Origin of the sequence: Mesorhizobium sp. B283B1A (genome assembly GCF_020165735.1) — a bacterium.
In the GTDB taxonomy this organism is placed as follows: Bacteria; Pseudomonadota; Alphaproteobacteria; order Rhizobiales; family Rhizobiaceae; genus Mesorhizobium; species Mesorhizobium opportunistum.
On record NZ_JAIUIQ010000017.1, the window covers coordinates 1 to 115,343 of the forward strand.

A 115,343-nucleotide genomic window follows, 5' to 3' on the forward strand; every position below is an offset into this window, starting at 1 on the left:
AAGAGTTGGGCGAGGGCGGTCAAGGCCGGCCTCCACTCGAAAGTTGGCGCTCTACGGCGCCCCCCTCTGCCCTGCCGGGCATCTCCCCCTCAAGGGGGGAGATTGGCAGCTTTGGCCTTCCGCTCCCCTTCCAACGCAGGAGATTGGCGAAAGCGGTGGCGGCATCCAATCTCCCCTCTTGAGGGGGAGATGCCCGGCAGGGCAGAGGGGGGCGCTGTCCTGCCGAGTTTGGATGTGTCTGCAGCACAGGCTTCACCCTTCCACCCTCGCTCGATGATCCCCGCCAAATTCCTCCCATCGCGCCGGCGCCGGCTCGAACCCTTGCGGCCGCACCAGCGAGGGAACCTGCCGCGTGTTGATCTCGAAATGCTCGCGCCGCCGCTCGATGGTCGGAACGGCGGCGATCAGCTTTTTCGTATAGGAATGCCGCGGCTTCGACAGCACCGAGGCCGCGTCGCCGATCTCGACGATCTGGCCGGCATAGATGACGGCGATGCGATGCGCGATCCGTTCGACGACCGCCATGTCGTGCGAAATGAACAGATAGGCCAGCCCGAACTCGCGCTGTAGGTCGACCAGCAACTCCAGCACCTTGGCCTGCACCGAGACGTCCAACGCCGACACCGCTTCATCCAGCACGACCACGGACGGGTTGAGCATCAGCGCCCGCGCTATGCACAGCCTTTGCCGCTGGCCGCCGGAGAATTCATGCGGATAACGCTCCAGGCTGTTCTTTGGCAGGCCGACGCGTCCCAGCAGGTTCGCCATCCTAGTTCGGGCTTCGGCATTCACGCGGCCGCTGGTGGCGATCACCGGCTCGGCCAGAATGCTCTCGATGGTCAGCCTCGGGTTGAGCGAAGCGTAGGGATTCTGGAACACCATCTGCACGGGCTTGGCGCTGTGCTCCGCCGAGGGCATTTGGGCGTGAACTGAGAAGCTGCCACGCGTGGAACGTACCAGCCCAAGGACCGCCTTTGCGGTAGTTGACTTGCCCGAGCCGCTCTCGCCGACAATCGCCAGCGTTTCGCCTGGCATCAGGTCGAAGTCGACGCCGTCGACGGCATGCACTGCGCCGGTGGCGCGGCTGAAGAAATTGCTCTTGAGCGGAAACCGCACGACGAGACCGTCGACCCTCAAAGCCGGTTCTAAGTGTACGTCCTTGTCGCGCTGTCCGTCGGCACGTGTCGCCCTGCCGTTGGTGAAATGCGGCACGTCCTGCAGCAGATGCTGCGTGTAGGGATGCTGCGGCCTGTCGAGGATCTGGTTCAGCTCGCCCTGTTCGACGGCCTGTCCGTTCTGCATCACCATCACCTTGTCGGCAATGCCGGCAACCAGGCCGATGTCATGGGTGATGAACATCATCGACATGCCGGTCTCGCGCTTCAGCTCGGCCAGCAGCGCCATGATCTGCGCCTGCACGGTGACATCGAGCGCGGTCGTCGGCTCGTCGGCGATCAGCAGGCGCGGATTGCAGGCCAGCGCAATGGCGATCATCACCCGCTGCAGCATGCCGCCCGACAGCTGGTTGGGCGTGTATTTCAGCCGCCGTGCCGCATCGGGAATGCGCACGCGGTCGAGCGCATCCCTGGCGGCGGCCGTGGCTTGCCGGCCGGTCAGGCCGCGATGCAGCCGGAACGATTCCTCGATCTGCGTGCCAATGGTCAGCACTGGATTGAGCGAGGTCATCGGCTCCTGGAAGATCATGCCGATCTCGGCGCCCCGAATGCGGGTCAGTTGCGGCTCGGTGGCGTCCATCAGGTCGAAGAGGCTGCCGTCGGCGCGCTTCAGCTTCATGGCGCCGCCGGTGATGCGGCCGCCGCCGAAATCGATCAGCCGGTTGATCGACAGCGCGGTGACGGATTTACCCGAGCCGCTTTCCCCGACAATAGCCAGCGTCTCACCATCGCCGAGATCGAAGCTGACGCCGCGCACCACTTCGTTGGCTTGCGGGTTGCGGCCGAAGCCGACGCGCAGGTCCGATACCGACAGCAAGGGGCTCATGCCGGTGCCCTCCGCATCTTCGGGTCGAGGATGTCGCGCAGCGCGTCGCCAAGCAGGTTGAAGCCGAGGATGCTGATCATGATGGTCAGGCCGGGGAAGATCATCAGCCAGGGTGCGGTCTCCATCAGGTTGCGGCTGTCGCTCAGCATCAGGCCGAGCGACGCGGCCGGGGGCTGCGTGCCGAGCCCGAGGAAGCTGAGGCCGGCTTCCGTCAGCAGCGCCCAGGCCAGCGCCAGCGTCACCTGGACGGTCAATGGCGCCACCAGATTGAGCAGCAGGTGCCGCGTCACGATGTAGCTCGAACTGCTGCCGAAGGTGCGCGCGGCATCGACGAATTCGCGCGTCTTGAGCGACAGAGCAGGGCCGCGCACCACGCGCGTGAAGATCGGCGTGTAGACGATGCCGATGGCAACGACACTGGTCCAGGTGCCCGGCCCGGCAACGGTGACGATGAGCAGCGCCAGCAGGATAGCCGGAAAGGCCAGCAGCACATCCATGATCCGCATCACCACGCCGTCCCAGCGGCGGCCGAGCCAGGCGGCGGCCAGTCCGAGCACCGTGCCGGCGAGTGCGGCGAAGGCGACCGAGAAGAAGGCGACCGTGAAGGACTGGCCAATGCCCGCCATCAGCCGGCTTGCCACGTCGCGGCCGAACAGGTCGGTCCCCATCCAGTAGGCGCTGTTGGGTGCATGCAGCCGGTCGACGCGGAACTGCGTGATCGGGTTGTGCGGCGTCAGCCCGAGCAGGCCGAGGACAGCGAGTACGAGATAGACGCCGACGATGACACCGCCGATGCGGCCACTGCCGTGCCCGAAAATGGCGCGCGCGATGCGCATCATTGCTCTCCCAGCCGGATGCGCGGATCGAGCGCGACATAGGCGAGATCGACCAGGAGGTTGACGATCATGAAGTTGAAGGCGATGAACAGCACGGATCCCTGCACCAGCGCGTAGTCGCGCTGCAGGATCGCGTCGAGCACCATGCGGCCGAGTCCTGGCAACGCATAGATCTGCTCGACGATGACGGCGCCGCCCAGGAGATAACCGAACTCGATTCCGCTCAGCGTCACCACCGGGATCAACGCGTTGGGGAGCGCATGCCGCCAGATGACGCTGCGTGCCGACGAGCCCTTGCTGCGGGCGGTGCGCACATAGTCGTCGCTCAACACGTCGAGCATGGCCGAACGCGCTATGCGGGTGACCGACGCCGCAAAGGCGAAGCCGAGCGTGATGGCGGGCAGGATCAGCTGGCTGAGATTGCGCAGCGGATCCTGCCAGAGCGGCGCGAATTCGCCCATCGCCGGCAGCACGCCGAAGCCGGCCGACAGCGTGTAGATGATCAGCAGGCCCAGCACGAAGCTCGGCGTCGACTGGCCGACCATGGCGACGATGCGCACCCCGAGATCGGACGGCTTTTCATTGTGTGTGGCGGCGTAGATGCCCGCCGGCAGGCCGACCGCCAGCGCGATGATCATCGACAGCACGGCTAGCTCCAGCGTCAGCGGGAAGCGCTCGAGGATGACGTCGAACACCGGCCTGCCATAGGTGACGGAGATGCCGAGATTACCGTGCAGGATGCCGCCTATCCATCGCCAGTACTGGACGAACCAGGGCTGGTCGATGCCGAAATAGGCGGCGAGCGAATCCCGTTGCGCCGGCGTCAGCAGGCCGGCTTCCGTCCCCAGCATCGCCGTGATCGAATCGCCCGGCACCATCCGGATCGCCACGAAGACCAGGATGGACACGCCAAGCAGGACGAGAGGAAACGTCGCCAGTCGCCGCATCAGATAGTTCACGCGAAGGATACCTCTCGTCTAGAGCATGATGCCGAAAAAGTGTGAAGCGGTTTTCCGACGACATCACGCTCTTTCTACTGATCTGGAGGCGGCTACTGCTGGATGGTAACCTTGCTCAGGCTGAACAGCGTGCCCGTTGGCGTCGGCACGAAGCCGGAGACGGTTTTCTGCTGGGCCGTGTAGCTGTAGGACGTGTAGAGCCAGATCCACGGCGACATCTCGGCGAGGTGCTTCTCGAACGCAGCGAAGATCGCCTTGCGTTTGGCCGGATCGGTCTCGGCGCGGCCCTGCTGCATCTGGCTGTCTAGCGTGTCGTCGATGTAGTTCGCCACCTTCTGCAGATTGCCTGTCTTGGTCCAGTAGCGGTTGTACATGGTGTAGGGGTCGGCGCGGCCGCCATTGAGCGCGATGGCCATGTCGAAATCGCCCTTCAGCCAGGCGTCGACATAGACGTTGAGCTCCATCATCTTGATGTCGAGCTTGACGCCGATTTCGGCGAGCTGCGACTGGATGACCTGGGCCTCCGCCGCCGCCGTCGGCGGCTCGCCGGTGGCGCCGATCACCGTCGCCGAAAAGCCGTCGGCAAAGCCGGCCTCTTCCATCAGCTTCTTGGCTTTTTCGACGTCGCGCTTGTAGCAGAACAGCTGGCTGGGATCGGTCGCGAGTGCGGGAATGGTCAGCGGGCCGGTGACCTTGCCTTCGCCGAGCGCGGCGGTGTCCAGCACCTCCTGCCGATCGATGGCGCAGGAGATCGCCTGGCGCACCTTGAGCTCGGTCATCGGCTTGCGCGACGGATTGAGCTGCAGCACGTTGTAGGCGAGCACCGGCGCGCGGTTGAGCTGCAGGCTGGCCTCCTTCGGCACCAGCGTGGCGACCAGCGGATCATTGAGCAGCGCGAAATCGATCTGCTTGGTGCGCATGGCGGCCAGGATCGCCGCTTCATCGGGCAACACGCTGATCTCGATCCCGTCGACGCCGGTAACACCGCCCGCCCAGTCCCGGTTGGCGCTCAAGACTTCCCTGGCGTTGGGGTCCCACTTGTCGAGCTTGAACGGACCGGAGCCGACCGCCTTGGTGCCGATCGACCCGGCCTTGATCTCGCTGGCCGGAACGATCGCCGCGTTGACGTCGCTCATCGCCGTCAGGATCGGCACGTCGGGTTGCGACAGATGGAACACCACGGTTGCCGCATCAGGCGTGTCGATGCTGGCGATCGACAGGAAGTTGGCGCGGGCAGCCGCACCGGTCTTCTCGTCGAGGATGCGCTCGAACGAGGCCTTGACGTCGGCCGAGGTGACGGCCGCGCCATCCTGGAATTTCGCCTTGGGATCGAGCTTGAACGTCAGTTCCTTGCCGTCTTGCGAAAACTGCCAGGACGTGGCGACGGCGGGGATGATCTGCAGGCTGGCATCGACTCGCACCAGCGGCTCATAGATCAGTTCCAGCAGCCGCAGCGACGAAAAAGCCGTCTGCTTGTGCGGGTCAAGCCCGGTGGCGTCCTGCGACCAGGCCATGTGCAGCGTTGCCGCCTGGGCCGATGCCGCTGCCACGCCGAGCATGGCTGCAACTGTGATTCCCGACAGCAGGGTTCTCGTGAAATGCCTTGTCATTTTCGTCTCCCATTATGATTTGACTTGATGCCTTTCAGTTTCTGCCGACCGCTTCCAGACACACATGCTTCGGAGTATCGGCCCAGTCTATGCGGCCTGACGGCGTCTGTCCCATACGGCTCATGCCTTCCCGTCGCTGATTGCCTTGCGCAGGAATCCTCCAGCCTTGCCGAGCGCTGTCCGCGCCTCCTCGACGCCCATGCCGGTGATCGTCACCAGGATCGCCAGCTTGACGTCGTTACCGGTCTGGGTGAGCGCCTGTCTGGCCTGCTGCGCCGGGCAGCCGGTCGTCTGCATGACGATCCTGATGGCCCGCGCCACCAGCTTCCTGTTGGACGGGTTGAGGTCGACCATCAGATTCTCATAGCTCTTGCCGATTCGGATCATCGAGGCCGTGGTCAGCATGTTGAGCACCAGCTTCTGCGCGGTTCCCGACTTCAGCCGGGTCGAGCCGGTGAGCACCTCCGGGCCGACGACAGGCGAGATCGCGATGTCGGCGATGCCGGCAATGGTCGATGCCGGATTGCAGGACAGGGCAATCGTGGTTGAGCCCACCTGCCTGGCATAGGTCAGCCCGCCAACGACATAGGGCGTGCGCCCGCTGACCGCGATGCCGACCACAACGTCGTCCTGTGTAAGGCCGATCTCCTGCAAGGCCATGGCGCCCATTTTCGGATCGTCCTCCGCGCCTTCCAGCGATCGCACCAAGGCATCGGCACCGCCGGCGATCAGGCCAACCACCATACCTTCGGGCACGCCGAAGGTGGGTGGGCATTCCGATGCGTCGAGAACCCCAAGCCGGCCGCTGGTGCCGGCGCCCAGGTAGATCAGCCGTGCGCCTTTCTGGAAGGCGAGCACGATCCGGTCGACCGCGGCGGCGATTTCCGGCAGCACCTTTTCGACAGCCGCCGGCACAACCCTGTCCTCGTCATTGATCTTGTGCAGCACGTCGATGGTCGGCAGCAGGTCGATATCGACAGTTCGAGGGTTTCGGCCTTCGGAAACCAGCCGGTCCAGCTCAGACATCAACCCTTGCTCGGTCATTCCAGTGCTTTCAAACCATACGGCGGAGCCAGCGGCGAGGCAGCGCTCTTCGCCTGAAACGCCGCGTACCGCCTATAAGGTCCGTGCTGGCCGCCGTGCTCGCCTTTGTTAACTTTTTAGAATTGAATATTCGTACCGTCAACACATATCTGGAATAGATTATTCCCGCAGGGTCAGGCGCTAAGCGCCCTTTTGGCAAGTATGATCGCGCCGGATACGGCGTCCCCGTCGGCGGGTTTCAGCCGGCGCCGCACATCGGGAGAAAGCCAGGGCTCGAGCGGACTGGCGAGGCCGCCCAGCAAGGTCACGCGCGGCGCGCCTTTTTCGAACAGCACCCGCACCAGCGTATCGATCTGCTCGGCGGCACCCTGCACGATGCGCCGCCCGGCCGGGTCGCCCTGGTCGGCATGGCGCATCACCATCGGCGCCAGCACGGCGTAGTCCGTGGCGCTGGCGCGGTCCATCCAGGCGACCGCTTCCATGGGATCGTCTTCGAAGCGCTGCATCACCTCGGCCAGCAGCGGCGTCCGCTCGTGCCGGCCGTCATGGGCGCGCAGCGCCAGCTGCACGGCCTTCAGGCCAAGTTCGGCGCCGCTGCCCTCGTCGGAAATCGGAAAGCCGTAACCGCCGACGCGCAGGTCGTGGCCCTCGACAAAGCCCAGGCCGATCGAGCCCGTGCCGGCAATGACGATGGCGCCGTCCTGGCCGGAATGCGCGCCGAGACAGGCACCGACCCCGTCGCTGACGAAATCGATGCTGGCAAAGGGATGCGCGATCGCTCGCAATGCCTCCAGCGCGCCCTTGCGGCCGATACCGGCAAGGCCGATGCCGGCGCTGACACGAGCGGTGTCGTCCGGGCCGAAACCGGCCTCCTCGACCGCCGCGTCAAATGCCCTGGCAACGGAGGCCCAGGCAGCATCGATGCCAAGCCGCGTCGTCGCCGGGCCGGACAGGCCCTGTCCCAGCACGGTTCCATCCGCGTCTTCGATGCGGGCCCGGCATCCGGTGCCGCCACCGTCGACGCCGAGAAAATAGTCCGATCGGCCGCCGCTCATGCGCTCAGCCGCTCGATGTCGGCGCCGCAAAGGCGCAGCTTGCGGTCCAGTTGCTCGTAGCCACGGTCGAGGTGATAGACGCGGTTGATGATGGTGTCGCCCTGGGAGACCAGCGCCGCCAGCACCAGCGACACCGAAGCGCGCAGATCGGTGGCCATCACCTGCGCGCCGTGCAGTGTCTCGCCGCCGCGCACCAGCGCCATGGTTCCCTGCAACTTGATGTTGGCGCCGAGCCGCATCAGCTCGGGCACATGCATGAAGCGGTTTTCGAAGATGGTCTCGCGCAGCAGCGATGCGCCCTGCGCACAGCACATCAGCGCCATGAACTGCGCCTGCAGGTCGGTTGGAAATCCCGGATAGGGTTCCGTCGTGAGGTCGACCGCCTTAAGCGGCCGGTCGCGCGAGACGATCAGCCCACGGTCGCCGGGCCAGACGCTGACGCCGGTGGCCTCGAGCAATTGCACCACCGAAGCCATGTGCTCGAGCCGGGCATGGGTGAGCTCGAGCTGGCCGCCGGTGATCGCCGCGGCAATGGCATAGGTGCCGGCCTCGATCCGGTCCGGGATGATGTCGTGCCTGGCCGCTTGCCAGGAAGTGTCGCCGGCGATCAGGATGCGGTGCGTGCCGGCGCCCTCGACGCGCGCGCCCATGGCGGTGAGGCAAGCGGCGAGATCGGCCACCTCGGGCTCGCGCGCCGCGTTGAGGATCTCGGTTTCGCCCTTGGCCGCGGTTGCCGCCATCATGGCGGTTTCCGTTGCCCCGACCGACGGCGAACTGAGCACGATGCGCGTGCCGGTCAGCCCGTTCGGCGCCGAGGCGACGATCGAACCGTTTTCGATGGCAATCCTGGCGCCCAAGGCTGCTAGCGCCGAAACATGCATATCGACCGGCCGCGCGCCGATGGCGCAGCCGCCCGGCAGCGAAACCCGCGCGTGGCCGAAGCGTGCAAGCAGCGGTGCCAGCACCAGCACCGTTGCCCGCATCTTTCGGACCGTGTCGTAGGATGTCTCCTTCGAAACGGCGGCACTAGTGTCGATCGTCGCGGCATGCGCGGACCGTGTGACTTCGGCGCCGTGAAGCCGCACGACGCCGAGCATGTTCTCGACGTCGGTCACATCGGGCAGGTTGGTCAGTTCGAGCGGGTATGGGCTGAGCAGGGCGGCCGCGATCTGCGGCAGAGCGGCGTTCTTGGCGCCGGATATGGTGACCGCGCCTTGCAGCCTGTGCCCGCCGACGATCCGCAATCTGTCCATGGCTGAAACCTTGTGCGACGAAAGCCGGGGCGTTCGGGTCTGTTCAGAATCCGGATTTCGACCCGATCCCGTTCGAGAATTAATTCTGCATTCTCGGCTGTCAATCGAAATTGGAATAATTTATTCCTTGGTTCCATAGGCTGCCAGCCAGGAGCGATGACAACGGGCTGTCGGCGTGCGGGACCGAAAAGCGCGAGGCAATCCCTTGTCCATTCTGAACAGGATCAATGCGAAGCTCGACGGCATGGCGACCGGCGATCGCGAGATCGGCCGCTACATCGTCGACAATCCCGACCAGATGCTGCGGCTCTCGACGGCGGCGCTTGCGGCCGAGATCGGGCGCAGCCAGTCGAGCGTCGTCAAGTTCAGCCAGAAGCTCGGCTATGCCAGCTACCAGGAACTCAAGCTCGCGGTCAGCGAGGCCAAGGCGCAGGAGTGGCAGGTGCCGGCCGGCGTCATCCACGGGTCGATCGAGGTCGGCGACGGCTACCAGGTGATCCTGAAGAAGCTGATCGGCAGCAAGCTTCTGTCGATGCAGCAGACCGTCGCCGCCAATACAGAGCGCATCATCACCAGGACGCTGGAATTGCTGGATGGCGCGCGCCGCGTCCATCTGGCCGGCGTCGGCGCCTCCTCGCTGGTGGCGCGCGATTTCTCCTACAAGCTGATGAAGCTCGGCCGCAATGTGCTGCATGACAGCGACAGCCACATCCAGATGGCCAATGCCGCGACGCTCGGACCCGGCGACGTGCTGTTCGCGCTCTCCTATTCCGGCGCCAGCATCGAAACCTTGCGCATCGCCGAGCTGGCCCGCAAGCGCGGCACGATGGTGATCGCCGTCACCGGCCTCCACGACAATCCGCTGAGCCGCGTCGCGGACATCTGCCTCTACACCATCGCCGACGAGGAGCGTGCGCGCTCCTCCTCCATCACCGCGCGCGACGCGCAGCTGGCGCTGACCGACCTGTTGTTCATCCTTCTGGTGCAAAGGCAGCCCGACGCCAACGACTATGTCCACAACAGCGAGGCGGCGGTCTCGGTGCTGAAGGCCGAGCGGTCGTAGTAGGGCCTAGACGCTTTCGAGATAGGTCTCGATCTCGAAGTCGCTGACATTGAGGGCGAACGTATTCAGCTCCTGGCGTTTGCAGGCGATGAAGGAGTCGCGCAGGATCGTCGGGAAGATCTCCGCCACATGCGTTCCGCTTTCGAACGTCGCGATCGCCGACGCCCAGTCCGGCGGCAGCTTGGCTGGGACAACGCCTTGTCCGTCGCTGCCTGTCGGCTCGCCGGGCGACACCTGCCTTTCAATGCCGATCAGCGCCGCGCCCAGTATGGCGGCCAGCACGAGATAGGGATTGGCGTCCGCTCCCGACACGCGATGCTCGATGCGGCGCGCGGCGGTCGGGCCGCCGGGAATGCGGATCGCGACCATGCGGTTCTCGTAACCCCAGGCGACAGCGGTCGGCGCATAGGAGCGCGGGCGAAGCCTGCGGTAGGAATTGAAGTGCGGTGCGAACACCAGCGTGCTCTCGGCCATTGCCGCGAGCAGCCCGCCGACCGCGTGGCGCATGGTTTCCGAACCCTGATCGGTGCCGTCATCGAACACATTGCGCCCTTCGGCATCGACCACGCTGAAATGGACATGAAAGCCGTTGCCGGCCCGGTCGCCATAGGGTTTTGCCATGAAGCAGGCGGCAAAGCCGTGCTTGCGGGCAATGCCCTTCACCGTGCGCTTGAACAGCACGGCGTCGTCGGCCGCCCGCAACGCGTCCGCGACATGGTTCAGATTGATCTCGAACTGGCCGACGCCGTTTTCGGCAATCGCCGTATCGACGGGAATGCCTTGCGCCCGGCAGGCCTCATAGACGTCGTGGATGAAGGCCTCGAAGTCGTCGATCTCGTCGATCGACAGCGCCGCGTCGGAATCGAGGCGGCGACCGGTGACCGGCGAGACAGGCCCGACCGGCCGCTGCGATTGCGGATCGACCAGGTAGAACTCAAGTTCCGTTGCCGCGACCGGGGTCAGGCCGAGCGCCTTGTAGCGGTCGAGGATGCGGGCCAGCGCCCTCCGGGGATCGCCGAGATAGGGCGCACCGTTTTCGTCGGCGAGCCAGAGCGGGACGAGCGCCGTCGGATGCGCCGTCCATTCCACCGGCAGAATGCCGCGTCCCGTCCATTGGCAAAGTCCATCCGCGTCGCCAGTCGAGAAAACCAGCGTGTTGCCCTCGATGTCCTCGCCCCAGATGTCCAATCCGATCAGCGAATAGGGCATGCGCAGCTTGCCCTCCAGCGCCTTGCGCGCCTGCTCGACGGGGATGCGTTTTCCGCGCATGACGCCGTTGAGGTCGCACACCGCCGCCCTCAGGCTCTGTATGTCGTTTCTGCTTTCAAGCCAGCTCAGCACGTCCGCAATTGCATCGCTCAATTTCAAACCTCTGGTTTTCGAAGGTGCCCAAGCCCGGCTGGCTGCACTATCCCTGGTAAAAACGCTTGTGAGTTTTCGGGAAGCATATCCGGCAGCTGCCGGATAGTTTTCCTTATTTTTTCAACTCATTAGCTGGGATGTCGGGAGGCATTTGAAAACCAATTGCGCGATCTGCGATCGCAACATAGAGGCAAGAAGGGCGAAAGCCAAGGGGCATTCTAGGCCCGCAGCTCTTGGGTGGATGCTGGTCCTTCGGCAGGAAGTCTTGATCCCCTTGCGTTGATGGACCGCATGCCTTGCGATTAGCTGAAACATCAATGATTTCGTCATCCACGGGCGGAGCTCCTTGCTCCGCCATAGGATGACGAGAGGCTTCAGCCAATCTCCAAGGTGGAAAGAACCATAGCCGCCTATCAGAAGTCTCAATCCTAGCTCCTGGATTCCGGAAACCTGGCCTGTCGCAGGATGTGCGCGGCGCCTTCGTCGATGTCGCGAACGATGGCCGCACGGGCGCGCGTCGCGTCCTGGGCCTCGATCGCAGCGACGACCTCCTCGTGATAGTCGATGTCGAGGATGGAGGAGAGGTCGTCCTCGAAGCCCATGGCGAGGTTCCTCAGGAAGGGGCCAACCTGCATCCAGACGGTCTCGATCAGGAAGATCATCTGCTCGTTGCCGCAATGGCGATAGATCGAGAATTTGAAGTCGTGGTTTTTCCTGAGATAGTCGTCGATGTCGCCTTCGCGCGCCGCGAGCGTCAGTTCGCTGCAAAGGCGTCGGATCGCGCGCAGATTGTTGCCGTTGATGCGTTTGGTCGCAAGTTCGGTCGCCGAGCCTTCGAGGATGGTGCGCGCGGCGGTCAATTGCGAGAACCGTTCGGCAGAAATGAGCGGCACCTCGACGCTGCCGTTCGGCATCGGGCTCAACGCCCGCAGCGCCTGCAGCCGCATGAAGGCGCTGCGCACCGGCATGTCGCTGGTGCCGAGCTCCTTGGCGAGCTTGCGCGAGGTCAGCCTCTGGCCGGGGGCGAACTGGCCGGACATCAGGGCCCGCACGAGCTCCAGATAGACCTTCTCATGCAAGGGGACGGTGTCGACGGCGCTCAACCCGAATTGTGTTCTCTCGGCCATTGGCGGGGGCGCTACTTCGCTCGTTCTGAAATCTGGCCTGACGACAACAGCCGCGGATGAGGCATGATAGACGCTTCGATCGTCGAACGGCAAGCCAACCCGCGATGCCGCGGGCGGATGAGGTCGCGGTTCTCGGCCGGCAATGACGCGACTTCCATGATGCCGCTCGCCGGCGCGAGAACGCTTCATCGATCAGGGTTCGCCCGACCCTTTGCCGCCAGATGCATCAGCAAATTCTTCGTGATCCTGCCGACGTCGTTCATGGCGTCGCCGGCAGGCAAGGCGCCGCACCAGGCGACCGAACTTGCGCAGAAAATCAGACCGCCCGAAGGCAGATGGCGCAGCGTCATCTCCGCGCAGCGCCGCGATGCGCGCTCATCCTCGCCACCCTCGTACCAGCGCGTCGCGTCGTGGACGAAGCTGTCGGGGAAGCCGGTCGCGCGGGCAATGACTATTGTATCGGGAGAGGTGCCGAGATGCGGGTCGGTGGCGTCGACCTCATAGCCGGCCGCACCGCCCAGCACGATGCCCTCGTCGCCGAAGGTCTCGCTGGCGACGCCGTCGAACAACCATGCCGCGGAAGCGCCATGGCTTTCCGGTGTGCGCGTAAAGGGCCGCGCGGCGTCGAAACCCATCAGGGAAATGGCGACGCCGGTCAGCGAGAATTCGCCGCGCCCGCTGGCGCGGAGATAGCCACCCGGCTGGTTGGTGATCGACAGCGATTGTTCGGCGAGCGGCCCGTCCCAGGTCCGGGCGGCCTCGAGTGGCGAGCGGCGTAGTTCCATCAGATCGTCCTGGAACGCGACCTTGCCGGCAAAGCCATTGCCGCCGAGATAGGCGATGCTGCCGCCAGCCGCCGCGAACTGGCGCAGCGCATGTTCCATATCGACCGACATGTATTCGGGATGGCTGCCGGTGATGACCGCCCGGTATTCCTCAAGGCCCGCAACGCCCCGCTCATGCAGGTCGCGGTCGGTGATGAGATCGAAGGCGATGCCGTTACTGTGGGAGAAGCGCAGAAAATGCAGGTCGACGGGCAGATTGTGCGGGCAGCCACACAGCGGATAATTGTAGTCGTCGCGCAGCGTCGCCTTCGGCTTTTTGTAGGACGAGATCGACACGCCGCTGAGGTCGCTGTGATAGTCGTAGAGCGATTTCAGATTGTTATCGATGGCGAAGCGATGGCCACGGTCTTCGCACATCCATTCGTAGAGATGTGCCGGCAGGAATTCATCGGCATAGGCGAGATAGGTGGCGGTCGGCACCAGGAACAGCAGCGGCGCCCGGCGTGTTGTCGAGGTGATGAAGAAGACGATGCGCTCCGATCCACCCTCGTGCCCGACCTCGAAAGCATAAACGCCGGCAGACGCTTCCGCCGGGATCTGCAAATGGTATGAGGCGGGCCACTGCAGGGCGCCCATGTCGTCGTCATGGCAATGCACCGCGTCGTAATGCGACGGCACCAGCCTTGGATCGAAGCTCAACCCGTCAAAGCGGCGCGAGGTCATGCAGAAGGCCGGCTGGTTGACCGTTTCCAGCAACAGGGCGCTATCGCCGCCTGTCGAGGTGATCGGGCCACTCGGCAGCAGGGTAGGGAAGGTCCAACCGATGCGACCGGCTTCGCTTTGCAGCGCAATCGACGAGAATTTGGCGTTGAGCGACCTGACATCCTTTGCCGCGCTGGCGCCGAAGAGCATATCGCCGGACCGAGACCAGGGCAGGTCCACTTGATGATGCAGGCGAAACGGCGCCAGGAGATCGTCCGAGCTGATCTTCAACGCCGTCCCGCTCCTATCGGTCGAAATCTCGACCGTCAGCCAGGTGTTTGCCGGCAAGATCGTTTCGAGCAGCTTGCCGTCATGGCCCCACGTCAGCCGTCCGTCCTGCAAGCCGAGGCACAAGTGTCCGCTTTCGAAGAGCACGCGGGCGCCGTCATTGCGGGTCAAATACACCTCGAAGGCGACACCGGTGATTTCGGTGGCCTTGGCCAGTTCCGACGCCGCGATCTTCAGGAAGGACCCATGATCGAAGTCGCGATGCGAGGGGGCATTGCCGGTCGGTTCGACATGCCAGTCCATGAACTCGGCTGTGTCGAGCCGCACAATCCGCACATCGCGCACCTGCCGTGACGAGGAGACATGGAGAGCGATAGGCGTCCCGGCCCCCGTGTGCCAGGGTACCGTGTAGCCTGAAACGGCCATGGCGCCATGATCGACGGGACGTTTCATTTCCGCGATCCCGGCCTGTGTACTTCCTCGGAGGGCATACTGGACAAATCGCTCGCATCCCTGCTTTTCGCAAGCAGCTTTTACAACAATGCGGCTTTCATCGCAGGCGGAATTGTTCGCGCTCATGTCGATCATGGAGGGGGCGACCCAGCCACGTTTCCGAGCGCAAGGCGTCCTGAAAAGCCACCGGACCGCGCCCGATCGCCGGGGCCGGACAGGTCGGTCGCGCGAGGTCGGCCCCTTCATCATAAATCTTGAGCTTGCGCGGTCTTGCACCTCTGGCCGCTCTCTGGCTTTTTGGGGTACCCACTTGGGCGGACTGATTCGCGTCGTGCCGCCCGGTTGCATTGCCCCCAAAGGACATGTGCGGGTGGGCCGTGAAGCGCGCGCAATTCATGAAGGAGAAAGCGGCATGGCAGAGTTCACAAAGCCCGAGATCTCCGAGATGAGACCGAAGATCACCGTCATCGGCGTCGGCGGCGGCGGCGGCAACGCCATCAACAACATGATCGCGGAGCAGCTTCAGGGAACCGAGTTCATTGCCGCCAACACCGATGCGCAGGCGTTGACCATGTCGAAGGCGACGCGGCTGATCCAGCTTGGCGCTCACGTCACCGAGGGGCTGGGCGCCGGATCGCTTCCCGAGATCGGCCGTGCCGCGGCCGAGGAGTCGCTCGACGAGATCATGGATCATCTGGCCGGCACGCATATGTGTTTCGTCACCGCCGGTATGGGCGGCGGCACCGGAACCGGTGCTGCGCCGATCATCGCGCAAGCGGCGCGCAAGGCCGGCATCCTGACCGTGGGCGTCGTCACCAAGCCTTTCACCTTCGAGGGCAGGCGCCGCATGCAGATGGCCGAAGAAGGCATCGAGCGGCTGCGCGAGGCCGCCGACACGGTGATCGTGATCCCCAACCAGAACCTGTTCCGGATCGCCGATGCCAAGACCACCTTCGCCGACGCCTTCGTCATTGCCGACCGGGTGCTCTATTCCGGCGTCAGCTGCATCACCGATCTCATCGTCAAGGAAGGCCTGATCAATCTTGACTTCGCCGACGTCAAATCGGTGATGCGCGGCATGGGCCGCGCCATGATGGGAACCGGCGAGGCGTCCGGCGACAGCCGCGCGATGAAGGCGGCGGAAGCCGCGATCGCCAATCCGCTGCTCGACGAGGTGTCGATGAAGGGCGCCAAGGGCGTCCTGGTCTCGATATCGGGCGGCAGGGACATGACCCTGTTCGAGGTCGACGAGGCCGCCACCCGCATCCGCGAGGAGGTCTATGAGGACGCCGATATCATCGTCGGCGCCATCTTCGACAAGAGCATGGAAGGCCGCTTCCGGGTTTCGGTGGTGGCGACCGGTCTCGACCGCGCACTCGGTGTGGGCGATGCCGATGCCGGCATCGCGCATGACCATTCCATGCCGCCCGCCGCGCGGATCTTGCAGTAAGCTGCCCTTTCGGACGTATCCCAGGCGAGGCTTGTTTTCCGTGGGGGGGCCGCTAAACAGTAGCGTGCATTGCATAGGATCAGGTTGGCCGACGCAAAATTAATGCGGCCGGCAGTATCGATCTATAGCCCGCTGCTGCTACAAGAATCCGTCACGGATGGCCATCTATACTGGCGACCGGCATTCGTTCGAGCGACGAGGGGCGCGGCTTGGAATTTGACTTGAAAACCATCGAGGCGCTTGCGCCCGATCAGGCGTCGTTGAGCGCCGCTTCCAAGTTGACCAAGCAATCGAACTGGCCACGGCTTGAAAAGAACGAGCAGCTGGCGCTCATCTGGGGCGAATGCCAGGGCTCCGGTTCCAATCCCTATCGCGTCGTCGTCGACACCGGCGACCACGGCTACAAATGCACCTGTCCGTCGCGAAAATTTCCCTGCAAGCACACATTGGCGCTGATGTGGATCGCCGCCACCTCGCCAGCCAGTTTTGCCGGCGCCGGCTCGACGCCCGAATGGGTGAATGACTGGCTCGGCCGTCGCCGGAAAACCACCTCGCAGGCACCAGCGCCCGGTGCGGGAGGCAAGAGCATCGGCGAGGCCTCGCGCGACGATGAAACGATCGCTGCCGAGGACGCGGCCTCGGTCGAGCGCCGCGAAGCCGCGCAGCGCAAGCGCGCCCAGGATACGCGCTCCGCGGTCTCAGCGGCTTTGGACGAACTCGATCAATGGATATCGGATCAGTTGCGGCTCGGCCTTGCCGGTTTTGTCGACAACAGCAGTGATCGTTGCCGCCGCATCGCGGCGCGGCTGGTCGACATGAAGGCGACAGCGCTTGCCGGCCGCATCGACGAGATTCCGTCACGGCTGATGGGGTTGCGCAACGAGGAGCGCCCGGACGCGGCGATCCGCGAACTCGGCAAGCTTGTGCTGCTGGCCAAGGCCTGGCGATTGACGCCTGATGACGCTGAGCTGAAGCGGCTGGTATCGAGCTCCGAAAGCCGCGAGCAGGTGCTGGCAAATCCCGACGCGACGCAGGTCGAAAGCGCCTGGGAGGTGCTCGGCGAGAAGATCGAAACCCGCCGTGATGGTCTTGTCAGTCACTCGACCTGGCTGCTCGACCTGAACAGCGCCAGTCCGCGATTTGCACTCCTGCTCGACTATTTTCCGGCCTCTGCCGGCCGTCGTTCCAACGCTTTCACACCGGGGGATCGCTTCGATGCCCGGCTGGTCTTTTATCCGGCACGCCAGCCGCTGCGCGCGCTCGTGGTCGATCGCAAAGGCGATATCTCGTCGGGCGAATGGCCGGATTTCGGCTTTGACATAGCCGATCCGCTCGCGGCCCATGTTGCTTACCAGGATATCGCCCCCTGGCTCACCGACTGTCCTGTCATGCTGCCGCCCGGCGCGATCCTGAAGGATGATCGGGGCGATGCCTGGTGGCAATCCGCTGATGATCCGCACGGCATCGCCTTGCCGATTGCCGATACCGTCAGCCCGACGTTGCTTGGGCTGGACCTCACGGCGACGGCCGGACTTTGGAGCGGCAGCCGGCTTCTTTTGCTGGCGGCGCAAAGCGGGTTCGGGAGGCTTGATCTGTCGTGAACGAGATCGAGCAGACAGGGCTCGCGACGATGCGCGACAGCTGGATCACCGGTGGGACAAGCTTCGACCTGGCTCCGGCCGCGTGGAAGGAGATTGCCGGCAGTGCAAACCCCGACGAGCGTGAACGCCGGCTGTTGGCGATCGCCGCGCAAGCCCTAGAAATCGCCTTGCGGCCGGCCGCGCCGAAAACGCTGAAGCGGCGCCCGCCGTTGCCCGAGCTTGCCTTGCCGATGCTGCCAGAGCGGCTGCGGCCGGTTGTGCGGGCAGCGCTGAAACACGCCGCCGACGCCAGAACCAAGTCGCGTGTGGTGGCCCTCGTCGCCAGCCGCGGCTTCGTGCTGCATCCGATGGACTGGATGCCCGCCGCGTCGGATCAGACCAGCCCGGATGTCTATGCGCCCTGGATCGATTGGCAGGCCGGGGTGGATGGCGAAAAACACACAAGCCTGGAGCAACTGACGGCGCAGAACTGGGACGATTTCTATCCGGCCGCGCGCCGCAGTGCGCTGGCCGATATGCGCCGCACCGCGCCAGCCTCGGCCCGGCAGTTGATCGAAACCAAGGGCCCAAGCGAGCCGGCGGAGGTGAGGCTTGCACTCATCGAACTCATGCACTTCGGCCTCGGATCCGATGACGTGCCCTTCCTGAAAAGCCTGTCCGCCGATCGCTCCGGCAAGGTGCGCGAATTGGCCGGCCGGCTGCTGGCACGGTTGGGCGAGCACGGCCAGCCAGGCGATGGCGGACCGGAAGATCCAGTGGCGGAGCTCGCGGCCTTCATTGCTGAGGGCAAATCCGGCTTCATCCGCCGCCGTACCACCTACACGCCGGCAAAGCTGAAGTCCCCGGCGCAGGAACGCCGCCGCGCCGAACTGTTCGAAACCTGCAATATGGTTGATCTTGCCGCGCGCTTCGGTGTCACCGAATCCGACTTCATCGGGGCATGGCAGTTCGGCGCGGACAACAATGCCGATGTCCTTGTCGCGCGCATGGCCGCGGCGTCAGGCAGCGATGCCGCGGTCACGCACATGGCAGACACGCTTGTTGCCGAAGGCGGCAAGCCTGCACTCTTGGTCCTCCATTTAATGCCGCGTCTGGACAGAAGCAGGAAGCGTGTCCTGGTCAGGCTGATCCTGAAGGACACGCAGCATCTTGGCGCGCTCACCCAAGTCGAAGGCGTCGAAGCAGGCTGGCTGGAATGGGGAGACCTGATAAACGGCAAGACGCTCCCGGCACTTCGCGCCGCCGTTGCGGGAAACGATGACGCCGTGAAGCGAGGCGTTGATCAGCTCCTGGAAATGCTGGGCTTTCTCACTACCGCGGAGGCGGCGGAAAAGTTGATCGGCGATGTCGTCGCGGCCGGCATGGCGCCGGCAGCACCTTCGCTCGGCCTTTTGCGTCTCAACGCATCCTTGGCCGGGCCTTGAACCAACACATGATCCTTGCGGAGAACAGCAAATGAACGCAGCCATCCGTCTTCCGGTCGAGCAGGCCTACGCTGCCGAATTGCAGGCGCTCGCGCGCAATGACGACAGGCAGAAGCCCGCCGGCTGGAGCCTGTCGCCAAAGGCGGTGCTGACTTACCTGCTCGGCGGGAAGGCCGACGACGGCACGCTGATAACACCCAAATATGTCGGCCGCCGCCGGCTGATGGAAACCGCCGTGGCGACGCTCGCGACCGACCGCGCGCTGTTGTTGCTCGGCGTGCCCGGCACCGCCAAATCCTGGGTGTCGGAGCATCTTGCGGCTGCCATCATGGGGGATTCGACGCTGATCGTGCAGTGCACGGCCGGCACCGACGAGAACCAGATCCGCTATGGCTGGAACTATGCGCAGCTTCTGGCCAAAGGCCCCAGCCAGGAGGCGTTGGTGCCGACGCCGCTCTACCGCGCCATGCAGGACGGCAAGCTCTGTCGCCTCGAGGAACTGACGCGCATGGGCTCGGACGTGCAGGACACGCTGATCACCGTGCTGTCAGAAAAGATGATGCCGATCCCCGAGCTCAACACCTCGATCTATGCCCAGCGCGGTTTCAACATCATTGCCACCGCCAACAACCGCGACAAGGGTGTCAACGAACTGTCCTCGGCGCTGAAGCGCCGCTTCAATGTCGTCGTGCTGCCCCTGCCGGAAGACATGGCGGAGGAAGTGGCGATCGTCTCCAAGCGCGTCGGCGAGATGGCTGGCGGTCTCGACCTGCCGGTGCCGAAGAATGTCGGCGAGGAGATCGCCCGCGTGCTGACCATTTTCCGCGAGCTTCGCTCCGGCGCGACATCGGACGGCAAGGTGACGTTGAAGACGCCGTCCGGCTCGCTATCCACGGCCGAAGCGATTGCGACCATGGTCGGCGGTCTGAGCCAGGCGGCCTGGTTCGACAGCGGTAAGCTTGGCGCTGAAGGCCTCGCCGCCAGCCTTGTCGGTGCGATCGTGAAAGACCCGGTGCAGGACAAGCTTGTGCTTGAGGAATATCTGGAGACCGTGCTCAAGAAGCGGCCGGATTATGCCGGCTATTACGCGGCATTGAACGCCGCGATCTGACGCCATGGCAATAGGCGACGTTTCCTATTTCGGCATCCGCCATCACGGCCCCGGCTCCGCCGCGAGCCTGGTGCGGGCGTTGCAGGAGTTGAAACCGCTCGCCGTGCTGATCGAGGGGCCGGCTGACGCCTCGGCGCTGCTGCCATTGCTCGCCCGCCCCGAAATGCAGCCGCCGGTGGCACTGCTTTGCTATCCCGAAGACGATCCGGCCTCGACCAGCTTCTGGCCCTTCGCCGAGTTCTCGCCAGAATATCAGGCGACGCTCTGGGCGGTCGCCAACAACGCGACAGTTCGCTTCATCGACTTGCCGTCCTCGGCCCGGGTCGCACCGGCTGAGGCCAAGGAAGAGGCCGATACCGATGAGACGAAAGCCGAGGTCGGGTCCGCACTCGCACCGCATTTGCGTGACCCGATCGGCACGCTGGCGCAAGCCGCCGGCTACGAGGATGGCGAGAGCTGGTGGTCCGATATCATCGAGCAGAACCCGCAACCCGGTCCCATTTTCGCGGCAATAGCCGACGCGATGACGACGCTGCGCGAGGGGGAAGGTCCGCTTGCCGAATTCGAGGCAAGACGCGAGGCCCATATGCGGCTTGAAATCGCTGCCGCGCGCAAGGAATTCGACGGACCGATCGCTGTCGTCTGCGGCGCCTTCCATGTGCCGGCACTGCAGGCGACCCGCCCGCAGAAGGAGGATCACGCCCTGCTCAAGGGGCTTGCCCGGCGCAAAAGCACGATGACCTGGGCGCCATGGACGGGTCCGCGTCTGGCGCTCGGCTTCGGTTATGGCGCCGGTGTTGTTGCTCCCGGCTGGTGCAAGCATCTGTGGCGCACCCGCGGCCGGCATGACGCGGCGACCCTGTGGCTTGCCATGATCGCGGCGGTGTTGAGGGCGAAGGGACACATGGTCTCGACCGCCTCGCTGATTGAAGCCGAAAGGGTGGCCCGCACGCTGGCCGTGATTCGCGATCGGCCAAAGCCTGGTTTCGAAGAATTGCGCGATGCGGCAATCGCTGCCCTGTTCAACGGCGAAGCGGTATTGTGGGCGCTGGTCGAAGCCGAGCTGCTTTTGGGCGCCGATGTCGGTGAAATTCCGCCGGATACACCGCTGGCGCCGCTGATCGAGGACCTGCAGCGCAATCAGAAGGCCGCGCGGCTGAAGCCCGAGGCGCTGGAGCGCGAACTGTCGGTAGACTTGCGCAGCGAAAGCGGGCTGTTTCGCTCGACCTTGCTGCGCCGGCTGAATGTGCTTGGCGTGCATTGGGGAAAACTGACCGACAGCGGCCGCAGCCGCGGCACCTTTCGCGAGCGCTGGTCCCTGTCATGGGAGCCGGAATATGCCGTTCGCCTGGTCGAGAACCTGGTCCATGGCCCGACCATCGAAAAAGCCGCTAACGGCCGGCTGATCCAGATGATCGGCGCGGCGACCTCGCTCGATGCGCTGGCAGGACTGGTTCAAGGCGCCATCACGGCAAACCTGTCGGAGGCCTCGATCGCCGGTTTGGCGGCACTGGAGGAACGCGCGGCGCACAGCAGCGAATGCCTCGAAATCCTGGCATCGGTGCCGCCGCTTGCAGATATCATTCGCTACGGTGAAGCCCGCAAGACCGAAACCGCACGCTTGTCCGGCCTGCTGGAGCGGCTGATCGTCGAAGGCGCCATCGCGCTTCCCTATGCCGCCCGCGATCTCGATGCCCAGGCTTCGACGGCCTTGGTCGATGCGATGCGCAGGGCCGATGAGGCAATCAAACTGGTCGAACCTGGACAGGACGTTCTGGACGCCTGGCGCGGTGGGCTGGCAGCCGTGCTGGACGGATCGCGATCGACCGCACTGGTGGCGGGCTGTGCCGCGCATCTGCTCTACGAGGCCGGCCATCTGTCCGCCGATGCGGCGGCCGCCCTGATCGCGCGGCGCCTGTCGCCGGGCACGCCGGTCATCGAGGCCGCGGGGTTCTTCGAGGGGTTCTTCAGCACCGCCGGTCAACGGCTGATCTATGACGAAAGCCTGCGCGGCGCAGTCGATGCCTGGCTCAAATCCCTCGATGAAGACGCCTTCATTGCGCATCTGCCACTGTTGCGCCGGGTCTTTTCCCATCTGGACTCGATGGAGCGGCGGCGGCTGATCGAGGCGGTGCTCGGCCGTGTCAGATGCCTGCCGGCAGGGCTGACGCCGACGCCAGATGGTGGTGAGGCCTGGCGCCGGCATCTGGAACGGCTTGGGCCTTTGCTGATGAGCGGGAACGGCAATGGATGACGAGGCTGATATCGGCGAAAACGAACCTGCCGTCGACGGACGGGAGCGCCGCTGGCGCCTGGCGATCGGTGCCGATGACGAAACCTCGTCGGCGCTGTCCGACACCGACAAGCGGCTGTCGGCAGCGCTCGATGCACTCTATGGCGATGGCGCCGGCGATACGGCTGCCGATCCGCGCAAGCGCCGCGGCGGGCTTGGCCGATCGGCACCACGAGTGGCGCAATGGATGGGCGATATCAGATCGTTCTTTCCCGCGCAGGTCGTGCAGATCGTCCAGAAGGACGCCTTCGAACGGCTCAACCTGAAGCAGATGCTGATGGAGCCGGAATTCCTCAAGGCGATCGAGGCCGACGTCAACCTCGTCGCCGACCTGATCTCGCTGCGCTCGGTCATGCCGTCCAAGACCAAGGACATTGCGCGAACGATCATTGCCGAAATCGTCGCCAAGCTGATGCAGCGGCTGGAACAGAAGACCGCCGAGGCGATCCGTGGCGCGCTCGACCGGTCGCAGCGCACCAACCGTCCGCGCCAGCGCGACATCGACTGGCAGCGCACCATCTCGGCCAATCTCCGTCATTATCAGCCCGAGCACAAAACCATCGTCCCGGAGAAGCTGGTCGGCTTCATGCGCAAGCAGCGAAGGCTGGTCGATCTGGATGAGGTGGTGCTGTGCGTCGACCAGTCGGGCTCGATGGCAAGCTCGGTGATCTACGCATCGATATTCGCCGCCGTGATGGCCTCCTTGCCGGTGGTGCGGACCAAGCTGGTCTGCTTCGACACGGCCATCGTCGACTTGACCGAGGAGCTCAGCGACCCCGTCGAAGTCCTGTTCGGCGTGCAGCTCGGCGGCGGCACCGACATCAACCAGGCCGTCGCCTATTGCGCTGATCGCATCGAGCGGCCGACCAAGTCGCATATGGTGCTGATCACCGACCTTTATGAAGGCGGCAACGGCCAGGAATTGCTGCAGCGACTGGCGGCACTCATCCGCTCAGGCGTCAATGCCGTGGTGCTGTTGGCGCTGACCGACCAGGGCAGGCCGGGTTATGACCCCCAGATGGCCGGGTCGGTGGCGGCACTCGGCATCCCGGTCTTCGCCTGCACGCCGGATCTGTTTCCAGACATGATGGCGGCCGCCTTGCGACGGGAAGATGTTGGCGCATGGGCGGCAGGCGCCGACATCAAGCTGGTTCGCGCCGAGGTAGACGGTTCCCCGGCCGGCGCGTAGGCGCGTCGGCCAGCAACGCTCGGCCGCTCAGGACGCCTTCTCGCCGATCAGTTCAAACCGCTCGACCTCGCATTGCCGGGCGACCAGCGCCAGGATTTCCGTCGCCGGTTCGATCGCATCGGGCTGTTTCCACTCGATATTGAACGAGTACACGAAGCGGTCGCGGCCGGGATCGTGCTCCATCATGGCGAGACGCGCGCGATAGCCAAGCGGTCGCACCATCTCCTGAAGGTCGGGCGGGGACCCATACGCCCAGGAGACCGACAGGATCGCATGGTGGTTGCGCGCAATCCTGAGGTCGACCCATTTCAGCGCCTGAAGCGTTATCAAGGTCAGCAGGGTCGCAACTCCCGCAAGGCCGAACTGGCCGCCGCCAAACGCCAGTCCGATCATTGTCATGATCCACATCGTGGCGGCGGTGGTTACGCCGGTCACAAGGTCACCCCGGCGAAGGATGGCGCCGCCGCCGATGAAGCCGACGCCCGTCAGGACGCCGAGCGGAAGACGCAGCACATCCATGCGGGCGAAGAAGTCCGCTCCCTTGCCCGTCGCGTCGAGCAGCAGGTTGGCCTGGATCATGGCGATCGCGGCCGCAAGGCCGACCAGGATGGTCGTCCGAAGCCCGGCGGTGTGGCCGCGCGCTTCCCTGTTCAGGCCGATCAGGAAACCGGCGACCATGATGAGCAACAGGCGTGCGGCGAGATCGGGCCAGGTCGGGTGAAGCGGCATATCGCAGCAAAACGGCTCGAACATTGTTGGTTCCTTGCGGCGGGATGCTTCCCGCCCACAGTCAACACCTCGCGCACCGGTCACCGGGCGGCGAAAGTCAGCACCAATGCCAGCACGAAAATGCCGACCAGGCCGGCGATGAAGATGATGCGCTGCGTGCGTGTGCGCAGGATGATTTCGCCTTGCCGTGCATTTTCTCCGGAAAAAATCGGTCCTTCCCTGTCACTATCCTTGCTCATGACATGCTCCTTCCTGGCCCGTGCCTTCCTGGCATGCCGCGACACCGGAATGTCGATCTAAAAACCTTTTCTCGCTCCCGAAGTTCCGGCGGGACGCCCGGGCGGCTCGGCAAAACCACGACGCCACGCGATTTGAACGGCGACGCTTGACTCTGGCGAAGCCTTGTGAAAAATTTTGCAGCAACTGATAAAAATATCATAGGGTGGAAATGGTAGGGTTCGGCAACGGTCTCCTGCGCGACGATGAAAGCAGCATGGCGGCGCGTGCCGCGTGGCTTCATTACGCCGGCGGCATGACCCAGTCCGAGGTTGCCAAGCGCCTGGGGCTGACCAGCCTCAAGGCCCATCGCCTCATCACCAAGGCCAACCAGGAAGGGCTGGTGAAGGTCTATATCGACGGCGAAGTTTCGGAATGCGTCGAACTCGAGGACGAACTGTCCCGCCGCTACGGCCTCGACTACTGCGAAGTCGTTCCTGATTTTGACGCCGAAGATCTGCCGCTCAAGGCGCTCGGCATCGCCGGCGCGCAGTTCCTCAAGCGTGAGATCGAACGTGGCGAGCAGGCGCTGATCGGCGTCGGCCATGGCCGCACGCTGGCCGCGTGCGTCGAATATCTGCCGCGCACCTCGACCGACCGGATCCGCTTCGTTTCGCTGCTTGGCGGCCTGACGCGGAAATTCTCGGCCAATCCGCATGATGTCATCCACCGCCTCGCCGAGCGCACCGGCGCCGAAGCCTATGTGATGCCGGTGCCGATGTTCGCCAATACGGCCGAAGACCGGACTGTCCTGCTCGGCCAGAAGGGCATCAGCGAGGTCTTCGATCTCGCCAGATCCGCCGACCTGTTGTTTGCTGGTGTCGGTACGGCCGAACGCGAGGCGTCCCTGGTCGCCACCGGCATGATCGAGAAAGGCGAGATGGAGGAGATCCGCCGCAATGGCGGCGTCGGCGAATTGCTTGGCCATTTCTTCGACGGCGCCGGCAATGCGGTGGCGACGACCGTTTCCAACCGGGCGCTGGCTTTGGCGCGTGAGGACATTGCCAGCCGCCGGATCGTCGCCGTCGCCGGCGGCAAGATCAAGGTTCGTGCCATCAAGGCGGTGCTGGAAGGCCGCTATCTCAAGGGCCTGATAACCGACGAGCGGACGGCACGATCGCTCGTGGAAGAGACGCCGGTCGGGTAGCCGGCAACCGTTCAGTTGAACCTACCCTGTGGAGGAGAAGACGAAATGCATGAGAAAGAGAAAGACCTCATTGACGCCTTCCTGCGCGGACAAGTTGACCGTCGCGGACTGATCAAGGGGCTGGGTGCGATGGGCCTTGCCGCCGGCACCGCCGGCACGCTGCTCAATCTGGGGCAGACCCGGGCGCTGGCCGCCGACTTCGACTGGCAGGCGCACAAGGGCAAGACCATCAAGCTCCTGCTCAACAAGCATCCCTATGCCGATGCCATGATCGCCGATCTGGAGAACTTCAAGCAGCTGACCGGCATGAACGTCGTCTATGACGTATTCCCCGAAGACGTCTATTTCGACAAGGTCACGGCGGCACTGTCGGCAAGCTCGCCCGAATACGATGCCTTCATGACCGGCGCCTACATGACCTGGACCTATGGTCCCGCTGGCTGGATCACCGACCTCAACGAATGGATCAAGGACCCGGCCAAGACCAACCCGAACTATGCCTGGGACGACTTCCTGCCCGGCGTCAGGAATTCCTGTGCCTGGAACGGCAAGCCGGGCGGCGCGCTGGGTTCGGAGGACGCCAAGCAGTGGTGCATTCCGTGGGGCTTCGAGCAGAACAACATCACCTACAACAAGGGAATGTTCGACAAGGCGGGCGTCAAGGTCCCCGGCAACATGGACGAGATGGTGGCCGCCGCGGCCAAGCTCACCAAGGATGTCGGCGGCGGTGTCTACGGCATCGGCGTGCGCGGCTCGCGCTCCTGGGCGACGATCCATCCGGGCTTCCTGTCGGCCTACGCCAACTTCGACCAGAAGGACCTGAATGTGTCGGCCGACGGCAAATTGTCGGCCGCCATGAACACCGCGCAATCCAAGGCTTTCCACAAGCAGTGGGTTCAGATGATCCAGGAGAGCGGCCCCAAGGACTGGTCGACCTACACCTGGTATCAGGTCGGAACCGATCTTGGCGCCGGCGCCTCGGCCATGATCTTCGACGCCGACATCCTCGGCTACTTCATGAATGGCGGCGACAACAAGATGGCCGGGAAGCTTGCCTTCGCCTCCTTCAAGGCCAACCCGGACGCCAAGGCGCCGACGCCGAACATCTGGATCTGGTCGCTCTCGATGTCCAACTTCTCGAAGGACAAGGACGCTACCTGGTACTTCATGCAATGGGCCTCGGGGCCGGAGCATGGGCTGTTCGGCGCCACCAAGATGGACTTCGTCAATCCGGTCCGCCAGTCGGTCTGGAAGGACGAGATGTTCCGCGAGAAGCTGAACAAGAGCTATCCCGGCTACGTCGAAATGTTCGACGCTTCGGCGCCGGGCGCCAGCATCAAGTTCACCGCGCAGCCGCTGTTCTTCGACCTCACCACCGAATGGGCGGCAACGCTGCAGAAGATGGTGTCCAAGGAGGTGCCGGTCGACGAGGGCCTCGACAAGCTGGCCGAAAGCATCAACGGCCAGCTCAAGGAAGCCGGTCTCGGTTAAGTCGCAACGAGGACCGGCCTGCTTGGCGGGCCGGCCCTCATAACACTTTTTCTTTTTTGCGATGCGGTGCCTTGAGCATCGGACCCAAAAGTGGAATCCGGTTTTGGGAAAATCCGATGCTCGAGAAAAAGCGAGCATCGGACCCAAAAGTGGAATCCGGTTTTGGGAAAATCCGATGATCGAAAAAAAGCCCGCCATTTCGCCCGACCGGTCGCCTTGCTCCCTTGGGCGGCCGGCAGGGGCGAAGCGACAGTAACAACGGAGCAGCTCGATGACTGCGGTGGTATCGCAAAGGCACAAGCCATCCGGCTTCAGGATCAGCAAAAGGGTGCTGCCGTATGTGCTCAGCCTGCCGGCCTTGCTGGTCTGCATCGGCATCCTGATCCCGTTCTTGACCTCGGTGGTCTATTCGTTCCAGCGCTACCGGCTGAGCCAGCCCTGGGCGCGCCAGTTCAACTGGGGCGACAACTACATCTCCTTCTTCACCGACCCGAAGTTCTGGAACACGCTCAAGGTCTCGCTGCTCTATGCCGGCACCACCGTCGTGCTGGAACTGCTTCTGGGCCTCGCCATCGCCCTGCTGCTGCAGAAGCGCTCGACGCTGAACAATTTCATCTCGATCATGCTCTTGATGCCGCTGATGACGGCGCCCGCGCTTGCCGCGCTGATGTGGAAGCTGATGACCAATCCCGGCTTCGGCGTGCTGAGCTATCTCGCCAGCCTGATCGGTCTGCAGGATTTCCGCTGGGCCTCCTCGCCGTCGACGGCACTGTTCACCGTCGTGCTCGTCGACATCTGGGTCTACACGCCGTTCATCATGATCCTGCTGCTTGCCGGCCTGCGCAGCCTGCCGACGCAGCCTTTCGAGGCCGCCGCGCTTGATGGCGTGCCGCGGAGCTTCGTCTTCTTCCGCATCACGCTGCCGATGCTGACGCCCTATATCCTGACGGCGACACTGTTCCGGCTGCTCGATTCCATCCAGCAGTTCGACATCATCTATGCCATGACGCAGGGCGGACCGGGCGACACGCTGACCGTCTTCCAGGTCGAGGCCTATCTCAATTTCTTCCAGTCGACCAATGTCGGCCGTTCGGCGGCGCTGATGATCATCCTGTGGGCGATCACCTATTTCCTCTCCAACATCTTCATCAAGAACTGGCTGCGGCTGCGCGAACGCGCCCGTGGACAGGCATAGGAGGCGGCGATGGAACACACCTCGCTTCTCGAACGCATCCTGCGCGGCGTGGCGCTGACGCTGGTCGTGACCTTCTTCATGTTCCCGATCGTCTGGATCTTCATGATGTCGTTCCAGACCAACGAGACCATCCTGCGCATTCCCCCGCAGCTGATCTTCGAGCCGACGCTCGCCAACTATACCGCGCTGATCACCGGCAAGCTGATGACCGCCGCAGGCACGCTCGACATCGCCTTCATGCGCAATTTGTGGAATTCGGTGTTCCTGTCGGTGACATCGGTCGCGGTCTCGCTGCTGCTCGGCGTGCCGGCGGCCTACGCCTTTGCGCGGCACAAATTTCGCGGCTCGGAGGACATTGCCTTCACGCTGCTGTCGTTCAAGTTCGCGCCGGCGCTGCTGGTGCTCCTGCCGCTCACCCTCTATTTCCAGAAGCTGGGGCTCGCCAACACCTATATCGGGCTGATCTGGGTCTACCAGCTGATCTGCCTGCCGTTGATCCTGTGGATCGTGCGCGGCTATTTCGAGGATATTCCGGCCGACATCGAATATGCCTATCGCATCGGCGGCCATTCCTGGTTCGCCACCTTCCGCAAGATCGCGCTGCCGCTCGCCGGCCCCGGCATTGCCGCCGCCGGCCTGCTCGCCTTCATCTTCGCCTGGAACAATTTCGTCTTCGCGCTGGTGCTGGCCTCGGCCGACAAGCAGCCGGTGACGGTCGGCGCGCTTGCCTTCATCACTTCCTCGGGCATCCAGTACGGCCAGATTTCGGCGGCCATCGTGCTCTCGATCACGCCGACCCTGGCGCTTGCGCTTTATGCGCAGCGCTATCTCGTCGAAGGCCTGTCGCTTGGCGCGGTGAAAGGATAGATATGGCCAGCCTCGAACTTAAAAATGTCGTCAAGCGCTACAAGAGCCAGACCGTGCTCGACAATCTGTCGCTCACGGTTGCCGACGGCGAAACCCTCGTCCTGTTCGGCCCCTCGGGCGCCGGTAAGACGGTGCTGCTGCGGCTGGTTGCCGGCGTCATCGACCCCGACGAAGGCAAGATATTCATCGGCGGCGACGACATGACCGACGTCGATGCGGAGTTCCGCGGCGTCGGCATGGCGTTCCAGAATTTCGCCCTGTTTCCGCATATGACCGCCTTCGACAACATCGCCACGCCGCTGGCGGCCAAGCGTTCGTCGCAAGGCACGATCAAGGCCGGTGTCGAGAGCGTCGCCAAGCTGTTGAAGATCGGCCATGTGCTTTCCCATAAGCCGCGTGCGCTCTCCAATGGCCAGAAGCAGCGTACGGCTCTTGCCCGCGCTTTGGTCGGCTCGCCGCCGCTTCTGCTGCTCGACGATCCCTTGCGCAATGTCGACGCCAAGCTGCGCTTCGAGATGCGCCTCGAACTTCCGAGGCTGCTCGCCGATCGCGGTGCCACCGTCGTCTACGTCACCCAGGACTACAAGGAAGCCATGGCGCTCGGCGACCGCATCGCGGTGATGTCGCAAGGCGTCATCAGGCAGCTCGGCACGCCCGAGCAGATCTATCGCGAGCCGGCCAACATCGAGATCGCGCGGCTGTTCGGCGATCCCACCATCAACCTGCTCGACGTCAAGCCCGCGCGCGACGCCAAGGGCATCTATGTCGGCCTGTCCAACGTCCAGGTCCATCTGGCCGGGGCCTATGAAACGGCGGTCGGCCGTGACTGCGTGATCGGCCTGCGGCCCGAAGCGCTTGGCTTCGTCGAGGAAGGCGTGCCCGGCGCCATTCCGGTGACGATCGAGGCCGAGACGCCGCTCAACGAGAAGATCGTCACGCTGGTGCGCACCGTGCGCGGCCGCGAGATCCTGGTCTCGCGTCCGGCCGGAACGCCGGGCCGCAGCGAAGGCAAGGCCCACATCGCTGTCGACGGCAAGAGCGCCTTGCTGTTCGATCAGGCGAGCGGCGATCGCATCGGCTCCAAGAACGTCCTCAATCTGCGCAGCGGAGAAGCGGCATGAGCCCGAGCGCACTCACCATTTCCGGTGTCGACAAGTTCTATGGTCCGATCGACCGGGGCGTTCATGCCGTCAAGAAGCTGACGATGGAAATCGGCAAGGGCGAGATCGTCGCCCTGCTTGGCTCGTCGGGTTGCGGCAAGACCTCGACGCTGCGCATGATCGCCGGCTTCGAAGAGGTGTCGCGCGGTGCGATCTCGGTCGGTGGCCGGCAGGTGCATACTCTGCCGCCGGTCAGGCGCAACGTGGCGATGGCCTTCGAAGGTTATTCGCTTTATCCGCCGCTGACCGTGCGCGAGAACATGGCTTTCGCGCTCAAGGCGACGAGGTTGCCGAAGAGCGAGGTCGATGCCAAGGTCGCCAGCATCGCCAAGTTGCTCGAGATCGAGGACATACTGGAGCGCTATCCGAGCTCCATCTCCGGCGGCCAGCAGCAGCGCGCCAGCCTTGGCAGGGCGCTGATCCGGGAGGCCGACCTGCATCTGCTGGACGAGCCGATGGGTCAGCTCGAACCGCAGCTTCGCGCCGTGCTGCGCGGCCGCATCAAGCACTTCATCAAGGAGCGCGGCCTGACCGCGATCCTGGTCACCCACGACCAGACCGAGGCCAATGCGCTTGCCGACCGCATCGCCGTGATGGAGGGCGGGGTGCTTCAGCAGTTCGACACGCCGGACCAGATCAAGGAGCGCCCCGCGAACCTGTTCACCGGCACCTTCGTCGGCGAACCGCCGATGAACGTCTTCGAGGCCTATGTCGGCGCTACTGTCGGCCGTATCAGCCTGCGGCTGCCCGACGGCCTGTCGCTCGACTATGACAAGGACGCCTTCAGCGCTCCCGTCCGCGATCAACTGCTGAGCCGCGAGAGGGTCGTCATCGGCATCAGGCCCTACGCCGTGCGGCGCTCGAAGGAGGGAGTTCCCGCCAGGGTCTCGGCCAACCAATGGCTCGGCGACCAGACCCATATCGCCGCCGACTTTGCTGGCGGTTCGCTGGTCCTCGTCGAACATGACCGCACGCGCTTGGATCTGGGTGCGCCGATCAACGTCAGCATCGATCCTGGGAACCTGCACGTCTTCGACCAGGCGAGCGGCGAGGCCATTTCGCACGGCAGGGAGCTTGCGTGATGGGTGATGTCCTGATCGGCATCGATGCCGGCACGTCAATCATCAAATCCATCGCCTTCGACACGGCGGGCCGGCAGATCGCCGCCGCCGCGCTGCCGAACCACTATGAGACGTTGCCGGGTGGCGGCGCCGAACAGGATTTGACGCGAACATGGAGCGATGCCGCCACAACCCTGCGCCAGCTCGCCGACAAGGTGCCCAATCTCGCCAGCCGGACCGTGGCGATCGCGGTGACCGGGCAGGGCGACGGCACCTGGCTGATCGACGGCAAGGGCGAGCCGGTGGCGAAGGGCTGGCTCTGGCTCGACGCGCGCGCGGCGGCAATCGTCGAGGAAATCCGCGCGCGTCCCGAGGATCGGCTGCGCTTCGAAAAGACCGGCAGCGGGCTCGCCGCTTGCCAGCAGGGCTCGCAGTTCGTGTTGATGAAGCGCAACATGCCCGAAATGCTCGGCAAGGCGGCAACCGCGTTCCACTGCAAGGACTGGCTCTATTTCAAGCTCACCGGCGAGCGCGCCACCGACCCGTCCGAGGGAACGTTCACCTTCGGCGACTTCCACACCCGCGACTACAGCGACGAGGTGCTCGACGTGCTCGGCGTTTCCGATCTCAGGCACCTGCTGCCGCCGATCGTCGACGGCACAAGGCACAGCACCGGCCTGTCACAGGCGGCGGCGGACGCCACCGGGATGCTGGCCGGCACGCCGGTGGTGCTCGGCTATGTCGACGTCGTCTGCACGGCGCTCGGCGCCGGCCTGCTCGACCGCGAGCGCAAGCCCGGCTGCTCGATCATCGGCTCCACCGGCATGCACATGCGGCTGGCCGAAACCCCCGACGACGTGCAGCTCAACGAAGCGGCGACCGGCTATACGATGGCAATGCCAGCGCCCGGCGTGTTCGCCCAGATGCAGTCGAACATGGCGGCGACGCTCAACATCGATTGGGTCCTCGGGCTCGCCTCGGGCATCCTCGCCTCGCAAGGCATTACGCGCAGCAATGGCGAGATGATCGCGCTGGTCGATGCCTGGATCGCGGCCTCGCAGCCGGCCTCGCTGCTCTACCAGCCCTATGTGTCGGAAGCCGGCGAGCGCGGGCCGTTCGTCGATGCCAATGCCAGGGCAGGCTTCGTCGGCATTTCCTCGCGGCACGGCTATGCCGACCTCGTCCGCGCCGTCTTCGAGGGGTTGGCGTTCGCCGCGCGCGACTGCTACGCCGCCATGGGGCCGCTGCCGCGCGAAGTCCGCCTCACCGGTGGCGCCGCCAGAAGCCCGGCGCTGCGCAAGATCCTTGGTGCCGCGCTGGGCGCCGATATCCGTACCAGCGCGCGTGAGGAGGCGGGTGCCGCGGGTGCGGCGATGATCGCCGCGGTCGGCGTCGGGCTCTACCCGTCGATGGACGCGTGCGTTGGCGAATGGGTGACGCCGTTGCTTGGCGAGGCGGAGCCGAACGACCGCGATCTCGCCGCGATCTACGACAAGATGACCCCATCCTACATGTTGGCGCACCAGGCGTTGCGGCCGGTCTGGCGCGCGATGGCTTCAGTGCAGGCAAATTGAGAAGTCGAGTATGCCCAGGAAAATAGCGATCATTGGCGACAACTTCATGCTTCCGGAGGTGTTTCGCGCCAAAATCGAGAAGGTCGCGAGTGGCGACCTCGATATCCGCACATTGCAGACCGCCTGGCCCGACGAGCCGATGGAGTTCGGCAGTCCGGCGCTCGGCCTCGACAAGGTCAAGGAATATTTCGGCCACCCCGACGAGGTCGTCGATTTCATCGGCGATGCCGAGATCCTCGTCACCCAACTCGCGCCCTTGTCGGAGGACATGATGCGGCGCCTGCCGGGGCTCAAGCTGATTGCGGTCTCGCGCGGCGGCCCGATCAACATCGACATGGCCGCGGCGAGGGATCACGGCATCACCGTGGTCAACGTGCCCGGCCGCAACGCCACTGCCGTCGCCGAGTTCACCATCGGCGCCATCCTGGCCGAGACGCGGCTGATCAGGGTCGGCCATGAGGCCTTGCGCAAGGGAGAATGGCGCGGCGATCTCTACCGTGCCGACCGCACCGGCCGAGAACTCGGCGAAATGACCGTCGGCGTCGTCGGCTATGGCAATATTGGCACCAAGGTGGTCCGCCTGCTGCGTGCCTTCGGCTGCCACGTCCTGGTCAGCGACCCCTATGTGCAGTTGAGCGCGGAGGATCGCAATGCCGGCGTCGAACTGGTTGGGCTCGATGATCTCCTGTCCCGCTCCGATGTGGTCACGCTGCATCCCAGGGTGACCGAGGAGACGCGCGGCCTGATCGGCAAACACACCATCGCGCGGATGAAGCCCGGCGTGATCTTCGTCAACACCGCGCGCGGGCCGCTGGTCGATTATGACGCGCTCTACGAGGCGCTGGTTTCGGGGCAGATCGCCAGCGCCATGCTGGAGACGTTCGCGGTCGAGCCGGTGCCATCGGACTGGCCCCTGCTGCAGCTTCCGAACGTGACGCTGACGCCGCATATCGCCGGCGCCTCGGTGCGCACCGTGACCTATGCCGCCGAGCAGGCCGCCGAAGAGGTGCGCCGCTACATCGCCGGCCTTCCTCCCGTCAATCCATGTTGAGCGTGGCGGTCATGGCAGACCAATCCGGCATCGAGGCCAGAGCGGGATGAGCGGCGGCACCGAAATCGTCGACCTCTTTGTCGTCGGCGGCGGCGTCAATGGCGCCGGCATCGCGCGCGATGCGGCGGGCCGCGGCCTTTCCGTCATCCTGTGCGAAAAGGACGATCTTGCCGAAGGCACCAGCTCGCGCTCGGGCAAGCTCGTCCATGGCGGCCTTCGCTACCTCGAATACTACGAATTCCGCCTGGTGCGCGAGGCGCTGATCGAGCGCGAGGTGCTGCTGGAATCGGCGCCGCACATCATCTGGCCGATGCGCTTCGTGCTGCCGCACAGCCCCGACGACCGGCCGGCCTGGCTGGTGCGGCTCGGCCTGTTCCTTTACGACCATCTCGGCGGCCGCAAGCGGCTGCCGGCGACCCGCACGCTCGACTTGCGCACGGCGCCCGAAGGGGCGCCGATCAACGACAGCTTCAAGCGCGGCTTCGAATATTCCGACTGCTGGGTCGACGATGCCCGCCTCGTCGTCATCAATGCGCTCGACGCCGCCGAGCGCGGAGCGAAGATTTTCACCCGCACCGCCTGCACCGCCGCCCGCCGAGAGAACGGCCTCTGGGTCGTCGAGATGCGGGATGGCAGGACCGGCGCCAGGACGACGGTTCGGGCACGCGCCCTGATCAACGCCGCCGGCCCCTGGGTCAACGACATCGTCAACCGCGTGGCCGGTCAGAACTCGAAGCGCAACGTCAGACTGGTCAAGGGTAGCCACATCGTCGTGCCCAAATTCTGGGAGGGACGGCATGCCTATCTCGTCCAGAACAGCGACAAGCGCGTGATCTTCATCAATCCCTATCAGAACGATCTCGCCTTGATCGGCACCACCGACATTCCCTACGAGGGGCGGCCCGAGGACGTGACGGCGGATGAGAGCGAGATCGATTACCTGATCAGGGTGGTCAACCGCTATTTCAAGCGCGGCCTTGCGCGTAGCGATGTCGTCTATTCGTTCTCCGGCGTCAGGCCGCTCTATGACGACAATGCCGATAACCCGAGCGCGGTCACCCGCGACTATATTTTCGAGCTCGATGCGCCCGACGCGCAGGCGCCGCTGCTTTCGGTCTTCGGCGGCAAGATCACCACCTTCCGCAAACTGGCCGAGCACGCGCTGGACAGGATCGCGCCGTTCTTTCCCGGGATGGGCAAGCCCTGGACAGCGAAGGTGCATTTGCCCGGCGGCGATATCGCCAATGCCGATTTCGAACAGTTCCTCGGCGACCTTGGCCGTGAGTATCCGTGGATGCCGGCATCGCTGATCAAGCATTATGGGCGGCTTTACGGCACCAGGACCCGCCTTCTGGTCGGTGCCACGGGGTCGCTCGCCGGATTGGGGCGATGCTTCGGCAAGGATTTCTTCGAGCGCGAGGCCAACTATCTCTTCGACCAGGAGTGGGCGGCGACATCAGCCGACATCCTGGAACGGCGCACCAAGCATGGGCTGCATCTGTCGGTCGAGGAAAGGGCCGCCTTCGAGCATTGGTGTACGAACCGGCTGGCGAGGGCAGGCTGATGGCCGCCATCGCCAATGTCCCGCGACAGCGCTGAGGAGGGATCGCGACCTTGGCCTTCACGCTCTCCCTCAACACCAATCCGCTGGTCAACCGCTTCGCCGAGCCGGACGACCTGATCGATACGATTGCCTACGACATCGGCATCAGGGACGTTCAGCTCACGCATGAATTCGTCAATCCGGGTTGGCCGGCGGCGACGATCGTCAAATTCGTCCGGCTGTTTCGCGGCGCGCTCGCCCGCACCGGCGTACGCGTCACTTCGGGCATGACCGGCCCTTACGGCCGGCTCAACCATTTCGGCCATCCCGACGCGGATGTGCGCCGCTACTATGTCGACTGGTTCAAGACCTTCGCCGACATCTCCGCCGAGCTTGGCGCCAGCGGCATGGGCACGCAGTTCGCCATCTTCACCCATCGCGACTTCGACGACCCGGAGCGCCGCGCGCGGCTGTTCGACATCGCACTGGAGTGCTGGCGGGAGGTCGCCGAACACGCCCGCTCGGCCGGGCTGAGCTATTTGTTCTGGGAGCCGATGTCGGTCGGCCGCGAATTCGGCCACACCATCGAGAACTGCCGGCAGTTGCAAAGCGCGATCGACGCCGCCGGCATGGCCATTCCGCTGGAGATGATGGTCGACATCGACCATGGCGACGTCACCTCAAGCAATCTGGCCGACATCGATCCCTATGCCTGGGCCGAAGCCTTTCCCAAGAAGTCGCCGATCATCCATATCAAGCAGTCGTCGATGAACAAGGGCGGCCACTGGCCGTTTACAGCGGCTTACAACAAGGACGGTCGCATCACGCCGGAAAAACTGCTGGAGACGGTGCGGCGCGGCGGCGGCACGGACAATGAGATTTGCCTCGAACTGTCGTTCCGTGAACGCGAGCCGGTCGATCACCAGGTTGTCGCCATGATCCGGGAATCGGTCGACTATTGGGCACCCTTCATCGAGACAGGCAGATCCGGCCTCGTGCCGAAGGCCGGATAGAAACGGGCGGGAGCCGGTTCGGCGCCCGCCCGTTGAACCGGATTGTCCCGGTCGGATAGTCGTCAGCCGAATTTCGGATCGAGGCTGCCCGACTTGTAGCGCTTGGCCATTTCCGAGACCGGCAGCGGCTTGATCTTCGGTGCGTTGCCGGCGGTGCCGAACTGCTCGAAGCGCTCCTTGCAGAGCTTGCGCATGGCAGCCATGGCCGGCGTCAAATATTTGCGCGGATCGAACTCGCTCGGGTTCTCGGTCAGCACCTTGCGGATGGCGCCGGTCAGCGCCATGCGGTTGTCCGTGTCGATGTTGATCTTGCGCACGCCGTGCTTGATGCCGCGCTGGATCTCTTCCACCGGCACGCCCCAGGTCGGCTTCATCTGGCCGCCATATTTGTTGATGATCTCCTGCAGGTCCTCCGGCACCGAGGACGAGCCGTGCATGACCAGATGCATGTTCGGCAGGCGGCGATGGATCTCCTCGATGACGTTCATGGCCAGCACCGCGCCATCGGGCTTGCGCGAGAATTTATAGGCGCCGTGGCTGGTGCCCATGGCCACCGCCAGCGCATCGACATGGGTGTCCTTGACGAACTCCACTGCCTGTTCCGGATCGGTCAACAACTGGTCGTGGCTGATGGCGCCCTCGATGCCGTGGCCGTCTTCCTGCTCGCCGCCGCCGCTCTCGAGCGAGCCGAGCACGCCGATCTCGCCTTCGACGGACACGCCGCCCCAATGCGCCATGTCGACGACGCGCTTGGTGATGCCGGAATTATAGGCGTAGTCGGCCGGCGACTTGCCGTCTTCCTTCAGCGAACCGTCCATCATCACCGAGGTGAAACCATGCTGGATCGCGGTGACGCAGGTGGCTTCGTTGTTGCCATGGTCGAGATGCATGCAGACCGGGATGTCGGGATGGATTTCGACCAGCGCATCGATCAGCTTGGCCAAAACCACGTCATTGGCATAGGCACGCGCACCGCGGCTTGCCTGCAGGATGACAGGCGATTTGGTCTCTTCCGCCGCCTCCATGATGGCGAGGCCCTGTTCCATGTTGTTCATGTTGAAGGCCGGCACGCCATAGCCATATTCGGCGGCGTGATCGAGCAATTGTCTCAGTGTGATGCGAGCCAACGATTAGTCTCCCGTATCTGGTTTCGAACCTGTGGTTGCGGACTGTCCGCGCATCGTTCAGCCCATCGATGCTTCTGGCCGGATTTCGGCGCGACCGCAACCGCCAGAGATCGTCCCCGCTGCAATTCTTGTTACAGCGCCGTGATGAAAGCCGTGGATATATCCCAAGAAAATATCTCATTATAACAAAATTAGTGATACTTTTGCGGCGATACCTGTTATCTTTTGGGCTCGATCAAAGAGCACGTTCGGCGGTCGGCTGCGATGAAGAGCGATACCAGGCGGCAAGGCATCATGGATTTCCTGATGGACGCCGGCGCGGCGAGCGTCGACGATCTCGCCTTGCGCTTTGGCATCTCGAAGATGACCGTGCACCGCGATCTCGACGAACTCGAGGAAAGCGGCTTCCTGCGCAAGGTGCGCGGCGGTGCCTCGATCCAGCCGAGCAGCCTCTTCGAAAGCGATTTCCGCTACCGGCAGAAGCAGGCGACCGAGGAAAAGCAGCGCCTGGCGGCAGCGGCGGTCGCGATGATCGAACCCGGCCAGACGGTGATCATCGACGACGGCTCGACCGCAGGCGGCATTGCGCGGCATCTCGCCGATTTGCGGCCGCTGACGGTGATCTCCAACAATCTGGCTGTCATCCAGGAACTGGCCGGCGCCGGAGGCATCAACCTGATCGCGCTCGGCGGCCAGTACAGCAAGAAGTTTCACGGCTTTTTCGGCCTGCTTGCCGAGGCCTCGCTCAAGTCGCTGCGCGCCGACGTTGCCTTCCTGTCGTCATCGGCCATCCACGGCGTTTCCGCCTTCCATCAGGACCAGGAGGTGGTGCAGTCCAAGCGGCTGATGATGGCGGCCGCCACCCGCAAATATCTGCTGGTCGATCACGGCAAGTTCGGCCGCACGGCGCTGCATTTCCTGACGGATCTCAGCGCGTTCGACGCCGTCTTCACCGGACGCGAGCCGGGGCCTGGAATGCGCGAGACATTGGCGGCCGGCGGCGTTTCGCTGACGGTGATCGACAAGGGACCATGATCCCGAAAGCGGAGCTCTCTTCGGGAGTTCGTGGTCAAACAGAAGGCAAGGAGCGGTAAGCGTGGTTTACTGGGTCGGTACAAGCTGGAAGATGAACAAGACGCTCACCGAGGCGATGGAATTCGCCGCGATCCTGGCCGGGTTCGTCCCTGGTTTCGATGACCGCATCCAACCCTTCGTCATCCCGCCATTCACCGCAGTGCGCGAGGTCACGCAGGCGCTGTCCTCGACGCGGGTCAAGGTCGGCGCCCAGAACATGCATTGGGCCGATGCCGGCGCCTGGACCGGCGAGATTTCACCCGTGATGCTGACCGATTGCGGGCTCGATTTGGTCGAACTCGGCCACAGCGAACGGCGCGAGCATTTTGGCGAGACCGATCGCACCGTCGGCCTGAAGACGGCGGCGGCCGTAAAACACGGGTTGATCCCGCTGATCTGCGTCGGCGAGACGCTGGCCGAGCGCGAAAGCGGCGAGGCCGATGCGGTGCTGGCCAGGCAAGTCGAGGGGGCGCTGCAATTCCTCGAAGAGGAAGGGAAGGGCGCGAAAATCCTGTTCGCCTACGAGCCGGTCTGGGCGATCGGCGACAAGGGCATTCCAGCCAGCTCCGACTATGCCGACAAACAGCAGGGACTGATCAAGACCGTGGCCGGTGGCCTGCTGCCGTCCATCCCGCCGGTGCTCTATGGCGGCAGCGTCAATCCCGGCAATGCCGCCGAACTGATTGGCCAGCCGAATGTCGACGGGCTCTTCATCGGCCGCTCCGCTTGGCAGGCGCAAGGCTACATCGACATCCTCGGCCGCGCCTCGGCCGCGATCTGAATCAAACCGCATCCAGTAAAGAAAGGACACGATCATGAAAATAGCCATTGGAGCCGACAGCGCCGGCAAGCCGCTGCTCGATGTCATCGCCGCACATCTGGCGACCAAGCCCGGGCTCACCGTCAGCGACCTCAGCCAGGCCGGCTACTACGCCGACCTGTCGCAAAAGCTCGCCCAGACGATCGTCGACGGCGACAACGATCGCGGGATCCTGTTCTGCGGCACCGGCATCGGCGTTTCGATCTCGGCCAACAAGGTGCCGGGTATCCGCGCCGCACTCACCCACGACACCTATTCGGCCGAACGCGCCGCCAAATCCAACAACGCGCAGATCATCACCATGGGCGCGCGCGTCATCGGCCCGGAACTGGCCAAGGCTATCGTCGATACCTGGCTCGCTTCCGAGTTCGACGAGAAGGGACCGTCGGCCGGCAATGTCCAGGCCATAAACAGGCTCGACGCCACGAAGGCTTAAGCCAAAGCCTTCGTCATCGCGCCGATGACGGTGACCGCCGAGGCCGCACCCGGGTCCATGTGCCCGAGCGAGCGTTCACCGAGCCGGGCCGAGCGGCCCTTGGTCGCGACCATGTCCTTGGTCGCTTCAGCACCAGACTCAGCCGCGGCAAGGGCGGCGGCCAGGCTTTCGGACAGCGTCTTGCCGGCAGCATGCGCGGCCCCGGCCGCTTCGGCCGCTGGCTGCCAGGCATCGATCATCGTCTTTTCGCCAGGTTCGGCCTTGCCGCGATCCTTGATGCCCTGTGCCATGGCCTGGAACAGGGCGATGAATTCGGCGTCCGTCAGCGTCGCCTTGCCCTTGACGGCGGCAGCCGCACGCATGAAGGCCGTCGCATAGAGCGGGCCTGAGGAAGCGCCGACCGCATTGAGGAACGACTTCGCCGCGCCGTTGAGCAGCGCGGTCGGCTCGACAGCGGCGAGGTCGAGCGATGCCAGCGCATCGCGCACGGCGCCGAAACCAAGCGCCATGGCGATGCCGTGATCGGCGTCGCCAATGACACCGTCGAGCAGGCAGAGCCGGTCCTTGTCGGCCTCGATCGCCGTTGCGATCTCATCGAACATTCTTTTCAGGTCGGCGGCATCGATGGTCACGGATCGCTCTTTCGTCAGCCGGCGCGGAACATGGCGCAGTCGCAAGGGTGGTCGAGCATGGTCTGCAGCTCGCCGTCGAGATGCATCAAGGTCACCGATGCGCCGGCCATTTCCAGCGACGTGCAGTAATTGCCGACCCAGGTCGCGTGGATGGAAACACCGATGTCATCGAGCCTCTGCTTGACCCGGCGGTTCATGATGTAGAGCTCCATCAGCGGCGTCGAGCCGAGCGAGTTGACCAGCACCGCGACCTTGCCGCCGCGCGAAGGCGACATCTCGGCGAGGATCCTGTCCAGCATCTCGTCGGTGATCTCATCGGCGGTCCGGAGCTTGCCGCGCGCGATGCCGGGTTCGCCGTGGATGCCCATGCCGATCTCCATTTCGTCGGCGCCGATCTCGAAATTCGGCCGCCTTGTCTGCGGCAGCGAGCAGGGCGACAGCGCCACGCCCATGGTGAAGGTGTGGTCGTTGGCCTTGCGCGCGATGCGCTCGCATTCGTCGAAGGAGAGCATCCGGTCGCAGGCCGCGCCGGCTGCCTTGAAGATGAAGAAATTGCCGGCGACGCCGCGGCGCTTGTCCCGCTGATCGCGCGGTGCCGAAGCGACGTCATCGGTGGTCAGCACGGTCCGTACCTCGATGTCGTCCATGCCGGCCATCTCGGCCGCCATGTCGAAATTCATCACGTCGCCGGCATAGTTGCCGTACATGAACAAGACGCCGGCGCCGCCGCTCACCGCCTTGGCGCATTCCAGGATCGGATCGGGTGGTGGCGAGGCAAAGACATTGCCGATGGCCGCCGCGTCCGCCAGTCCCCTGCCGACAAAGCCGAGAAAGGTCGGCTCGTGGCCCGAGCCGCCACCGATCACCAGCCCGACCTTGCCGGGCCGCGGCCCGTCGCGGGCGATTATCGAGCGCGGGCTGCCATCCGCGCTCCTGAGGTGGCGAGGATGCGCGGCGAGGATCCCTTCGAGCATCTCGTCGACGGAACGGTTGCCGTCATTGATGATCTTCTTGGTCTGCACCGGCATCCTCCCGAATTCGGCATTTCGCAAATACTACCGGGTGTTATCGCGATTTCCACCCGGCTGCGAACATTTCATGCCGCGATCTTTTCCCGGGCCGCCAGGATCTGGACGCACGCATTGGCCGCTTCCTTGCCCTTGACGGTGAAGTGCTCGAAGAAGAAGCGCTGATGCTCGGCGCTGTCGTGGTAGTTGTGCGGCGTGAGCACCGCCGAAAGCACCGGCACGCCGGTCGACAGCTGCACGTTCATCATGCCGTCGATGACGGCGCCGGCGACGAACTCATGCCGGTAGATGCCGCCATCGACGACAAACGCCGTGCCCAGGATCGCCGCATAGCGGCCGGTCTGGGCCAGGGTCTTGGCGTGCAGCGGGATCTCGTAGGCGCCGGGCACGTCGAAGACATCGACGGCAAAGCGTCCGTCGCCAAGCGCGGAAAGCTCCGACTCGAAGGCCGCGACGCACTGGTCGACGATATCGGCATGCCAGCGCGCGCGAATGACGGCGATGCGAACAGTTTCATAGTCTTTGTGGGAATGCTGATTCATGGGTCCATCCTTCCGTTTCGAACCAGAATCAGGACGCACGATACAAAATCCGGCCCGCCGAGGCGGTCCGTCTTTCGTTCGTTCTCTTTCATCCGGACTATACCGTCGGCTCCGGAATCAGACCGGATCTGCTGACCTTTCCACTAGAGCGCCACGCGTCCTCTTGGACGCGTAAAGGACGCTCTAGCACCTAAGAATCCACGCATTGGCGCGTGGACTGGAAAGCGCTCGCGGGCTCGGGTCGAAACCCCTACCGCCGGTGGGGACTTTCACCCCGCCCTGAGAACATTGACGGCTTTGTATGAAAGGGCAGGGGGCGGCTGTCAACCGCGCCAACGCGCTGGCCTATCAGGTGCTGCTCGAGTGGCGCGTGCGCCATGCCGCCGCCGAGGCGGCAACCAGCATGAGCAATGCCGCGATCATCGCGCAGATGGCAAAACCGAAGGTGGCATAGAGCGGGCCGAAGCCGGTCGTGCCGACAAAGACCGCCAGATAGGTCACCGCGCTGTTCAGGCCCATGATCGTGCCGCGCCGCGAGGGATCGAGCGCGGAGAGGCGCATCACCAGCACATTCAACCCGAAATGGTTGGCAAGTCCCCACACCGCGACCATGGCTATGGTCAGCCCGAAACTGTCGCTCGTCGCGGCAATGGCGACGTAGACGATGGCGACAAGCAGATAGGCGAACGGCATGACGCGACGGGCGCCGAGGCGATCGATCACGCCATCGAGGAGAGCAGCCGTGCCGAAGCCGATGCCATAGGCGAGCGCGGCCCACCCGTTGGCGCTCACCGGCTTGCCCAACCCGCTGTGCAGGTGGTCGCCGAGGTAGCCATAGACACCGTAGAAGGCGGTCATGAAGGCCGCGCAGGCGACGAGAAGCGGCACAATGCCGGGAATGCCGAGTGCGGCCAGCGGCGCTGGCGCCGGGCCGCTCTTCCTGATGTCGCTCAGCGACGTCATGGTGAGACCAGCCAGTGCAAGCATTGCGAGGAGCGCGACGGCGGCGAAGACGGCGCGCCAATGCACGAGATCGGCAAGCACGGCCGAGAGCGAAACGCCGGCCACCATGCTGAGCGTCCATCCGGTGAGCACGACGCCGATCGTCCCGCTTTCGCGGCCGGGCGGCGCGATCGCCGCCGAGCTGGCGTAGATCGCCGGCATGGCGACGCCGGCGGCGATGCCGGCAACCAGCTGTGCCGCGACCAGCATGACCACCGTCGGCGCCGCCGCGCTCGCGACAAGTGCCAGCGCCAGCAGCAGCAAAGCCCCCTGCAGCATCCGGCGTGCGCCGAGGCGGTCGATGTAGCGGGCCAGGAACAGGGCGCTTGCCGAGGTGCCCAGGCCAAACGCGGCCGCAGCAGCCATCACGGCCGGGACACTGGTTGCGAACGACGCGGCCACGGCCGGTGCAATCGGACCAAGGACCAGCGAGTTCGAGCCGATCACGGCGATGCACCCGGTCAAAAGATAGGCCAGCGCCGGGATTGGCGGCCGGGCCTCGGCTGCGAAGGTCGTGGCTTGATCACTGTTCGACATATCAACATAATGGCCGTATTGAATTCTGTAGCAATCGGGATTGTCGACATGGATGAAGAAACAGATGGCATTCGGCGGAACAGGCCAGCACCCCGTGATGTCGACGCGATCGACCGAAAAATATTAGGCGTTCTCGTCGAGGACGCCACGGTCAGCTACGCCGAACTGGGTGACCGTGTCGGCCTTTCGCCGCCCGCCGCCCATGAGCGGGTCAAGCGCCTGCGGCGCAGCGGCGCCATCCGCGGCACGGCTGTCATCATCGACCCCAATGCGGTGCGGAAACCGCTGCTCGCCTTCGTGCATATCGACACCAAGGGCTGGGGCAAGACGCCGGAACTGATGGCGATCTCGCAATATCCGGAAGTCGAGGAGATCCACACCGTCGCCGGCGACACCTGCGTGCTGCTCAAGGTCCGCACCGAGGATCCGAGGGCGCTCGAAGGATTGCTGTCGCGTCTCTATGAAACGCCTGGCGTCACCTCGACGCGCAGCTACGTAGTGCTGTCGACCTATCTCGAGCGGCCGGTGCAGCCCGGCGTCACCACGCAATGGCCAACGCCCCAACATATGAGCCGGCCGCTATACTAGGTCTGGGCTCGTTGACGCCCAGCGCAAGCCTGTCGCGACCAGGTCGCGGGCGTGGTAAGACAAGGGCTGAAGCAGGTCGGCTCCCAGCGATTGCGCCGCAGAGGGACAATCGCATGCTGGTCTCGCGAGGTTTCAAACCGACAGCGGGGGATAGCAATGTTGGAAACGGACAAGGCCTTTACCGGTTCGATCCCGGAAAACTACGACCGCTATATGGTGCCGTTGATTTTCGAACCTTTCGCCGCCGATCTGGCACTGCGGGCAGCGGCCCTGTCGCCCGGCGCGGTCCTGGAAATCGCCGCGGGCACCGGGGTGGTCACCCGCGCATTGGCGCCAAAACTGTCCCCCGACGCAAGCTATGTCGTGAGCGACCTCAACCAGCCCATGCTCGACTACGCCGCTTCGCGACAAGCTCCCGACAATCGCATCACATGGCGCCAGGCGGATGCCATGGCGCTGCCGTTCGAGGATGCGGCCTTCGATGTCGTCTGTTGCCAGTTCGGAGCCATGTTCTTTCCCACCCGCTCAGCCGCCTACCGCGAAGCGAGGCGGGTGCTGAAGCCCGGCGGACACTTCCTGTTCAACGTCTGGGATCGCATCGAGGAGAACGTATTTGCCGATGATGTGACGAATGCTCTCGCAAGGATTTTTCCGGACGATCCGCCGCGCTTTCTGGCGCGCACACCCCATGGCTATCACGATACGGCCTTGATCCGCCGCGACCTGGAAGACGCGGGTTTCTCCCATGTGGTGATCGAGACGAGAGCCGAACAGAGCCGTGCATCCTCGCCGCGCCTGCCGGCCGTTGCCTATTGCAAGGGTACGGTTCTTCGCAGCGAAATCGAGGCCAGGGACGCCGGAAAACTGGAAGCCGCTACCGACTATGCCGCGGCCGCGATCGCGGAAAGGCATGGCAGCGGCGAGGTCGCCGCCAAAATCCAGGCTCACGTGATCGTGGCCCTGGCTTAGTCTGCCATCGAGCGTGCTCTAGCTTCCCAGCCGGATCGTCTCGAAATAGGCGTCGGTGCCGACCTGACCGCCCTTCAGCGCGATTTCGAGCCCGTCGATCTCGCCGCCGCCATGGGCGAGACAAAGCGGTGAGCCGGGCGATTGCGGCAACGGCATGCGCACGGTCAGCGCATCGATGGACAATTGTCCCAGCGCATGGCTCGACGTGTCGCCGCCGGCGATCACCGCGCGCTTGAGTTTTTCTGTCGCCACCAGCCGGCGCAGGATGGTTCCCAGCGCCCGTCCCAGCCTGTTGCGTGCGCCTTCGATATGGTCGATCTCGGCACTGCGATCGGCCTGGGGACCGAGCGCGGTGTAGAGGATGACACTGCGCCCCGCCGCCAGGCTCGACAATCCGCTGGCGACGGCGCGCTCGATCGCTTCGCCGGCGCCCTCCGAGACCAACTGCATTGCGTCCATCTGGATGCCGTCGAACCCATGGGCGAGCGCGAAACGGATCTGCTTCTCCGTGGTCGGCGACACACTGCCCGAGACCACGGCGAGCCGGTCCACCGGACCGGGCGATGTGAAGGACGCATGCCCCGTGGCGATGCCTTTGTCTGCCCATTCGGCGAGCAGGGCATACTCGATGCCGGAGGATCCGACGACGAAACCATGCTCTTTTTCGCACATGCGCCAGACCTGTTCGCCGACGCGCTTCTGCGTCTGGCGGCTCTCGACGTCGAACAGGACGATTGCCCTGTTTTGCAAGGCCTGGTTGACCCGTTGGGGAAGATCGTCGGCCTGCAATGCCGCCAGGTCGACAAGGCCGGAAGCGAGACCGGTCTGGTGAGACAGATGGAGGAGCAGATCCGCCTCGTTCATCGGCGTCACCGGATGCCGGCTCATGACGGGGTGCCGGTCGATGCGGAAATAGTCGCCGCGGAATGCAGCGAAGAGGTTCCCGAACGCTGTATAGCGCTTGAGTTGCGGAGCCCCGACAACCACCGGCACGGCCTTCTGCCCGAAGACACCCCTGCCGATTTCTATGGCGCGGCCGATGCTGCCGATCGTCGGGCTGGAATCGAAGGTCGAGCAGATCTTGTAGTGGCAAACCGACGCCTCGAGCCCTCTCAGCCACTCGAAGGCTGGCGCCAGGTTCTCGTCCATCCATTGCGGCGTTTCGCTGCGGCTGGTGCCCGCCAGTCCCATGGCGCGGCAATGCGAAAATCGCGCCAGCAAGGGCTGGTCGGGCTGGCGCATGAACAGCACCGTCGGCACGCCGCCGAGTTCGAGTGCCTCCATGACGTCGGTCGAGCCGGTGAGGTCGTCGCCATAGTAGCTGAGCAGCAGGTTCTGCATGACCTTGCTCACGCGGCCTTGCCGTCGCCGAACTTCTCGATCGAGCGCGCCAGTTCGACATGGCTGCTTGCGTAGTCCGCCAAGGAAATGCCCTCGACGGCGGCTTGCCAGGCCTGCTGGACGGCGCGCACGCCAGCACCCGGGCCGTCCGGATGGCTGACGATGCCGCCGCCGCAGAGATAGAGCAGATCGACCGTGCGCCCGGTGCGCTCGTAGGTCTCGGGCGCCTGTCCGCCCCACTGACCGGAACCCGCGACCGGCAGGGAGCAATCATCAGGCGAGAACAGCGGCGTCGTCACCGCCTCGAAGGAGGCGATGAAAGATGCGTCCGGCTCCCAGTATTTCGAGGCGATGCCGTTGATCTGGAACTGGTCGACGCCGAGCAGCCGCCAGAACTGCTGCCAGACCTTGAAGTCCATGCCGAGGCCGGGATGGCGGGTCAGGATGTCCCAGCCGTTGCGGTGGGCATGCAGCACCAGGCCGGAGCGCTTTCTGAGGTAGGCCATGCCGCCGAAGCCGACGGAGTTGATGTTGATGACCGCGCAATTGCCGCCGGCCTTGAGCACCATATCGTGGTTGCGCATCACCTCGTCCGGGTCGGCATGCGAGATGCCGAAAGCATACATCACCTTCTTGCCGGTCTTCTGCTCGTGGTCGAGGATCAGCGGCATGATCGCCTTCACCCGCTCCTCCAGCGGCGAGTAGGCCGGGCTCATCAGCTTCTCGTCGTCCTTGATGAAATCGACGCCGGCGGCGATCAGTTCGCCGACCATGGCGGCCGTCTCGTGCGGTCGCAGGCCCAGCGCCGGCTTGACGATGGTGCCGATGATCGGACGGCCCTCGACACCGGTCAGCCTGCGGCTGCCGGCGACGCCGAATTGCGGCCCCGGATGGGCGCCCTTGAATTCTTGCGGCAGCTTCATGTCGACGACGCGGATGCCCGACAGGCCCTTGATCGAATAGGTGCCGCCGATGGCGATGGTCATCAGCGCCGAGAGGTCGGTGCCGATGGCATCGAACGGAAAGGCGATATCGACATCGGCCCGCCTGAAAGGCCCGGTGCCGTCCTCGGGAATGGATGGCTGCTCCGCATCGGGCAGGTGCCGGATCGCTGTCACCCGTGCCGCCACACGCGCCTTCAGCTCTTCGGTTTCGCCGGGCAGCGCGACAAAGGTGCCGGTCGATTGGTCGCTGGCGATCTTGGCCGCCAGGGCTTCTATGCTGCCTGAGGTTTCGATGCGATAGGTGAGGGTGATCATGATGGATGGACCGGGTCGAAAAGGTTCGAAAAAAGTTTCGTTGCGAATGAAATCTGGTATAATGAGTACATAAGTATTGCAAGCAAATATCCCGGCTGCCGCGACGGGCGTCGGTTAAGGGCAGGCATTCCGATAGTCCTGCCCGGAATGCTACACAGGAATCGGGGCAAGGGAGTGATTCGCGGCGATGAACCGTTCGGAACCGATCGTCCGGCGCAAGCTTTCCGACGAAGTCTTTGCAAGGCTGAAGCGGCTGATCACCAGCGGCGAATTGCAGCCGGGTGATGACATGCCGTCGGAGCGCGAATTGATGGAGCGCTTCGAGGTCGGCCGGCCTGCGATCCGCGAGGCCATGCAGGCGTTGAGCAATATGGGCCTTGTCGCCATCTCGCATGGCGAGCGGGCCAAGGTGCTGCAGCTGACCGCCAAGTCGATCATCAGACAGGTCGACGGTGCGGCCAAGATCATCCTGTCTTCGTCGAAGGACACGCTCGAGCATTTGAAGAGCGCGCGCATCTTCTTCGAGCGCGGCATGGTCAAGGAGGCCGCCGAAAGGGCCACCGCCGAGGATGTGCAGCAGCTCAAGGAAACCGTTGCCGAGCAGCGCGGCGCACGTGGCAATTCGGAAGCCTTCATTTCCGCCGACATGAAATTTCACAGCCGTATCGCGGCGATTTCGGGCAACCCGATCTATGTCGCCGTCAGCGAGGCGATGCTCGGCTGGCTGAAGGAATACCATACTGAGATGCTGATCTGGACCGGCAAGGAAAAGTACACGCTGACCGAGCACGAGGAGATCATCGACCGCATCGAGCACAAGGATGCCGACGGCGCCGAGAAGGCGATGATCAAGCATCTCGAACGCTCGCGCGCGCTCTATGTGATGAATTCCGAGAAGTAGGCTTGCCTAACCAATCCTGGCAATCCCGTAGGGCGGCATGACGAGACGGTCCTCGCCAAGCGCGGAAGCATCGACCGGGACATCGTCCGCCGTCAGATTGGCCAGCCATGCGACGGTCTCGCCCGAGGTCGAGCGCCCGGCCAGCGCCAGCACACGCGTCTCGTCACTCGTTTTCGCGGCAACATGCGCGAGCCCAGCCAGTCCGCAAAGCGCGGAGATAGCCTGGAAGATCGGCCGCGGCGATCCCTCGGCGGCAGGTTCCCCGGATGCCGCCAGCACGCCGAACGGCCCGGTGAAGCCGGACAGCGTCAGCATCTCTAGTCCGGCCGGCGCGACGCCCGCGGCATAGCCGATCGTCCACGCGGCGGCGAACTGGGCCGCATGACGCGGATCGCGATTGGCCATGGCGATGCGCTGGCCATCAAAATTGTCCTTGGTCGCGCCGCCATAGGGGTTCTGCCGCATGGCGATGGTGGACGGCCCGATCCGGTAGGGCTTGTCGCCGAAGATCGCCCGCACCGACCGGGTGATGAACGGCAAGGCCTCCAGCGACTGCATGACGCTGAGATCGTCGGCGGCATGCACGATCGGGCAGGTGCAGTGGGTGACGAAATCGAGCAGCCCGGCCGGAACGCGCTTGCGGTTGAGCTCGGTAAAATAGCTGAACATGCCACCGCCGAGACGGATATCGGGAAAGGCGCGGCGGGCGGCGGCGTAGACATCCTCGAGCGGCGGGCATGCCGGCCAGGCGCTGCCCGGCGGTGTCGACTGCCGGTCGACCGAAGGCGATACCGCGACGGCGTCGAGCCGCAGGCCCGCCTGGCGCACCATGTCGGCGACCGCTGCGAGTTCGGCATCGAGATCGCCGGCGCCGGCGACAACGCATTCGAGGGTCGTTGCAGCGGGGCAAGCGGCGGCAAGCCGGGCATGGGCGCGCAAGGCGTCCAGCCCGTGGCCGCGCGTCGGGTCGTAGTGGAGCAAAAGCTGCTGCGGGCCGAGCTTCGACAGCATCGGCAGGTTCGCCAGCGTTGCCTCCACATCCTCGGGATAAATGACCACGCCGATATCGGGCAGTGTAGGTCCGGCTTCGCCAAGCTCGATGCGGACCGGTTCATTGCCCGAAGCCGTGGCCGAAGGCCTGGCGTCGCCCGCAATGCGCAGGCTGACGGTCTGGCGCACAGGTTCCCCCGCCGGCAGCACATAGGGCCAGGGCAGCGCCAGCGGCCGGACATAGGTCTTGTAGGAGGCATCGGACCAGTTGCGCTGGTCCTCCATCTCGAATGTGTCGCCTTCCATCCGGCACTCGGCGGTGAGGCCGGGCCGCACCGCATGCGTGATGGCGCGCAAATCCTTGAAAGGCTGCCAGGGGTCGATCAGGTCGGGCAGTATCGTATCCACCACGCTGCCGTCGGTATGCTCGATCCTCACCGGGCTGCCGGCAAGCTCCGCGATCGGATGCAGGATGCAGAAGCCGCAGCGGTTGGTCTCGAAATCGCTTTCGGGCACCGCGCTGACGTCGAACACCAGCCGGCCGTCGGCCGATCCCTTGATGGTGGCGCGGAAGGCGAGCCGGCTTTCGCCCGGTCCGGTGCAGCTTGCCGTATAGCCGACGGAGAAAGCATCGGCGCCCTGGTCGATGGTCAAGTCCGCCAGCACGGGTTCGTAGGTGCCCCAGTCGCGGTCCCGCACGATATAGGCGATGGCGCGCAGCACCTCGGTGTCGCCATGGCGGATGGTGCGCAGATTGCCGTTGACGAAATCGGCGCTGAGCGGGCCGGCGCTGAGCCGGACCGGCCTGGCTTCCGCCGCGCGTGTGCCGCAGAGGAGGAAGCCATCCACGCTCATTTCAGCAGCCCGTCCATCCGCACCGGTTCGCGGCTCGCGGCGCCGGCATAGGCAGCCTCGACCAGCGCGAACGTCTTGAGATTGTCGGCGCCCGAGGTCGCTGGCTCCTTGCCGCCGACAAGGCAGTCGACCCAGTGCCGCTGGATCGCCAGCACGCTTTCCTGGATGTTGTGCCATGGCCGCGATGCCCAGGCGAGCAGTGGCGGCGAAATGTCCTTCACCGTCGTGCCGCTCTTGCCGGTGACGGTGAGCTGGTAGCCCTGAGCCAGCCGGATCGTGCCGTCGCTGCCGTCGATCTCGATCAGCGTTTCGGGAAACGGCTCGACGGCGAGCCTTGTCGCATAGCTGCAGTCGACCACCGAGGTGGCGCCGCTCTCGTGGTCCATCAGCATCGTGGCGACATCCTCGCCGGCAATGGCGGGATTGATGCGCGCGGTGCGGGCAGTGAGGCTCGATACGTCGCCCAACAGGAAGCGGGCGATGTCGAGGATGTGGATGCCGAGATCCTCGATGATGAAGCGTTTTCCGGTCGCCAGGTAAGGCTGGCCGGAAAACACGTCATAGGCGGAGCGGAAGGAGATGCGTCCGAAGAAGGGCGTGCCGATCTCGCCGCTGTCGAGCACGGCGCGCACCGCCTGGATCGGTGATTGCCAGCGAAAATTCTCGTGCACCATCAGCGGCACGCCGGCCTTGGCGCAGGCCGCGACCATCGCCTTGGCGTCGGCGAGCGTCGGCGCGAATGGTTTCTGGCAGATCACCGGAATGCGGTTGGCGGCCGCCATCTCGACCAGCGGCCGGTGGCTGCCGACGGTCGTGGCGATGTCGACGAAGTCGAGCGTCTCGCCAGCAAACATCGCCGCCGCATCGGTGTAGCGCCTGGAAATGCCAAACTGGTCGCCGACGATCCGGAGCCGTTCGGGATCGCGGTCGCAGATGGCGACGATCGAGGCGCCCTCGATGTCGCGCCAGGCATGCATCTGGTTGACGGCGAAGAAGCCGCAGCCGATCAGCGCTCCACGCAATTCCGTCATGATCAGCCCGCCTTTGCCATCTGCATCAGCGTGACGCGCTGCTGAAGCCGGCGCTGCGCCTGGTCGACGACCACCGCGACGATGATGACCAGGCCCTTGATCACCATCTGCCAGAAGGAACTCACACCCATCATCACCAGCCCGTCCGACAGGATACCGATGACGAAGGCACCGACGATGGTGCCGCCGATTGTGCCGCGGCCGCCCGACATCGAGGTGCCGCCAAGCACCGCCGCGGCGATGGCATTCAACTCGAAGCTTTCGCCGGTCGCCGGATGCGAGGCCATCAGCTCCGACGAGATGATCAGGCCGACGATCGCCGCGCAGAAGCCGGAGAACATGTAGACGAACATCTTGACCATGTTGACGCGCACGCCCGAGATCCGTGCCGCGCGCTCGTTGCCGCCGACGGCGAAGATGTGGCGGCCGAGCGGGGTGTATCTGGCGAGATAGGCGGCACCCAGCGCCACCACGATCAGGATCCAGATCGACACCGGCAGGCCGACGAGCCGGCCGGCGCCGAGGAAGCCGAAGCCCGTGGTGCCGAGTTCCGGCTTGCCGACCAGATTGGGGAAGGTGCGCCCGTCCGACGACAGCAGCGCCAGGCCGCGCGCCACATAGAGCACGCCCAGCGTGGCGATGAAGGGCGCGACGTTTAATCTGGTGATCAGCAATCCGTTGACGGCGCCGATCAGGATGCCGACCGCCAGCGTGATCAGGGCGATCTCGAGAACGTTGAAATAGATGGTGTAGCCGATGTGCAGGTCGATGCCGTTGAGCACGAGATAGCCGGCCACCATGCCGCACAGGCCGACGATCGAGCCGACCGAAAGATCGATGCCGCCGGTGATGATGACGAAGGTCATGCCCATGGCCAGGAAGGCGTTGAGCGCAACGTGCTTGGCCATCAGGATCAAATTGGCCGCCGACAGGAAGTTCGGCGCGGCGATCGAGAAGAACACCAGCACGGCAATCAGCGCGATGAAGGTCCTGAGTTTCATCAGCGTCAGCAGTGCGGAACCGCTGGCGGCCGACGAATGAGCCGCCCTGGCCGGAATGTCAGTCATCAGCGTTGCTCTCCATGTGCGGGGGCAAGATGTATGGGGGCAAGATCTGCGGGGGCAGGATGTGCGGGGACAGGTCCGTGGCCGAGCGCCGATGCGGCGACGATCGCGGCCTCGGTCGCCTCGGCGCGCTCGAACATGCCGGTCAGTTTGCCATTGCTCATCACCGCGATCCGGTCGGAGAGCGCCATCACCTCATCGAGATCGGACGTGGCGAAGAGGATGCCGAGCCCATCGCGCGACAGTTTGCGCATGGTACGAAAGACGTCGGCCTTGGCGCCGACATCGATGCCGCGGCTGGGCTCATCCATCAGAAGCACCTTGGGTCCGGTGAGCAGCGCCTTGCCGATCACCACTTTCTGCTGGTTGCCGCCGGACAGCGACGAGACCTCCTGCGCCGGATCGGCGACCTTGATCGCCAGTTCCCGCACCATCTGCGCGACGGCCTGGCGTTCGGCGGCGCCGCGGATGTGGAACAGTCTGACGAAGCGCGACAGGCTTGCCAGCGTCAGATTGCTGGCGACGGAGAGGATCGACACCAGGCCCTCGCGCTGCCGGTCCTCCGGGATCAGCGCCAGACCCCGCCGGATGCGGCGCGTCGTATCGCGTTCCCGAACCTGTTTTCCGTCGATGAAGATGTTGCCGCTGGCATGGCCGTGGCGGCCCATGATGCAGTCGAACAACTCGCTGCGCCCGGCGCCCATCAGCCCGTAGATGCCGAGGATCTCGCCGGCACGCAGCGACAGCGAGACGTGGTCGACCGCCAGTCCGCCGGTGGCGCGCGGCAGGCAGATGTCCTCGGCGCGGAAGATTTCCTCGCCCGGCGAATGGTCGTCGGCCTTGGCGAAATCCTTGGCGTCCGAGCCGATCATCTGCCGCACGATCCACTGCGTGTCGACGTTTCTCATCTCCTCCTGGCCGGTGATGCGGCCGTCGCGCAGCACGGTGATGTAGTCGCCGATGCGGATCAGCTCCTCCAGCCGGTGCGAGATATAGACGATCGCCACGCCGCGCGACTTGAGGTCGGCGATCACCTTGAACAGGATCTCGACTTCGGCGGCGCTCAGTGCCGAGGTCGGCTCGTCCATGATCAGGATGCGCGCATCGAGCGAAACCGCCTTGGCGATCTCGACAAGCTGCTGCTGGCCGATGCGCAGATCCTCGACCAGCATATCCGGCCGTATCCCGGCCTCGAGCCGCTCGAGGAATGTGCCCGCGCGCCTTTCCTGCTCCTTGCGGTCGATCTTGCGAAACCGGTTGGTGATCTCCCGGGTGGCGAAAATGTTCTCGGCGACGGTCATGTTGCCGAACAGGTTCAGTTCCTGGAACACCATGCCGATGCCGCGGTTCACCGCGTCACCGGAGGACGAGAACGAGACTTCGTTGCCGTCGAGCAGGATGCGTCCGGCCGTCGGCTGCTCGACGCCGGCGATGATCTTCATCAATGTCGATTTGCCGGCGCCGTTTTCGCCGACCAGAACATTGACCGCGCCCTTGCGCACCTCGAAATTGGCCTGCTTGACCGCGACGGTTCCGGCATAGACCTTCGAGACGTCCTCCAGCTTCAGGATGATTTCGTGATCGGCCGCCGTGCTCATGGCTTGGGTCCGATCTCGGCCTCCGCCGGAGTCACCAAGGGCAGGTCCTGGCCGCTTTCGATCGTATAGGCGCCAAGCACCTTGGCGGTACGGCCTTCCAGCGCCTCGCGCGGCAGCTTGGAAAGCACGGCCTTGTCAGCATGGGCGTTGAACGCCTTGCCGAACTGGGCGAAGTCGATCTGGTTGGTGAAGTCGTTGAACTGGACGAAATCGAGGCTGTCGCGCAACGCCGTTCCGCGCATTGCCGGCCCGATCTGGACGCGTGCATCCGCCTTGCCATCGCCGTCGACGTCGATATCCATCGTGCCCGCGCGGGACTGCGTGTTGGCCGCGACAATCTTGCCTTCGACGCGGACCGCGAAGGTCCATGGCGAATTCGCCTGCTTCTTGGGGTTGCCGTATTTGGCGCCGGCCGCCGCCTGATCCGTCTTCGCCAGCGCATGGACTTCGGCGAACGGCCCGGCCTTCTGACTGAGATAAGGGATGACCTTCGAAGCCCAGATGTCTTCGACCATCTTGTCCGGGTTGAAGGCCGACGCGTTGGCGTCGCCTTTCGCCGACGGCGTCGGCAGGATTTTGCAGGCGCCGAGGCCAATGCTGGCGGTCAGGGCAAGGATCGGCCAGATCGCCTTGACTGGCCAGGTCGGCTTGTTCAGCATCGCGGTCAAGCATCCCAGTGAAATGAAGGCGAGGGACGAACCTTAGGCTCGCCCCTCGCTGTTTGCGTTGCGCCGGCTCAGTTCTTCAGAGCGAATGTCTCAAGCTTGGCGGCATTGTCGCCATTGACGAGAACGCAGTCCATCAGCTGCTTTTCCTTCTCGGGCGACTTCTTGTTCTTGATGAGGTCGTTGGCCTGCTCGACCGCCATCTGCGCCTGGGCGTAGGCCGGCTGCAGCACCGTGGCCTTGATGCCGCCGGAGGTGATGGAGTCGCGCACGTCGTTCGAGCCGTCGAAGCCGACGACGATGACATCCTTGCGGTTTGCCGCGGCCAGCGCCGCATAGGCACCCATCGCCATCGTGTCATTGCCGGAGATAACGCCCTTGATGTCCGGATTGGCCTGCAGGATCGATTCCATCTTGGAATAGGCTTCCGTCTGGCTCCAGTTGGCCGACTGCTGCGCGACCATCTTCAGGTCCGGATAGTCGTCGATGACGTCATGATAGCCCTTGGAGCGGATGCCGGCATTGGTGTCGGATTCCTTGCCGACCAGCTCGACGAAATTGCCCTTCTCGCCCATCAGCTTGACGAACTCCTGCGCGCCGAGCTGGGCACCCTGGTAGTTGTTGGAGACGATCTGCGCCACGGCGACGCCGGTGGCGTTGATCTCGCGGTCGATCAGGAAGGAAGGAATGCCAGCGTCCTTCGCCTTCTGCACGGCGGCGACGGTGGCATCGGCGCCGGCATTGTCGAGGATGATCGCCTTGGCGCCACGGCCGATCGCGGTGTCGATCAGCTCGGACTGCTTGTTGGCGTCGTCATCATGGACCAGCACCAATGTGTCGTAGCCAAGCTCCTTGGCCTTTGCCTCGGCGCCGACGGCCTCCGCCTTGAAGAACGGATTGTCGTGCGAGGGAGTGATGATGGCGATCAGGTCGGCCGCGAAGGCCGGTGCCGCGGTGCCGAGTGCCAATACGCCGGCGAAAGCCGCAAGCGTCATTCTGCGTGTAAGTTTCATGAAGTCCTCCCGTTGAAAAACCGTGCCTCGATCGATCGAGGCCATCGTCTGCATTTGAATTCGTCTTGGCCATGCAGGCAGCGTGCCGCCCGGGCTCAAAAGCCTTTTGCCGGCTGTCATCCGAACTGCTCTCGCTCCCCGCCGTCCTCCACTCGCACCGGCTTCGAATTTTCAGCGAAGCATGATCGATCCGAGCCCACGAACAGCTAAAGCCAACTGGTATGATGAGTCAACCACTAATTCAGGTGATCTGTATCTAAGCGGTCGCCATTTCCTTCAGGTGATGCGCTGGATGCTGGCGGCGATCTCCTGCGGTTCGAAGACCCGCTTCCAGTCGTCGCGCATCAGCACCGGCTTGCCGAACTCGATCGCCTTGTTGCAGGCATCGGAGAACACGCCCTTGGTCTCGCCGAAGATGACGGCGCCGAGCACATTCATGTGGCCGAGCAGGAAATCGAGCGCCGCCTGCCGGTCGACGCCGCGCGCCACGACCTCGTCGAGGGCTTCCTTCATGACGACGAGCAGCGAAGCGCATACCGTCTCCGAAAGGCCGGGTTCCAGCAGCGCCATCTGTTCGACCGTCACGCGGTGCGAGCGCATCACCGGCGCCCAGATGATCTGGGCGATCTTCTCGCCCTTGGCGTAGTCGTCCTCCGGCCCTTGCATCAGGGCGCTGACGAAATGCTGCTTGGCCTTGACGCCGCCGAAGAAGTCCTTCTTGGCGGCCATGTCGGTCTCGTCGTTGAAGATCGGCGGATGACAGGGATGGGTGACGAAATAGGTAAGATCGGCACGGTCAGGCAGGTGGCCGGCGAAGGGTGCCGCGGCATCGAGCACGATCACCATCGTGCCCGGGGCAAGCTTGCTTTCGATGCCGGTGGCGACCTTGCCGATATGCGTGTCCGGCACCGCCAGGATCACGACCTCGGCACCCTTGAGCGCCTCGTCGACCCCGATCGTGTCGATGCCCAGCCCGGTCTTCAGGCGCTCCTTGCCGGCCTCGCTGATCTCGACATGGCGGATCGTGTAGTCCGAGCCGCGAAAATTGGTCGCCAGGCGGTAGCCCATTTTCCCACCCGCACCGAATAGCGCAATCGTCGTCATCTGGCCCTTGCTCCTTGATCAAACAGGCGACCGTCGCGCGATCGTCATCTTACATACTGGTATGATCACTCTACCACAATTTGGCAAGAGAAAATCATTGGTCTGTGTTGGTCACTTCGGCAGGGGTGTGGCGGCGCCTGGTTGTGTGTTCGCTGCCGCGCCATCGGTGACATCAACGGAAGTGCGCCGCGCCAAGGCCTGTCGGCCAGCCAGCGCCAGCACGAAGATGACGACGATGCCCTGGACGATATCCTGGGCACCGGGAGGCAGCCCGATGATCTGCATGGTGGTCACGATCAGGATCAGCAGGATGCTGGCGAACAGGGTGCCGAGCGCGGTCGCCGAACCGCCGAAGATCAGCGTGCCGCCAAGCACGACAGCGGCGATCGACTGCAGCAGATAGGGTTGGCCCATTTCAAGGAAAGCGCCGCCGATATAGGCCCCGAGCAGCAGCCCATCGAGCGAGGCCAACACCGACGAGATGATGAAGGCCGCCGCGATCACCCGGCCGTTCTTGATGGCGGCGAGCCGGGCGGCGGTCCGGTTCTGGCCGACCGCCGACAGGACCTGCCCGAACACTGTGTAGCGCAGCACGAAGGAAGTGGCCATCACGCCAAGGATGGCAATGACGGCCATGATCGGAACACCCGAAATGCGGCCCGTCGCCAGGCTCTTCAGCGCTGGGCTGACGGCAAAGCCGGGGATTGCCTTGTTCGACAAGAGCGTCGCGGTCGCCAGCACATAACCGGTCGCCAGCGTGGCGATGATGGCCGGAATGCCGAGGCCGACGACGAGCAGCGAATTGAGCAGCCCGACCGCGAGGCCGAGCAGGACGGCGGCGACCACGCCAATGGCAAGGTTGGCATCCTGGCCTTTGATGGTGAGCAGCGCGACGAAGGCGCTGAGCGTGATCACCGAAGCGACGGAAAGGTCGATGTTGCCGCGTCCGGTGGTGACGACGAACATCTGGCCGATGCCGATGACCGTCATGAACGATGCCGACAGTATGATGCCCGACAGGCTGGAGAGGCTGAACCGGTTGGTGACCACCGAGAGCACCAGCCAGAGCAGCAGCACCCCGATCGCCGCCCAGATCCAGCGGTTCCTCTGCGCCCAGAACGTGAAGGCGGACAGCGCGTTCATTGTTCGCTCCGGCGGTCCGCGGTCAGGCCGCGCAGCGTCAGGAGCGCGATGAGGATCAGCCCTTGCGTCGCGGCGTTGTAGTCGCTGCTCACATTGAGCGTGCCGAGCAGCGCGCCGATCAGCGACAGCGTCACCGCGCCGGCGATGGCGCCGACCGGAGAAACGATGCCGCCGAGCAGCGAACAGCCGCCCATCACTACGGCGGCGACGCTGAGCAGTGTGAAGGAATTGCCGGAATTGATATCGCTTGCCGTGTTGATCGCCGTCAGCGACAGCCCCGCGGCGGCCGCGAACAACCCGGCGATGAGATAGCGCACCAGCGCGTAGCGCGTCGGCGACCAGCCCGATCGGATCATCGCCGTTGGGTTGTTGCCGAAGCCGCGCAGCACCACGCCGAGCGGCAGCCGGTCGATCACCAAGACCACCAGGGCGACCGCGGCGATGAGGATGATGGACGTTGGCAGGAAGTCGAGAGACCAGCCGAACAGAGCGGTCAGCCATTCAGGGCTGGCGCCGCCAGGCGTGGGCTGCAGCGCATAGCCCAGCCCCACCCAGATGAAGGACGCGCCGAGCGTGACGACGATGGCCGGGATCTTGCGCGCCTGGATCAGCCCGCCGAGACCGGCATAGGCGGCGACCGCCGCCAAAAGCGCCAGCGCACCGAGCCATGGCTGATCGTAGAGCAGCGTGGCGCTGAGCACGCTGACCAGGCCAGCGAAAGCGCCGACGCCGAGATCGATTTCGCTGCCGCCGACGATGAACATCTGCGCTGCCGTCACCAGCACCAGAGACAGCGCCGGCATCAGCAGCAGGTCGAGCCCGAAGATCGAGGCGACCGCCGGGTTGGCCGAGATCATCACCGCCAGCACGGCGGCGAGACCGATGAAGGGGGCTGCGTTCACCAGCCTGCGGGCAAGTCCGGCCGCGCCGGCACTGCCTTGCGTGGCATCGGCGCGCTTGTCGGTTTGCTGGGCGAAGGATGCCCCGACGATCGCCGCCTCCGTGATCGCCGCGCCGGTCAGTTCCTTGACGACGCGACCGCCGGCAAAGACCAGCACGCGGTCGCAGGCCAACAGCTCGGCGTCCTCGGTCGTGTGCCAGACGAGGGTCCGTCCGCTGCGCGCGATGTCGTTGCAGAGCCGGTAGAAATCCTGCTTGGTGGCGATGTCGACGCCGCGCGTAGGATCGTCGAGCAGGATGATCGGCGTGTCGGCGACGAGAGCGCGGGCCACCAGCGCCTTCTGCTGATTGCCGCCGCTCAGCTCCAGTATGTTGGACCCGAAGCGGCTTTCGTCGAGCCGTAGCCGGCCGGCGGCGTCGGCCGCGGTTTCGCGGTTGACTCGATCCGAGACCAGGCCCAGCGCCGGACGCCGGGCGAGGCTGCCGATGGAAATGTTGCCCAGCACGCTCCAGAGGGGAAATACGCCTTCCTTCTGGCGGTCGCCGGCAATGAAGCCGGCTTCGCCTGTCTTGGTGACGGCGCCATCCTTTCCGGGCTCGAAGATGGCATGCAGCAGCTCCTTTTGGCCGCTGCCCTCGAGCCCAGCCAGTCCGACGATTTCACCGCGCAAGATCTCGATGTCGCGGCCGAGCTCGGATATCAGGTCTCCGGACAGGCGCACCAGCGCGCCTCGGCTGCCGACGGCGGCAGCGCCGTGCTGGTGGACCGGATTGGCGTCGCCGCCCATGAGCTGCACCAGGCGCTCGATCGAGGTATCCGCCACGTCGCCGCGCCAGGCGGTGCGCCCATTGCGCAGCACCACCACCTGTGTGGCGATGTCGATGATCTCCTTCAGCTTGTGGCTGATGAAGATGAAGGCCAGCCCCGCCTTGGCCCGCTCGCGGATGAAAGCCCGCAACTGCTTGGAGCGATCGAGATCGAGCGAGGAGGTCGGCTCATCGAGAACGATGAGCCTGACGCCGGGAGTGGCGGCGGCGCGGGCGATCTCGACCATCTGCCGCTCGGCGATGGAGAGCTGGCCGATTTCGGCATCCACATCGATGCCGTTGCCGGGAAACACCGCATCCAGCGCCGAGCGCGCGCGGGCCCTGTAAAGCGTCCGCCAGCCTGGCCGGCTCGCCGCGTCCGCGGGTGTTTCCAGGAAGAAGTTCTCGGCCACGGAGAGGTTGGCGCACAGCGACAGTTCCTGGTGCACCATGCGGATGCCGCGCCGCTGCGCTTCCGCCGTGTCGTAGCCGGCGAAGCTCAGCGCCTGGCCGGCGAACGAGATCGAGCCCAGCGTTGGCCACATCGTGCCGCAAAGAATGCGCATCAGCGTCGACTTGCCGGCGCCGTTGCCGCCGACGAGGCCGATGATCTCGCCAGCCGAAATGGCGAGGTCGATCTCGGCATTCGCCAGCGTCGGCCCGAAACTCTTGGTGATCTGTGAAAGCGAGACGATTTCCTGCCGGATCAAGGCGGCGGGCGCCATGGCTGCACCCTTCTGATCGGCAACGGCAAGATGGGACATTCGTCCTCCGTTTCTTCACGGCCATGGACCGGGCGACCTTCGGCGCCCGATCCATTGTGCTGGTCGCGTTACTTGCTCAAGAGGTTCTGCTTGACCCAGTCGAGCGAATAGCTGGGGCTGATGATCTGGCCGCCCGGCAGCTTGGCATACTCCTTGAGATTGCTGGCGTCGACCGTCGCCACCGGCATGATCATCATCTTGGGTGCCTTGGCGCCCTTGAGCAGCGACAGTCCGAGCCAGAACGCGGCGCCGCCAATGCCGGGCGTGGTGTTCATCGAGACCGTCTGGTAGCCGTTCTTGGTATTCTCGTCGGCCCACCATTTGACGAAATCGGTGCCGCCGCCGCCTTCGATGATCGGCATCTTGCCAGCATAGTCGCCACCATATTGGACGAAGGCCTGGGCGATGCCGACATCGTCGCTGCCGCCTTGGCCGAGCACCGCATCAACATGCGGCAGCGAGGGCAGGACATTGGCGATGGCTGCCTGCGCGACCGAGGCGGTCGCCTGGCCATAGACCGTGGCGACAACCTTGATATCGGGATATTTCGCCAGCACCGACTGCTGGGCGTTGAACATGTCGTTGTCGGGGGCCGAGCCCTTGACGCCGCGCACCTGGATGACGTTGCCCTTGCCGCCGAGCATCTTGAAGACGGCCTCGGCCTGGGTTGCCTTGTAGCCCTTGAAGTCGAAGTTGAGCTGGTAGTTGCAAGGCGCCGAAGCGACGGAATCGAAGGACACGACGATGATGCCGGCCTTGCAGGCTTTCTCGATGATGCCGTTGACCGCGGTTTCCGAGGCTGCATCGACCGCAAGCACGTCGACCTTCTTCAGGATCAGTTCGGCGATCTGGCTGTTCTGCTGCGCCACCGAGCCGTCGCCATTCATGACGATGTAGTCGGAAATCTGTCCAGCGGCCTTTGCTTCCTTGGCCGAGGCCTCGAAAGCCTCCACCATCTGGTGCCGCCAGGTGTTGCCGTAATAGGCGTTGGTCAGTGCGATCACCGGTGCGTCCGGAGACGCCATTGCCGGCAGTGCGAACACGCTCCCCAGCGCGGCGCTGGCAAGCGCCGCTACGATTGCAAACTTCATGATACTTCCTCCCAAAAACACCGGCCAGCATGGTCGGCTTGCATGCCATTCCATTCCGTAACGGCGTCCTGCCTTAGGAAGGACACCATACCATCTACATGTTATACCAGCATACCAAATAGGCAAGGCGGTAGCGGGACTCATTTTGATCGCGCTGACGAGCGAGAGCGGCCTGTCGGGTTCGTCTTTTTCTTGCTTTTGGCCAGTCGGGCCGGCTCGCTCCGGCAACCCTGTTTGCCGGTCGCTTGGCATATTGGCGTCGGCCACGGATGGACGTTAGGTCATCATATATGTAATGTCAATTGATCGCGAGGCCTTGCCTGCCGGTGCGACTCGGGGTCGATATGCTCGGGGTCGATATGCTCGGGGTCGATATGCTCGGGGAAGATCGCGGAGGATGCATGGAACCGGTCCAGAAGAAGAAATTGTACGTGGAGGTGCTCGACCGGTTGATGGCGGCGATCTCGACGTCTGAATTTCCGCCCGGATCTCAGTTGCCGTCGGAAAAGGAATTGATGACGATGATCGGCGTGGGGCGCCCGTCGATCCGCGAAGCCATGCTGACGCTGCAGCAGATGGGCCTCATCAAGATTTCCCACGGCGAACGTGCCCGCGTCATCAATCCGACGCCCGAGGTGATCGTCGATCAGGTTTCCGCGGCGATGGTCATGATGCTGGCGACCAACTCCCGTGGCCTCGAAGAACTCAAGGAAGTCAGGCTCTTGCTGGAAACCGGCCTGGTGCGGATAGCAACGCGGCGCGCCACGGCCAAGAGCCTGGAACGGCTTGCCGAGACCCTGCGCCACCTGCGTGATGCGAAGGGCGACCAGGCGCGATTTGTCGTCGCCGACATGGAATTCCACGCCGTGATCGCCGAGATGAGCGGCAATTCCATGATCGCCGCGGTGGCGAAGGGAATGCTCGAATGGCTATCCCGGTTCAAGCGCGACCTGGTGGCGGTTAAAGGTGCCGAACGCCTGACCGTCGAGGAGCACGAACGCATTTACAAGGCGGTCGCCAGCGGGGATCCGGAAGGCGCGAGCGTCGCCATGGCCGAGCATATCGGCCGCGCCAATGAGCTGTATTCGAAACTGACCGGCGGCGAGACTGGCTGAGTCTCCGGACTGGGGCAAAATTTTTTGAGCGCCAAACTCATGTGATGACATGATATCTTTTTAGTGCTAACGATCGCCTCCATGGATGTCCGTCCAGCGCGGGCGCGGCATGGACCGGCCGTATCTCCACAGCCTGCAAGATGGCTGCGGCAGGTGCCGCACATCCGGAGATCAGGCCGCGCCGCAAGGGTTCGGCTGAATCGGCGCGCCGCGGGCGCACCGTCAAGGCAATTGGGAGAGAAGCGAATGACGATATCCGTGGCGTTGCTTGGAGCTGGAGGCAAGATGGGCTTCCGTGTCACGCGCAAGCTGATCGAAGCGGGCTACGATGTCCGTGCCGTGGAAGTCGGCGAGGCCGGCCGCAAGCGGCTATCGGAGGCCGGCATCAGCGCCGTCTCGATGGAAGAGGGCGTTCCCGGCGCCAAGGTCGTGGTCATGGCCCTGCCGGACAATATCATCGGCCAGGTCGCACGGCAGATATCGCCGATGCTCGCCAGCGGCGCGATGCTTCTCATTCTCGACGCCGCCGCGCCTTACGCCGGCGACCTGCCTAAGGATCGGCCCGATCTGACCTATTTTGTCGGCCATCCCTGCCATCCTCCTTTGTTCAACGATGAGACGGAATGGGCCGCCCGCCGCGATTATCACGGCGGCATTGCCAGGCAGTCGATCGTCTGCGCCCTGATGCAGGGTCCCGAAGAGCACTATGCGCTTGGCGAAGAGGTGTGCAAGGCGATGTGGTCGCCAATCATCGACAGCCACCGTGTCACGGTCGAACAGCTGGCAATCCTCGAACCAGGCCTCTCCGAAATGGTCGCCATGCCCTTCGTCGACACCATGGTCGAGGCCGTCGAGGAATGCGAACGCAAATACGGCATTCCCAGAAAGGCCGCCCTCGACTTTCTGATTGGCCACCTCAATGTCGAGATCGCCATGTGGTTCGGCTTCTCTCCAAAGGTGCCGTCCGATGCGGCGCTGCGCCTGATGCGTTTCGCCAAGGGTGTCGTGGTCCGCGACGACTGGCGCGAGGCCTTGTCCCCGGCCAAGGTGAAGGAAGCCTCCGAGCTGATCGTCTACGGCAAGGGAGCCTGAGCGCTGCCTCCGACGCCACGGATAATCTCGGTATCGACCGCGCTCTTCGATGGCTATCCCATGGAATTGGCCATCGAGGAGATCGCGGCTGCTGGTGCCAGCCATATCGAACCGGCCTTCATTCGCGGCTATGTCGATTTCGATGAAGGCATGTTTACCGACACCAAGGGCTCGAAGCTTCGCCAGACGGCTGGCAGTGCCGGGCTGGGCATCAATGCCGTCTCGGCTCATCTCGACCTGTCGGGACCTGATGCGGTGGACGCGCTGTTGCGGCGTGTCGCCTTTGTCTCCAGTCTCGGCGCATCGTTCCTGATCACCAATGCCGGCCCAATGACGAACCGGGCGAGTATCCGCCGGACGATCGATGCCGTTCTGCCGGGGCTGGAACAGGCCGGCATCATCCTGGCACTCGAGAACCCCGGTCACGGCAAGGGCGATTTGCTTGGCGACGCCCGATCGGGAGCGAGCTTCGTCCGCGAAATCGGCTCGCGGCATGTCTGCCTGAACCACGACGCCGGAAACGTCTTCACCTACAGCGATGAGGTCACGCAGCCGGCGGAAGATATCGCGGCGGCTCTCGAAGCCGTTGGCCATGCCCATTTGAAGGACATCGTCAGCACCGGTTCGGGGTGGGCATTCTGCGCCATCGGCGACGGCTCGATCGATTACGAGCCGTATTGGGCGATGCTTCCCCCGACGCTGCCGGTCAGCATCGAACTGCCCTTGCGCCTGGAGCGCCCGCAGCGCCGCGATCCCCAACGGCGAAACAGACCGGTCGATATCGAAACCATTCGTCGCGCCCTGCAGCGCTCCCTGCATTTCGTGAACGCGCTGGAGATCGCGGGGAACGGCGCTTCCTGAGCAGGGAAGGTTGCGTTCCGCGCTTGCGCTATCCGCGTTCGGGGAACATCGCCTTCAGGCCGTCGCGCGATGCCTTGGCGACACCGCGTTCGGTGATCAGCCCGGTCACCAGTCGTGCCGGCGTCACGTCGAAGGCCGGGTTGGCCGCCGGCGGCGTTCTTGCCCCATACCAGGGAGACTTCGTCGGCCGAGCGCTGCTCGATCGGGATCTCGGCCAGCCCGTCATGCACCGTCCAGTCGATGGTCGGCGAGGGCAGGGCGACATAGAACGGCACGTCATTGTCGGCGGCGGCCAGCGCCTTGAGATATGTGCCGATCTTGTTGCAGACATCGCCGTCGGCGGTGGTGCGGTCGGTGCCGACGATGACCATGTCGATTGCGCCGCGCTGCATCAGATGGCCACCCGCATTGTCGACGATCAGCGTGTGCGGCACGCCATGGCCGGCCATCTCCCACGCGGTGAGCTGGGCGCCCTGGTTACGCGGCCGCGTCTCGTCGACATAGACATGGACCGGAATGGCGGCCTCGACAGCCAGGTAGATCGGCGCGGTGGCGGTGCCATAATCGACGGTGGCCAGCCAGCCGGCATTGCAGTGGGTGAGAATGTTGACCGACTCGCCAGGCTGTTTGCGCGCGGCGATCGCCTTGATGATGGCAAGTCCGTTCTCGCCGATGGCGCGGTTCAGCCCAACATCCTCGTCGGCGATTTCACCGGCGCGCCGATAGGCGGCAGCGGCACGTTGTTCTGTTGGCAGCGGTTTGAGGAAACGCCGCATCTCGTCGAGCGCCCAGCGCAGGTTGATCGCCGTCGGGCGCGTCTCGTGCAAGGTCTCCCATACTGCATCGAGCGCCTGGTCGGACGCATCGTCAGCCATCTGCATGGCGACGCCATAAGCAGCGGTGACACCGATCAGCGGCGCGCCGCGGACCCACATGTCGCGGATGGCGGTGGCGATGCCGGCGACGGTGTCGACTGTCTCGATGCGGAAATCATGCGGCAGCCAGCGCTGGTCGATGATTTCGACCGAACGCCCGTCGTCGCTCAGCCAGATGGTCCGATAGTGGCGATCGCCGACGTTCAAATTCCGTTCTCCTGTTCGATCAGCACGGCCAGCTTGTTGACCTCGTCGATGCTGTGGATCTGCCGCCGGTTGACGGCGATGTGGCGGCCGAATTTCAGTGCCTTCGCCTCACAACTGGCGCGCAAATCTTCATCGGCAATGGTCTCGAAATCGGCATTGTGGGCGAGGCCGAGGATGCGCCGGTGCACCTCGATGCCGGCAAAGCCGAGCAGATCGGTCCAGATCTGGTGCAGCACATGGTCGAGCGCCTGCTCGGCGGCGAGTATGTCGCCCTGATCCTCGAACAGGCTTTTTTGATAGAGCATACCGGTGCGCTCGGTGCGCCACAGATGCGAGAATTCGGTGCGGAACACGGCCCAGGTCTCCGTCGTGACCTCGAGCAGATAGGCGCGCATGGCATCGCGCTTGCCCTTCTGCTCCTGTCCGCGTTGCGAGAAGAACGACATCCAGAAATTGGCGAGCAGCATGCCGACATCGAATGCCATCGGGCCATAGAAGGCGAACTCCGGATCGATCATCCGTGTTTCCTGGTCGGTGACCATGATCGAACCGGAATGCAGGTCGCCATGCAGCAGCGTCTCGGCATTGGCGGCGAAGATGTGCTTCAGCCGCTGCGCCTCGACCTTGAGGTCGCGGTCGGCGCGCAGTTCGGCGACGAGGGCGTCGAGCTGCGGCGAGGTATGCCGGTTCAGTTTGGCGTCGAAATAGGGGTCGGAGAACACCAGGTTCTCGGTGATGTCGCAAAGCTCGACATTGTCGGCGAACAGCGCCAGGTCGGCCTTGCGGTCCTTGGTCACCATCGACAGGTCGGAGCCGCGAAACAAAGTGCGGGCCATGAACAGGCCGATATCCCTGGCGATGTTCGGCAACTGCCGGCCGTCGATCAGGGCGCGGCGTAGGATGATGTGCGGCGGCGCCAGATACTCCATGATGATCAGCGCCTGGCCTTCATCGAAATAGTAGATCGCCGGCACAGAGCCAGGCGCCCGCGCCTCCTGCCTCGTCAGCGCGTGGTATTCGAAGAAGGAACGCTTCAAGGGCAGCGGCCAGCTGTCGCCGACGAGGCGGACATAGGGCAGGGCCTGCTTGACCACCGCGGCCCCGGCGGCGCCCTCGACGATGAAGACCAGGTTGAGATTGCCGTCGCCGACCTCGCGGACCTTCCAGGCGCTGGTGTCGTTGCCGATCCTCGCGCACAGCGCCTCGTTCGTGCCGAGGCGCATCGCAAGCGTCTCCACCGACAGTGCTTCGAACGGCAATTTCCCGGTCATTCTTCTCCCTCCCGCCTATGTGCTCCGATCATAGGGGAGCCTTAGCGGTTGGGCCAAGCTAGGAAGCTGTCTGGCAATTGTCAATCGTGTTGACAATTGCCGACGTAGACCATAGCGTCACGGTCAGGGAGGAACGCATGGTCGGCAGTGCCGTGTTCCGCGTAGAGGGACTGAGGAAATCCTTTGGCCGCAACGAGGTGCTTGGTGGCGTCTCGCTGGACCTGCATGCCGGTGAAGTGACCGTGCTGATGGGCGCCAACGGCGCCGGTAAATCCACCCTCGTCAAGATCGTCAGCGGCGTCTACGAAAATGGCGGCGGCACCATGACGCTGGCCGACCAGGATTTTGCGCCGAACACACCGGCCGAAGCGATCCGCGCCGGCGTCGTCACTGTGCACCAGAACATAAACGATGGCGTTGTCGCCGACCTCGATGTCGCCACCAACCTGACGCTCGACAGGCTGAGCGGCCGGGGCGTACCGACCCTATTCAATCCGGTCCGCGTCCGCCGCGAGGCCAAGGCCGTTGCCGACCGCATGGGATTGGCCATCGATTTGAAGGCGCGGGTCAACGATCTTTCGCTGGCCGATCGCCAGATGGTGGCGATTGCGCGCGCCCTGGCGCACCAGCCGAAAGTGCTGATCCTCGACGAGCCAACCTCGTCGCTCTCCAGCGCCGAGGCCGACCGGCTGTTCGCGCTCGTCGACAGGCTGCGTGAGCAAGGCGTGGCGATCCTCTATATCTCGCACCGCATGTCGGACATCCGGCGGCTGGCCGATCGCATCGTCTCGATGCGCGATGGCATCGTCTCGGGCGTCTTCGACACCAAGCCGCTCGACTATGAAGGCGCCGTCAACGCCATGCTCGGCCGCAAGATCCGCCTCGACCAGATCGTTGCAAGGAGTTCGGCTAAGCCGGTCCTGACCGTCGAAAACCTTCGCATCGCGCAAGGCGCCAGGCCGATCTCGCTGACGCTTGGCGATGGCGAGGTCGTTGCCATCACCGGTCTCGTCGGTGTCGGCAAGACGGCACTTGCCGAAACGCTGTTCGGTGTGCGCAAGCCGCTCGCCGGTACCGTGACGATGAACGGCAAGCCCTACATGCCGCGCTCGGCCGGCGACGCGATTGCCGCCGGCGTGTTCCTCGTCGCCAAGGACCGCGCCACCAGCGGCATCGTCGGCGGCTTCAACATCGAGCGCAATATCAGCCTGCCGTTCCTGAAGCGCATGTCGAACTTCAGCGTGCTCAAGCGCCGCCGCGAACGCGCCACCGCGCGCCGGCAGATCGAGGAGTTGGGCATTGTCTGCCGCTCCGAGAAGGACGAGATGTCGGCACTGTCCGGCGGCAACCAGCAGAAGGTGATGGTCGCCCGCTGGATGGCGCAGGATGCGGCGCTGTTCATTCTCGACGAGCCATTCCAAGGGGTCGACATTTCGGCCAGGCGCGATATCGCCGCCAAGCTGAGAGCCAGCGCCAATGGCCGCGCGACGCTTTTGTTCGTCACCGAAATCGACGAGGCGCTGGAGACGGCCGATCGCATCCTGGTGATGTCGGAGCACACAATCGTCGGCGAACACCGCAATGCCGATGTCGATCTCGATCGCCTGCTGGCCGAGGTCGCCGGCGGACCGCTTCACAGCGCGGCTTGAATGTGGCGGCGAATGGAAATTGGAATGGAGAGATCATGAGTTGGAGTTGGGTGAAGATGGCAACCGCGCGGGGAAGCGCTGAATGACGCTTCGCGACTACGCCATCCGTTACGGATTCATCGTCCTTCTGTTCGGGCTGGTCGCCTATTTCGCGATCGCGGCCGACGGGTTCGTCTCGCCGCAAAGTGCCGTCTTCATCTTCCAGTCGGTCGCCATCACCGGCGTGCTGGCGCTGGGCGTCACGGCCACGCTGGTCGTTGGCGGCTTTGATCTCTCGATCGGTTCGGTCGCCACGTCGGCCATGATGGCCGCCGCCTATGTCATGGTGGTGCTGGAGCAGAACGTGGTCGTCGCGGTCGTCGTCTGCCTGCTCATCGGCGCCATTGTCGGCCTGATCAATGGCTGGCTGATCGTCTATATGCGCGTGCCCGATCTGTTGGCGACGCTCGGTATGATGTTCCTTCTCGTCGGCCTGCAGCGCATCCCGACGGAGGGCCGCTCGATCGCCACCGGCATGACCATGCCCGATGGCTCCGTCGCCAACGGCAAATTCTCCGACGCCTTCCTGGCGCTCGGCCGCCACCGCTTCGACTTCTTCATTCCGAACCTCATTCCGGTGTCGGTCGTGGTGCTGCTGGTGCTCGCCCTGCTGATCTGGTTCTTCCTCGAATACACCCGTTTCGGCCGCATGATGTATGCGGTCGGCTCCAACGAGCGCGCCGCCGAACTCGCCGGCGCGCCTGTCAAGGCATACAAGATCTGGGCCTACGTTATTTCAGGAGTTTTTGCCTCGATCGGCGGTATTTTGCTCGCCGCCCGGCTTGGACGCGGCGACATCGCCTCGGGTAATAATCTGCTGCTCGATGCGGTTGCCGCGGCGCTGATCGGCTATGCGGTGCTGGGCGCCGCCAAGCCGAACGCCTTCGGCACCGCTGTCGGCGCGCTGTTCGTCGGCATCTTGCTGCAAGGCCTGACGATGATGAACGCGCCTTACTACACGCAGGATTTCGTCAAGGGCGTGGTTCTGGTCGTCGCCCTTGTCTTCACCTTTGCCCTGTCGGGCAGGGGCAGGGGGTAATTTAGACCGGACAGGATTTTGGGTTCAACAAGAGTGGAGGAAAACAAGGTGAACATCACAAGAAGACTTCTGGGAAAAGTGGCGCTCGGGCTCGCCGGCGCAACAATGCTGATGCAAGTCCCGGCGCTGGCCGCGGACAAGCCGGCGCCGTTCGACAAGCCCGGCGTCAAGATCGCGCTGGTGCGCTACCTCTCGACCGGCGACTTCTTCCAGGCTTATCTCTCGGGCGTCGAGGCACAGTCGAAAGCGCTCGGCATCGACCTGCGCGTCCTCGACAGCCGCCAGGACGCGGCTCTTCAATCGGATATGGTCGACCAGGCCATCGCGCTCGGCGTGCAGGGCATCATCATCCAGCACGGGCTGACGGAATCGATGAAGGACGCCGCGCAGCGCGCGGTCGACGCCGGCATCAAGGTGGTGGCCTTCGACGTCAATGTCGAAAATCCCAAGATCCCGCAGATCGAACAGTCCGACAAGGATCTGGCGCGCCTGGCACTTGAACAGGCGGTCAAGGACAATGGCGAGAGCTGGAATGCCGGTTACGTCTATGTCGCCGGCATCGCGCCGCTCGACCGCCGCAACGAGACCTGGGTCGACGTGAAGAAGAAATATGCCGGCATCAAGGAAGTCGCGATGTTCGGCACGCTGGACAATCCGATCGCCAACTCGGTCGCCAACCAGGCGCGCTCGGTGCTGTCGGCTCACCCCGACATCAAGGTGATGTTCGCCCCCTACGACGAATTCGCCAAGGGCGTGAAAATCGCTGTCGACGAAGCCGGCCTGAACAAGGGCATCAAGATCTATTCGGCCGATATCTCGACCTCCGACATTGCTGCCATGCGCGAGTCCGACAGCGCCTGGGCCGCAACCGCGGCCACCAACCCGGCCGTAGTCGGCCAGGTCTCGGTGCGCGCGCTGGCGCAATTGCTGGCCGGTGAGGATCCCGGCCACAACGTCATCGTGCCGCCGACGCTGATCACGCAGAAGGAGCTGATCGACAAGGACATCAAGAATATGGAAGACCTGTCGGCCAAGCTGCCGCAGTTCGCCCATGCCGATGTCGCCATGCCCGCCTGGATGCCGAACCCGAACGCGAAGTAGGCCAAATCCGATACCTGGATTCGCTCACAATTAGAACCGAAAGCCGCTTGCAGCGCCTGTTGCAGGCGGCTTTTTGTTGGTTTCACTCGTTGAATAAATCGGAGTGGGAGCCGGTGCGGGCAAGCCGCAGTTCATCGTCGGCAATGCGGTAGATCAAGAGCCAATCCGGTTCCACGTGCGCGTCACGATAGCCCTTCCAATCACCTTTCAGAGGGTGATCCTTGTAAATCGCCGGCAGTTCCTGCCCGGCGACCAGTAGGGCCAGCAGCTCGCGCAACTTAGCAAGGTCTTTGCCGCGTTTCTCCATACGCTTCACATCCCTGCGGAATTGCCCGGAGCGAACGGGCGTCAGCATGTCAGATGCCCAAATCCTTGAACAACTCATTGGCCGAGGCGAAACGCTCGCCCTTGCCTTTTTCCAATTCGGCCATTGCCTTCCGAGTGGTCGCGTTCGGCACCTTCACCGGAAAGGGAAATTCCTTGTCGGCAGCGACGCGGACCAGCAGTAGACGAATGGCGTCGGAAACCGATAATCCCATGGCCGCCAAGGCTTCCGTAGCTTGATCCTTTGTCGCCGTATCGATCCGAGCGCGCACCACCGTATCCGTTGCCATATTGTGACTCCTTGATATCTGAGCCACAATGTAGCTACAAAATGGTGTTCATGCAAGCGACTGTCGTGCGCTGTACGTGATTGCCCTACCTCATGGCCGCCGCGATGTTGCCGCCATCGACAGTCGTCACGTCGGCGGTGGTGCGTTCGGCCAGCGCGTGGTGCAGGAAGGCTTGCGCCACGTCCTGCGCCGTCACTTCCTGGCCGAGCAAATTGCCGGACATGTATTCCTTCTCCGACAGGCCGCGCGCGCCCGAGCGGCTGGCGATCATGGCATCGGTCAAAAGCCCCGAGCGGATGCGGTCGGCGTTGACGGCGTTCGAGCGGATGCCGTGGGCGCCATAGTCGAGCGCGTACTGCCTGGACAGGAACAGCGTCGCTGCCTTCGGCACGCCATAGGCGCCGAATTTCGGGCCCGGGTTGACCGCCTGCTTGGAAGTATTGAACAGAAGCACACCGCCAGTGCCCTGTTCGAGCATGATACGCACGGCGTTCTGCGCCACCGACTGGTGAGCGAAGAAGTTCAGCTCGAAGCTTTTGCGCAACAGCGCGTCGTCAAGCTCGCCGATCCGGCCTTCCCACGCCGCACCCGCATTGGAGACGAGAATGTCGACGCCACCGAAGACAGCGACCGCCTTGTCAAAGGCGGCACGCACTTGGCTTGGGTCGGTGATATCGGCGGCCACACCGATCGAATTGTTGCCGGCCTTCTTCGCCGCATCGGTGGCCTTGTCGCCATCGAGATCGACAACGACTGCATGGGCGCCATTATCGGCGAACAGTTTTGCCGTCGCCGCGCCGATCGCGCCGGCACCCCCGGTGATCAGCACCACCTGGCCGGTCAGTGGCTTCGGCTTGTTGGAGGCTAGCTTGGCCTGTTCGAGCGACCAGTATTCGAGCGGGAACAGGTCGGCCTTGGACAGCGGATGGAAACGGCCGACAGCTTCGGCGCCACGCACCGCCTCGATCCACATCTCGCCGACATCGGAGGCGATCCTGGCATCCTTCAGCGTGCGGCCGTGGCCGAACATGCCGAGCCCCGGCACCAGCGTCAGCCGCGGCATCGGGTCGAGCATGGTGCGCTTGACGTCGTCGAGCGCGTCATTGGTCTCGAAATAGGCGCGGTAATCCTTGGCGAAGGCGTCGACATGGCTCTTGATGACGGCCTTGTAGTCGCCGGCCTTGTCGGCATCGGGCGCCGGCACCGCCATCGGACCGGTCTTGATGCGGATCGACAGATCCGGCGTCGACACGCCGCGTCCCGCATAGTCGGCGATCTCCGCCGAATTGATGAAATCGACAATGGCGTCTGAGGTGCGGAAATCGGAGATCATGCGGTCGAAGCGGGCTTCGCCGCGCGCAAACGCTACAGCACCACGCAGCATCGGTGCGATGGAAGCCGGCGTCGCAAGCCTTGCCGGCAGCGCGGCCTTTGCCGCCTTCGCCTTGGCGTGCTTGGCCACATAATCCTCGGCGATGTTCACATAGTGGATCATCCGGTCGTAGGCCTGCTTGGCATCGTCGCCGAAGGTGAAGATGCCATGCTTGTCGAGGATCAGGCCTTCGACGGTGGGGTCGGTGTCGAAGACGTCGGCCGCCGCCTTGGCGAGATCGAAGCCGGGCATGATGTAGGGCACATAACCCATCTTGCTCCCGAACACCGTCTTCACCAACGGCTTCGAGTCTTCCTGGTCGACGATGGCAAGGATGGCGGTCGAATGGGTGTGGTCGACGAATTTGTGCGGCAGGAAGGCATGCAGCAGCGTCTCGACCGATGGGTTGGGCGAGGCGGGGTCGATCAGGTTCGCCCGCTGCAGCGCGACCATGTCCTCGTCGGAGAGCTTTTCCAGTGCGCGGGCCTTGAGCAGGGCGCCCATCTTGACCGCCGGCAGGCCTTGCGGCTCGATGATGGCCATGTCCCAGCCGCTGCCCTTGACGCACAGCACATCCCATTCATCGCCGACCAGGTCGGTCGCCTTGATCTTGCAGGAGGTGTTGCCGCCGCCATGCAGGACCAACTGCGGCACGCCGCCCAAAAGCCGCGTCGTATAGACACGCAAGGCGAGGTCGCGGCCGACACCCTTCTTGGCATAGTCGGCAACGAGTTTCTCGGCCGTGTCGTCGTTCCACAAATTCTTCATGTTCGGTTCGTCCAGTTGCTTTGGTGGTGAAACAGGAATGCCGCGACGCCTTGATGACAATGCGCCGGCGAAAGGTTGTTTTCTCAGGATGCTTTTTGTAGCGCCGCTCCGGCATGATCGAGCAGCCGCTGCGCCATATGGGCGCCGACCACCAGATGCGTGCAAAGTCCCCCAGCGATCGCCGCGAGCAGCGGTTCGAACTTGCTGTCCTCCTGCACCACCATCAGCCGTCTGGCGATGGCGCGCAGCGAGGCAAGTTCGGCCGAGATCACCCGGCGGTTATAGCTGCAGTCGAGCACCTTGCCACCGGCGTCGATGATCTGCCCGGCAATGACCCCGGCTGCCCCTTGGCCGCGCAGTTCCGCCATCTCGCCCGATGTCAGGGCACCGCATTTGACCAGATGGCTGTCGGCATCGACCGCGCCGACCGAGTAGAGCGCCAGGTCGCAATCCCTGATTCCCGAGAGCTGCTCACGGATCACCGGTTCGGCCCGCAGCGCGCGCGCCAGCTCTTCCGTCGACAGCACCAGCGGCGCGTAGAAATTGAGGCCCTTGGCGTTGAGCCGCCGCGCGATTTCCATCGTGCACTGGTCGGGCCGGTAGGAATAGGGGGCGCCGAGATTGCCGCAGAGCTGCACCACGGTGACGTCCTGCAGGTCGGCATAGGACATGATGTCGGCGATCGTGTAGACGGTGCGGCCCCAGGCGACACCGATGCGGTCGCCCTTTTTGACCAGTTCGAGAAAGACGCTCGCCGCCAGCACGGCGATGTCGGTCGAGGGGTCCGGGATATGGCCGTTCTCCGGCGCGATCCAGACGGCGTCGAGACCCAGCGCATCCTCGAGCTTGCGCGCCATCACGTCGTCGGTGAACAACTGCGTCGACGTCGAGATGTTGACGATACCGGTCTCGCGCGCCTTGCGCAGGTACATGGCCACCGACGCACGGGAAATGTTAAGCTGGCTCGCAACCTGGTCCTGCCGCAGGCCGTGCGCATAGTAGAGCCAGGCGGCCTTGTGAATGAGCTGTTCTGCCGGTCGGATTGCCATGCCGTCTCCTCGGCTGACATTAGTCACGGCTCTCGACAAAAGTCAAATTGGAGTGTGTGAGGGCGATCGCCTCTCAGCAAGGTTTATCCGGGATCGCCGTTCTACAAAGTCTGCATACCATAGTATTTTCAGCCATTCAGGGGGATGGCCTGACGAGGTCCCTAAGGTTAGAAAGCTCGAAAGGACTGGGGAGGACGGGATGGGCAATCCTTACGAACAGGATCTCGACAAGAATGCGGCCAACCATCAGCCGCTGACGCCGCTCACCTATCTGGAGCGCGCGGCGAAAACCTATCCCGACCACATCGCCATCATCCATGGCCGCCAGCGCATCAGCTATCGCGATTTCTGGCGCCGCTCGCTGAAGCTCGCCTCGGCGCTGCAAAAGCGCGGCATCGGCAAGGGCGATACCGTCACTGTCATGCTGTCGAATACGCCGCCGATGCTGGAGGCGCATTTCGGCGTGCCGATGACCAAGGCGGTGCTGCATTCGCTGAACACGCGCCTCGATGCCGCTGTGATCGCCTTCCAGCTCGACCATGCCGAGACAAAGGTGCTCATCGTCGACCGCGAATTCTCTGGCGTCGTCAGGCAGGCCCTGGAACTGGCCAAGGTCAGGCCGCTGGTCATCGACTACGACGATCCCGACTACGCCGCCGACGCACCCTATGCGAAGGGCGAACGCATCGGCGCGCTCGACTATGAGGATCTTGTCACTGGCGGTGATGGGGATTTCGCCTGGTCGATGCCCGACGACGAATGGGATGCCATCTCGCTCAATTACACGTCCGGAACGACAGGCAACCCCAAAGGTGTCGTCTATCACCATCGCGGTGCCGCCCTGATGGCCTACACCAACACCATCCATGCCGGCATGGCCAAGCACGCCGTCTATCTCTGGACGCTGCCGATGTTCCACTGCAATGGCTGGTGCTTTCCCTGGACGCTGGCCGTGCAGGCCGCCACCCATGTCTGCCTGCGCTGGGTGCGGCCGAAGCCGATCTACGACGCCATCGCCGATCATGGCGTCACGCATCTCTGCGGCGCGCCGGTGGTCATGTCGGTACTGATCAATGCCAGCGACGAGGACAAGCGCACCTTCGCGCAGACCGTCACCTTCAACACCGCGGCCGCGCCGCCACCCGAAGCCGTGCTGTCGGGCATGGCCGATGCCGGCTTTGCCGTCACCCATCTCTACGGCCTGACCGAGACCTACGGCCCGGCGGTCGTCAATGAATGGCACGGCGAATGGGACGGTCTGGCAAAGGGCGAGCGCAGCGCCAAGAAGGCACGGCAGGGCGTGCGCTATGCAGCACTTGAGGGCCTGACCGTCATGGATCCCGAGACGATGCGGATGACGCCCGCCGACGGCGAAACCATTGGCGAGGTCATGTTCCGCGGCAACATCGTCATGAAGGGCTATTTGAAGAACCGCAAGGCGAGCGACGAAGCCTTCGCCGGCGGCTGGTTTCACTCCGGCGATCTCGGCGTCATGTACCCTGACGGCTATATCCAGCTCAAAGACCGCTCCAAGGACATCATCATCTCGGGCGGCGAGAACATTTCCTCGATCGAGGTCGAGGATGCGCTCTACAAGCATCCATCCGTTGCCTCGTGCGGCGTGGTGGCCAAGGCAGACGACAAATGGGGCGAGGTGCCCATCGCCTATGTCGAACTGAAACCGGGCAAGTCGGCGACAGAGGCCGAGATCATCGAGCATTGCCGCGGGCTGCTTGCCCGCTTCAAGGTGCCGAAGGCGGTGATCTTCGCGGAAATCCCCAAGACCTCGACCGGCAAGATCCAGAAATTCCGACTGCGGGAAATGACTAAGATCGCCTGACGTCCAGGCCGGCCTCCTCCAAAAATTATTTCGGGTGCCCGCATCCTTTGGCCGCCTCGTCGCGTCTGTTGGATGTCACCATCTGTCACTATTTTGTACGTGTACGTCGATTTCGTGTTGACACCTCCTTCTTTTCAATTTACGAGTGACGAAAATTGAAATTCATCACTCGTAAATCGACAGAGAGCCATGTCCGAAGCTGCCAACATCACGGCCGATGCCGCCAGACAGGAAAATGTGACGCGCATTCTCGACTGCGCCGAACGCCTGTTCCGGCACTATGGCTACGGCAAGACCAACGTCGCCGACATTGCTCGCGAACTCGGCATGTCGCCGGCCAACATCTATCGTTTCTTCGCCTCCAAGGTTGAAATCCACCAGGCCGTCTGCGGCCGCATGCTCGGCGCCAGCTACAAGATGGCTTACGAGATATGCCATTTGCCGATCAGCGCCGAGGAACGGCTGCGGCGTTATGTGCACGCACAGTACAAGATGACGATGGAAGTCATGCTCGACGACCAGAAGGTGCACGAGATGGTCATCGTCGCCCTCGAGCGCGACTGGGGTGTCATCGACAAGCATGTCGACAGCATCCACGACCTGTTCGCGGAGGTGATCCGCGAGGGCATCGAAGCCGGCGAGTTCGCTAAGCAGGATCCGGTAATCGCGTCGCGCTGCTTCGGCGCCGCCACGGTCATCCTGTGCCATCCGCAGATGGTGGCGCAGTGCCTTGCCAAGACCAACCGGGCGATGCCCGACGACCTTATCGATTACGCGATCAAAGCCTTGAAAAAATAGCCGCCGCCCGCCGGGCGCCGGTGTCGGCCACTCATCTCCAGTCGGAGTTCCAAGATGTCGTTGTCCAGTTCCACCTTTCGCAAGCTGCCAGTTGCCGGCCTGATCGCCGCCACTCTCGGGCTCGCCGGCTGCTCGCAGGAGAAAGCCGAAGTCAAGGATATCATCCGCCCGGTCAAGGTCGTCGAGATCGCGCAGGCGCATGACACCCGCATGCTCTCCTATTCCGGCTCGGTGCGGGCCCGCACCGAGAGCGCCCTGGCTTTCCGGATCAACGGCAAGATCACCGAGCGTCTCGTCGACATCGGTCAGCATGTGGCGCCGGGCGATGTGCTCGCCCGCATCGACCCTTCCGATTACGACCTTTCGGTCAAGAGCGCGCAGGCCGCGCTCGATGCCGCCGAGCGGCAGGTCGAGACCGTCGACCTCGCCCGCAAGCGTGCCCAACAGCTTTTTACCAAGAACTTCGCGCCGAAGTCGCAGCTCGAACAGGCGACACTGACCTATGACCAGGCGGTCGCCACGCGTGACTCCGCCCGCTCGACACTTGACCAGGCCAAGAACCAGGTCGGCTATACCGACCTCAAGGCCGACAGGGAGGGCATCGTCACATCGGTCAACGCCGATGTCGGCCAGGTGGTTGGTTCCGGCACGCCCGTCGTCACCGTCGCCGTCGACGGCGAGAAGGAAGTGCTGATTGCGGTGCCGGAAATGGAAATCGCCGAATTCAAGCCGGGCAAACCAGTCAAGGCCGGTTTCTGGTCCGACAATACGCTGGCGCTCGAGGGCAAGGTCCGCGAAGTCGCCGGCAGCGCCGACCCGCAGTCGCGTACCTTTGCCGTCCGCGTCAGCCTGCCCAACGACCCGCGCGTGCTTCTCGGCATGACCGCCAACATCGAGGCGTCAGCGGCCAACGAAAAGCAGCTCGTCTCTATCCCGCTGAGCGCGCTGGCGCAGAAGGACAGCCAGTCGATCGTCTGGACCGTCGATCGTGGCGCCGACACCGTGCATGCCCGCTCGATCAAGGTCGCCGAGTTCGCCGCCGATGGCGTGCGCGTGGCGGAGGGACTGAAGTCTGGCGACGTCGTCGTTGCCGCCGGCACGCAGTTCATGACCGAGAACCTGAAGGTGAAACTTGCCGGCGGGGTGGCGCAGCAGTCCGCCTCCGCCGACGGTGATGACGCCAGCCGGCTGCGCTGACGACAGACAGATCGGCCGCGCGTTCCGCGGCCACAGGTTTCCGGGCGGCGTGCGCCCGAAGGTCGAGACGTCTAGGCCGATGTACCCCCGCATCGACCTTCGCGTCCCACCGCGATGAGTGTCTCTCCGCTCGGAAAGCCTCGCCGCCCGGAAGCCATTATCGAACGCAGATGATTTCGTTCCGTGTGCCGCGCTTTCGCGGCACCAGGCGCCAACCAAGCAAAGTGGACCAGCACCGATGACGACCTCCACTGAAGAAAAGCGGCCCTTCAACCTTTCGCGCTGGGCCATCGGCCATCCCTCGATCGCGCGGTTCCTGTTCGGCCTGATCATCATCGCCGGCGGGCTCGGCCTGATGCGCATGGGACAGAAGGAAGATCCCGACTTCACTTTCCGCGTCATGGTCGTCCAGGCGATCTGGCCGGGCTCCTCGATCCAGGAGATGGAAGACCAGGTCGTCAACAAGATCGAGCGTAAGCTGCAGGAAACGCCGCATCTCGATTTCGTCCGCTCCTTCACCCGCGCCGGCAGCGCCATCATCACGGTGCAGATCAAGGGCGACACCAATACCGCCGAGGTGACGGACGCCTTTTATCAGGTGCGCAAGAAGGTCGGCGACATATCGGGTGACCTTCCGCAGGGACTGCTTGGCCCGTATTTCAACGACGAGTTCGGTGACACCTTCATCACGCTGCATTCGATCAGCGGCGACGGGTTCTCCTATCCCGAGCTGAAGAAATTCGCCATCCAGGCCCGTGACATGCTTTTGACGACGCCCGGCGTCGAGAAGGCCGTCATCATCGGCGATCAGCCCGAAAAGCTCTACATCGACGTCTCGTCCAAGGCGCTGGCCGAACGCGGCCTGACGCTGACCGACCTGCAGAACGCGATCAAGGGCCAGAACAATGTCGATCCGGCCGGTTCCGTCGACACCGGCGTCAATTCGGTGCGAATCTCGGTCGAAGGCGACGTCACCAAGGCCGCCGACATCCGCGAATTGCGCCTGCGGGCCGGTGGCCAGGTCACCCGGCTCGGCGACATCGCCAGCGTCACCTCGGGCCTGCAGGATCCGTACCAGCGCAAGTATCGCTTCAACGGTCACGACAGCGTGCAGCTTGGCGTCGTCATGGCCAAGGGCTTCAAGGTCACCGATGTCGGCAAGGACGTCGAGGCAACCTACAAGCGCTTCGAGGAGGCGCTGCCCTATGGCGTCTCGGTCGACCAGATTTCCGACCAGCCGGGCGTCGTCACGGATGCGGTCAGCGAGTTCATGCATGCGCTTGGCGAAGCGCTGCTGATCGTGCTTGTCGTCTCGTTCCTGTCGATCGGCTGGCGCTCGGGGCTGGTCATCGCGATTGCCATTCCGCTGGTTCTGGCCGCGACCTTCGCCATCATGTACGAGCTTGGCATCGACCTGCAGCGCATCTCCCTCGGCGCCCTGATCATTGCACTCGGCCTGCTGGTCGACGACGCCATGATCGTCGTCGAGATGATGGAGCGAAAGCTGGAGGAGGGGCTGGTCAAGATCGAGGCGGCGAGCTTCGCCTATTCATCGACCGCATTCCCGATGCTGACCGGCACGCTGATCACCACCGCCGGCTTCATCCCGGTCGGTTTCGCTGCCTCCACTGCCGGCGAATATGTGCGCACCTTGTTCTATGTCGTCGGCATCGCATTGGTCGTGTCGTGGTTCGTCGCGGTCTATTTCACGCCGTGGCTCGGCTATATGATCCTCAAGCAGCGCCAGCATGCCGGCAGCCATCACGATGCCTTCGACACGCGCTTCTACCGCCGGCTTCGCTCGACCGTCGGCTGGGCGGTGCGCCATCGCATCATCGTGCTTGTCATGACGCTGGTGACTTTCGGCACCAGCCTGTGGGCATTCCAGTTCATTCCGCAAAATTTCTTCCCGCAATCGTCGCGGCCGGAAATCCTCGTCGACCTGTGGTTGCCGGAAGGCACCAGCATCAAGGAGGTCGAGACGCAGGCCAAGGCGCTCGAGGCCAAGATGATGGACGACAAGGACAAGCGCTTCATCGCCACCTATATCGGCGAGGGCGCCCCGCGCTTCTTCCTGCCGCTCGACCAGCAGCTCAGCAATCCGAACTTCGCCCAGATGCTGGTGATGGCCAATGACGAACCGGCGCGCGAGCGGCTGATCGTCAAGCTCCGCACGGTCCTGGCCCAGGACTTCCCCTCGGTCCGCGCCAAGGTCGACCGCCTGTTCCTCGGGCCGCCGACCGGTTGGCCGGTGCAGATGCGCGTCATGGGTCCGGATCGGCAGGAGGTGCGCCGCATCGCCGACCAGGTGAAGGCGAAATTCCAGGAGAACCCGCTGCTCGGCGCTGTTCATGACGATTGGCTCGAGCCTGTGCCGGCCATGAAGCTGGTCATCGACCAGGATCGCGCCCGTGCGCTCGGCGTCACCTCGCAGCGCATCCGCCAGATGCTGCAGGCATCGATGTCCGGCGCGCCGCTCGACGATTTCCGTGACGGCGAGGAGACGGTGTCCATCGTCGCCCGCGAGCCGGACGCCAGCCGCAGCCTGCTGTCCTCGGTCGATTCGGTCTACATTCCGACCGACTTCGGCGGCTTCGTGCCGCTGTCGCAGGTGGCCAAGGTGGTGCCGGTGCTTGAGCAAGGCATCGAATGGCGCCGCGACCGCCTGCCGACCATCAGCGTGCGCGCCACGTTGCCCGACGGCGTGCAGTCCAACGACGTCGTCACCAAGATGTACAATGACATGAAGGATCTGCGTGCGGGTCTGGCGCCCGGCTACAAGATCGAAATCCAGGGCGGTGCGGAGGATTCGGCGGAAAGCCAGGCTTCCATCGCCGCCAAGGCGCCGATCATGCTGGCCGTTATCGTCGTGCTGTTGATGATCCAGCTGCAGAACTTCGGCAAGGCGATGCTGGTGCTGGCCACCGGTCCGCTCGGCATCATCGGCGCTGCCGCGGCATTGCTGATCAGTGGCGCGCCGTTTGGCTTCGTCGCCATCCTGGGCGTCATCGCGCTGCTCGGCATCATCATGCGCAACTCGATCATCCTGGTCGACCAGATCGACCAGGACATCGCGAGAGGCATGGAACGCTCGGAGGCGATCATCGGCTCGGCCGTGCGCCGCTTCCGGCCGATCGTGCTGACGGCGATGACGGCGGTGCTGGCGCTGATCCCGATCTCGCGTGGCGTGTTCTGGGGCCCGCTCGCCTACGCCATGATGGGCGGCATCCTTGTTGCCACCGTGCTGACCATCCTGGTGCTGCCCGCGGGCTACGCCCTGTTCTTCGGCCGCGAGCCCAAGAAGCGTGACGTCGACGCCGCCGAAGCAGCCGTGACGGAACAGCCGGAGAGGCCGCAACTCGCGCTGGCGGCCGAATAGAGCGGCTCCGGGTCATCCGTCTCGCCAGCGGTCGATGGCGGGTGACCCCGACGTGGCGAATGGGTCCGCCGGGCCGATCAAAAATGCTCTCCGGCGAGAGTTTCGCAAAACAGAATTCCTTCCCAGGGCCTTGAAGCGGTCCCATCCTGAGCGACACCGGAGCGGCAACGCTCCTCATCATCAGGATGTCTTCCCATGACGGAAAAACGGCAATTGCGGCTCGGCGCCTTCATGCGCCCTGTCAGTCTGCACACCGGCGCCTGGCGCTATCCGGGCGCCTATCCCGACGCCAATTTCAACTTCGCGCATCTGAAGCGCTTCGCGCAGACGCTGGAGGCGGCGAAGTTCGACGCCTTCTTCATGGCCGACCATCTGGCCGTGCTCAACATGCCGATAGAAGCGCTGCGGCGCAGCCACACGGTGACCTCGTTCGAACCGTTCACGCTGCTGTCGGCACTGGCCGCCGTCACAGATCACATCGGTCTCATCGCCACCGCGTCGACGACCTTCGACGCGCCCTATCACATCGCCCGCCGCTTCGCGTCGCTGGACCACATCAGCGGTGGGCGCGCCGGCTGGAACATCGTCACCACGTCCAACCCCGATGCGGCGCTGAATTTCGGGCTGGACGACCATGTCGAGCATGACGAGCGCTATCATCGGGCGCGGGAATTCTACGATGTCGTGACCGGCCTGTGGGACAGTTTTGCCGACGACGCTTTCATCCGCGACGCCGAAAGCGGGCTCTATTTCGATCCGGCGCGGCTGCATGTGCTGGATCACAAGGGCGAACATCTTTCGGTGCGGGGTCCGCTCAACATAGCCCGCCCGGTGCAAGGCTGGCCGGTCATCGTGCAGGCCGGCGCGTCGGAAGCGGGGCGGCAGCTGGCCGCCGAGACGGCCGAGGTGATCTTCGCCGCGCATGGTGATCTCCCCTCGGGGCAGCGCTTCTTTGCCGATGTCAAAAGCCGGGCGGAAAAACTCGGCCGCTCGCGCGACGACATCAAGATCCTGCCCGGCGCCTTCGTCGTCGTTGGCGACAGCGTCGAGGAAGCGCGGGACAAGCGCGCCAAACTTGACAGTCTGGTCTACTACGAGAGCGGCATCGCCTCGCTGTCGATCGCTCTCGGGCATGATGCATCCGGCTTCGATCCCGATGCGGCCTTGCCCGAAATTCCCGAGACCAACGCGAGCAGAAGCGGTCGCGAGCGTGTCATTGAACTGGCACGCACGGAAAACCTGACCGTGCGCCAGCTAGCCCAAAGACTGGGTGGCTATTCCGGCCTCGCTTTCGTCGGCACGCCGCAAACCATTGCCGATGAGATGGAGGAATGGCTGGTCGCCGAGGGGTCGGACGGCTTCAACATCATGTTCCCCTATCTGCCCGCCGGGCTCGACGATTTCGCCAAGAAGGTGGTGCCCGAGTTGCAGCGGCGCGGCATTTTCAGGCGCCAGTATGAGGGTTCGACGCTGCGCGAGAATCTCGGCCTGATGCGGCCGCCAAACCAGTTTTTCGGAGGCTCGGAAGCGGCCATTCGCAAGGCCGGCTGATGTCTCGGCGCAAGGAAAAACGGGCGCGCCGAAGCGTGCCCGTTTTTATCGGTTGGCGATGTCAGATAACAAAGTACCAGTTGGCGAGAAGCATCACCGCCACGCCTGCGACCAGCGTCAGATAGGGCAGCATGCCTGCCTTCTTCACCGAGAGGTCGGCGCCCGTCATGCCGAGATCGGCCAGCATGTGGTCGGGAAACTTGCCTCCGTCCTGGATGTAGTGGCGGAAGCAGAACACCGGGATGATCAAGGCCGCGGTAATCAGGCCGGCCCACAATGCCATCGGGTTCCACACCTTGGCGCCGGCGCCCATGAAGATCGCGTTGACGTAGGCGAAGATGGCTCCGATCCCCAGCAGCCAGCTCGGCGCCTTCCAGGGGCGCGCGATATGGCCGTTATCGATGCGGTGGATCCAGCCGGCATTGAGGTTGAGGAAGTTGAAGATGATGTAGCCGCAATTCGACACGGCGAGGATGAAGAAGAAGCTCGTCGCGTCGGCGGAGGCAATCGCCAGCACGATCAGGTTGAAGACGAGATCGGTCCACATGGCTCGCGTCGGCGCGCCGTGTTCGTTGACGTGGCTGAGGTAGCGCGGCAGCCAGCCATCGACCGAGCCCTGGTAGAGCGTGCGCGAGGAGCCAGCCATCGCCGTCATGATGCACAGCACCAGCGCCAGGATCATCAGCATCACCAGCAGGCTGTGGATCAGCGCGCCCCCACCGACCATGCCGGCCAGCGCGTCGGCCACGCCGGAGCCGTCGACGATCGGCGTTGCCAGCATGCCGTTCAGGCCGAGTACGCCCTGGAAGGTGAAGGGCACGAGGATGAACAAGAGCATGCAGAGCAGGCCGGAATAGAAGATCGCCTTGAACGTGTCGGTGCCCGGGTTCTTGAACTCGGAGGTGTAGCAGACGGCGGTCTCGAAGCCGTAGGTCGACCAGGCGGCGATGAACATGCCGCCCAGCACCAGCGTCCAGCCGGCGATATTCCACGCGCCGGGCTCGGGCGCGTAGGCGGCGGCCAGCGGCACCAGCGGCGAGAAGTTGGCCCAGTTGATCTGCCCGGTGACGATCGGCACGACGCCGACGATCAGCATCGGAATGATGACCAGCAGGCCGATATATTTCTGCACGTTGGCCGTGCCGAGGATGCCGCGATGCTGGATCGAGAAGATGATCAGCATCAGCACAGCGCCGATGAAGAAGGTCGCATTGAAGGTGAAGGAGACCGGACCCAGCGTGTGGCTGTACAGTGTCCAGTTGCGGATAGCCGGTGTCGCGGCCGCGGTCACCGCGGTGATGGCGTCGGCGGGTGCCGTTCCGGCATGGGCCGCGATATAGGCGACGACTTCCGCCGAGGTCTCGGTGAACAGCGGCACCGGCGCCAGTGCGTTGAGGATATAGGCGGCGGCGATCGAGCAGCCGAGCGACAGCACCGGCGACCAGGCGAACCAGTTGCACCATACCGACAGCGGCGCGATGAACTTGGAATAGCGCAGCCAGGCCGTGGCGCCGTAGATCGAGGCGCCGCCCGACTTGTTCGGGAACAGGCCGGCGATCTCGGCATAGGTGAAGGATTGCAGGAAGCCCATGATCATGGACACCGTCCAGATCAGGAAGGCCAGCGTCCCGGTCGTGCCGGCGATGCCGCCGATCGAAAACAGGACCAGCGCCGGAACGCCGCTCGCCACCCAGAAGGCGCCGCGCCAGTCGATATGCCTGAGCAGCTTGCTTTCGGCAGGCTGGTCCAGGACCGTGCTTATCGTGCTCATGTCAGTGACTTCCCCTTTTTGTAAGTGTTCCCCGCCGGCGATGCCTCGGCTCTGCGAAGCTTGCTCCCGGCACAATGATCGCACGACTGCGGTGTTTCCACTCAGTCGCATTTTTTTCTTAAGAGTGAAGATTGATCCGGCGCGCTTTCAGGTCAAGCGTTTTGTGAAGCCATGCACATCACGCTTGCGAAACAGGCTCTTGCCTTCTCCCACAAGGGGGGAAGGCAAGGGTTGCAATGCTCAGGAGCGTGGTCTGGTCTTCTGCGGATCGTAATGGGCGAAGGCAACGACATGTGCCGGCAGCCTCTTGGCATGACCGTCGAGCTTGCCGATCTCGACCTCCGTACCGATGGCGGCGTGGGTGACGTCGAGCCGCGCCAGCGCGATGTTCTTGTTCAGCACCGGCGAACGCATGCTCGATGTGACGACGCCGATCTGGGCGCGTCCGACATGGACGCAGTCGCCATGGCCGACCGCGACATTGCTGTCGATTTCGAGCCCGACCAGTTTGTTCTGCGGGTTTTCCTTGCGCCGGATCAGCGCCTCGCGGCCGATGAAGTCGTCGGTCTTGGTCTTCAGCGGCACGGTAAAGCCGATGCCCGCCTCGAAGGGGTCTGTCTGGTCCGAGAATTCGTAGCCGGCGAAGATCAGCCCGGCCTCGATGCGCACCATGTCAAGCGCCTGCAGCCCCATCGGTTTCAGCCCATGGGGCTGGCCGGCTTCCCAGATGGCGTCGAACACTTTCTCGGCGTCGCGCGGATGGCACCAGATCTCGTAGCCGAGCTCGCCGGTATAGCCGGTGCGCGAGACGACGACCGGAATGCCGTTGCCGCCGCCGATGCGGGCGACGGCGAAGCGGAACCATTCCAGTTCGTCGATCGACGGTTGCAGCGGCGAGGTCCAGATCACCTCGCGAAGGATGTCGCGGCTCTTCGGCCCTTGCACGGCGACATTGTGCATCTGGTCTGTCGACGAGCGCACCAGCACGTTGAGGCCGAGTTTTTTCGCCGTCTCGCGCAGCCATTCGCCGGACAGATCATCGCCCCCGACCCAGCGGAAATTGTCCTTGCCGAGCCTGAGCAGCGTGCCGTCGTCGATCATGCCGCCATGCTCGTAGCACATCGCCGAATAGACGACCTGGCCGACGCCGAGTTTCTTGACGTCGCGGGTCAGCGTGTATTGCAGCAGCGCTTCGGAGTCCGGGCCGGTGACCTCGAACTTGCGCAACGGTGACAGGTCCATGATCACCGCGTCCTGGCGGCAGGCCCAGTATTCGGCGATCGGCCCTTCCTTGGCGAAGGAATTGGCCAGCCAATAGCCCCTGTATTCGGCGAAGTCGCGGGTGTGCTTGGCAAAGCTCGAATGAAAGGCGGTCTCGCGGGTCATTTTGGGTTCCGAATCGGGCGTCATGCGTCTGGCGATCGCTCGCGAGAATTTGTGCTGGCCGGAATAGGTCCGCACGTGGATGTCGGTCGGGTCCCAGCCATTGGCCGGCGTCGTATCGTCAGGGCAGGCGGAGGAGACGCAGACGATGTCGGTCAACGCCCTGAGCAGGACATAATCGCCGGGCCGCGACCATGGCTCGTCGGACACCATGACGCCATGCGCGTCGATCGCCGTGTTGAAGAAGAAGTTGATAGCCATCCAGCCCGCGCGGGGATTGACGCCCTTGTCGGCCAGCGCGCGGTTGAAATTCTCGGAGCAATTGGTGTGCCCGGGGTAGCCGATATCGTCGTAATATTTGGCCGCGCAGGCGAGCGCGAAGGCGTCGTGCCGGCCACAGGTGTCCTGGACCACCTCGACAAGCGGTTCCATGTCCTGGTCGTAGTATTTCGAATGCAGACCGGGCATCGGATAGCTCGCGCCCATCAGCGTGCGGGTCGTCGTCACGTCGAGCGGATGGTCGAGACCCTTGTCCAGCTTGCGCGCCGAAAAGCACTGGAAGTCGGTGCACTGGCGCCCGTCGACATCGATGATCTGCAGATAGTCGCCGGCCTTGACGAAGTAGGATTCCGCCGTAGCCGAATGGACGCGAAGGTCAAGCACAGGCTCCGCGAGCGGATCGGCAAGCTGTGATCGGGCTGCGGGGCGGATGGTGGCGCGACGCACGATGACGGTGAGAGGTGTTGCCGTGTCGTGGCCATCGACCAGCATCGGCCCCCCGGGCGCGGCAATCAGCAACGCACCATCGCGGGCGACGGTAAAACCCTGCTCCGTACCTGCGGGTGTCGCGCCGCTGAACACGCGCACCGCCCTGACCTGATCGAGCTGCACATGGCGTCGCTCGAGTCCGCGACGCACTGAAGCGAGGCTGTCATCGCCCTCGGCCAGCAGCGCCTTGATGCCGGCGGCATTGCTGTTGGATTTCTCACCGAGGATGCCGGGATCGGTCGCACCGGTGCTGTCCCACGCCAGCAGTTCGCAAGCCTGGCCGCCTTCGACGTTGCGCACGCTGATCGTGTCGCCGGCCTTGATGTCGACAAGCACCGCGCCGTTGCCCTGGATCGTATAACGCTCCATGCCCGGCGGCAGCGCGATCTGCCCCGGCCTCAGGATGAGGCTGGGCCTGGGCGGTCCGGCGGCGACGGCGGGGTAGGGCGACTGGCTCATCTCAGCCTTGCGGTTCGAGAAACAAGTTTGCCTGTGTGTGAAATTATTTTAGCTGCAAGAATAGCAGGGGCGTCACGTTTGGCAAGGCGGAGCTGACGTAAAGCTCCCCCTTCTCCCCCTGCGGGAGAAGGTGTCGCCGAAGGCGACGGATGAGGGGTGTTCCAGCGGAGTGAGGCGTTGGCGTTCCCTGGAGCACCCCTCATCCGTCTCGGCGCTATGGCGCCGATCCACCTTCTCCCACAGGGGGAGAAGGAAGAGCCGCTCACAAACGCTACACCAGTTCCTCTGAATGTTTGATCGCCACGCCATATTCCGCAGCAGCGTCCAGCATCGTGTGCCAAAGGCTCTCGGCAAACGTCGCGAACACCAGAACGTTGAACACTGCCAGCCCGTCCGCCCGGTCTGCGCCGCGCCAGAGCGTGACGCTGGTGTGGTCCATCGAGGTCGCGGCTGCCGCGCCAACCGGGAACGCGGTTGGGTGCAAATCGATCGATGACAGTTTCGCCAGCATAGTGCGCACCTTGTCCCCGGAAATGTTGATCAAGACCCGTGCATGCGATTGGTCCGACAGCGAGGCGGAGCCGGAGAATGCCGGCGCCAGCATCTGCGTCGTGTGCTTGCCACCCTTCGACAGCACGAAAAACTGATCCGGTCCTGACCAGATCAGCGTGGCGTCGGGGGTCTGCACCGCCTTCGGTGTTTCCGGCGCCGCAATGCCGAAATGGGCTTTCGCGGCTAAGGCCAGCTCCGCCGCCTTGCCGCGCCGTGCCATCACCTGGACCAGGTCGAAATTGCGAATCTCGGTCAGCGAAACACCGGCATCACCTTGCGCATCATGCGCACCTGACACGAGCGCATGCTCCAGCGGACTGCGGACTTCCCAGGAAAACTCAACCACGCTGGCGCCCTCCATCCGGATCGTAGAAGACGGGATTGCAGAGCTCGACATCATAGTCCTCGCCGCGCAGCGGATCATGCGCATGGACGATCTCGCCGATGCGCTCGCGGCCGCGTTCGACCAGGCCGAGCCCTATCCACTGGTCCAGTGTCGGCGAGAAACAGACCGAGGTGACATAGCCTTGGTCGTTGTCCGGTCCGGGCGTCTGCCCCTTCGGGATGATATGCGCGCCGGAGCGCAGCCGGCGTGCCTTGTCGGCCGGCTTGATGCCGACCACGACCTGCCGGTCCGGCGCCACCAGCGCCTCGCGGCCAGCCATTACCCGGCCGATGAAATCCTTCTTGGTCGACATCATCTTGCCGAGGCCAAGATCGGCCGCGGTCGTCGTGCCGCTCAATTCCGGTCCGGCGACATGGCCCTTTTCGACACGCATCACGCCAAGCGCTTCGGTGCCATACGGCGTCACGCCAAACGGCTTTCCGGCCAGCATCAGATTGCGCGCCATGGCCTCTCCAAAGCGCGCCGGCACCGAGATCTCGAACGCCATCTCGCCCGAGAACGAAATGCGGAACAGCCGCGCCTTGATGCCGCCGCGCAAGCGGACTTCGCGTGCGCCCATGAACGGAAAACCTTCGTTGGAAAGGTCTTCGGCGGGGTCGACGATTTCCCTGAGCAGGTCTCGCGTCTTCGGTCCGGCAATCGAGAATTGCGCCCATTGATCGGACACCGATGTCAACTGGACGTCGAGTTCGGGAAACAGCACCTGCCGGCAGAATTCGAGATGCTGCATCACCAGCCCGGCCTTGGCCGTGGTTGTGGTGAGGAAATAGTGGTCCTCAGCCAGCCGCGAAGTCGTGCCGTCGTCATAGACGATGCCGTCCTCGCGCAGCATCAGTCCGTAGCGCGCCTTGCCGACTGCGAGGTTGGAGAAAGTGTTGATGTAGACGCGGTCGAGGAAGGCGCCGGCATCCGGGCCATGGACGTCGATCTTGCCGAGCGTCGAGACATCGCAGAAGCCGACGCCCGAGCGCACTGCCTTGACCTCGCGCGTCACGGATTCCAGCCAGTCCTTCTCGCCGGCGCGAGGGTACCATTGCGCGCGCTTCCAGAGGCCGGTGTCGACGAAGATGGCGCCCTGTTCGGCGGCCCAGTGATGCGACGGCGTCAGCCGCGTCGCGTGGAACGTTTCGTCGCGGTGATGGCCGGCGAAGGCGCCGATGGCGACGGGCACGTAAGGCGGCCTGTAGATCGTCGTGCCGGTCTCCGGAATGGAGCGGCCGCTCACCGCCGCCATGATGGCGAGGCCCGCGACGTTGGAGGTCTTGCCTTGGTCGGTCGCCATGCCAAGCGTCGTGTAGCGCTTCAGATGCTCGACCGATTCGAAACCCTCGCGCTGGGCGAGTTCGATGTCGGAGGCAGTGACATCGTGCTGCTGGTCGACGAACGCCTTGCCCTTGCCGCTGACGTGCCAGAGCGGCGTCAGCGAGAAAGCCTCGTCGTCGGCGATCGGCGCCGAGCCTGGCTTGCCGCTGCGCCCTGCGTCGAGCGCGGCTGTTGCACCAGCGGCGAACCCTTCGGTCAGGCAGGCCCCCAGCCCGAAGGCGCCGGAAGCCGCCCCGGCGGCGACCATGCCGGGAGGCGCGCCATCGGGTACGAAGGCAGCAATGTCGTCGCGCCATTTCGGCCGGCCGCGATGATAGGAGGTCAGCCCGACCGCCGGGTTCCAGCCACCAGAAACGGCGAGCCCGCCCGCCTCGACCTCAGCGCGCGCGCCGCCGGTCAGCGATACCATGATTTTCCGCACGCCATCCTTGCCGCCGTCGACGCCACTGACAGCGCCATGCAGCACCGGGAAGCCGCCCTTGGACGCCAACGAACGATGGGCTGGAGATACATCTGGCCGTGCGTCGATCACCGCCGCGATCTGCAGTCCGGTGCCGAGGGCCGTCTCGACCGTGCGCCAGCCATCCTCATTGTTGGTGAACAGCGCGATGCGCTTTGCCGGTGCTGCCGCGTAGCGCGTGACATAGGTCCGCACCGCGGAAGCCATTATCACGCCAGGCGTATCGTTGCCGGCAAAGACGATCGGCCGTTCGATGGCGCCGGCCGCGACAACACAGCGTTTGGCCACGATCCGCCACAAGCGCTGGCGCACCTCATGCTCCGGCGGGGAGGGCAGATGATCGTTGACCCGCTCGATCGCGCCATAGGTGCCGCCATCATAGACGCCGAACAGTGTCGTGCGGGTCATGATGCGGACGTCGGGCATGTCGGTCAGTTCGGCCAAGGTGCGCGACAGCCACTCGGCCGCCGGTACGCCATCGATCATGCCGCCATCCGACAGCAGGCGGCCGCCGGGGACAAAATCTTCTTCGCACAGGATGACGCGGGCACCAGCGCGGCCGGCAGCCAGTGCCGCCGCCAGGCCGGTCGGGCCGGAACCGGCGATCAGCACGTCGCAATGCGCCCAGGTCTTGTCGTAGTGGTCGGGATCGGCAATGCCGGCTGCGCGTCCGAGGCCGGCGGCGCGGCGGATCGCTGGCTCGTAGATCGCTTCCCAGAACTTGGCCGGCCACATGAAGGTCTTGTAGTAGAAGCCGGCGACGAAGATCGGCGCGAACAATTGGTTCACCGACATCACATCGTGGCGCAGCGATGGCCAACGGTTCTGGCTGGCGGCGTCGAGCCCTTCATAGAGCTCGGCCGTCGTTGCCTTGGTGTTCGGCTCGCGGCGTGCGCCGGTGCGCAGTTCGACCAGAGCATTTGGCTCTTCCGAGCCCGCAGTCAGGATGCCCCGCGGACGATGGTATTTGAACGAGCGGCCGACCAGCTTGACGCCATTGGCGATCAGCGCCGACGCCAGCGTGTCGCCCTGGAAGCCGGAAAAGCTCTTGCCGTCGAAGCGGAAATGCAGCGACGCCGAGCGGTCGATGAGGCCGCCGGATGCGAGACGATGGGCTTGGCTGGAGCTCACGATTGCCGGCCTTCCGTGAGTTCGATGAAATGCGAGAGGGTTGCGCTGCCCCTCATCGCCCTGCCGGGCACTTCTCCCCGTATAGTGACGGGGAGAAGGACGCTCTCGTCCATGATTTCGCCAATCATCAATGTTGCAGAAAGGGCGGCGGCGCTGCGGCCAGCGTCCCTCTCCCCGTCCCCATACGGGGAGAGGATGCCGGCAGGCAGGTGAGGGGCTGCGCTGAAGTGGCGAGAATAGCTCATCTTCCAACCTGCCTCGCCCCAGCACCCGCCGCCGACTCCACGGCCGAAATCTCGTGCGTCAGCGTGTTGCGGGTGATCTTCAGCCAGGCCCGGCAGCCGCCGCCATGATACCAGTGCTCGCTGGTGTCACCGGCGATGTTGTCGCGCAAATAGACGTAATCGAAGACCTCGTCTTCCGAAGCGCCGGCCACTGGGCGCACTGGCTTGGCATCGCCGAGATAAGTGAACTCGCCGAGTTCGCGTTCACCGCAGAAGGGACAGACAATACGCATGTGACCGTCCTCAGTGAAGGTTCGGTTGGGCGCCCTGGCCCTTCTCGTCGATCACGGCACCAGTCCGGAACCGGTCGAGGCGGAACCTTGCCGCCTCCTTGTGGGATTCTTCGCGAGCCAGGAGGTGTGCAAAGACGAAGCCCGAGCCCGGCGTCGCCTTGAAGCCGCCATAACACCAGCCGGCATTGAGATAGAGCCCGTCCACCGACGTCTTGTCGATGATCGGCGAGCCGTCCATCGACATGTCCATGATGCCGCCCCACTGGCGCAGCAGGCGCACACGGCCGATCATCGGCATCAGCGCCATGCCGCCCTCGCAGACATCCTCCATCACCGGCAGGTTGCCGCGCTGGGCATAGGAATTATAGCCATCGATGTCGCCGCCGAAGACCAACCCGCCCTTGTCCGACTGGCTGACATAGAAATGGCCGGCGCCGAAGGTCATGACACCCGGGATGAGCGGCTTGATCGCCTCGGAGACGAAGGCCTGCAGCACATGGCTTTCGATCGGCAGGCGCAAGCCGGCCATCGCCGCGACGCGCGAGGAGGAACCAGCCACCGCCATGCCGACCTTGCCGGCGCCGATCTTGCCGCGCGAGGTCTCGACGCCGGTCACCTTGCCGTTGGAGTCACGGACGAAGCCCGTCACCTCGCAGTTCTGGATGATATCGACGCCGAGCGCGCTTGCCGCATGGGCATAGCCCCAGACCACGGCATCGTGCCGTGCCGTGCCGCCGCGCCGCTGCAGCAATCCGCCCTGCACGGGGAAACGCGCATTGTCGTAGTTCAGGAACGGGATCATCTTCTTGACCGCGGCGAGGTCGAGCAGTTCGGCGTCGATACCGTTGATGCGCATGGTGTTGCCGCGCCGCGCATAAGCGTCGCGCTGTGCGTCGGAATGGTAGAGGTTGATGACGCCGCGCTGGCTGACCATCGTGTTGTAGTTGAGATCCTGCTCCATCCGCTCCCACAGCTTCATCGACAATTCGTAGAAGCCGGTATTCCCGGGCAGGCCGTAATTGGAGCGGATGATGGTGGTGTTGCGGCCGGCATTGCCGGAGCCGATCCAGCCCTTTTCGAGCACGGCGACATTCCTGATGCCGTATTCGCTGGCGAGGAACCATGCGGTCGCAAGGCCATGGCCGCCGCCGCCGATGATCACCACGTCATAGCGATCCTTCGGCGTGGCATCGCGCCAGGTGCGCTGCCAGTTCTTGTGGCCGGAGAGAGCGGCGCGGGCGAGCGAGAAGATCGAGTATTTCATCAGTTCATTCCGAGGTCGCTCGCCCTACGCCGGATTCTTTTTGACGCATCGGATTTACCCGAAAACCGCTTCACACTTTTCGGTCCGATGCTTCTAGATATCCAGCGTGTGGTCGCGCTCCCATTGCGTGAAGTGCGAAGCATAGGAATTCCATTCCTGATGCTTCAGCTTTAGGTATGCCGACGAGAATTCCTCACCCAGCGCCGCCTTGAGCGATTTGTCGTTGTCGAACTCGCGCAGCGCGTCGAGCAGGTTGAGCGGCAGCTTCGGCGCGTCCGTGACGGTATGGCCGAGCTGGTACATGTCGATGTCGTAGCGTTTGCCCGGATCGGCCTTGGAGCGGATGCCGTCGAGACCGGCGGCGATGATGACGGCTTGCAGCAAATAGGGGTTGGCCGCGCCGTCGGGCAGGCGCAGTTCGAAGCGGCCGGGTCCCGGCACGCGCACCATGTGGGTGCGGTTGTTGCCGGTCCAGGTCACCGTGTTCGGCGCCCAGGTCGCGCCCGAGATGGTGCGCGGCGCGTTGATGCGCTTATAGGAATTGACCGTCGGATTGGTGATCGCGGCAAGCGCCGAGGCGTGCTTCATGATGCCGCCGAGGAAGTTTTTGCCCTTGGCCGACAGGCCGAGTTCCATCGAGTTATCGGCGAACACATTGGTCTTGCCAGTCTCGTCCCACACCGAGATATGTGCATGGCAGCCATTGCCGGTCAGCCCCTGGAAGGGCTTTGGCATGAAGGTCGCGCGCAGGCCGTGCTTTTCCGCGATCGACTTGACCATGAACTTGAAGAAGGAGTGCTTGTCGGCGGTCGCCAGCGCATCGTCGAAGGCCCAATTCATCTCGAACTGGCCGTTGGCATCCTCGTGATCGTTTTGATAGGCGCCCCAGCCGAGCGCCAGCATGTGATCGCAGATCTCGGCGATGACATCGTAGCGCCGCATCACCGCTTGCTGGTCGTAGCAGGGTTTCGAGGCCGTGTCGTATTCGTCGGAAATCGTTTTGCCGTCGGCCGAGATCAGGAAGAACTCGGCCTCGACGCCGGTCTTCACATGCATGCCGTCGCTGGCGGCTTCCGTGATCAATCGCTTCAGTGTATTACGCGGCGCCTGGTCGACCTCCTTGTCGTCCATGATGCAGTTGGCGGCGACCCAGGCGACTTCGGGCTTCCACGGCAACTGGATCACCGAGGTGGGGTCCGGAACCGCCAGCATGTCGGGATGCGCCGGCGTCAGGTCGAGCCATGTGGCAAACCCGGCAAAGCCGGCGCCATCCTTCTGCATGTCGGCGATTGCCTGCGCCGGCACCAGCTTGGCGCGCTGCCCACTGAACAGGTCAGTGTAGGAAATCATGAAGTATTTGACGTTTTTCGCCCTTGCGAATTCTGCAAGATCAGCTGTCACGGAAGTTCCCCATTTTGTCGATTGTTGGCCCTAGAGCATAGGGCCTTCGGCCCTTCGTTGATTAGAAGCCGTTCTTCCCCGGTATCCAGTTGGTGCCGGCCAGCGGCACGCCGGCCATGGCGGCTGCCTCGATCGTCAGCGCGACGAGGTCCTCGGGTTCGAGATTGTGCAGGCTGTTCTTGCCGCAGGCGCGGGCGATGGTCTGAGCCTCCAGCGTCATCACCTTGAGGTAATTCGCCAGCCGGCGGCCGGCGGCCACCGGATCGACCCGCTTCATCAGCTCCGGGTCCTGCGTGGTGATGCCGGCGGGGTCGCGGCCCTCATGCCAGTCGTCATAGGCGCCGGCCGTCGTGCCGAGCTCGTTGTACTCCGCCTCCCAGCGCGGATCATTGTCGCCGAGCGCGACAAGGGCGGCCGTGCCGATCGAGACTGCATCGACGCCCAATGCGAGCGCCTTGGCGACATCGGCACCGTTGCGGATGCCGCCCGAGACGATCAGCTGCACCTTGCGGTGCATGCCCAGATCCTGCAGCGCCTGTACCGCCGGCCTGATGCAGGCAAGCGTCGGCTGGCCGACATTTTCGATGAACACTTCCTGCGTCGCCGCGGTGCCGCCCTGCATGCCGTCGACCACAACGACATCGGCGCCGGCCTTCACCGCAAGCGCTGTGTCGTAATAGGGTCGGGCGCCGCCGACCTTGACGTAGATCGGTTTTTCCCAGTCGGTGATTTCGCGCAATTCCAGGATCTTGATCTCAAGATCGTCGGGGCCGGTCCAGTCGGGGTGGCGCGAGGCCGAGCGCTGGTCGATGCCTTTGGGCAACGTGCGCATTTCGGCGACCCGGTCGGAGATCTTCTGGCCGAGCAGCATGCCGCCGCCACCCGGCTTGGCGCCCTGGCCGACGACGACTTCGATCGCGTCGGCGCGCCGCAGGTCGCGCAAATTCATGCCATAGCGCGACGGCAGATATTGATAGACCAGCTGCTTGGAATGGCCGCGCTCCTCCTCGGTCATGCCGCCGTCGCCGGTCGTGGTCGAGGTGCCGGACAGTGTTGCGCCGCGCCCGAGCGCCTCCTTGGCCGGACCGGACAGCGAGCCGAAGCTCATGCCGGCGATGGTGATCGGGATTTTCAGCTCGATCGGCTTCTTGGCATGGCGCGAACCCAGCACCACGCCGGTGTCGCAGCGCTCGCGATAGCCTTCGAGCGGATAGCGCGAGATCGAGGCACCCAGGAACAGGAGGTCGTCGAAATGCGGCAGCTTGCGCTTGGCGCCGGCGCCCCGGATGTCATAGATGCCGGTCGCCGCGGCGCGGCGGATTTCGGAAAGCGTGTAGTCGTCGAAGGTCGCGGATTTGCGCGGCGTCGTCGGCGGGTTGCGATAGGTCATGCTGCCTCAATACGCGTCGGCGTTGTCGATATTGAAATTGTAGAGGGTGCGCGCCGAGCCATAGCGCTTGAACTCAGACGGCTTGACGCCGGTGATGCCGGCGCGGTCGAGCAGCCCCTGCAGCAATTGCAGATGCTCGGGCCGCATCTCCTTGGCGATGCAGTCGGCGCCCAGGCTGCCGACGTTGCCGCGCACGAAGAGGCGCGCCTCGTAGATGGAATCGCCCAGCGCGTCGCCGGCATCGCCCAGCACCACCAGATTGCCGGATTGTGCCATGAAGGCCGACATGTGGCCGATATTGCCATGCACGACGATGTCGATGCCCTTCATCGAGATGCCGCAGCGCGACGAGGCGTTACCCTCGATGACCAGCAGGCCACCCTTGCCGGTGGCGCCGGCATACTGGCTGGCATCGCCCTTGATGGTGATCGAGCCCGACATCATGTTCTCGCCGACGCCGGGGCCGGCCGAGCCATGCACGGTGATGGCGCTGCCGGAGTTCATACCGCCGCAATAGTAGCCGACGCTGCCGCGCACATCGATGGTGACCGGCTGATCAACGCCGACGGCGACCGAATGGCTGCCTTTAGGGTTCAACACTTCCCAAGCGGTCTCGTTCGAGCCGGGAGCCAGGTTGTGCAGCGCCTGGTTGAGCTCGCGCAGTGACATCTGGTCGAGATCGAACACCCGAGAGGCGTGGTCGCTCGCCGCCGTCTTTGAAAGGTTAATTGCCGGCATGAATTCAATGCTCCCAGAAATAGACGGTTGCGGGTTCCGGTTCCCAGACCCTCGCATTGTCTATGCCGGGCAGTTTGGTCAGCGCGCGATATTCCGAGCCGAAGGCGACATACTGGTCGGTCTCGGCCATCACGGCGGGCTTGCAGGCGATCGGATCGCGCACCACGCCAAAGCCGTTCTTGGTGCCGACGACGAAGGTGAAGAAGCCGTCGAGGTCGGAGAGCGTGCCCTCCAGCGCCTCGCCCAGGTTCTTGCCATGCGCCATCTGCGATGAGAGATAGGCGGCCGCCACCTCGGTATCGTTCTCGGTCTCGAATTTCATGCCTTCGCGGATCAGCTCGCGGCGGACATTGTTGTGGTTGGACAGCGAGCCATTGTGCACCAGGCACTGGTCGGCGCCGGTCGAGAACGGGTGCGCGCCCATCGTCGTCACCGCCGATTCCGTCGCCATGCGGGTGTGGCCGATGCCATGCGTGCCGGTCATCTTGCGGACGTCGAAGCGATCAACGACCGCTTCCGGCAGGCCGACTTCCTTGTAGATCTCGACGACGTCGCCGGCGCCCATGATGCGAATATCGGGACGCAACGCCTGGATGGCCTCGCGTGCTTGGTCGATCTTGGCGGGCTCGGTCCTGACGACGGCGTGCGTCGATTTCACCGCGATCTTCACCGGCGCGCCGATAGCCTTGGCAAGGTCGGCTTCAAGGCCGCGGAAATCATGTTCCGGCTTGGCTGACTGGATGGTGATCTTGGCCTCGTTGCCTGACGGCGCGCCATAGATTGCAATGCCTGCGCTGTCGGGGCCGCGATCGCTGAGCGAGACCAGCATTTCCGACAGCATCGCGCCGAGCTTCGGCTCCAGCGCCTTGTCCTTCAAGAAAAGTCCGACGATTCCGCACATGTCAGCCTCCCGACGTTTGTGGCTCCGAAATGATGTATCGAATGAATGTCCTAAATTCAATCGTATGAAAAAAATTTTCCTCTAGTTACATATGCGGCGCAATGCCGCCTTGTGGGTCATCGCCTCTGTCGCGGGTCTTGTGAACCCAAAGCGCATGGCGGACCCGGGCGAGTTTGTAAGCGTCGAGGATGGACAGCGCGTAGATCAGGACGCCGCCGGCATGGCGACCGATGAAGCTGGCGTCGGCTGGCGCGATCTTGGCGGTCACCCACGCCAGGATCACCATGAAGAAGAGAAACTGCAGGCCACGCACCGGCACGCCGAGAATAACATGTCCACTTGCCGGCAACAGGATTGCGGCGCCGAGAACAAGATAGGGATTGGTCGGGGCGGATATCGTGGCGGAGTCGGTCATGCGGCCTGCCGTTCATGTCTGTTGATGGCATCGCGAAGCGCCGACATCGACACCAGCAGCCTTTCGATCAGCGCCGGATCGAGTGCCGTGCCGCCAAATTCAGCTTGCCGGAAAACACCGTAACGGGCCCGCTCGGCCTCGGCCAGCAGCCAGACGATGCGCACCCCGTTCGGCGTGATCAGCAATTCCTTGGCGCGTCCTTCGGCGAAGATCTCGATATGGCTGGCGATGAGGCTCTGCGGAAACCGCGCGCCTCTTTTGTCGGTGCGCAGGATTGCCTCGGCTGGAAATCCAGGAGCCTTGGGCAGCGTATGCTCGAGGTGGTCGAAATTGGAGAAGGTCGTCGGCGAGCCTGGCCGCATCATCATGTCGAAAATGGCTGGGACCGTGACCTGTTCAGTGAGCGAGACGCTGAGCCAGCGCGCCGGCAGCTTTCTTGTCGCCAGTGTATCGACAATGGTGCGCAACTGAACGCGCTGGCCGTTCCACGAGCCTTCCCAGGTGATGACGCCGACGGTGCCGTCCGAGACATTGGCCGCGTCGGCAATGACGGCGCGAACGCGGGCCTCTTCGCCGGCGAGCGCCGCGAAATCTCTCTTGCGGCTGCGGTGCGCCAGCCACGCAAGGTGAAGGACGAGAGCCAGGACAATTACCCCGGCGAGCAGTGCTGACGTCAGCTCGGACATGTTGTCATGCCAGGTCCGCCCGGAATCCGGACGGACCTTCTCCCATCAATAGCCCTGCGGTTTTGGCCACGGCATGGTGAACTGTTCGCCGCGCCGCACGAATTTGTAGCGGTAGAAATGGAACCACAGCGAGATCAGGAAGTAGAAGGCGACCATGGCGATCAGCTGCGAGCCGAAGCCGAGGAAGATGGCGAAGAAGGTCACCACGCACAGGCAGAACAGCACGATCGCCGGCAGCGGATGGAAGGGGTGGGTGTAACCGCGGCGGATCGAGCCAAGCGGCCACTTCTTGCGGAACATCATGATGTTGATGCTCATGAAAGTGTATTGCAGCACGCCTGACAGGATCGAGAAGGTGATCGCCTGGTTGAGGTCGGCGATGAAGGCGAAGGCCAGCGCGATCGGCAGCAGAAACAGGATCGAACGGTAGGGCGTGCGGTATTTCGGATGCACGGCCGAGAACCAGCTCGGCAGATAGCGGTCACGGCCAAGCGAGAACCACGCGCGCGCCGCGTCATTGATGCAGCCATTGGCCGATGCCAGAGCCGCAAGCAGCGTGGCGACGAACAACAGGTTTTCCAGCAGCGGGCTGCCGGTCAGCTTGCCCGCGTCCCACAGCGGATAATAGGTGATGCCGAGATACTCCCAGGGCATCAGCGAGGCGCAGACATACCAGGTCATGGCGGCCGCGATCAGAAGCGTGATCATGCCGGCCATGGTTCCGTAGGGCAGCGAGCGGGCCGGCGAGCGCACTTCCTCGGCGGCCTGCGTGGTGCCCTCGATGCCGAGATAATACCAGATGCCGAACTGGAAGGCGGCGATGACGCCGATCCAGCCATAGGGCAGCGCATTGCCGGGCGTGACCAGCTCGTTGAGCTTCAGCACGGCGCCTTGCGTCCACGGGCTGACCGAGAAGAACAGGATGACGATCGAGATGTAGGCGATCGCGGTGATGACGAAATTGACGTTGAGCGTCATCAGCACGCCGCGGTAGTTGAGCCATGCCAGCACCACGATGGTGGCGGCGATGAAGGAATTGTGGGTGAGCCCTTCGACGCCGGCCTTGGCGACGATGGTGTCGCCGAGCAGGATGGCATCGGACACTTCCAGCATCGTATAGGCAAAGACCAGGAACAGCGCGACGTTGAAGGCCATCAGCGGTCCGACGATGTGCTTGGCCTGCGCGTACTGGCCGCCGGCGGCGGCGACTGTCGACGTCACCTCGGAATCGATCATGGCGACCGAGGTGTAGAGCAGGCCGACCACCCAGCAGACGATCAGGGCTGCCAGCGCGCCGCCCTTGTCGGCCGAGAAGTTCCAGCCGGTGAACTCGCCGACCAGGACGATGCCGACCCCGAGCGCCCAGACATGGGCCGGGCCGAGTACCCTCAGCAGCGATACCCGGTCGCCGTGAATGGTGGTGGTGATGGTATTCTCAACCGCGGCGGTCATCGATCAATCCCCACTCAGATCCGGTGTTTTTCGGAGGCGGCTTCAAGCTCGCCTTCGCGCGACGAGGTCAGAACGTCCTCGGAGTAGGTTGTATCGACCTTGAACCAGTCGTAAAGCATCCACAGCGCGAGCACGATCGAGATGCCCCAGCATGCGTAAGAGAGTGCCACCCACATGATCTTGCCCCCGATTGCGCGTCGTCGAAACTTTATTTGTCGTCGAACTTCTCGTTGATGACATCGCGATATTCACGGTCGGATGCCCGGAACAAGAACACGAAATAGCCGATCAGGACCGCTGCCATGACGATCAGCGTCGGCCAGTCGATGATGTAGTGGAAGCGGTTCTGGATGATGTCGTGCGCCGTCTCCGGCGTATAGCCGAGCTTTTCCCAGATCGACGCCATGGTCGGATTCTGGCCGAGCGCTTCCCATGTCTTGGCGTCGAGCGCGTCGATGGATTTCGCGGCACCGGCAAGGCCGAGCTTCAGCGGCAGCCACAGGGCCACGAAGATGGCGACGACAACGACGGCGATATCGAAGACTTGCCCGGCCTTGCTCTGCTCCGGCGGCGTGTAGCGCGGCATGTTCTTGATCCTCAGGAGTTGCTGTTGCGGGCCGCGTCGGCATTCTTGATGTCGAGGCCGTAGATGAATTCCTTGTCTTCCTTGTAGTGTTTGACCATCGCCAGGATGGCGGCCGTGTTGAAGATCAGCACGGCGGCGGCGGCAATCGCGACGACGGCCTTGATGCCGCCATGCGGAATGTATGGCCATGTCATGAAGAGGACGAAGAGGATCGTCGCCCACAGGCAGATGATCAGCAGCGCGGAGCCGCGCAAGTCGGAACGATACAGCGCCTCGATGCGCTGCTGCAGGTCTGACATCGGTTTTCCCCTTTTTCCGGCGAACGGTCTCGAATCCTCCGCGCGCCGCTCTCTTTCAAGAGAGTGAAATTTTTTTCATAAATTCAGGCCGATTTCCGCAATTGTCAAGACGAATTTACGCAGAGTTAACCGTTTGGTTGGGTCGGTCGATTTTGCCTGACAATGAAATTATTTGCATTCAGGGGATTGCGGCTCTCTCGTGTTTGCGGTCAATATTCAACCCAAAGCTCCGGCCTCTGCGCCAAGGAGCAGGGAACAAATGGATTTTTGAACGGAGGACGAGCGGATGACGGCATCCTGGAGATTTTCGACCCTGGCGGATCGCCATCGCGCGCTGGGTTCGAAGCTCGAAGACTGGAGCGGCATGGGGACCGCCTGGACCTACGACAAGGACGCCGACGAGGAATACATCGCCATCCGCACCAAGGCCGGGCTGATGGATGTGTCGGGCCTCAAGAAGGTCCACATCACCGGGCCGCACGCTTCGCATCTCATCGATCTCGCCACCACGCGCGATGTCGAAAAGATCTATCCCGGCAAATCGGCCTATGCCTGCATGCTGAACGAGGCGGGAAAATTCACCGACGACTGCATCCTCTACCGCACCGGGCCGAACGCCTGGATGGTGGTGCACGGCTCGGGCACCGGCCATGAGGAGTTGCAGCGCGCGGCGATGGGCAGGGACGTGTCGTTGCGCTTCGACGACAATCTGCATGATCTGTCGCTGCAGGGGCCGGCCGCGGTCGACTATCTCGCCAAGCATGTTCCGGGCATCCGCGATCTCAACTACTTCCATCACATGCAGACGCAGCTGTTCGGCTTTCCGGTGATGATTTCGCGCACCGGCTACACCGGCGAGCGTGGCTACGAGATCTTCTGCCGCGGCCAGGATGCCGGCACGATCTGGGACAGGATCCTCGACGAGGGCAAGAGCGCCGGCATCATTCCCTGCCGCTTCACCACGCTCGACATGCTGCGGGTGGAAAGTTATCTGCTCTTCTACCCCTACGACAATTCGCAAAAATACCCGTTCGAGAACGAAGGTCCCGGCGACACGCTGTGGGAACTCGGCCTCGACTTCACCGTCAGCCCTGGCAAGACTGGTTTCCGCGGCGCCGAGGAGCACTATCGCCTGAAGGGCAAGGAGCGCTTCAAGATTTATGGCGTGCTGCTCGACGGCAAGGAGCCGGCGGACGAGGGCGCGCCGGTCTACCGCGACGGCAAAAAGGTCGGCGTGGTGACCTGCGCCATGTATTCGCCGCTGGTCGAGAAATCGATGGGCATCGCCCGCCTTGACGTCGACTGCGCCGTCAAGGACACCAGGCTCGAGATCCGCAACAAGAGCGGATCGATCAAGGCGACGGCGCAGCCATTGCCGTTCGATGATCCCAAGAAGACCAAGCGCACGGCGAAAGGCTGAGGCACAATCAACAGCGAGGGGTTCGAGGCACGAAGACGTAAATGGCAGCCAAAAGCATCATCAGCCGGCCGGTCTACGGAACGCTCTCTCCGCAGCCCGGCAAACACCATCTTTTCATCGCCGATGCCGAAGGTGCGCTCGCTATTTCAGACATGGCCGCAAAAGCCCCGGCTGGGTTTTTCGACGATGCCGAGATCGTCTTCATCCCCAGTCCCGATGGCAAGCATGTCGCCGTCCTCGAGGCGCTGAAGCCGTCACAGTTTCACCAGGCGCCGTCCTTCGCCAGCCTGCTGCCGAGGCTCAGGCATACCTTGGCCAACGCCCATATGGGCCTGCGCCTCTACCTCGCCGGCACCGAAGGCCTGATCGGCCAGGCGATGCAGGTGGCGCTGGAAGCCGGCATCGACCACACCTCGATGCAAACAGAACATCGCGGCTCGCTGGCACGGCGCATGCAGTGCGTTCATTGCAAGGGCATCACCGAGAATGTGACGACGCAGCCGGCGACCTGCGCGCATTGCGGCCTGCTGCTTCTGGTGCGCGATCATTATTCCCGGCGCCTCGCCGCCTTCCAGGGCGTCTGCATCAATGCCGAGGACCGCAGTGAAATTCCTCCGATCGAGGAGGCCTTCCCATGAGCACCGGCACCACCAAGCTCGATGTCGTCGTCAGCGATGTCGTCCCGGTCAACGACCTCGTCACCCGTTTCCATTTCCGGCGGCGCGACGGTGAATTGCTGCCGACCTTCTCCGGCGGCGCCCATGTCGTGGTCGAGATGCGCGATGGCGAGCGCACAAGGCTTAATCCCTATTCGCTGATGGGCTCGCCGCTCGATACCAGCGAATACACGATCTCGGTGCGCCGCGACGATGTCGGGCGTGGCGGCTCGCTGTTCATGCACCGCAATGTCAGGCCCGGCCTGGAGATGGTGATCAGCTATCCCGTCAATTTGTTCTCGCTCGACCTCAGGGCGAAGAAACATCTGATGCTGGCCGGCGGCATCGGCATCACGCCGTTCATGGCGCAGACCGCGCAGCTGGCGGGAGAGGGCGGTAATTTCGAGCTGCACTACACCTGCCGCACGGCCTCGCTCGGCACCTACGCCGATGTCCTGCGGCAGCGCTACGGTCGCAGGGTCCAGCTCTATCATGACGACCGCGAGGAACGCATCGATCTCGACCGGCTCTTGTCCTCGCAGCCGCTCGGCACGCATCTCTACGTCTGTGGCCCGGCCGGCATGATAAACTGGGTGCGCGACCGCGCGGCAAGCCTGGGCTGGCCGTCGGAGACCGTGCATTTCGAGCATTTCGCTGCACCACAGCCCGGGCTGCCTTTCGACGTGACGCTGGCCGTCAGCGGCAAGGCGATCCGGGTCGGCGAACAGCAGAGCCTGCTCGAGGCGATCGAGGCGGCCGGTGTCGATCCGCCCTATCTCTGCCGCGGCGGCGTCTGCGGCCAATGCGAAACCAATGTCATCTCATCCGATGGCAAGTTCATCCACAACGACCACTGGCTGAGCGAGGAAGACCACCGCTCCGGCTGCAAGATCATGCCGTGCGTCTCGCGCTTCGAGGGCCGATCGCTGGTCTTGGAAAGATAGGAGGCGAAGATGGGCATCACCTTTCGCAAGGAAACGTTCCGCGACGACTTCACCTTCAAGAACAGCCCTGAGCACATCAGGCGGTTCCCGTTTCCGTTCCACGAAGACAGCTACATGTACGCAGTCAACATCGAGCCGCATGTCGTGGGTCCGAAGGGCAGCGTGCTGGAGAACCTGATCGACGTCGACGAGCACTATGTCGCCGAGATGCAGGACCGCGCCTTGGTGCTGGCCGAGGATCCGCTGCGCTGCCAATCGCTGCCGCACATGACGCTGGCCGGCTGGGACCTGCTGGAACTCCTGATGGAGCAGCAGGCGCTGGGCTATCCCGAACATTTCACGCTGACCCGCGATGGCGACCGCTGGCGCTGGATCAACCGGCCGCTCGGCATCGACGACACCTTCACCTTCGGCGACACCTCGACCTTGCCTTACGGACCGATGGAATACATCACCCGCCAGAGCCAGGGCGATTTCTGTATCCTCGACCAGCGCGACGGCAATCTGTGGATGGATGCCGGCATGGTTACCACCCAAGCCGACTGGTCGCTCGACTTCGACATCGGCATGAATTTCTTCGAGTGGCACGCGCCGGTGCCGCTGGCGCACGAGAAAGGGATATTCGTCAGGGCGCTGAAGTTCCTCACCAACATCCAGCAAGGCAAGCCGGCAAGGCGGCTGAACTGGACGATGACCATCAATCCGCGCCTCGACACCAGCCCGGAGAATTACCACAAATGGGGCCCGGACCGGGCGACGGTGACGCCGGAAAATGTCGGCGACAAGGTGCATCTGCGCGTCGAACTGCAGAGCTTCTGGCGCCTGCCACGCTCGAACGGCATCGTCTTCCCGATCCGCTGCTATTTGATCAAGATGGACGAACTGGCGACGCAACCGAAATGGGCACGCCGCCTGCACCGCGTCATCCGCGACCTGCCCGATGAGCTGGCCAACTACAAGGGCCTGACGCGGTATAGGCCGACACTGGTGGAGTGGTTGTCGAAGCTTGATGATGGCAGCCCGACGAGCCCGGGGTTTGGCCCGGAATGAATTACTGATGTCGGCGCTGCCCCAAAGCAGCCAATCTCCCCCCAAGAGGGGGAGATGCCCGGCAGGGCAGAGGGGGGCGCCGTAGAGCGCCGGCCCTGCCCAATGTCCCGCTTCCGCGATGCTCACGACGCGTCGCTTAGCCCAGCCACAATCACGACGTGCTGGCAGACATTGTCGATATCGCGAATGACATCGTCGTTCCAGAAGCGCAGGACCGTCCAGCCAAGCGCTTCAAACTTGGCGGTTCTTGCAGCGTCCGATTCCGACGTTTCCGCCTGGCCATGCTGGACCCATCAAGCTCGATGATCAGCTTTTTATCCGGGCATGCAAAATCGGCAATATGGCCAGCGATAGGCATCTGGCGCCGAAACCCCAGTCCCATCAGCCTGTGTGCCCTGATCGCATTCCAAAGCTTGAGTTCGGCATCGGTCATCACCTTGCGCATCCTGCGTGCATTGCGGCGATTGTTGGCGGACACCAGATTATGCGTCATCGCGGTTCGCCCCCCTCTGTCCTGCCGGACATCTCCCCCTCAAGGGGGGAGATCGAATGCCACTTCGGCCTTCGCCAACCGCCAATGCTGCAAAAGAGACCGTCGCGAGCCGCCGATCCTCCCGGGACCTTGGGAAGATCGAGCTCCGCTCAACCCGCGCTGTTCTGTGGATAACAAATAATCGACAAATACCGCATCGGCAGCTTCGTCAGCTGCTCCGGCCCATGCGGCGCGTCGGCATCGAAGAACAGGCTGTCGCCGGGCTTCATCGGGTAGAGGTTGCTGCCATGGCGGTAAACGACCTCGCCCTCCAGCATGTAGAGGAACTCCATGCCCTCGTGCTGGAAGGTCGGGAACACATCGGAATCCTCGGTCAGCGTGATCAGATAGGGCTCGACGACGACGCCGCTGGTGTTCGAGCCGATATGGCCGAGCAGATTGTACTGGTGGCCGGCGCGGGTGCCGCGGCGCTCGACGTCCAACCCCTGGCCGGCCTTGACGAAGACCGCACTGCGCTCCTCCTCGAAGCGGCGGAAGAAGGCTGTCACCGGAACGCCGAGCGCGCGTGACAGCGCCTGCAAGGTGGTCAGTGACGGCGAGGTGATGCCGTTCTCGATCTTCGACAGCATGCCGAGCGAAATGTCGGTGGCAACCGCCAGATCGGCGACCGTGATGCCAAGCTTCTTGCGGAACGCCCGCACCTCGCGGCCGATCGCGACTTCCAGCACTTTCTCGCGGGTGTCGCGAATGGCATGCGGGTTTTGCGTCAGCGGCGCCCGGATGGTCTTGCCGTCCGCCGAAACCTTGGGCGACGGTTTTGCCTTTGCGGGTCCTGGACCGGCCTTGGAATCGGAAATTGTCTTCGCCATCTCGCCCCCCGAACCAGAAGATTTATTTCACTCAAGGTGAACATGTCAGGTGCCGATACAGGAGCGCAACCGCGACGGCAAGCCATCTTATGTCGCACGCGCCAGTCCGGCGACCGCGGCCGCCGCAGGTTTTTCGCCAGGAATCCATTGTGCGCAAACGCAGTTCCCGCAGATGTCTGTTGACAGCACAGAAGGGCCAATTACTGTCCTGTCAGTGAAATTTGTTTCGCTGGGGAAATCAAGAAGAGGAGGCCCGGAATGAACACTCGCGTTGCCGTCATCGGAGCCGGACCGTCCGGTCTGGCCCAGCTCAGGGCCTTCAAATCGGCTGAAGACAAAGGCGCCGAAATTCCCGAAATCGTCTGCTTCGAAAAGCAGTCCGACTGGGGCGGCCTGTGGAACTACACCTGGCGCACCGGCCTCGACGAGCATGGCGATCCGGTACACGGCTCGATGTACCGCTACCTCTGGTCGAACGGACCGAAGGAGTGCCTGGAGTTCGCCGACTACACTTTCGAGGAGCATTTCGGCCGGCCGATCGGCTCCTACCCGCCGCGTGCCGTGCTGTGGGACTACATCAAGGGCCGCGTCGAGAAGTCGGGCCTGCGCAAATGGGTGCGCTTCAACAGCCCGGTGCGCATGGTGACTTTTTCGGAAGAGACGAAGAAATTCACCGTCACCGCGCATGACCGCACCAACGACGTCACCTATTCGGAAGAGTTCGACAATGTCGTCGTCGCCTCCGGGCATTTCTCGGTGCCCAACGTGCCGTATTTCGAGGGCTTCTCGACCTTCAACGGCCGCATCCTGCATAGCCACGATTTCCGCGACGCGATGGAGTTCAAGGGCAAGGACATCCTGATCATCGGCCGCTCCTATTCGGCCGAGGACATCGGTTCGCAATGCTACAAATACGGCGCCAAATCGATCACCTCCAGCTACCGCTCCAAGCCGATGGGCTTCAAATGGCCGGAGAACTGGAAGGAGGTGCCGCTCTTACAGAAGGTCGTCGGCAAGACCGCACATTTCAAGGACGGCACCACCAAGGATGTCGACGCCATCATTCTTTGCACCGGCTACCTGCATTCCTTCCCGTTCCTGACCGACGATCTGAAGCTCAAGACCGCCAACCGCATGTGGCCGCTCGACCTCTATGAAGGCGTCGTCTGGGAGAAGAACCCGCAACTCTCCTACATCGGCATGCAGGACCAGTTCTACACCTTCAACATGTTCGACGCGCAGGCCTGGTTCGCCCGCGACGTCATCATGGGCCGTATCAAGCTGCCGTCGGCCGAGGCGATGGCCGAACACGGCGCCAAATGGCGGGCGCGAGAGGAGACGCTCGAAGACGCCGAGCAGATGATCTGGTTCCAGGGCGACTACACCAAGGAGCTGATGGACCAGACCGATTATCCGGGCTTCGACGTCGAGGCGGTCAACCGGACCTTCATGGAATGGGAGCACCACAAGGCGGAGAATATCATGGGCTTCCGCGACCACGCCTACCGCTCGCTGATGACCGGCACCATGGCGCCGTTGCACCATACGCCTTGGCTGCAGGCGCTGGACGATTCGATGGAGAGCTATCTCGAGGTGAAAGGCGTCGCGGCCGAGTAGTGGCCCCAGGAGGCGGGCTTTGGTGTCAGTCCGGCACCACGACCCAGCCGTGGCGGCGCTTGTCGTAGACTGACTTTGTCGGCGCCGGGAAGGACGGATCGGCGAAACAGCCGACGGCCACGGCGACCGCCTCCGGTCTTCGTGACGGATACCAGAACACGGTCGCCCCGCACGTTCCGCAGAAATGGAAGCTGATCGGGAAGCCGCTGTCGGAATCGCGTTGGAATGTCTTCGACTGGCCCCGGATCTCGGTCGCGGCGGCGTCGAAGAAGGCCGCGATGCCAAACGGACTGCCGGTCCGCCGCTGACAGTCGAGGCAATGGCAAAGCGACACCATGGTCGGCTCTTGCGGGCAATGTATCTGCAATTGTCCGCAGGTGCAGCTGGCTACCCTGCTGGTCATTCTCTTCTCTCCTTTTGGTGGTATTGCGGTTGAGTTTTACCCCAGCCTTGCGCGCGCCTTCGCCGTCCACGCATTGAACAGCCGGTCGGCGACGATGCCGATGAAGGCGATGGCGAGGCCGGCGACGATGCCGCGGCCGGAATCGGCCTTCGACAGCGCGATGAACACCTCCTGGCCGAGGTCGCGGGTGCCGACCATGGCGCAGATGATGATCATCGCCAGCGCCATCAGGATCGTCTGGTTGACGCCGAGCATGATTTCGGGAAGCGCCAGCGGCAATTGCACACGGAAAAAAGTCTGGCGCGGCGTGCAGCCCGAAACCTTGGCCGCCTCGATCAGCGCCGGCGACACCTGCCTGATGCCGTGATTGGTGTAGCGGATGGCCGGCACCACGGCGAAGGCGATCGTGGCGATCATCGCCGTGACGTCGCCGACGCGGAACAGCATCACCACCGGAATAATGAAGCAGAAGGAGGGCAGCACCTGCAGCGTGTCGATGACGGGCGTGACGATCTTCTCGAAGCGGTCGCCGCGCGCGGCCATCAGACCGATGGGGATGCCGATCAGGCAGGCGATGAAGGCCGAGATGCCGCAAAGATAGACCGTTGCCATGGTCTTTTCCCAGAGGCCGGTGACGGCGCAGAAAGCGGTTAGCGCGGCGACGAGTGCAGCCAGCCTCAAACCTGAAAGCTGGTAGCCGGCAAGGCCGAGCAGGAACACCCCGCCCAACCACGGAAAGCCCTCGCAAAAAGCGCGCACCGGGTTCAGCACGTTGAGGATCAGCGCCACGCGAAACGCTTCGATCGTGTCGAAGAAATTGATGGTGACCCAGTTCACCGCCGCCTTCCACAAAGGCGCGGTGGTGAAGGTGATCGCCTTCGGCACCGCCGCGAAGGCCGGCACGAACAGGCCAATCAGCGTGGTGACGGCAAGGATGGCGATCGCCAGCGTCAGATTGGGGTAGCGCCGCCAGAAGCTCGGGCTCGCCTCCTGGTGGACATTGCCCTTCGCCTGCTTGTGGGCGATGGCCTGGCTCAGCCGGTCGAGCGCGATGGCCAGTGCGACGATCGCGAGGCCGGCTTCCATCGCCTCGCCGACCTTCAGCGCGCGCAGCGCCAGGAGCACGTCGTAGCCAAGGCCGCCGGCGCCGATCATCGAGGCGATGATCACCATGTTGAGGGCCAGCATGATCACCTGGTTGACGCCGACCATCAGCGTCGGCCGCGCCGAGGGCAACAGCACGCGCCATAGTTTCTGCCGCGCCGTGCAGCCGGCCATCTCGCTGAAATCGTCGATCTCGGACGGCACCCGCGACAGGCCCAGCATCGTCGCCCGCACCATCGGCGGCGTGGCGAAGATAGCGGTGGCGATCATCGCCGAGACAGGGCTGTTGCCGAACAGCAGCAGCATTGGGATGAGGTAGGCGAAGGTCGGGATCGTCTGCATCAGGTCGAGGGCAGGGGAGACGATGAGCCTCTCGGCCCACGGCTTGCGCCACGCCCAGATGCCTGCGAACAGCCCGGTGACGATGCAGAACGGCACGGCGATGGAGATCAGCGCCAGCGTCAGCATGGCGCTGGTCCATTGGCCGAACAGCGCTATGTAGAGAAAGCAGCCGCCGACCAGCAGGCCGAGTTTTCTGCCGCCGGCGGCATGCCCGGCGATGAAGGCGGCAGCGCACACGCCAACCCAGGACAGCCGGGGCAGGACATAAGCGTCCGCGCCATGGCCGATCTTGAAACTCTTGGCGAGGAGATTGAGCGCGAAGTCGAGCGGCACGCCGAGAACGGCGGTGATCGAGCGGGTCAGCCACGACAGGTTCGACTTGATCCAGCGCATCAGAGCGCTGACCCAGTCGGCGACCGGCACGATGGCGCTGGCCGGGTAATTCACCGCCCAGGGCAGGCTATCCTGCAGCAGGAACAGCACCAGCACGGCGGCCAGCGCGAGCGCCCAGATCGCCAGCCACAGCTGAACCGGCGGCCTTGCCTCGCTGGCGCTTGCCGTGACGGTCATCCGCCAACCCCGGAACGCTCGATGCCGGCCAGCAACTCGATCACCGCTTGCGGCGTCACTTCGCCGATCGGCTTGCCGGTGCCGTTGACCACCGCGAACGGCTTGCCGGAGGCCACGATGTCGGCCGAGAAGCTGGCGATCTTGGCTTCCGGCGCAACCGTGCCGCCGTGCTCCGAACCATCGCAGGCGCGCATCAGGCCGCGGGCCGAAATCACCTTGGCACGGTCGACGTCGCGGGTGAATTCGGCGACATAGTCGGTGGCCGGATTGACCACCAGCTCCTCCGGCGTGCCGATCTGGATGACCTCGCCGTCCTTCATGATGGCGATGCGGTCGGCCAGCCTGATCGCTTCGTCGAAATCATGGGTGATGAAGACGATGGTCTTGTGCAGCATGGTCTGCAGCCGCATCAGCTCATCCTGCATCTCGCGGCGGATCAGCGGATCGAGTGCGGAGAACGGCTCGTCGAGGAACCAGATTTCCGGTTTTGTCGCCAGACTCCGGGCGATGCCGACGCGCTGCTGCTGGCCGCCGGAAAGCTCGCGCGGATAGAAATGCTCGCGCCCACGCAGGCCGACGAGCTCGATCACCTCGCGCGCCCGCACCTCGCGCGTCGCCCGGTCCTGCCCCTGGATACTCAAGGGAAAGGCGATGTTGTCGAGCACGTTGAGATGCGGCAGCAGCGCGAAATTCTGGAACACCATGCCCATGCGATGACGCCTGAGCTCGATGAGGGCTGCGTCGGAAATCTTGAGCAGGTCCTTGCCCTCGAATTCGACCTTGCCATGGGTCGGCTCGACCAGCCTCGACATGCAGCGCACCAGCGTCGATTTGCCGGAGCCCGACAAGCCCATGATGATGAAGATCTCGCCCTGGCGGATTTCGAGATCGACGGCGCGCACGGCGCCGACCAATCCGGCGGCAGTGACGTCGGCCATGCTGGCTTTGCCGTCGCGCTCGCGGATGAAATTGGCCGCGTTCGCGCCGAACAGTTTCCAGACATTGCGGCAGGCAAGTTTGACCGGGCGGCCATCCGTACCCGGTTGAACCGCCTGCTGTTCAGTCCCGTCCGTCATCCAATCGTCCTTCTGGAACATCGACCATGAAGACCCGGTCGATCGGACGGCCAGGTCTCCTCCCAGTCGGAACGGTCACTGCGCCCAGGCTTTCCAATCTGCCTCATGGGTCGCGATCCAGGCGGCGGCGACATCTTCGGGCGTCTTGCCGCCGAGGTCGATCTCGCCGCTCATCTTGTTGAGTTCGTCGGTGTCGACCGTGTAGGCCTTGGCCACCTTGTAGGCGACCGGCCATTTGTCCTTCATGCCGGACCAGGAGTATTTCCAGATTTCGCCATGCGGCTTGCCGCAATCATATTTGGCGTCCGGGTTCACGCCCCATTTCGGGTCGTTGTAGCATTCGGGCGTGTATTCGGGGAATTGCACCCACTCGCCCTTGTACTTGGCCGGTGCCCAATGTGGCGAATAGATCCACAGCATGATCGGCGCCTTGCGCTGATAGGCTGAATCCAGTTCCGCGAACATCGCCGCATCGGTGCCGGCATGGATGACGGTGAAGGGCAGCTTCAACGCCTCGACGCGTTCGTCGTCAAAGCCTTCCCAGGTCACCGGGCCGCCAAGATAACGGCCCTTCGGCGCGGTCTCTGCCGTCGAGAAGGCCTCGGCGCATTTCGGGTCCTTCAGCGCTTCCCATTTGGGCAGGCCGGGGCATTTCTCCTTCATGTATTCGGGGAACCACCACTCTTCCTTGGCTTTCGGACCGAGCTTGCCGAGCCGTTCGGTCTGGCCGGTCGCATCGGAGGCCTTCATGGCTTCGCCGGCGGTCGTGTCCCAGAACTCCAGGCCGACATCGAGGTCGCCATTGGTGAGGCCGGTGGTGAGGCTGGAGAGGTAGTCGGCGGTCGGATATTCGACGGTGTAGCCGAGCTTTTCGAGAATGCCGCCAAGGATCTTGGCGTTGAGGTTGACGCTGGTCCAGTCGAACAGCGCGATCTTGATCGGGTCGTTGGATTCCGGTGCCGCGGCTTTGGCGGAAGGCGTCAGCAGGCTCAGCGTCGCCAGCGCCACGGCGCCCAGCGATAGTTTCGAAATTCTACTGCGAAGTGACATGCTTGTTCTCCTTCAAGCTGTGACGGTTATCGTTCGTTCCCTTCTTGCGTCTTTTTCTGCCGTTCTGGGTCTTTCCCTGATTGTGTTGGAAAGACCTGTCGTTGCGCAAGGCCGTTGCCGCTCTGACGCGGCCAAAGCCGGCGCAGGCGAGATTGTGCTGAATTGGGGGTGATGAAATATGCCGGGAGGGTCAGCGTCATGGCTGCCGACGGATCGCTGCGGGAGCGATCACCTGCGGATCAATTGCCACTCCTGCGGCGCCCTGCACGGTGCAAGCCATCAAGGTCCCATGATCTCGGCTGTCGGTGCGGCAAGCCCCTTCTCGCCACGGCCGTTTCATAGGATGAAATTATATATACCAACGTTCATCGCGCGCAACGACTAAGGCTTCGCGAGATGCATAAATTCAGACTGCAGGTGAAGACCGGCACCTGACCGCCGGGCATTCCTACCAGCAGACGTAGCCGCCATCGACGATCAGGTCGAGGCCGGTGACGAAGCTCGAGGCGCGACTGGCCAGGAACACTGTCGGCCCGACCATTTCCTCTGGTGTCGCCATTCGACCCATGGGCGTGTCCCGCTTGAAGATCTTGATCTCTTCAGCGACCTCCGGCCGCTTGTTCATGGGCGTCAGCGTGTAGCCCGGGCTGACGGCATTGACGCGCAGGCCGCGATCAGCCCACTCCATTGCGAGGCTCTTCGACATGTGGATGACGGCGGCTTTCGAGGAATTGTAGTGCGCCTGCGTCAGCCCGCGATTGATGATGGTGCCCGACATCGAGGCGATGTTGATGATCGAGCCCTTGCGCCGCGTCAGCATCTTGCGCGCCTCGGCCTGACAGGACAGGAACACGCCGGCGACATTGACCTCGTGCACCTTCCGCCACGTCTCCAGCGACAGTGTTTCGGCAGGTTCGGAACCGGCAATGCCGGCATTGTTGACCGCGACGGTCAGCGCACCGAGTTCGGCCTCGACACGATCGATCGCCGCTGCGAGATCGCTCTCCGATGTCACCGTGCCGGTCAATACCAGCGCCTTGCGGCCAAGTGCGGTGATCCGCTGCGCTGTTTCGTCCAGCCCGCCCTTCGACGCATGGCCGAAACAGGCGACGTCGGCGCCAGCCTCGGCCAGTCCGATCGCGATTGCCTGGCCTATGCCGCTGCCCGCGCCAGTAACCAGTGCGACATCGCCGTCCAGTTTGAAAAGATCCATCATACCCCTCCCTGCTCAGGGAAGGTATGCGTTGTACCATGCTTCGATCAAGCGTCCTGTGGGCCCAAGCGGATTGCCAGTTCGCAAGGCTCAGAAATATCCGTCCGAAGCAGCCGTGGCCTCCTTCGAGATTTCGACGCCGTCGACCAGGATCTTGTCGACCAGTTCGTGGTGGAAGCAGACCAGCCCCTTGATGCGCTCGGCCTCGTGCACCGGCTCCGGATAATACCAGACCATGTTCTCGTGCCGCTTCTTGCCGGTCGTCACGTGATAGTAGTTGGAGAGGCCCTTGTAGGGGCAGCGTGAGATGTAGCGGCTGGGCGCGAAAATATCGAGCCGCGTGTCGGAGATCGGCAGGTAGTGGCGCACCGGATGGCCGGTCTCGAACAGGAACACGCCACGGCGTGAATCGGCGACCTGTTCGCCGTCGAGGATGACCTGCACCCGCCGCGAGGAGGGCAGGCAGTCGACGCGGCGGAACGGATCGCGGGCGTGCACGAAGATTTCTTCGTCCTCTTCATACCAATGCGTCATCTTGGGCCAGTAGAAGGACATGTAATCCGAGAGCAGCGGCGATCCCTTGACCGGGTCGAGGTAACGCCAGGCGGCATCCTCGACCAGCGTGATGCCGGTGTTGAGCGAATAATGCGTGGCGACACCCTTGAACGGACTCTCGGTCGTCGTCGTGCTGGGCAGCAGGAACTCCTCGCGCACGTCGCTCAGCGGGAAGTAGTAGACCGGCAAATGGTCGCTCTCGTAGAGCACCAGCGCCTTGGTCGTGTCGGCGACGATCATCGATCCGACCTGCACGCGCAGCCGCTTC

97 protein-coding genes, 2 pseudogenes and 1 riboswitch (1 of these 100 running past the window's edge) are annotated in these 115,343 nt (G+C 63.8%); of the genes and pseudogenes, 39 read left to right on the top strand and 60 right to left on the bottom strand.

Annotation, left to right across the window (positions count from 1 at the left end):
• Positions 1–252 precede the first annotated feature (252 nt).
• From LB577_RS16325 to murA, 7 genes are all read right to left on the bottom strand, one after another.
• Positions 253–2,001, bottom strand: coding sequence for an ABC transporter ATP-binding protein (locus LB577_RS16325; RefSeq protein ID WP_224687469.1), 1,749 nt, complete (start codon positions 1,999–2,001; stop codon positions 253–255).
• Positions 1,998–2,837 (bottom strand): ABC transporter permease, encoded by an 840-nt coding sequence (locus LB577_RS16330; RefSeq protein WP_224687470.1) that lies wholly within the window; start codon positions 2,835–2,837, stop codon positions 1,998–2,000. The genes LB577_RS16325 and LB577_RS16330 overlap by 4 nt, the downstream gene beginning before the upstream one ends.
• Positions 2,837–3,796: an ABC transporter permease gene (locus tag LB577_RS16335; RefSeq protein WP_224687471.1), complete on the bottom strand. Its 960-nt coding sequence runs from the start codon at positions 3,794–3,796 to the stop codon at positions 2,837–2,839. Before LB577_RS16335 ends, LB577_RS16330 begins: the two co-directional genes overlap by 1 nt.
• 92 nt (positions 3,797–3,888) lie before the next feature.
• Complete coding sequence (locus LB577_RS16340; RefSeq protein ID WP_224687472.1) at positions 3,889–5,406, bottom strand: ABC transporter substrate-binding protein; 1,518 nt, start codon at positions 5,404–5,406, stop codon at positions 3,889–3,891.
• Between the two features lie 120 nt (positions 5,407–5,526).
• Positions 5,527–6,450 carry an N-acetylmuramic acid 6-phosphate etherase gene (murQ, locus tag LB577_RS16345; protein ID WP_224687473.1) on the bottom strand — a complete coding sequence of 308 codons (924 nt, stop codon included), beginning with the start codon at positions 6,448–6,450 and terminating at the stop codon, positions 5,527–5,529.
• Positions 6,451–6,623: 173 nt separating this feature from the next.
• Entirely contained in the window at positions 6,624–7,505 is an 882-nt protein-coding gene (locus tag LB577_RS16350; protein ID WP_224687474.1) for an N-acetylglucosamine kinase, read from the bottom strand.
• Positions 7,502–8,758 carry a UDP-N-acetylglucosamine 1-carboxyvinyltransferase gene (murA, locus tag LB577_RS16355; protein WP_224687475.1) on the bottom strand — a complete coding sequence of 419 codons (1,257 nt, stop codon included), beginning with the start codon at positions 8,756–8,758 and terminating at the stop codon, positions 7,502–7,504. The genes LB577_RS16350 and murA overlap by 4 nt, the downstream gene beginning before the upstream one ends.
• 205 nt (positions 8,759–8,963) lie before the next feature.
• Between murA and LB577_RS16360 the strand changes: the two genes are divergently transcribed.
• Positions 8,964–9,821 (top strand): MurR/RpiR family transcriptional regulator, encoded by an 858-nt coding sequence (locus LB577_RS16360; RefSeq protein WP_023764791.1) that lies wholly within the window; start codon positions 8,964–8,966, stop codon positions 9,819–9,821.
• A 6-nt stretch (positions 9,822–9,827) separates the two neighbouring features.
• On the opposite strand, the gene LB577_RS16365 is transcribed toward LB577_RS16360, so the two are convergent.
• The 4 genes from LB577_RS16365 to LB577_RS16380 all read right to left on the bottom strand — a co-directional run bounded on the left by LB577_RS16365 (position 9,828) and on the right by LB577_RS16380 (position 14,538).
• Positions 9,828–11,183 carry a glutamine synthetase family protein gene (locus LB577_RS16365; RefSeq protein WP_224687476.1) on the bottom strand — a complete coding sequence of 452 codons (1,356 nt, stop codon included), beginning with the start codon at positions 11,181–11,183 and terminating at the stop codon, positions 9,828–9,830.
• Between the two features lie 112 nt (positions 11,184–11,295).
• Positions 11,296–11,517, bottom strand: coding sequence for a hypothetical protein (locus tag LB577_RS16370; protein ID WP_224687477.1), 222 nt, complete (start codon positions 11,515–11,517; stop codon positions 11,296–11,298).
• Positions 11,518–11,611: 94 nt separating this feature from the next.
• On the bottom strand, positions 11,612–12,310 hold the full coding sequence (locus tag LB577_RS16375) for a GntR family transcriptional regulator (protein ID WP_224687478.1): 699 nt from the start codon (positions 12,308–12,310) through the stop codon (positions 11,612–11,614).
• Positions 12,311–12,495: 185 nt separating this feature from the next.
• A complete protein-coding gene (locus LB577_RS16380; protein ID WP_224687479.1) occupies positions 12,496–14,538 on the bottom strand; it encodes a N,N-dimethylformamidase beta subunit family domain-containing protein in 2,043 nt (680 codons plus the stop codon).
• A 412-nt stretch (positions 14,539–14,950) separates the two neighbouring features.
• Between LB577_RS16380 and ftsZ the strand changes: the two genes are divergently transcribed.
• From ftsZ to LB577_RS16410, 6 genes are all read left to right on the top strand, one after another.
• On the top strand, positions 14,951–15,988 hold the full coding sequence (gene ftsZ, locus LB577_RS16385) for a cell division protein FtsZ (protein ID WP_224687480.1): 1,038 nt from the start codon (positions 14,951–14,953) through the stop codon (positions 15,986–15,988).
• Positions 15,989–16,209: 221 nt separating this feature from the next.
• Positions 16,210–17,589: an SWIM zinc finger domain-containing protein gene (locus LB577_RS16390; RefSeq protein ID WP_224687481.1), complete on the top strand. Its 1,380-nt coding sequence runs from the start codon at positions 16,210–16,212 to the stop codon at positions 17,587–17,589.
• A complete protein-coding gene (locus LB577_RS16395) occupies positions 17,586–19,013 on the top strand; it encodes a DUF5691 domain-containing protein (RefSeq protein ID WP_224687482.1) in 1,428 nt (475 codons plus the stop codon). The genes LB577_RS16390 and LB577_RS16395 overlap by 4 nt, the downstream gene beginning before the upstream one ends.
• Positions 19,014–19,044: 31 nt before the next feature.
• Entirely contained in the window at positions 19,045–20,124 is a 1,080-nt protein-coding gene (locus LB577_RS16400) for an ATP-binding protein (protein ID WP_224687483.1), read from the top strand.
• A 4-nt stretch (positions 20,125–20,128) separates the two neighbouring features.
• Positions 20,129–22,378, top strand: coding sequence for a DUF5682 family protein (locus LB577_RS16405; protein ID WP_224687484.1), 2,250 nt, complete (start codon positions 20,129–20,131; stop codon positions 22,376–22,378).
• Complete coding sequence (locus LB577_RS16410; RefSeq protein ID WP_224687485.1) at positions 22,371–23,606, top strand: VWA domain-containing protein; 1,236 nt, start codon at positions 22,371–22,373, stop codon at positions 23,604–23,606. Before LB577_RS16405 ends, LB577_RS16410 begins: the two co-directional genes overlap by 8 nt.
• 27 nt (positions 23,607–23,633) lie before the next feature.
• Here the strand turns inward: LB577_RS16410 and LB577_RS16415 are convergent, their stop codons facing one another.
• Both LB577_RS16415 and LB577_RS16420 read right to left on the bottom strand, forming a co-directional pair.
• Positions 23,634–24,359: an MgtC/SapB family protein gene (locus LB577_RS16415; protein ID WP_224687486.1), complete on the bottom strand. Its 726-nt coding sequence runs from the start codon at positions 24,357–24,359 to the stop codon at positions 23,634–23,636.
• A gap of 56 nt (positions 24,360–24,415) precedes the next feature.
• Positions 24,416–24,574 (bottom strand): peptide ABC transporter permease, encoded by a 159-nt coding sequence (locus LB577_RS16420; protein ID WP_224687487.1) that lies wholly within the window; start codon positions 24,572–24,574, stop codon positions 24,416–24,418.
• Between the two features lie 209 nt (positions 24,575–24,783).
• Between LB577_RS16420 and LB577_RS16425 the strand changes: the two genes are divergently transcribed.
• From LB577_RS16425 to LB577_RS16470, 10 genes are all read left to right on the top strand, one after another.
• Positions 24,784–25,758: a sugar-binding transcriptional regulator gene (locus LB577_RS16425; RefSeq protein WP_023764803.1), complete on the top strand. Its 975-nt coding sequence runs from the start codon at positions 24,784–24,786 to the stop codon at positions 25,756–25,758.
• A gap of 45 nt (positions 25,759–25,803) precedes the next feature.
• Complete coding sequence (locus tag LB577_RS16430; protein ID WP_013896838.1) at positions 25,804–27,249, top strand: ABC transporter substrate-binding protein; 1,446 nt, start codon at positions 25,804–25,806, stop codon at positions 27,247–27,249.
• A gap of 271 nt (positions 27,250–27,520) precedes the next feature.
• On the top strand, positions 27,521–28,444 hold the full coding sequence (locus LB577_RS16435; RefSeq protein WP_023764804.1) for a carbohydrate ABC transporter permease: 924 nt from the start codon (positions 27,521–27,523) through the stop codon (positions 28,442–28,444).
• Between the two features lie 9 nt (positions 28,445–28,453).
• Positions 28,454–29,311 carry a carbohydrate ABC transporter permease gene (locus LB577_RS16440; protein WP_023764805.1) on the top strand — a complete coding sequence of 286 codons (858 nt, stop codon included), beginning with the start codon at positions 28,454–28,456 and terminating at the stop codon, positions 29,309–29,311.
• Between the two features lie 2 nt (positions 29,312–29,313).
• Positions 29,314–30,432 carry an ABC transporter ATP-binding protein gene (locus tag LB577_RS16445; RefSeq protein ID WP_224687488.1) on the top strand — a complete coding sequence of 373 codons (1,119 nt, stop codon included), beginning with the start codon at positions 29,314–29,316 and terminating at the stop codon, positions 30,430–30,432.
• Complete coding sequence (locus tag LB577_RS16450) at positions 30,429–31,553, top strand: ABC transporter ATP-binding protein (RefSeq protein ID WP_224687489.1); 1,125 nt, start codon at positions 30,429–30,431, stop codon at positions 31,551–31,553. The genes LB577_RS16445 and LB577_RS16450 overlap by 4 nt, the downstream gene beginning before the upstream one ends.
• The gene (locus tag LB577_RS16455) at positions 31,553–33,106 is read left to right on the top strand and encodes an FGGY-family carbohydrate kinase (protein WP_224687490.1); all 1,554 of its coding nucleotides are present in this window, start codon (positions 31,553–31,555) and stop codon (positions 33,104–33,106) included. Before LB577_RS16450 ends, LB577_RS16455 begins: the two co-directional genes overlap by 1 nt.
• Positions 33,107–33,116: 10 nt before the next feature.
• Complete coding sequence (locus LB577_RS16460; protein WP_224687491.1) at positions 33,117–34,157, top strand: 2-hydroxyacid dehydrogenase; 1,041 nt, start codon at positions 33,117–33,119, stop codon at positions 34,155–34,157.
• 46 nt (positions 34,158–34,203) lie between these two features.
• A complete protein-coding gene (locus tag LB577_RS16465; RefSeq protein ID WP_224687492.1) occupies positions 34,204–35,721 on the top strand; it encodes a glycerol-3-phosphate dehydrogenase in 1,518 nt (505 codons plus the stop codon).
• A 50-nt stretch (positions 35,722–35,771) separates the two neighbouring features.
• Entirely contained in the window at positions 35,772–36,713 is a 942-nt protein-coding gene (locus tag LB577_RS16470; protein WP_224687493.1) for a sugar phosphate isomerase/epimerase family protein, read from the top strand.
• A 62-nt stretch (positions 36,714–36,775) separates the two neighbouring features.
• On the opposite strand, the gene fba is transcribed toward LB577_RS16470, so the two are convergent.
• Positions 36,776–37,840: a class II fructose-bisphosphate aldolase gene (gene fba / locus LB577_RS16475; RefSeq protein WP_224687494.1), complete on the bottom strand. Its 1,065-nt coding sequence runs from the start codon at positions 37,838–37,840 to the stop codon at positions 36,776–36,778.
• Between the two features lie 264 nt (positions 37,841–38,104).
• On the opposite strand from fba, the gene LB577_RS16480 reads away from it, so the two are divergent.
• From LB577_RS16480 to LB577_RS16490, 3 genes are all read left to right on the top strand, one after another.
• Entirely contained in the window at positions 38,105–38,875 is a 771-nt protein-coding gene (locus LB577_RS16480; RefSeq protein ID WP_224687495.1) for a DeoR/GlpR family DNA-binding transcription regulator, read from the top strand.
• A 61-nt stretch (positions 38,876–38,936) separates the two neighbouring features.
• A complete protein-coding gene (locus LB577_RS16485) occupies positions 38,937–39,695 on the top strand; it encodes a triose-phosphate isomerase (RefSeq protein WP_224687496.1) in 759 nt (252 codons plus the stop codon).
• A gap of 34 nt (positions 39,696–39,729) precedes the next feature.
• Positions 39,730–40,170 carry an RpiB/LacA/LacB family sugar-phosphate isomerase gene (locus tag LB577_RS16490; protein WP_140572736.1) on the top strand — a complete coding sequence of 147 codons (441 nt, stop codon included), beginning with the start codon at positions 39,730–39,732 and terminating at the stop codon, positions 40,168–40,170.
• Here the strand turns inward: LB577_RS16490 and dhaL are convergent.
• The 4 genes from dhaL to LB577_RS16510 all read right to left on the bottom strand — a co-directional run bounded on the left by dhaL (position 40,167) and on the right by LB577_RS16510 (position 43,911).
• A complete protein-coding gene (gene dhaL / locus LB577_RS16495; RefSeq protein WP_224687497.1) occupies positions 40,167–40,802 on the bottom strand; it encodes a dihydroxyacetone kinase subunit DhaL in 636 nt (211 codons plus the stop codon). The genes LB577_RS16490 and dhaL overlap by 4 nt on opposite strands.
• Before the next feature lie 14 nt (positions 40,803–40,816).
• The gene (locus tag LB577_RS16500) at positions 40,817–41,830 is read right to left on the bottom strand and encodes a dihydroxyacetone kinase subunit DhaK (protein WP_224687498.1); all 1,014 of its coding nucleotides are present in this window, start codon (positions 41,828–41,830) and stop codon (positions 40,817–40,819) included.
• A gap of 68 nt (positions 41,831–41,898) precedes the next feature.
• The gene (locus tag LB577_RS16505; protein ID WP_224687499.1) at positions 41,899–42,372 is read right to left on the bottom strand and encodes a 6,7-dimethyl-8-ribityllumazine synthase; all 474 of its coding nucleotides are present in this window, start codon (positions 42,370–42,372) and stop codon (positions 41,899–41,901) included.
• Positions 42,373–42,448: 76 nt separating this feature from the next.
• Positions 42,449–42,663, bottom strand: a riboswitch (FMN riboswitch).
• Positions 42,664–42,720: 57 nt separating this feature from the next.
• Positions 42,721–43,911, bottom strand: a complete 1,191-nt coding sequence (locus LB577_RS16510) for an MFS transporter (protein WP_224687500.1) — start codon at positions 43,909–43,911, stop codon at positions 42,721–42,723.
• A 48-nt stretch (positions 43,912–43,959) separates the two neighbouring features.
• On the opposite strand from LB577_RS16510, the gene LB577_RS16515 reads away from it, so the two are divergent.
• Together LB577_RS16515 and LB577_RS16520 are read left to right on the top strand one after the other, a co-directional pair.
• Positions 43,960–44,499, top strand: coding sequence for an Lrp/AsnC family transcriptional regulator (locus LB577_RS16515; RefSeq protein ID WP_224687501.1), 540 nt, complete (start codon positions 43,960–43,962; stop codon positions 44,497–44,499).
• Positions 44,500–44,655: 156 nt separating this feature from the next.
• A complete protein-coding gene (locus LB577_RS16520) occupies positions 44,656–45,468 on the top strand; it encodes a class I SAM-dependent methyltransferase (RefSeq protein ID WP_224687502.1) in 813 nt (270 codons plus the stop codon).
• 18 nt (positions 45,469–45,486) lie between these two features.
• On the opposite strand, the gene LB577_RS16525 is transcribed toward LB577_RS16520, so the two are convergent.
• Entirely contained in the window at positions 45,487–46,809 is a 1,323-nt protein-coding gene (locus tag LB577_RS16525; RefSeq protein WP_224687564.1) for a four-carbon acid sugar kinase family protein, read from the bottom strand.
• 8 nt (positions 46,810–46,817) lie between these two features.
• Entirely contained in the window at positions 46,818–48,068 is a 1,251-nt protein-coding gene (oiaX, locus tag LB577_RS16530) for a 3-oxo-isoapionate-4-phosphate decarboxylase OiaX (RefSeq protein ID WP_224687503.1), read from the bottom strand.
• 187 nt (positions 48,069–48,255) lie between these two features.
• On the opposite strand from oiaX, the gene LB577_RS16535 reads away from it, so the two are divergent.
• The gene (locus LB577_RS16535) at positions 48,256–48,969 is read left to right on the top strand and encodes a transcriptional regulator NanR (protein ID WP_013896818.1); all 714 of its coding nucleotides are present in this window, start codon (positions 48,256–48,258) and stop codon (positions 48,967–48,969) included.
• Between the two features lie 6 nt (positions 48,970–48,975).
• On the opposite strand, the gene LB577_RS16540 is transcribed toward LB577_RS16535, so the two are convergent.
• The 10 genes from LB577_RS16540 to LB577_RS16585 form a co-directional block, all read right to left on the bottom strand.
• A complete protein-coding gene (locus LB577_RS16540) occupies positions 48,976–50,814 on the bottom strand; it encodes a hypothetical protein (RefSeq protein ID WP_224687504.1) in 1,839 nt (612 codons plus the stop codon).
• Positions 50,811–51,845: a Gfo/Idh/MocA family protein gene (locus LB577_RS16545; protein WP_224687505.1), complete on the bottom strand. Its 1,035-nt coding sequence runs from the start codon at positions 51,843–51,845 to the stop codon at positions 50,811–50,813. The genes LB577_RS16540 and LB577_RS16545 overlap by 4 nt, the downstream gene beginning before the upstream one ends.
• 2 nt (positions 51,846–51,847) lie before the next feature.
• Complete coding sequence (locus LB577_RS16550) at positions 51,848–52,912, bottom strand: ABC transporter permease (protein ID WP_224687506.1); 1,065 nt, start codon at positions 52,910–52,912, stop codon at positions 51,848–51,850.
• Positions 52,912–54,507, bottom strand: coding sequence for a sugar ABC transporter ATP-binding protein (locus tag LB577_RS16555; RefSeq protein WP_224687507.1), 1,596 nt, complete (start codon positions 54,505–54,507; stop codon positions 52,912–52,914). Before LB577_RS16555 ends, LB577_RS16550 begins: the two co-directional genes overlap by 1 nt.
• Positions 54,504–55,166, bottom strand: a complete 663-nt coding sequence (locus tag LB577_RS16560) for a DUF2291 family protein (RefSeq protein ID WP_224687508.1) — start codon at positions 55,164–55,166, stop codon at positions 54,504–54,506. Before LB577_RS16560 ends, LB577_RS16555 begins: the two co-directional genes overlap by 4 nt.
• 77 nt (positions 55,167–55,243) lie before the next feature.
• On the bottom strand, positions 55,244–56,185 hold the full coding sequence (locus LB577_RS16565; protein WP_013896812.1) for a D-ribose ABC transporter substrate-binding protein: 942 nt from the start codon (positions 56,183–56,185) through the stop codon (positions 55,244–55,246).
• 276 nt (positions 56,186–56,461) lie between these two features.
• Complete coding sequence (locus LB577_RS16570) at positions 56,462–57,289, bottom strand: phosphogluconate dehydrogenase C-terminal domain-containing protein (protein WP_224687509.1); 828 nt, start codon at positions 57,287–57,289, stop codon at positions 56,462–56,464.
• A gap of 111 nt (positions 57,290–57,400) precedes the next feature.
• Complete coding sequence (locus LB577_RS16575) at positions 57,401–58,432, bottom strand: ABC transporter permease (protein WP_224687510.1); 1,032 nt, start codon at positions 58,430–58,432, stop codon at positions 57,401–57,403.
• The gene (locus LB577_RS16580; protein ID WP_224687511.1) at positions 58,429–60,903 is read right to left on the bottom strand and encodes an ATP-binding cassette domain-containing protein; all 2,475 of its coding nucleotides are present in this window, start codon (positions 60,901–60,903) and stop codon (positions 58,429–58,431) included. Before LB577_RS16580 ends, LB577_RS16575 begins: the two co-directional genes overlap by 4 nt.
• Before the next feature lie 68 nt (positions 60,904–60,971).
• The gene (locus LB577_RS16585; RefSeq protein ID WP_023764630.1) at positions 60,972–61,994 is read right to left on the bottom strand and encodes an ABC transporter substrate-binding protein; all 1,023 of its coding nucleotides are present in this window, start codon (positions 61,992–61,994) and stop codon (positions 60,972–60,974) included.
• A gap of 401 nt (positions 61,995–62,395) precedes the next feature.
• Between LB577_RS16585 and nanR the strand changes: the two genes are divergently transcribed.
• The 3 genes from nanR to LB577_RS16600 all read left to right on the top strand — a co-directional run bounded on the left by nanR (position 62,396) and on the right by LB577_RS16600 (position 65,062).
• Positions 62,396–63,109 (top strand): transcriptional regulator NanR, encoded by a 714-nt coding sequence (nanR, locus tag LB577_RS16590; protein ID WP_224687512.1) that lies wholly within the window; start codon positions 62,396–62,398, stop codon positions 63,107–63,109.
• A gap of 246 nt (positions 63,110–63,355) precedes the next feature.
• Positions 63,356–64,201, top strand: a complete 846-nt coding sequence (locus LB577_RS16595) for a phosphogluconate dehydrogenase C-terminal domain-containing protein (protein ID WP_224687513.1) — start codon at positions 63,356–63,358, stop codon at positions 64,199–64,201.
• A gap of 60 nt (positions 64,202–64,261) precedes the next feature.
• On the top strand, positions 64,262–65,062 hold the full coding sequence (locus tag LB577_RS16600; protein WP_224687514.1) for a sugar phosphate isomerase/epimerase family protein: 801 nt from the start codon (positions 64,262–64,264) through the stop codon (positions 65,060–65,062).
• Between the two features lie 28 nt (positions 65,063–65,090).
• On the opposite strand, the pseudogene mtnA reads toward LB577_RS16600, so the two are convergent.
• A pseudogene (gene mtnA / locus LB577_RS16605) lies at positions 65,091–66,144 on the bottom strand (S-methyl-5-thioribose-1-phosphate isomerase).
• Complete coding sequence (gene mtnK / locus LB577_RS16610) at positions 66,141–67,415, bottom strand: S-methyl-5-thioribose kinase (protein WP_224687515.1); 1,275 nt, start codon at positions 67,413–67,415, stop codon at positions 66,141–66,143. The pseudogene mtnA and the gene mtnK overlap by 4 nt, the downstream one beginning before the upstream one ends.
• Before the next feature lie 137 nt (positions 67,416–67,552).
• Here mtnK and LB577_RS16615 point away from each other — a divergent pair, with 137 nt between their 5' ends.
• The 3 genes from LB577_RS16615 to LB577_RS16625 all read left to right on the top strand — a co-directional run bounded on the left by LB577_RS16615 (position 67,553) and on the right by LB577_RS16625 (position 71,243).
• The gene (locus LB577_RS16615; RefSeq protein WP_224687516.1) at positions 67,553–69,064 is read left to right on the top strand and encodes a sugar ABC transporter ATP-binding protein; all 1,512 of its coding nucleotides are present in this window, start codon (positions 67,553–67,555) and stop codon (positions 69,062–69,064) included.
• Positions 69,065–69,146: 82 nt separating this feature from the next.
• On the top strand, positions 69,147–70,142 hold the full coding sequence (locus LB577_RS16620) for an ABC transporter permease (RefSeq protein ID WP_224687517.1): 996 nt from the start codon (positions 69,147–69,149) through the stop codon (positions 70,140–70,142).
• Positions 70,143–70,190: 48 nt separating this feature from the next.
• A complete protein-coding gene (locus tag LB577_RS16625) occupies positions 70,191–71,243 on the top strand; it encodes a substrate-binding domain-containing protein (RefSeq protein WP_023764623.1) in 1,053 nt (350 codons plus the stop codon).
• A gap of 82 nt (positions 71,244–71,325) precedes the next feature.
• Here LB577_RS16625 and LB577_RS16630 read toward each other — a convergent pair whose 3' ends face one another.
• The 4 genes from LB577_RS16630 to LB577_RS16645 form a co-directional block, all read right to left on the bottom strand.
• Entirely contained in the window at positions 71,326–71,598 is a 273-nt protein-coding gene (locus LB577_RS16630; protein WP_023764622.1) for a type II toxin-antitoxin system mRNA interferase toxin, RelE/StbE family, read from the bottom strand.
• 1 nt (position 71,599) lies between these two features.
• Positions 71,600–71,857 carry a type II toxin-antitoxin system RelB/DinJ family antitoxin gene (locus LB577_RS16635; RefSeq protein WP_023764621.1) on the bottom strand — a complete coding sequence of 86 codons (258 nt, stop codon included), beginning with the start codon at positions 71,855–71,857 and terminating at the stop codon, positions 71,600–71,602.
• Positions 71,858–71,942: 85 nt separating this feature from the next.
• Positions 71,943–73,997, bottom strand: a complete 2,055-nt coding sequence (locus LB577_RS16640) for a bifunctional aldolase/short-chain dehydrogenase (RefSeq protein WP_224687518.1) — start codon at positions 73,995–73,997, stop codon at positions 71,943–71,945.
• A gap of 83 nt (positions 73,998–74,080) precedes the next feature.
• Entirely contained in the window at positions 74,081–75,046 is a 966-nt protein-coding gene (locus tag LB577_RS16645; RefSeq protein ID WP_224687519.1) for a sugar-binding transcriptional regulator, read from the bottom strand.
• A 199-nt stretch (positions 75,047–75,245) separates the two neighbouring features.
• Between LB577_RS16645 and LB577_RS16650 the strand changes: the two genes are divergently transcribed.
• From LB577_RS16650 to LB577_RS16670, 5 genes are all read left to right on the top strand, one after another.
• Complete coding sequence (locus LB577_RS16650) at positions 75,246–76,886, top strand: acyl-CoA synthetase (protein ID WP_224687520.1); 1,641 nt, start codon at positions 75,246–75,248, stop codon at positions 76,884–76,886.
• A 189-nt stretch (positions 76,887–77,075) separates the two neighbouring features.
• Entirely contained in the window at positions 77,076–77,684 is a 609-nt protein-coding gene (locus tag LB577_RS16655; RefSeq protein ID WP_023764617.1) for a TetR family transcriptional regulator, read from the top strand.
• Between the two features lie 54 nt (positions 77,685–77,738).
• Positions 77,739–78,881: an efflux RND transporter periplasmic adaptor subunit gene (locus LB577_RS16660; RefSeq protein WP_224687521.1), complete on the top strand. Its 1,143-nt coding sequence runs from the start codon at positions 77,739–77,741 to the stop codon at positions 78,879–78,881.
• Positions 78,882–79,119: 238 nt separating this feature from the next.
• Complete coding sequence (locus LB577_RS16665; RefSeq protein ID WP_224687522.1) at positions 79,120–82,260, top strand: efflux RND transporter permease subunit; 3,141 nt, start codon at positions 79,120–79,122, stop codon at positions 82,258–82,260.
• 195 nt (positions 82,261–82,455) lie between these two features.
• Entirely contained in the window at positions 82,456–83,811 is a 1,356-nt protein-coding gene (locus LB577_RS16670) for an LLM class flavin-dependent oxidoreductase (protein WP_224687523.1), read from the top strand.
• A gap of 61 nt (positions 83,812–83,872) precedes the next feature.
• On the opposite strand, the gene LB577_RS16675 is transcribed toward LB577_RS16670, so the two are convergent.
• The 16 genes from LB577_RS16675 to LB577_RS16750 form a co-directional block, all read right to left on the bottom strand.
• Positions 83,873–85,582, bottom strand: coding sequence for an APC family permease (locus LB577_RS16675; RefSeq protein WP_224687524.1), 1,710 nt, complete (start codon positions 85,580–85,582; stop codon positions 83,873–83,875).
• Between the two features lie 240 nt (positions 85,583–85,822).
• Positions 85,823–88,192 carry a DUF1989 domain-containing protein gene (locus tag LB577_RS16680; protein WP_224687525.1) on the bottom strand — a complete coding sequence of 790 codons (2,370 nt, stop codon included), beginning with the start codon at positions 88,190–88,192 and terminating at the stop codon, positions 85,823–85,825.
• A gap of 271 nt (positions 88,193–88,463) precedes the next feature.
• Complete coding sequence (locus tag LB577_RS16685) at positions 88,464–89,105, bottom strand: sarcosine oxidase subunit gamma (protein WP_224687526.1); 642 nt, start codon at positions 89,103–89,105, stop codon at positions 88,464–88,466.
• The gene (locus tag LB577_RS16690; RefSeq protein ID WP_224687527.1) at positions 89,083–92,064 is read right to left on the bottom strand and encodes a sarcosine oxidase subunit alpha; all 2,982 of its coding nucleotides are present in this window, start codon (positions 92,062–92,064) and stop codon (positions 89,083–89,085) included. Before LB577_RS16690 ends, LB577_RS16685 begins: the two co-directional genes overlap by 23 nt.
• 241 nt (positions 92,065–92,305) lie before the next feature.
• Positions 92,306–92,581 carry a sarcosine oxidase subunit delta gene (locus LB577_RS16695; RefSeq protein WP_224687528.1) on the bottom strand — a complete coding sequence of 92 codons (276 nt, stop codon included), beginning with the start codon at positions 92,579–92,581 and terminating at the stop codon, positions 92,306–92,308.
• Positions 92,582–92,591: 10 nt separating this feature from the next.
• Positions 92,592–93,845: a sarcosine oxidase subunit beta family protein gene (locus tag LB577_RS16700; protein ID WP_224687529.1), complete on the bottom strand. Its 1,254-nt coding sequence runs from the start codon at positions 93,843–93,845 to the stop codon at positions 92,592–92,594.
• A gap of 93 nt (positions 93,846–93,938) precedes the next feature.
• Positions 93,939–95,246, bottom strand: coding sequence for a type III glutamate--ammonia ligase (glnT, locus tag LB577_RS16705; protein ID WP_224687530.1), 1,308 nt, complete (start codon positions 95,244–95,246; stop codon positions 93,939–93,941).
• Positions 95,247–95,307: 61 nt separating this feature from the next.
• Complete coding sequence (locus LB577_RS16710; protein ID WP_224687531.1) at positions 95,308–96,636, bottom strand: FMN-binding glutamate synthase family protein; 1,329 nt, start codon at positions 96,634–96,636, stop codon at positions 95,308–95,310.
• A gap of 6 nt (positions 96,637–96,642) precedes the next feature.
• Entirely contained in the window at positions 96,643–97,374 is a 732-nt protein-coding gene (locus tag LB577_RS16715; RefSeq protein WP_013896782.1) for a GXGXG domain-containing protein, read from the bottom strand.
• 4 nt (positions 97,375–97,378) lie between these two features.
• Positions 97,379–98,275 (bottom strand): class II glutamine amidotransferase, encoded by an 897-nt coding sequence (locus LB577_RS16720; protein WP_013896781.1) that lies wholly within the window; start codon positions 98,273–98,275, stop codon positions 97,379–97,381.
• A gap of 85 nt (positions 98,276–98,360) precedes the next feature.
• Positions 98,361–98,690 carry a hypothetical protein gene (locus LB577_RS16725; RefSeq protein WP_224687532.1) on the bottom strand — a complete coding sequence of 110 codons (330 nt, stop codon included), beginning with the start codon at positions 98,688–98,690 and terminating at the stop codon, positions 98,361–98,363.
• Complete coding sequence (locus tag LB577_RS16730) at positions 98,687–99,376, bottom strand: hypothetical protein (protein ID WP_224687533.1); 690 nt, start codon at positions 99,374–99,376, stop codon at positions 98,687–98,689. The genes LB577_RS16725 and LB577_RS16730 overlap by 4 nt, the downstream gene beginning before the upstream one ends.
• 45 nt (positions 99,377–99,421) lie before the next feature.
• The gene (locus tag LB577_RS16735) at positions 99,422–100,828 is read right to left on the bottom strand and encodes an APC family permease (RefSeq protein WP_013896778.1); all 1,407 of its coding nucleotides are present in this window, start codon (positions 100,826–100,828) and stop codon (positions 99,422–99,424) included.
• Between the two features lie 14 nt (positions 100,829–100,842).
• Positions 100,843–101,004 (bottom strand): hypothetical protein, encoded by a 162-nt coding sequence (locus LB577_RS16740; RefSeq protein WP_023764600.1) that lies wholly within the window; start codon positions 101,002–101,004, stop codon positions 100,843–100,845.
• A gap of 32 nt (positions 101,005–101,036) precedes the next feature.
• Positions 101,037–101,414, bottom strand: a complete 378-nt coding sequence (locus LB577_RS16745) for a hypothetical protein (protein ID WP_013896776.1) — start codon at positions 101,412–101,414, stop codon at positions 101,037–101,039.
• Positions 101,415–101,425: 11 nt separating this feature from the next.
• On the bottom strand, positions 101,426–101,713 hold the full coding sequence (locus LB577_RS16750; RefSeq protein ID WP_023777959.1) for a hypothetical protein: 288 nt from the start codon (positions 101,711–101,713) through the stop codon (positions 101,426–101,428).
• Positions 101,714–101,999: 286 nt separating this feature from the next.
• Here LB577_RS16750 and LB577_RS16755 point away from each other — a divergent pair, with 286 nt between their 5' ends.
• From LB577_RS16755 to LB577_RS16770, 4 genes are read left to right on the top strand one after another with little or no spacing between them, the layout of a single operon-like run.
• On the top strand, positions 102,000–103,133 hold the full coding sequence (locus tag LB577_RS16755; protein ID WP_023764597.1) for an aminomethyltransferase family protein: 1,134 nt from the start codon (positions 102,000–102,002) through the stop codon (positions 103,131–103,133).
• Between the two features lie 41 nt (positions 103,134–103,174).
• Complete coding sequence (locus LB577_RS16760; protein WP_224687534.1) at positions 103,175–103,771, top strand: dimethylamine monooxygenase subunit DmmA family protein; 597 nt, start codon at positions 103,175–103,177, stop codon at positions 103,769–103,771.
• Positions 103,768–104,733 (top strand): PDR/VanB family oxidoreductase, encoded by a 966-nt coding sequence (locus LB577_RS16765; RefSeq protein ID WP_224687535.1) that lies wholly within the window; start codon positions 103,768–103,770, stop codon positions 104,731–104,733. The genes LB577_RS16760 and LB577_RS16765 overlap by 4 nt, the downstream gene beginning before the upstream one ends.
• A 9-nt stretch (positions 104,734–104,742) precedes the next feature.
• Entirely contained in the window at positions 104,743–105,783 is a 1,041-nt protein-coding gene (locus LB577_RS16770) for a heme-dependent oxidative N-demethylase family protein (protein WP_224687536.1), read from the top strand.
• A 122-nt stretch (positions 105,784–105,905) separates the two neighbouring features.
• Here LB577_RS16770 and LB577_RS16775 read toward each other — a convergent pair.
• Together LB577_RS16775 and LB577_RS16780 are read right to left on the bottom strand one after the other, a co-directional pair.
• Positions 105,906–106,276, bottom strand: a pseudogene (locus tag LB577_RS16775) (endonuclease domain-containing protein).
• Between the two features lie 149 nt (positions 106,277–106,425).
• Entirely contained in the window at positions 106,426–107,145 is a 720-nt protein-coding gene (locus tag LB577_RS16780) for a helix-turn-helix domain-containing protein (RefSeq protein WP_224687537.1), read from the bottom strand.
• A 258-nt stretch (positions 107,146–107,403) separates the two neighbouring features.
• On the opposite strand from LB577_RS16780, the gene LB577_RS16785 reads away from it, so the two are divergent.
• Positions 107,404–108,762: an NAD(P)-binding domain-containing protein gene (locus LB577_RS16785; RefSeq protein ID WP_224687538.1), complete on the top strand. Its 1,359-nt coding sequence runs from the start codon at positions 107,404–107,406 to the stop codon at positions 108,760–108,762.
• Positions 108,763–108,787: 25 nt separating this feature from the next.
• Here LB577_RS16785 and LB577_RS16790 read toward each other — a convergent pair whose 3' ends face one another.
• From LB577_RS16790 to LB577_RS16815, 6 genes are all read right to left on the bottom strand, one after another.
• Positions 108,788–109,165 carry a GFA family protein gene (locus tag LB577_RS16790; protein ID WP_224687539.1) on the bottom strand — a complete coding sequence of 126 codons (378 nt, stop codon included), beginning with the start codon at positions 109,163–109,165 and terminating at the stop codon, positions 108,788–108,790.
• A 36-nt stretch (positions 109,166–109,201) separates the two neighbouring features.
• Entirely contained in the window at positions 109,202–111,181 is a 1,980-nt protein-coding gene (locus LB577_RS16795) for an ABC transporter permease (RefSeq protein ID WP_224687540.1), read from the bottom strand.
• The gene (locus tag LB577_RS16800; protein WP_224687541.1) at positions 111,178–112,257 is read right to left on the bottom strand and encodes a glycine betaine/L-proline ABC transporter ATP-binding protein; all 1,080 of its coding nucleotides are present in this window, start codon (positions 112,255–112,257) and stop codon (positions 111,178–111,180) included. Before LB577_RS16800 ends, LB577_RS16795 begins: the two co-directional genes overlap by 4 nt.
• Positions 112,258–112,332: 75 nt before the next feature.
• Positions 112,333–113,307 (bottom strand): ABC transporter substrate-binding protein, encoded by a 975-nt coding sequence (locus LB577_RS16805; protein WP_224687542.1) that lies wholly within the window; start codon positions 113,305–113,307, stop codon positions 112,333–112,335.
• Positions 113,308–113,755: 448 nt separating this feature from the next.
• Positions 113,756–114,520, bottom strand: coding sequence for an SDR family oxidoreductase (locus LB577_RS16810; protein WP_224687543.1), 765 nt, complete (start codon positions 114,518–114,520; stop codon positions 113,756–113,758).
• A 90-nt stretch (positions 114,521–114,610) separates the two neighbouring features.
• Positions 114,611–115,343, bottom strand: the 3' portion of a protein-coding gene (locus LB577_RS16815) for a DUF427 domain-containing protein (RefSeq protein ID WP_224687544.1). Its footprint extends 65 nt past the window's final position; only the last 733 of its 798 coding nucleotides appear in the window; its start codon lies off the right edge, out of view; it ends in the stop codon at positions 114,611–114,613.

Coding starts and splice junctions, on each gene's coding strand:
- LB577_RS16325 (WP_224687469.1), bottom strand. CDS start 2,001: ATGAGCCCCTTGCTGTCGGTATCGGACCTGCGCGTCGGCTTCGGCCGC.
- LB577_RS16330 (WP_224687470.1), bottom strand. CDS start 2,837: ATGCGCATCGCGCGCGCCATTTTCGGGCACGGCAGTGGCCGCATCGGC.
- LB577_RS16340 (WP_224687472.1), bottom strand. CDS start 5,406: ATGACAAGGCATTTCACGAGAACCCTGCTGTCGGGAATCACAGTTGCA.
- murQ (WP_224687473.1), bottom strand. CDS start 6,450: ATGACCGAGCAAGGGTTGATGTCTGAGCTGGACCGGCTGGTTTCCGAA.
- LB577_RS16350 (WP_224687474.1), bottom strand. CDS start 7,505: ATGAGCGGCGGCCGATCGGACTATTTTCTCGGCGTCGACGGTGGCGGC.
- murA (WP_224687475.1), bottom strand. CDS start 8,758: ATGGACAGATTGCGGATCGTCGGCGGGCACAGGCTGCAAGGCGCGGTC.
- LB577_RS16375 (WP_224687478.1), bottom strand. CDS start 12,310: ATGGCCGAGAGAACACAATTCGGGTTGAGCGCCGTCGACACCGTCCCC.
- LB577_RS16380 (WP_224687479.1), bottom strand. CDS start 14,538: ATGAAACGTCCCGTCGATCATGGCGCCATGGCCGTTTCAGGCTACACG.
- ftsZ (WP_224687480.1), top strand. CDS start 14,951: ATGGCAGAGTTCACAAAGCCCGAGATCTCCGAGATGAGACCGAAGATC.
- LB577_RS16400 (WP_224687483.1), top strand. CDS start 19,045: ATGAACGCAGCCATCCGTCTTCCGGTCGAGCAGGCCTACGCTGCCGAA.
- LB577_RS16405 (WP_224687484.1), top strand. CDS start 20,129: ATGGCAATAGGCGACGTTTCCTATTTCGGCATCCGCCATCACGGCCCC.
- LB577_RS16410 (WP_224687485.1), top strand. CDS start 22,371: ATGGATGACGAGGCTGATATCGGCGAAAACGAACCTGCCGTCGACGGA.
- LB577_RS16415 (WP_224687486.1), bottom strand. CDS start 24,359: ATGTTCGAGCCGTTTTGCTGCGATATGCCGCTTCACCCGACCTGGCCC.
- LB577_RS16420 (WP_224687487.1), bottom strand. CDS start 24,574: ATGAGCAAGGATAGTGACAGGGAAGGACCGATTTTTTCCGGAGAAAAT.
- LB577_RS16425 (WP_023764803.1), top strand. CDS start 24,784: ATGGTAGGGTTCGGCAACGGTCTCCTGCGCGACGATGAAAGCAGCATG.
- LB577_RS16430 (WP_013896838.1), top strand. CDS start 25,804: ATGCATGAGAAAGAGAAAGACCTCATTGACGCCTTCCTGCGCGGACAA.
- LB577_RS16435 (WP_023764804.1), top strand. CDS start 27,521: ATGACTGCGGTGGTATCGCAAAGGCACAAGCCATCCGGCTTCAGGATC.
- LB577_RS16440 (WP_023764805.1), top strand. CDS start 28,454: ATGGAACACACCTCGCTTCTCGAACGCATCCTGCGCGGCGTGGCGCTG.
- LB577_RS16445 (WP_224687488.1), top strand. CDS start 29,314: ATGGCCAGCCTCGAACTTAAAAATGTCGTCAAGCGCTACAAGAGCCAG.
- LB577_RS16450 (WP_224687489.1), top strand. CDS start 30,429: ATGAGCCCGAGCGCACTCACCATTTCCGGTGTCGACAAGTTCTATGGT.
- LB577_RS16455 (WP_224687490.1), top strand. CDS start 31,553: ATGGGTGATGTCCTGATCGGCATCGATGCCGGCACGTCAATCATCAAA.
- LB577_RS16460 (WP_224687491.1), top strand. CDS start 33,117: ATGCCCAGGAAAATAGCGATCATTGGCGACAACTTCATGCTTCCGGAG.
- LB577_RS16465 (WP_224687492.1), top strand. CDS start 34,204: ATGAGCGGCGGCACCGAAATCGTCGACCTCTTTGTCGTCGGCGGCGGC.
- LB577_RS16480 (WP_224687495.1), top strand. CDS start 38,105: ATGAAGAGCGATACCAGGCGGCAAGGCATCATGGATTTCCTGATGGAC.
- LB577_RS16490 (WP_140572736.1), top strand. CDS start 39,730: ATGAAAATAGCCATTGGAGCCGACAGCGCCGGCAAGCCGCTGCTCGAT.
- LB577_RS16500 (WP_224687498.1), bottom strand. CDS start 41,830: ATGCCGGTGCAGACCAAGAAGATCATCAATGACGGCAACCGTTCCGTC.
- LB577_RS16505 (WP_224687499.1), bottom strand. CDS start 42,372: ATGAATCAGCATTCCCACAAAGACTATGAAACTGTTCGCATCGCCGTC.
- LB577_RS16510 (WP_224687500.1), bottom strand. CDS start 43,911: ATGTCGAACAGTGATCAAGCCACGACCTTCGCAGCCGAGGCCCGGCCG.
- LB577_RS16515 (WP_224687501.1), top strand. CDS start 43,960: ATGGATGAAGAAACAGATGGCATTCGGCGGAACAGGCCAGCACCCCGT.
- LB577_RS16520 (WP_224687502.1), top strand. CDS start 44,656: ATGTTGGAAACGGACAAGGCCTTTACCGGTTCGATCCCGGAAAACTAC.
- LB577_RS16525 (WP_224687564.1), bottom strand. CDS start 46,809: ATGCAGAACCTGCTGCTCAGCTACTATGGCGACGACCTCACCGGCTCG.
- oiaX (WP_224687503.1), bottom strand. CDS start 48,068: ATGATCACCCTCACCTATCGCATCGAAACCTCAGGCAGCATAGAAGCC.
- LB577_RS16535 (WP_013896818.1), top strand. CDS start 48,256: ATGAACCGTTCGGAACCGATCGTCCGGCGCAAGCTTTCCGACGAAGTC.
- LB577_RS16540 (WP_224687504.1), bottom strand. CDS start 50,814: ATGAGCGTGGATGGCTTCCTCCTCTGCGGCACACGCGCGGCGGAAGCC.
- LB577_RS16545 (WP_224687505.1), bottom strand. CDS start 51,845: ATGACGGAATTGCGTGGAGCGCTGATCGGCTGCGGCTTCTTCGCCGTC.
- LB577_RS16550 (WP_224687506.1), bottom strand. CDS start 52,912: ATGACTGACATTCCGGCCAGGGCGGCTCATTCGTCGGCCGCCAGCGGT.
- LB577_RS16555 (WP_224687507.1), bottom strand. CDS start 54,507: ATGAGCACGGCGGCCGATCACGAAATCATCCTGAAGCTGGAGGACGTC.
- LB577_RS16560 (WP_224687508.1), bottom strand. CDS start 55,166: ATGCTGAACAAGCCGACCTGGCCAGTCAAGGCGATCTGGCCGATCCTT.
- LB577_RS16565 (WP_013896812.1), bottom strand. CDS start 56,185: ATGAAACTTACACGCAGAATGACGCTTGCGGCTTTCGCCGGCGTATTG.
- LB577_RS16570 (WP_224687509.1), bottom strand. CDS start 57,289: ATGACGACGATTGCGCTATTCGGTGCGGGTGGGAAAATGGGCTACCGC.
- LB577_RS16575 (WP_224687510.1), bottom strand. CDS start 58,432: ATGAACGCGCTGTCCGCCTTCACGTTCTGGGCGCAGAGGAACCGCTGG.
- LB577_RS16580 (WP_224687511.1), bottom strand. CDS start 60,903: ATGTCCCATCTTGCCGTTGCCGATCAGAAGGGTGCAGCCATGGCGCCC.
- LB577_RS16585 (WP_023764630.1), bottom strand. CDS start 61,994: ATGAAGTTTGCAATCGTAGCGGCGCTTGCCAGCGCCGCGCTGGGGAGC.
- nanR (WP_224687512.1), top strand. CDS start 62,396: ATGGAACCGGTCCAGAAGAAGAAATTGTACGTGGAGGTGCTCGACCGG.
- LB577_RS16595 (WP_224687513.1), top strand. CDS start 63,356: ATGACGATATCCGTGGCGTTGCTTGGAGCTGGAGGCAAGATGGGCTTC.
- LB577_RS16600 (WP_224687514.1), top strand. CDS start 64,262: ATGGAATTGGCCATCGAGGAGATCGCGGCTGCTGGTGCCAGCCATATC.
- mtnK (WP_224687515.1), bottom strand. CDS start 67,415: ATGACCGGGAAATTGCCGTTCGAAGCACTGTCGGTGGAGACGCTTGCG.
- LB577_RS16615 (WP_224687516.1), top strand. CDS start 67,553: ATGGTCGGCAGTGCCGTGTTCCGCGTAGAGGGACTGAGGAAATCCTTT.
- LB577_RS16620 (WP_224687517.1), top strand. CDS start 69,147: ATGACGCTTCGCGACTACGCCATCCGTTACGGATTCATCGTCCTTCTG.
- LB577_RS16630 (WP_023764622.1), bottom strand. CDS start 71,598: ATGCTGACGCCCGTTCGCTCCGGGCAATTCCGCAGGGATGTGAAGCGT.
- LB577_RS16635 (WP_023764621.1), bottom strand. CDS start 71,857: ATGGCAACGGATACGGTGGTGCGCGCTCGGATCGATACGGCGACAAAG.
- LB577_RS16640 (WP_224687518.1), bottom strand. CDS start 73,997: ATGAAGAATTTGTGGAACGACGACACGGCCGAGAAACTCGTTGCCGAC.
- LB577_RS16645 (WP_224687519.1), bottom strand. CDS start 75,046: ATGGCAATCCGACCGGCAGAACAGCTCATTCACAAGGCCGCCTGGCTC.
- LB577_RS16650 (WP_224687520.1), top strand. CDS start 75,246: ATGGGCAATCCTTACGAACAGGATCTCGACAAGAATGCGGCCAACCAT.
- LB577_RS16655 (WP_023764617.1), top strand. CDS start 77,076: ATGTCCGAAGCTGCCAACATCACGGCCGATGCCGCCAGACAGGAAAAT.
- LB577_RS16660 (WP_224687521.1), top strand. CDS start 77,739: ATGTCGTTGTCCAGTTCCACCTTTCGCAAGCTGCCAGTTGCCGGCCTG.
- LB577_RS16665 (WP_224687522.1), top strand. CDS start 79,120: ATGACGACCTCCACTGAAGAAAAGCGGCCCTTCAACCTTTCGCGCTGG.
- LB577_RS16670 (WP_224687523.1), top strand. CDS start 82,456: ATGACGGAAAAACGGCAATTGCGGCTCGGCGCCTTCATGCGCCCTGTC.
- LB577_RS16675 (WP_224687524.1), bottom strand. CDS start 85,582: ATGAGCACGATAAGCACGGTCCTGGACCAGCCTGCCGAAAGCAAGCTG.
- LB577_RS16680 (WP_224687525.1), bottom strand. CDS start 88,192: ATGAGCCAGTCGCCCTACCCCGCCGTCGCCGCCGGACCGCCCAGGCCC.
- LB577_RS16685 (WP_224687526.1), bottom strand. CDS start 89,105: ATGGAGGGCGCCAGCGTGGTTGAGTTTTCCTGGGAAGTCCGCAGTCCG.
- LB577_RS16695 (WP_224687528.1), bottom strand. CDS start 92,581: ATGCGTATTGTCTGTCCCTTCTGCGGTGAACGCGAACTCGGCGAGTTC.
- LB577_RS16700 (WP_224687529.1), bottom strand. CDS start 93,845: ATGAAATACTCGATCTTCTCGCTCGCCCGCGCCGCTCTCTCCGGCCAC.
- LB577_RS16710 (WP_224687531.1), bottom strand. CDS start 96,636: ATGACCTATCGCAACCCGCCGACGACGCCGCGCAAATCCGCGACCTTC.
- LB577_RS16715 (WP_013896782.1), bottom strand. CDS start 97,374: ATGCCGGCAATTAACCTTTCAAAGACGGCGGCGAGCGACCACGCCTCT.
- LB577_RS16720 (WP_013896781.1), bottom strand. CDS start 98,275: ATGTGCGGAATCGTCGGACTTTTCTTGAAGGACAAGGCGCTGGAGCCG.
- LB577_RS16725 (WP_224687532.1), bottom strand. CDS start 98,690: ATGACCGACTCCGCCACGATATCCGCCCCGACCAATCCCTATCTTGTT.
- LB577_RS16730 (WP_224687533.1), bottom strand. CDS start 99,376: ATGTCCGAGCTGACGTCAGCACTGCTCGCCGGGGTAATTGTCCTGGCT.
- LB577_RS16735 (WP_013896778.1), bottom strand. CDS start 100,828: ATGACCGCCGCGGTTGAGAATACCATCACCACCACCATTCACGGCGAC.
- LB577_RS16740 (WP_023764600.1), bottom strand. CDS start 101,004: ATGTGGGTGGCACTCTCTTACGCATGCTGGGGCATCTCGATCGTGCTC.
- LB577_RS16745 (WP_013896776.1), bottom strand. CDS start 101,414: ATGCCGCGCTACACGCCGCCGGAGCAGAGCAAGGCCGGGCAAGTCTTC.
- LB577_RS16750 (WP_023777959.1), bottom strand. CDS start 101,713: ATGTCAGACCTGCAGCAGCGCATCGAGGCGCTGTATCGTTCCGACTTG.
- LB577_RS16755 (WP_023764597.1), top strand. CDS start 102,000: ATGACGGCATCCTGGAGATTTTCGACCCTGGCGGATCGCCATCGCGCG.
- LB577_RS16760 (WP_224687534.1), top strand. CDS start 103,175: ATGGCAGCCAAAAGCATCATCAGCCGGCCGGTCTACGGAACGCTCTCT.
- LB577_RS16765 (WP_224687535.1), top strand. CDS start 103,768: ATGAGCACCGGCACCACCAAGCTCGATGTCGTCGTCAGCGATGTCGTC.
- LB577_RS16770 (WP_224687536.1), top strand. CDS start 104,743: ATGGGCATCACCTTTCGCAAGGAAACGTTCCGCGACGACTTCACCTTC.
- LB577_RS16780 (WP_224687537.1), bottom strand. CDS start 107,145: ATGGCGAAGACAATTTCCGATTCCAAGGCCGGTCCAGGACCCGCAAAG.
- LB577_RS16785 (WP_224687538.1), top strand. CDS start 107,404: ATGAACACTCGCGTTGCCGTCATCGGAGCCGGACCGTCCGGTCTGGCC.
- LB577_RS16790 (WP_224687539.1), bottom strand. CDS start 109,165: ATGACCAGCAGGGTAGCCAGCTGCACCTGCGGACAATTGCAGATACAT.
- LB577_RS16795 (WP_224687540.1), bottom strand. CDS start 111,181: ATGACCGTCACGGCAAGCGCCAGCGAGGCAAGGCCGCCGGTTCAGCTG.
- LB577_RS16800 (WP_224687541.1), bottom strand. CDS start 112,257: ATGACGGACGGGACTGAACAGCAGGCGGTTCAACCGGGTACGGATGGC.
- LB577_RS16805 (WP_224687542.1), bottom strand. CDS start 113,307: ATGTCACTTCGCAGTAGAATTTCGAAACTATCGCTGGGCGCCGTGGCG.
- LB577_RS16810 (WP_224687543.1), bottom strand. CDS start 114,520: ATGGATCTTTTCAAACTGGACGGCGATGTCGCACTGGTTACTGGCGCG.